This is a genomic window from Corynebacterium sp. HMSC076D02 (assembly GCF_001813815.1).
Lineage (GTDB): Bacteria > Actinomycetota > Actinomycetes > Mycobacteriales > Mycobacteriaceae > Corynebacterium > Corynebacterium simulans.
This window is the reverse complement of the sequence record NZ_KV814044.1, coordinates 4,339-118,891: the sequence shown is the minus strand read 5'-3', so window position 1 is coordinate 118,891 and position 114,553 is coordinate 4,339. Positions and strand designations below refer to the sequence as shown.

Sequence of the window (114,553 nt, the reverse complement as noted above, 5' to 3'; positions counted from 1 at the left end):
GGCGGCTGTGTGACTTGCGTCGGTCATAGCTACACACTAGCGCGTGAACCATGCCGACAAGTCAGGTTGGCCTAAAATCTCCCCGCGGATTCTTTGGCTCCGCTTCGTTTCTTTTGCACCTACTTGCGGGCGCGGCGCTGCGGGCGGGGTGGAGTCACGCCGTCGGCAAGGCGGCGCGTCCAGATGAGGAACGCAGTGTGCGCGTTCATGCGGTGCTCTGGACGGGTGGCAAGGCCTTCCACCTTCCATTCACGCACGAGGGACTCCCAGGCCTTCGGCTCGGTAAAGCACTTCAGCTCGCGGATCCCCTCCATGACCTTCATCAGCTGCGGCACGGTAGCCACGTAGGTCATGAAAACGCCGCCAGGGATCAGGATGTCGCGAACCTTCTCCAAATGCTCCCACGGCTCAAGCATGTCGAGGATGACGCGGTCGACCGGACCGCCGAGTTCTTCCACGGTGACGTCCGCCAAATCACCCAAGCGCGGGGTCCACCACTCAGGCTGCTCGCCGAAGTATTCCTTGACGTTGTCCACGGCGTACTCCAGGTGATCATCGCGCACCTCGTAAGAGAAGACGTGTCCCTGCGGGCCAACGGCGCGCAGCAGCGTCATGGACAACGCACCGGAGCCGGCGCCAGCCTCCAGGACGCGTGCGCCCATGAAAATATCGCCTTCGACCAGGATCTGCGCGGAGTCCTTCGGGTAGATGACCGCCGCGCCACGCGGCATGGAAAGCACGTGGTCCACCATCAAGTGGCGGAAGAGCAGGAAGTCGCTGCCCAGTGTGGAGCGCACCACGGAGCCCTCATCCAGACCGACGATTTCGTCGTGGCGGATGATGCCCTTGTGCGAGTGAAACTCGCCGCCTTCCTCAAGTATCACCGTGTAGTGGCGGCGCTTAGCATCGGTCAGTTGGACGCGATCGCCATAGTGAAAAGGTCCGGAATAAGGCATGGTGTGTGCTTCCTATGCTTTCTCGTGGATTTAAAGGAGGTTTAATTAACCTAACAAGTATGCCTCAATGGCCTTGGCCATCCATACTTGGTCACGTTCGCCGACCATCTCGCGTGCGGAGTGCATAGAAAGCATCGGCACGCCGACGTCGACGGTGTCGATGCCTAAGCGGGTCGCGGTGATGGGACCGATGGTGGAGCCACAGGGCACGTCGTTGTTGCCCACGAAGCGCTGGAAAGGAACCTTGGCTCGCTCGCATGCGCGCTCCCACAGGGAGACGGTCGTGGCGTCGGACGCGTAGCGCTGATTGCCGTTGATCTTGGTGACGGGGCCCTTACCGATAATCGGGTGATGCGTGGGATCGTGCTTGCCTGCGTAATTAGGGTGGACCGAATGCGCGGCGTCGGCCGACACGCAGCAAGAACGCGCATACATTTGATACCGCTCCTCCTCGTTGGCTCCCAGCGCGCGACCAGTGCGCCCCAGGACATCGGCGAGAATCGGGCCGGCAGCACCGAAACGAGAAGCCGAGCCCACCTCTTCGTGGTCGAAGGCAGCCATGACCAAAATGTCTTCGTGTCCATAGTCCTTCTGCTGGGCGGCATTGCGCATTGCGACGAGGCTGGCAAACACGGAAGAAAGATTATCCATGCGGCCGGCCGCGATGAAGCGCTCACCGGTGCCGAATACGGCGCCCCGCTGGGCATCGGCAGTAATGAGATTGAATGCAGAGATCTCATCCTGAGCCACGCCGATGGACTCCGCTACCACGCGCAATACCGAGGCATCGGGAGTGCCCACGGAAAGCACCGGCTGCATGTTGTGCTGGCGATCCGGCTTGAACTCGTCCTTGCGGTAGAGGTGGATAGCCAGCGAAGGAAGACGCAGAATCGGGCCGGTGTTAACCAAATGATGCACGCCATCCTTCGTTACCACCTGACCGGCAACGGTCAGCTCACGGTCAAACCAGGTATGCAGCAACGGGCCGCCGTAAATTTCTACCGCGACCTGCTGCCAGCCCGCAGCATCAAAATCGGGGGTCGGCTTGAGCACAAGGCCCGGCGAATCTGTATGAGAACCGATGATCCTAAACGCGGAGTGTTTGCCCGCGCCCTCCGGCACGAACCAAGCCATGATGGCGCCGCCGCGAATCATGTAGTGGCCGCCTGGGGCTGCTGACCATTCCGCGGCCTCATCCTGGCGGACAAAGCCCACCTCTTCTAGCTGGCGCGCCACCTCGTGGGCCGCGTGATAGGAAGAAGGAGAAGCGGCTATGAAATCAAGGAACTCATCCGAAATACTCATGCCTCCTACTTTGCCATGAATTGCGCCGCGCTAAGCTAAAAGGACCATGGCTGATGCACGAAAACCTCGCCCGTTGGCGCTTTCGCCTTCTCGGGCCTCAGACTATAAACAGTGCCCACTTCTCTACCGCTTTCGGGCAATTGACAAGCTCCCCGAGCCGAAGACCGTAGCGCAAGTAAAAGGAACGCTGGTCCACGCAGTTTTAGAAAACACCCACAAGCTGCCGCGCGAAGAGCGTGACTACCCCGCTGCAGTGAAAATGATTAAGCCGGAATGGGCCAAAATGGTCGCTGCCGACGCCGAGCTTAAAGAGCTCGTGCCCGAGGAAGAAACCCTCGATTTCTTCGTAGCGGCCCGCGAATTGCTCAAGGGCTATTTCCAGATGGAAAACCCGCAGGGCTTCGATGCTAAAGAATGCGAGATGTACGTCAATACTGTCTTGCCAAACGGCGTGCCGGTCCGCGGCTTCATCGACCGCGTGGACGTTGCCCCAACCGGTGAGGTCCGCGTCGTGGATTATAAGACCGGCAAGAAGCCAATCCCCCGCTTTAGCCAAGACGCCCAGTTCCAGATGCGTTTCTACGCGCTTGTCTATTGGCGAATGCTAGGCGTCATCCCCGCCCAGCTGCGCTTGATGTATCTCAAGGTCATTGACTCGATGTTCCTTACCCCAACCCGCGAAGAGCTGGAGTACTTCGAGCGCGACCTAGGCGAGCTCTGGGCAAAGATCGAGGGCGACGGTAAGGAAGGTCTCTTCCGCCCGAAGACCTCGAAGCTTTGCGGCTGGTGCTCTTTCCAAGAGCTTTGTCCTGAATTCGGCGGAACCCCGCCCGAGTATCCGGGTTGGCCGGGCTCCGCCGCAGATAACTAGAACAGGCCGGAAATGGTGCCGTCGGCGGCAACATCGATGTTGTTGGCCGCCGGCTTCTTCGGCAGACCCGGCATGGTCATGACGTCGCCAGTCAGCACCACAATGAAGCCCGCGCCAGTACGCGGCAGCAGCTCGCGCACGTGGAGGGTATGGCCCTCTGGAGCGCCCAAGGCAGCCGGGTTATCGGAGAAGGAGTACTGCGTCTTTGAGATGACCACTGGGAAGTTATCCCAGCCATTGTCCTTGATGTACTGCAGGTCTTTCTTGGCCTTCGGGCCGTACTCGATAGAGGTTGCGCGGTAGACCTCGGTGGCGATCTTTTCGATGGACTTTTCCACGCCCTCTGCTGGATCGTAGAGCTGATGTGCCTGACCCTCGGAGAGGTTTTCTACGAGGGTTTCTGCCAGCTCCTTGGCTCCTTCGCCGCCCTTTGCCCAGACATCTGCCTCAGCCAGGGAGACGCCAAAGTCCTTGGCCCAGGTACGCATGAATTCGCGCTCGGCCTCGGTATCGCTGTAGAAGGAGTTAAGCGCAACTACTGGTTGCAGACCAAACTTGCGGATATTTTCAACGTGGCGCTCGAGGTTGACGATGCCCTTGCGCAGTGCATCAAGATTTTCCGTGGTCAGGTCCTCACGAGCTTGGCCGCCGTTGTACTTCTGGGAGCGGATGGTGGCAACGACCACAGCGCCCGCGACGTCGAGCTCGCCAAAGCGAGCCTTGATATCCATGAACTTCTCGCCGCCCAAGTCGGCGCCAAAGCCAGCCTCGGTGAGCACAATGTCGCCGAACTTCATCGCAGTCTGTGTTGCAAGCAAGGTGTTGCAGCCATGCGCAATGTTGGCAAAAGGTCCACCGTGTACGAATGCCGGGGTGCCGCCCAGAGTCTGTACTAGGTTCGGGTTGAGGGCGTCGCGCATCAAAGCAGTCAGTGCGCCCTCGGCATCAAGCTCGCGTGCCGTGACTGGCTTTTGGTCGAAGGTATAGCCAACGGTAATATCACCCAAGCGTTTCTTAAGGTCTTCGAGGTCAGTAGCCAGGCCCAAGATAGCCATGATCTCTGAAGCTGCGGTGATGGTGAATCCGGTTTCCGCAGGCACTCCGTGTGCCGGGCCGCCGAGGCCAGTGACGACGCCGCGCAGCGCACGGTCATTGACATCGAGGCAGCGCTGCCAGGTCACGCGGCGCGGGTCGATGCCGAGCTGGTTTCCTTGGTGGATGTGGTTATCGATGATGGCAGCCAAGGTGTTGGTGGCCGCTGCGATGGCATGGAAATCACCGGTGAAATGAAGGTTGATATCCTCCATCGGGACAATCTGGGAATAACCGCCGCCGGCGGCACCACCCTTGATGCCCATGACTGGACCTTGGGAAGGCTCACGCAAAGCGACGATGGCCTTGTGCCCCAGTAGTGCTAAAGCATCGGTTAGACCAATCAGCGTGGTGGACTTGCCTTCACCAGCCGGTGTTGGAGAAACACCAGTGACGAGCACCAGCTTGCCTTTGGTGGGAAGGTCCTCGAGCTTCGTGATATCAACCTTGGCTTTGGTGTTGCCATAAGGAATGAGCGCTTCCTCCGGGATTCCCGCACGAGAAGCAATATCGGTAATTGGCTCCAGTTTGTGAGCCTGTGCGATTTCGACATCTGAGAGTTGGGTAGCCATGGCTTTATGCTACAGAGAAAAGCCGCCCGATCTGCCTGTTTCGGAGAAAAGGCCCGATCTGCCTGTTTCGGAGAAAAGGACAGTGGGCGGCTAAATTGTCAAATCGCGGGCTCTAGGCGATGACAGCACCGAGTGCGTAGCTCAGCAGAACAGCGACCACGATGGAGACCGTTCCTGGGATGAGGAATGGGTGGTTGAACACAGCCTTTCCGATGCGGGTGGAGCCGGTATCGTCCATCTCAACTGCGGCCAGCAAGGTTGGGTAGGTCGGGAGGATGAACAGAGCGGAAACGGCTGGGAATGCGGCCAGTGCGGTCAGCGGGCTTGCGCCCAGGGCCAGCGCGGCCGGCAGCAGCGCCTTGGTGGTAGCAGCCTGGGAGTACAGCAGTGCGGCGGCGAAGAAGAGAACGACGGCCAGCATCCACGGAGCGGACTTGACGACGTCGCCCGCCATGGTCTGGATGTTGTCCATGTAGTGGTTGATGAGCGTGGTGCCCAGCCAGGCGACGCCGAGAACACACATGGAAGCAGACATACCGGACTTGAATACCGGGGTGTTGAGGATGTCGGCGGCTGGAATCTTGGTGATCATGACGATGAGTGTTGCTGCGGTAAGCATGACCGTCATGATGGCCTCGTTGCGTGGCAGGGTCGGCTCGGAGATGAGGCCAACCTGCTCCGAGGTCAGCGTTGCCCAAATCATGACGATGACGATGGCAGCCAGGAAGATGTAGATGGAGGCCTTTGCGCCCTTTTGCGTGCTTTGGTCGGTGTGTCCCTTCGGCATTGCGACGAGGCCCTGTGCGAGGCGCTCCTGATAGACCGGATCGTCTTCTAGTTCCTTACCCGCGTGGTTTGCTAGCCAAGCAGCCGGGAAGATGCTGAGGAAGGTTGCTGGAATAAGAACGCCGAGCAGCTGGAGGTAGCCGATGCCGGTTGGCTCCAGAAGCGAGGCCAGCAGGACCACAGCGGCGGAAATCGGCGAGGCACAGATTGCCATCTGGGAGGCTACAACGGCGATGGAAAGCGGACGCGATGGGCGGACCTTGCCTTCCTTTGCTACCTCGACGATGACGGGCAGCGTAGAGAATGCGGTGTGGCCAGTACCTGCTAGAACGGTCATCAGCCAGGTGACGATCGGCGCATAGTAGGTGATGCGTCGCGGGTTCTTACGCAGGAAGCGCTCGGCCACCTGGACCAGGTAGTCCATACCGCCCGCGCGCTGCATGGCGGCGATGGCGGCAATAACGGTCATGATGATGCCGATGACGTCGAAAGGAATATCTTCACGGGTAACCGGCACGCCTGTTAGGCCCAGCAAGAGGACGCCGAGACCGCCAGCGACACCGATGCCGATTGAGCCAATGCGGGCACCTAAGTAAATCGCGGCGAGGACAATGAGGATATGGACTACAGCCATGGGAATCTCCACAAGGTCGAAAAATTAAATGGCTTCCTCAGCCGAAAATAAACGAGTCAGCCATGCTCTGTCCTCCCCATTGTCCCCCAAATCATGTGGTTTTGGTTAATTAAAACGCCCGTTTGTGCTTGTTCCCACAAAATTAACCTTTTGCATTACGGTTGGTTGATTGAAAACCAGAGAAATCCCTGCACAACAACAAAACGACGAAAGGCCATGTGGTAAAACCACATGGCCTAAAATCCGTACTTAATAGCTCGCAGGAGGCGCTGATACTCCCCCAGCGAAACCATTAAAGGTTTAGGTCGGATTTAGTCCTCGTCGATGTAGAGCTGGCCGCGGAACTCTGGGTGCATCAGGTTCTCAACGGACAGAACCTTGGACAGGGTTGCCTCGTCCATAAGGCCCTTCTCCAGAACGAGTTCCTTGACGCCCTTGCCGGTCTTCAGGGACTCCTTAGCGATTTCGTCACCGTTGTGGTGACCGATGAACGGGTTCAGGTAGGTGACGATACCGATGGAGTTTTCAACGTATGCGCGGCAGACATCAGCGTTGGCGGTGATGCCGGTGACGCACTTCTCGCGGAGGGTGTCAACAGCGTTGCCCATGATACGGATGGACTGGAACAGTGCCTCGCCGATGACCGGCTCCATGACGTTGAGCTGGAGCTGGCCAGCCTCAGCAGCCATGGTGACAACGTGGTCATTGCCGAAGATCTTGAAGCAGACTTGGTTGACAACCTCTGGGATAACCGGGTTGACCTTACCCGGCATGATGGAGGAACCAGCCTGGCGAGCAGGCAGGTTGATCTCGCCCAGGCCAGCGCGTGGGCCGGAAGCCAGCAGGCGCAGATCGTTACAGATCTTGGCCAACTTCATAGCGGTGCGCTTGATGACGGAGTGCAGCAGAACGTATGCGCCGCAGTCGGAGGTTGCTTCGATGAGGTCGCGAGCAGTCTTGATCTCCAGGCCAGTGACCTCGGATAGGGCTGCGGTGACCTGGTGGCGGTAGCCAGCTGGGGTGTTAACGCCGGTACCGATTGCGGTGGCACCAAGGTTGATCTCCAGCAGGCGCTTCTGAGCGTCGCGCAGTACCGCCTGCTCCTCAGCCAGGTTATGAGCGAATGCCTTGAACTCGTCACCCAGGGTCATAGGAACAGCGTCCTGCAGCTGGGTGCGGCCCATCTTCAGGATGTCCTGGAACTCGTTGCCCTTGTCGTGGAAAGCGTTCTGCAGGGAATCGATGCGCTCGATCAGGGTGTCCAGGGAGTAGTACAGACCCAAGCGGAAACCGGTTGGGTATGCGTCGTTGGTGGACTGGGACATGTTGACATCATCGTTCGGGTTGATGATGTCGTATGCGCCCTTTTCCTCGCCGAGGTACTCAAGAGCGAGGTTGGCAACAACCTCGTTGGTGTTCATGTTCAGCGAGGTGCCCGCGCCGCCCTGGAAGACGTCGAGCGGGAATTGGTCCATGCAGCGACCCTCGTCCAAGATCTGGTCACATGCCCAGATGATTGCTTCTGCCTTCTGCTTAGGCAGAACGTGCAGACGACGGTTGGCCATTGCGGTGGCCTTCTTGACCATCACCATGCCGCGGATGAAGTCTGGAATGGTGTTGATAGTGACGTAGGAGATCTGGAAGTTGTCGATGGCGCGCAGGGTGTGGACACCGTAGTACGCGTCATTCGGGATCTCCATGGAGCCGAGAAGGTCGGTCTCGGTGCGAGACTTCTTAGAAGAAGACTTCTTAGCCTTGGCAGCGTCCTTGGCCTCGTTAGCAGAAGGTTTTACGCCCTCCTGCTTAGCGTCGATTTCTGCATCCTTCTTAGTGGTCTTAGCCATTTGGCGGGACTCCTTAAGTGGTCAATACTCGCTGAAAAATCCGCGAGCATTTCGAACGATAGTTGTTTGAGTAAACTCAAGGCCCATCGTAGCTAGAGCAGGCATTCCGGCGTTCAATCTGCGCAAGATCTCTAAAATTTACCCCTAAAAGCGGGCGATGCGTAGCTCTGATGCCAGGATAGCTTCCGCTCCCAACGCCGAAAGGTGGTCCATAATTCGATTCGCATCCTGCCGTGGGACCATCGCGCGCACCGCTACCCAATTGTCCCTTGCGAGAGGGGCAACCGTGGGCCCGGTAAGCCCCGGTGTTACTGCCGAAGCCGCCTCCAAGTCTTCTTTGGGCACGTTGTAATCGAGCATCAAATAGTTACGCGCATTTAGGATGCCCTGGATGCGTTGGAGGACTACTTGCTCTTCATCGCTCAATCCCACGCCGGCGCGCTTGATGAGGACCGCCGTGGACTCGGTGATGGCTTCCCCAAACGGGGCAAGCCCCTGCTGACGCAGCGTCGCTCCGGTAGAGACCACGTCTGCGATCGCATCGGCAACGCCTAAGTGGATGGAAATTTCCACCGCACCATCGAGGCGGATAACTTCAGCTTCAATCCCCCGCTGCCGCAGATCCGCGCGCACGAGATTGGGATAAGAAGTAGCGATCTTTTTGCCCTGCAGCTTTTCAATGGTCCAGTCTTCACCCTGGCGGGCGGCGTAGCGGAAAGTGGATGCGCCAAAGCCTAAATCTAAAACCTCGTTGAATGATGCGCGGGAGTCACGCGCGAGATCGCGACCAGTAATGCCTAAGTCCAAGACGCCTTGGGCGACGTAGATGGCGATGTCTTTGGGGCGCAAAAAGAAAAACTCGACGCCGTTAGCCTCGTCAACGATGTTGAGTGCCTTGGAGTGCCCGCGGCCTTTGTAGCCGGCTTCTGCCAAGATGCTAAGGGCAGCCTCGGACAATGATCCCTTGTTGGGAACGGCAACTTTAATCATCTTAAGGCTCCTTCCCTTTAGAGATACTTGTAGATATCTTCTGGCCTAAGCCCCCGCTTTAGCATCATGACCTGTAGCCAGTAAATAAGTTGGGACATTTCCTCGGCGAGCTCTTCGTCGGATTGATACTCGGCAGCAATCCAGACCTCACCGGCTTCCTCGATGATCTTCTTGCCAAGATGATGAGCGCCCTTATCGAATGCAGCCACGGTTCCAGAGCCCGCTGCACGGGCCTGAACCTTCTCGGACAGTTCTGCAAAAAGGGACTCGAAATTCTTCACGGATTCTATTGTTGCATAGAAACTTGGCTCCGAGGGCTAAAATCGATAACTAAATAGATTTGGACGAATTAGAGCTCATCTCGCCAAACCACGCATAGACATCGGCCGCGTTAACGCCGTCTAAGTGACGCGCAGGCCGTAGCGTAGAAATTTCGGTTACTTCCGCTGGAACCTCTACCCTGTCATCCTCTGGTAGGCCAATGACGTGGCAGCCGGCGTCGACAGCCGCACGCATGCCCGCAGCGGAATCCTCAAAGACCAAGCAATCAGCGGGATGAAGATCGAGGCGACGTGCTGCCTCCAAGTACATATCGGGTGCAGGCTTTCCGGCTGGTACTTCGTCACCGCAGATTGTATCGACGAAGAATTCTTCGCCTATCTCCGGAATGGCCGAAGAAGCGACATAGCGCTCCGTATTCGTGGTGACCATCATCGGCATACCATCCGCATGCAGTTCGCGCAGAAGCTCCGGGATACCTGGGAAGATTTCTAGGTTGCCGTGGAAGAGATTTTTGACGTAGTCAAAAGTAACCTCCTGGTAACGCTGATAGTCACCGGGCATAAGCTCGACTCCAGCCAACTCAGCGCAGACTGAAAGAGTCTTTTCAAAAGTGCCGCCAACCGTAGCAAGCCGCTCCTTCGGGGTCATTGCATGGCCCATAAGGCTAGACAGATGCAATGTGGCTTGGGCCCACAAGGGCTCAGAGTTGGTCAGCGTGCCGTCCATGTCCCAAAAGATGGCTGCGGGCCGTTTGGGTATGGATTGACTGGATGCGGAACCTGCAGATTCGAAAGATGAGCTCATCAAAAGATAAGGGGTTACGTTTAGAAGTCGAGCTCAGGCAGTTGTGCCAAGGCTTCGTCATCGGCGCCGGTGGCTGCGGAGGCATTGTAGATAAGCTCAGAGAGCTCTTCCTTTTCCTCCGGCTCCAAAACTGCATCCGCGTTCTTGCGGTTGAACGCAGCCAGCTTCTCGACTGACTTGTTTACGCTCGCGGCAAGAGATTGCCCGTCTGGATCATCAGGGAGTGCATCAAGATCGTCGAGAAGCTTTTCCACAATGGAACGCAGCTCTGGAAGAACGCCGGCGTCGAAGGGCGCCTCCCAGAATTCTTTCTCTTCTTCTTTGAGGTAGCTGCCAGTGGCAAAGGATTCGAGATTGCTGATGAACTCATCGACGATGGGCTGAAAGTCTGCGCGAATGCTCATGAAGTGAATTCTGCCTGATATTTCTTAAACGCGCACGCCAAGTAGCGAATAAAAAGCGGTGCGCAGCAATTCGGCCGCCTGCTCGTCATCTGCGCCGCGCTCGCCCGCTGCCCACTCGTCGACGGCCTGCAAAGCTGCCGGCGTATCCAGGTCATTGGAAAGCGCGAGACGCACTGCGTCGACAAGCGCCTGTGCGGCATCTACGCTGCCCGGATTCTCCAGAGCCTTACGCCAGTTTGCCAGGCGTTCGTTGGCCGCGTGCAGAACCTCATCGGACCAATCGCGCTCGCTGCGATAGTGGCCTGCGAAGACGCCCAGGCGAATGGCGGAGGGATCAACGCCCGCTTCAACCAGCTTGTGTACGAAAACGAGGTTGCCCAGAGACTTCGACATCTTGACGCCGTCGAGGCCAATCATGCCGGTGTGCACGTAAACCTGCGCCATACGCTCCACACCCAAGGCTGCCTCCGCATGCGCTGCTGAGAACTCGTGGTGTGGGAACTTAAGATCGCTGCCGCCGCCCTGGATATCAAACGAGGCGCCCAGGCGATTGGTGGCGATAGCAGAACACTCAATGTGCCAACCAGGTCGGCCCGGGCCAAATGGAGAATCCCATGCCGGCTCGCCTTCACGGTGAGCGCGCCAAATCAAGGCATCCAGCGGGTTGCGCTTTCCTGGACGCTCAGGGTCCCCACCGCGTTCGGCGAAGAACTCCTCCATCTCCGCTGCGGAGTAGTTGGACTCGTAACCAAAGGCTTCCGTGGCTTCGATGGACGCATAGACGTCGGGGTATTCGGGGTCGTCAACGATGTAGGCGGCGCCGGCGTCGAGAAGCTTGCCCACCATCTCGGTGACCTCATCGATGGCTTCCATCGCGCCCACGTAATCCTGGGGTGGCAAAACAGAAAGCAGCTCCATATCGGAGCGGAAAAGATCAATCTGGGAGGTGCCGAGCTCACGCCAATCGACGCCGTCGCGCTCTGCACGCTCAAAGAGCGGGTCATCCACATCGGTGATGTTTTGGACGTAATGAACCTTGTAGCCGTTATCCAGGAGCTGGCGATAGGCCAGGTCAAAGGTCAAATATGTTGCCGCGTGGCCCAGGTGGGTCGAATCATAGGGAGTAATACCGCACACGTACATGGTGGCGGTGTCCCCCGTTACCTCTACCTTCTGGATCTGCTGATCCGCGGAGTCGTAGAGGTGGAGTGCGTGGGGTTTCCCTGGAACTAATTCAACATGGGGTTCAGGCCAAGAATGCATGCGGCCTATCGTAGCGCCCTTTTCATGCCTAATGCACTTTGTGCAGCATTAGGCATCAGGCAGGGCTAATGGCCAGTTATGAGAAAGCCGACCTAAGGCTGAAGGTAGCCGAAAGCGATGAGCGCCATGATGATAATGCCCACTGGGATGCGGTATGCGGCAAACCATTCGAAGGAATGGTTGCCCACGAACTTCAGCAGCCATGCAATGGAGGCATAGCCAATCGCAAAGGCGATGAGGGTGCCCACCAGCAGCTGCGCGCCGGTTGCGGACTGGCCGACAGTCGGGCCGAAGGCATCCCCCAAAGAAAATAGCCCGGAAGCCAGCACGGCTGGGATTGCGAGCAAGAAGCTAAATCGAGTTGCCACCTCGCGGTCGAGGCCCAAGAAGAGACCACCAGAGATCGTACCGCCGGAACGAGAAACGCCAGGCACCAGCGCCAAGCACTGGCATAGACCCATGACGATGGCGTCCTTCATGTTCAATTCTTCGAAGCCGCGCTCCTTTTTTCCGGTGCGCTCAGCCGCGATGAAGACAAAAGAGAAAAGGATGAGCATCGCAGCCGTAATCCACAGGTTGCGCAGATTGTCACGGATGAAATCCTTGCCCAGCACGCCCAGGATGCCAATCGGAATGGAACCGACAATGACCATCCATCCCATTCGATAGTCTTGACCCCGTTTTTCCTTGTTGAAAAGTCCAGCAAACCAGCCTTTAAGGATCTGCCAAATCATTCCGGCGAAGTAGACTAATACGGCTGCTTCCGTACCAAGCTGGATCACGGCAGTAAAGGATGCACCAGCGTCTTGACCCCAAAAAAGCTCGGAGACGATCCGCAGGTGGCCGGAAGAGCTAACCGGCAGAAACTCGGTGAGGCCTTGGACAATGGATAGGACGATGACCTGAAGCCAGGACATTGCGTCTGTTGCTGCTGCAGTATTCACTCGGGTGAGCATACATAGTCTGGCGCGCTTCGGGATCTACCCACGCTGGCTGCTAGGATAAACAACCGTGAAACCACTGGCCAGAACAAAGATAGTGATGCCACTGACGCTTCTTGCAAGCGCCCTAGCACTTAGTGCATGCCAGCCGGAGGTAGGCGTTGGCGGTGATCCAGATTCAGCCCTGAAGGTAAACGCCACGCCTGCCCCTGCCTCCAACGATGGGGCAAAGCCTGCAGGCAAGGTCGCGAAATTTGAGGAGAAGGTAACGGACCTCGCGGCCCACGGCAACACCATCGCCGTCCGCACAAAGGACGCACTTTACGTCGGCCAGCAGAGCGAGTTCCTCGGCGGCGACGCGAAGAAGATCGACATCGACGAAAAGTGCGGCGATTTGAACGCCTCCCAGCAGGGCTTCGTACTTGCCTGCGGCGATAAGGTCTATCTCTTTGACCCAACCAAGCCCGATGCCCCGACCGAGGTAGCCATGGAGGAAGAAGCTCCGGTCACCGTCGCCACGCAACTTTCCAGCGGCGAGATCTTCGCAGGCTCCAAGGACTCGCGCACGGTTGGCATCTATGAGGACGGCAAGCGCGATCGCGACATTGAGGTCGAGGAAGGCTCCGATCAGCTCCTAGCTGTGCCTAACGACGCCGGTGCCGACAACGTCGTGCGCATCCTGCGCGCTGATTCCACGATCCAGAACATCGATTGGCAAAACGATCGCGCCGGCGGCCGCCTTCGCGCAGGCCAAGGCATCGGCCAGATCTCTGTTGGTGGCGGCGCCCTCGTCCTTGCCTCCGATACCTCTGGCGAGCGTCTTGCGGTATATACCGCCGACGACGTAATCCGCCTGCACCAATACGGCAACGTCGACGGCTCGCCATGGGGCGTGGCATGGGACCCACAGCGCCAGCTGGCATGGGTTACGACCACCGACAACGGCAAGGCACATGCCTTTTCCATCGTCTCCGGCGTCCCAGAGAACAAAGGTAGTGTTGACACGGTCGCAGATGCTCAAAATATCGCCGTGCTTGACGACGCCACCGTGGTCACCGCCTCTGCGAGTGGCAACGGCATCCAGTTTATTTCCGAACCGAATCTGAAGTAAGGGCCCTTTAAAACCATGCAAGAAACTCGCGTCGACGCACTGCGCAAAGTCGCCTATCAATTAGCGCTCAAAGGCATGTTTAAGCTCGCGCCCGAGCGCATTCACCTCATTATGATGGGCGCTTTATCCGGCTTGCAGAAAGCGCCCCTGCTGCACCGCGGCCTACACAAGGTGGTGCCAGTCAATGATTCAGTACTGGAGCAAGAGGTATTCGGTGTAAAATTCCCGCGCCCGCTGGGACTTGCAGCTGGTTTTGATAAGAATGCCGCAGCCGCCGATACTTGGTCTGCTGTTGGCTTTGGCTATGCGGAACTGGGCACCGTCACCGCAAAGGCGCAACCGGGAAACCCTGCCCCACGCCTTTTCCGCTTGAAGGCGGATCGCGCAATCTTAAACCGCATGGGCTTTAACAACGAGGGCGCAGCCGCTGCAGCCCGCAACCTGCGGGCACGTCGGACTTCCGACGTCATCGGTATCAACATTGGCAAGACTAAAGTCACCCCTGCCGAAGAAGCGGTCCAGGACTACCGCCAGTCAGCTTCGGTTTTGGGCGACCTGGCTGACTACCTCGTAGTTAACGTCTCCTCGCCAAACACCCCGGGCTTGCGTGACCTCCAAGCCGTTGAGTCCCTGCGTCCGATCATGGCCGCTGTGCAGGAATCCACCAGCTCTCCAGTCCTGGTCAAGATCGCTCCAGATCTCTCTGACGAGGACGTTGACGCCGTTGCCGATATGGCGGTCGAGCTGGGCCTTGCGGGCATCGTGGCCACCAACACCACTATTTCACGTGAGCGACTCAAGACCCCCGCCGACGAGGTTGCTGCAATGGGCGCCGGTGGAATTTCGGGCGCACCGGTTGCGGCGCGCTCCTTGGAGGTCCTCCACCGCCTCCACGCGCGGGTGGGTGACAAGCTCGTGCTCATCTCCGTTGGTGGCATCGAAACCCCGGAGCAGGCGTGGGAGCGCATTGCTGCAGGAGCCAGCCTCCTGCAGGGCTACACGGGCCTGATTTACGGCGGCCCGGACTGGATTCGCGATATTCACCGCGGCATCGCCGAGCAAATTCGTGCTCACGGCCTTCGCAACATCTCTGAGGCTGTAGGATCCGGCCTTCCTTGGAAGTAGAAAGCTGCCAAGACAAAACCACGAAACGCCCGTCCCACCACCTCAACCTACAAGGTGGTGGGACGGGCGTTTTAACACGTCTTTAACGAGCCTTAGGTGGTCTCGTACCAACCCCAAGTGATCGCACGCCCCAGGGCGTGGAAATGAAGATTAAAGCCTAGGACAGTCGGCGTGGATTCTGGGGCGATGTCGAGCTTTTCCACATCTACCGCATGCACTACGTAGAGGTAACGGTGCGGGGCATGCTCTGCGGGCGGATTCGGGCCGTAGTAGGTCTTCTTGCCGGAATCCCCGCGCAAGCTAACCACGCCTTCGATGCCTAGGTCCTCAGCCGAACCTGCACCGGTTGGAAGTTCTGTAACGGTGGCTGGGATGTTAAAGGCCGCCCAGTGCCAGAAACCCGATGCCGTAGGCGCGTCTGGGTCGAAGCAGGTAACCGCATAGGATTTCGTGCCTTCAGGCGCGCCGCTCCACTTCAGCTGTGGAGAGACATCAGAGGGGGCGCGGAAACGCTCAGCGATCTCCTCGCCCTCTACAATGTCTGCGGAGGTCAGCTCGAAGCTCGGCAGATCCTTTAACGGCGCATACGGATCGTGGCCGGGGAAACGGGAATCTTGTGCATATGAAGTCATATTTCAGTTGTACCTGAGGCCACACTATGCTGTCGATGAGTCTGGCATCTCAATTGGCAGCCCCCACGACATACCGCAGGCGCAACTGCCAACTTACAACGATGTACTTTTACGCGCTTTAAAGGCCTCAAAACTAAGCCATTTTCTACTACTACCTGCTGATTTGTTTAATCTACGCGTTTCGCGCTACAGTATTCGAGTGCCCAGCCGAGAGGCTGAAAACACCCAGCCCGGGTGGCGGAATGGCAGACGCGCTAGCTTGAGGTGCTAGTGTCCTATTAACGGACGTGGGGGTTCAAGTCCCCCCTCGGGCACAAATGTGAAGTCTCGCGACATCGTTCCTATCGATGTCGCGAGACTTTTTCCGTAGCATCTATTGCCCTCCCTGCCTCGAGCTAAGATGAGGGCAATTATCCAAATGTTAAAACAAGGCGCACAACTCTCGCTTGCCTCGGAAGCGCGGCCGCTGCCAAGGCAGCCGCCTAGACGACAGCCTCCGGCTCAGCCTCGGACCCCTTAAGCTTTTTCGCTTTACGGCGTTCGATGAAGTACTTGATGATGATAGGCAGTACCGAAAGGAAGATGATGAGCAACATGATCTTCTCAATCGAGTCCGCGATTCCCGGAATATTGCCCAGGAAGACGCCCACCAGATTCATCGACACCACCCACGCGATGGCGCCAGAGACGTTCCACCTCACGAAGTTCTTATAAGGCATCTTCGCTGTACCAGCGGCAACCGGGATGTAGGTACGAACAATCGGTACGAAGCGGCCGAGCACAAGCGCAACCGGGCCATGCTTGGCAAAGAATTCTTCTGCCGCGACGAGGTGCTCAGTCTTCAAGATGCGTGCATCATCTTTGAATAGGCGGCGGCCGAAGCGATAGCCCAGGTAGTAACCAACTTGATCGCCCAGCACTGCAGCCACGATCCCCACGCCGAGAAGCGTCCAGATATTCACGTGCAGCTGGTCGCGCAAGATCGCCGCTGTAACCAGCAGCGAGTCACCCGGCAGGAACGGGAACAAAACGCCCGACTCAATGAATACAACGACGGCAATGCCGGCGATTACCCATGGCCCAAATGATTCCAATAGGGTCGCAGCGTCCATGTAGGACAAAAGGTTAGAAATTGCGTCCACTCGATACTCCAAAACATTCTTAAAGCGCCTCAACCAAAAAGGAGGCGCAGGTGATTGCATTCAAGTATCTCCCCTGTCTTGCCACTAAGTACAGCTCGACATGGCCTTTCACGGCAAATTGTCGCGATCGACACAGCATACATTCAGCCACCGCGATTCCACATCCAAAGTTTGGCCCACTACTGTCTTATCCATGACTCGACTTCTTGGATGGCTGCGTAGCTTGGGCGGCTTCGTAAAAGACGTCTGTGCCTCTGCAGTCGCCGCCGTGCAAGGTTGGTCAGCCACGCGATGGTTGGTCGTCCTCACTGCTGCCATTTGCCTAGGCGTTGTCGCAGTGCTTGTCGATGTCCCTGACATCACCGCCCTGCGCTCCTGGGCCGAGAATATGGGCACCTGGTTCATTATCGCCTTCTTCCTAGGTTATGTCATATTTACGCAATTTCCGCTGCCCCGTACCTTTTGGACCGTGGCTGCAGGTATCCTATTCGGCCCTTGGCTCGGTCTTAGCATCTCTCTTGCGGCATTGACCGTATCTGCAGTGCTTTCGCTTTTCATCGTTCGCCTTCTCCTCGGCGACTGGATTCGCCCGCACCTAACCCACCCTGCGGTCTTCAAAATCAACACGAGGTTAGAAAGGCGCGGGTGGCTTGCCATCGCAAGCTTGCGAATGGTGGCAGGCGTGCCTTTTTCCCTCCTCAATTATGTCGCCGCGCTCACCCCTATCCCAGTCGGCCAATTCACCGCGGCCACACTTGTGGGCTCCATTCCTACCACCGCAATCGGCGTATTCTTCGGTGATACCCTGACCGGCCAATCGGAGCCTTGGATCTTCGTCGCCATTGCCTTTCTCGCCGCCATAGGCGTCGCAGGCTTGGTTCTCGACGCCAAGTTGCCGATGCGCCCCTAGGTAAACCCTCAAATGCTATGAAAGCCAAAGGGCAGCGAGTCAAGTTTCACCTATAGACTTTATGGGCGCTATGCTGATTAGCACTTCGCTTTGAATATTCTTCGACCCTAGGAGGAACAATGCTCGCTGTACACGCACGTTATCGCGGCCGCTCGGTACGCCGCGCGGAACTGGTGCAGCGATCCGCCACCGCCCTTTCCACGCTCGACGGAGTCGGTGAGTTCCACGTCCTGGGTGTCGAGGACATTTGCGCGGTGGCGCACTCTGCGTCCTCCGTGTGTGACGTTGTCATGGCGCTGCTTGCCGACGGCGACTGGGCCATCGGCATCGGCGTATCCCCCGGAGCAAGCGGCGACGAAGACGCTGCCCGCCAGGTGGCCACTGCCGCGCTGAAAGGCTCGGCGCGCGCGGGCCAGGTATACGCCAAGATCAGCAAGCGAGGGCGCGCTTCGGAAGCAAACGATATTGCCGCCACCTTTGCCTTGCTTGGATTCGTGCTCCACAAGCGCACGATTGAGGGCCGCGAGGCAACCTCGCTAGTGCGCGCTGGCCTAAATCAGAATGAGGCAGCCGAGGAACTCGGTATCTCCAAGCAGGCAATGTCGCAGCGTCTACAGGCCGCTGGTTGGGCCGCCGAGATGGCGGGTTGGCAGCTGGCGGTCAACATCATTGAACGCGCCGATACCCTTTAATATCCGAGGTCAGCTTTCGAAAGCTCGGGCGTAGTCACGAAATCGACCAGCCTTTCCACTGCCCCAATCAGCGTCGGATCTAGATCCCGGAACGTATTGACGGCGGTATAAACTCGGCTCCAGCCTTCCTTCGGGTCAGACCAACCCACCCGCTTAGCGATGCCCGTCTTCCAATCCTCACCGTATGGCACCTCCGGCCATTCGCGAAGACCCAGACGCTCGGGCTTTACTGCCGCCCAAATATCGATAAAAGGATGGCCCGTTACCAGCACGTGCTCGCCCACACTCTGGGTAAGGCGGGTTTCCTTAGAACCTTCGACTAGATGGTCTGCCAGAACGCCGACGCGCCTGCCGGGGCCAGGCTGGAACTCAGCGAGACGTTCTTCCAAGTTGTCTAGACCCTCCAGGTATTCCACGACCACGCCCTCAACGCGCAGATCATGGCCCCAGACCTTCTCCACAATCGCGGCGTCGTGAATGCCCTCAACCCAGATGCGCGAGGGTGCCGCAACCTTTGCCTCAACATTGGCCACCCGCCGCGAACCGGAGTTGGACTTTTGCGGGGCCTGCTTTTCGACGTAGCGCGTCAGGGTAACCGGCTGCCCCTCCAACAGGAAGCCGCCTTCCACCAAGTTGAAAACACGCTCGTTTCCGTACCGATCCTCGAGGCGGACTACTTGACCAAACACGGTCTTGTCCACGCCCATCACTGCGCCGACAAAGTCGTCGCCACGTACCTCAACAACCATTCCAGGTTCTGCTGGAACTTTTGGGTACTCCTTCTTCTGTGCGCGCTTATGGCCTGCAAAGATGTCGCCGCCGTATGGATCGATACTCATGGGCCAAAAGTCTATCTACTAAACTTTGCCGTCATGGATATGCGCGCCGAGGTTTGGTCTCCTTTACAAAACACCGCAGTCTGGCTGGGCGCCTGGCTGTGGGGACACGAGTCCACGGACGATCTCTTGGATGCGATGCAGGAGCTCGGCGGCTTGCAGGTGATGGAGGATGAAGCACCCTTTGTGGATTTGCTAGCTTACCTGCGGGCAGAAACTTCCGAGATTGTGCAAAACGGCGAGCGCGAGCCCGTGCTGCGTCTTGTCCTTTCCGGGCCGGGCGAGTCCCCGTTATTGCCGGCAGGCTCGAAGTCATGGAAGGCGGCGGCCGCAAGCGATGCGGGCGCAATCGTTGTGCGCACCAATGATCACAACCGCCACTTAGTGCTCGTGCCCCACTATGGAAACTCCAGCACCACTTGGCACGTGTTCGAGGAGGAACTGCCCTTGCCTGCGCCTGCGTGGCTGAGCCCCGGCGAGGCTGACGAGCTGCTCAGCAAGGCAACCAACCAAGCCGCACTACTCATCGAAGCTGCGGGCTACAAATCGGATGCTTTGCATAATCCACGGCTAACCGTGGGCAGTCTCAGCGATTTTTATGACACTCCGGGACTTCCACGATCAGTATCACCGCGGGCCGCGAAGCTTTTCGCCCGTGCAGACCGCGTGGGCGCGATTATCGAAACCGTGACGGAAAGAATGAACGATCACAGCTTCGATCATCACCTTTTAGGTCTGTGGCGGCATATCCGTCAAGCGCGTATGGCGGGCGTTGCACACGCGCTTTCGGATTTCAGCCGCTAAGCGCCATTATTTACGCAGAGACCAAATATCGCAGCAGCCCTCAGCACAGGGAGCGCCGTTAGTAGTACAACCCTGAACGGTGACGTTGCCAAGGCTCTCCCACTGCTTATCCTGCTCAAGCTCCTCAATAAGATCCACGATCATCGATGCAAAAGAATCGGTCGGGCCAGCGGTACGGGTACGTTCAACGAGCACGCCCATCTCATCGGCCACTTTCTTAAGCTCCGTATCGAGGTCCCATACAACCTCCATATGGTCGGAAATGAAGCCGATCGGACAAACGACGACCGCCTCAACGCCATCCTTGTCATGGAGTTCGGTGGTATGATCGACGATGTCGGGCTCGAGCCATGGGGTCTTTGGGTTGCCGGAGCGCGACTGCCAGACCAAGTCATAGTCAGCTACACCTGCGGCTTCTGCCACGAGACGGGAGGCTTCGGCGACCTGGCGGGAGTAGATATTTTTATCGCCTTCGCCGCCACCGACGTTATCGTGCGCGGTAGGTACGGAGTGCGCAGTAAAGAGCATGCGTGCCTGCTTGCCCTCGGGGATCTTGGCGTAGGCGTCCTTTACCGCCTGTGTCATCTCTGCGATGTACTTCGGGTGATCGTAGAACTGACGGATCTTGGTGAACTCAATCTCTGGCAGGCCTTTTTCCGCGAGGTGCTCGCGCAGCTGGCGAATATCCTCGTCGTACTGGCGGCAGGCAGAATAACCGCCCCACGCAGAGGTTGCGAGAACTGCAACGTTACGGACGCCGTCAGCAGCCATCTGCTCCACTGTTTCGGTGCCGAATGGGTGCCAATTACGGTTACCGAAGTAGACAGGTAGATTATGTCCGCGTTTTTTCAGCTCCTGCTCGACGTGATCGATGATTTCGCGGTTGAGCTTGTTGAGCGGGCTTACGCCGCCGAAATGAAAATAGTGCTCGCCCACTACCTCAAGGCGCTCACGTGGAATGCCGCGCCCGCGGGTAACGTTCTCTAGAAACGGAACGACCTCCTCGTTTCCTTCCGGGCCACCGAAAGAAAGAACGAGGAGGGCGTCGTAGTTGCAGGCAAGCTGTTGTGCGTCAGTCATACCGCAACTTTACCAACCAAAGGTTGGGGCTTAGAGGAGGCGCACGACATTAGGCGTCATTCCGGACCAACGCACAGGAGAAATCTGAACGTTAGATCCAGACTGAGGGGCCTCAATCATGGTGCCGTCGCCAAGATAGATAGCTACGTGCTGGCTTGCGCCGGGCCCGTAGAAGATAAGATCGCCGCGCTGCATCTCGCTAGCTGGGACCTGAGTACCCTTCTGGTACTGGTAGCCGGTGTAGTGCGGCAAGGAGATGCCGACACCGGCAAAGGCGTACATCGTAAGGCCAGAGCAGTCGAAGCCGACCTTGTTGTAGTCGCCGTAGGAGTCAGCCACGCCGCCGTCGCGGATACCCTTGGTGGGGCCGTTCGCGTTGCCACCGCCCCAGGCATAGGGCATGCCGATCTGGGACTTTGCGCGGGCGATGACCGCTTCAATCTTCGCGTTGCGGTCGGCATCGCCAAGCGCACTCGTTGCTTTTTCCGTGACATCATCCGTGGTGTCCAACTCGCCCAGGACGTCAGAGACCTCACCGGTCAATTCATCGTCGTCGGTGTTGCTGGTGGTGCCGCCCTGGAGAGCTGCTAGCTGCGAAGAACCTTGCGCCAGCGAGTCCAGCTCCTCCTGGGTCAAGCCCGTATGATTTGGCTGGGCCGCGCCAACAATCGCGGCAGCCGCACCGATTGCCGTGCCCGCGAGCGCCAGCGTCGAGGAGTCGACGGAAGAACCGTGCATGCTGAAACCTTCGGAGGAAAGCTTTTGCACGTTCGGATCCGAAGACAGCTCCTGGGCCGCCTCCGCTGCCTTCTGGACGTCGCTCGCGCTAAGCTGCGAGCCAGACCTATCCGCACGGAAGTCCCGGGTTACGGAATCCGGCTCGCCGCCCTGCATCATCGAATCAGACTCGGTAGCTGATGTAGATGACTCCGCCGCGGAAGCGTCAGGAGCAAGCGCCGCTTCGCCACCGTTGGCATTAGCATTCGCAGAAGCGCTTTCCGACGTCGACTGCGTTGCGCCCGCAGCATTGCTTGCCGCCGCGGACTCCTGGGAGCCTGCTGCCGGCGCCTGCGAAGTAGCCGCGCTATCGGTCTGAGCCTTCCTCTTGGTCAAGTTATTTGACTGGACGTTTGAGCCAGACTCTCCAGTCTTAGACTCGTTGGAATCTAGCTCTTTGGCTTGATTTAGCGCATTTTGCACCTGGGAGCGCTGCTTTAGCAAGCTCTCGCGCTCGGAGGAAAACTCGGCCACGTTCGACTGGCTTTCTTCCAGGGTTTGACGCGCTTGGGCCTCAGCCTCGGTAGCTTTTTCCTCGCGCAGCTGTGCCAACTCCTGGGTCTTGCGAAGCTGCGATTCCTTGTTCGCCTTCTCAGTGCGCTCTCGCTCCAACCGATCCAAGACCGCCTGCTGATCCTTGGTTTGCGTATGCAGATAGGTCTGGCGCTCCAGCATCTCGCCGCGCGCGTCATTTCCCGCAGCCGTGGAGACGGCGTTAGAAGTATTGGCACGGCGGTAAGCGGTACGCGAAAGCTCATTGAGCCTCTTCTGAGCCTTTTCGACTTCCGACTGTGCAGAATCGAGTTCATCACGCGCCGCGGTGGTACCACGGCGGGCCTGAGCGGCTTCCGTACGCGCGTCCTGGAGGTCGACCAAGGCACGGTTTACTGCCTCACGTCGCATTCCAATTTCGCCTTCGAGCTTCGCAATCTGCTCTTCAATGGTGGCAATGGCGCCAGCAAGGTCAGCGACAGATGCATCTTTCGAGGAAAGCAAGGACTGGATTTTGACCGGTTCTTCCGCGTGGGCGGCAACCGGAGCAAGGGTGGAAACGGTAGATAGCGTCGCGGTGGTTGCGACGGTGGCTAGCAGCGTCTTCAGACGCCGAGAGCCGTACTTAAAAATGGTGGCCACGAGAAGTATCTCCTAGACACCCACGCTTCGCCGAATTGTTTCACGTCATGCAAAAGCTCATCCCTACACAATCAGCCACAATCAGCCCAGCCAAACCCGATAGAAGCTATGAGAGCCCTCGCCTGCGACCGGCGAGGTAGCCTTCGAGCATCCACCTCGGCACAAGATACAGATGCGCCTGTCAGCGAGCTGGCTGGCAGAAAGCTAGCGGGTTTACACTGTTGATTTAGATATAGGAATGCCCGGGACTTAACTTAAGCCAGCTTAAAAGCGCATGTCTTAACTAGCGCACCCCTTTGAACTCTTTTACCTAATCGCACAATGGCATAAGTTAGGGGCACGTTACCCGGCACCAGGCAGCCTTGGAGTAGGTGCAGATATACGCATTCGATGCGTACACCGCCCTGGCAGTACAACCTTTAGGCAGGTTGTGCCTACGGTGAAAATGCGTGACGTTTATGCGCCGTTCACAGGCGCGGGAGAAGCAATGCTGTGTTGAACTCGCGTCTTAACCCCGTATGAACCGCTCTAAAATCCGTGGCCTGCCGTCGCCGCAATTCCGTTGCGCTTGCGCGCGGTCGGGAGGGCGGAAAGCAAAATCCACGAACCTTGAACGGGCCGCACGAAGCTAGCCCTACGAGTAACTCGCTATGCCGATCACATTGCCATCCCCTTACCGAGAACCCGCAGAAACTTCTCGCCCCAGAAGGCTGAAGCTGCACCGGCACCCGGTGAGGCGACGACAAGACCAACCGGCTTGCTTGTCCCCAATCGGAATGTGGGTGTGTCAATTCTTAAAAAATTCGAACACTGGAATCGGCTTCGACGAATCGTTCTTGGGGTGCCAGGTGTGTTCGAAATAAGCCAGCGCTGCTTTACGACGCCGCTGCCTCCGACACGCAATAAAGTTAAAGGCTCGCGCCTTAAAGCGTTATGCGTCAGGGCTTCAAACAACTAGGCCTCATCCCATCTGCTCATCGTGAGCCAGGCGGCGAACCTCAATCCCGCGATTTCCACTCGTGGCGTGCTTCCCCACATACCCGTGTGTCATCTCGATTGAGAGTCAAGGCTTGGCCCATGAACGTATGGAACAAGAATCAACCCGTGAGTCGATATTTGAACCATACGTCACCGACACACCGTCGCGCACACTTTCCTCAAAATTCACTCCAGTCAAGTCGCGCCACATGACGTTACAAAGGCAGCCAACCTGCAATAATTTTGTTACCTTCCCGTGATTGTGTGTTTCATCACACTACTAGTGAAATCTCCACGCAAACCCCCTTTAGCAGCCCCTCCCCCACCGCTTGTCAAGTCAGGGTGGTTGACTAGATCCCCTACCCCACTCTTGGAATTTGACACTCGCCAGACCAATTTCGACATCCGCCGGCGCCCAGATGTCCACAATCCCATAGCCACCAGATGGGCATGGATTGGTTTCCGCTTTAACTAAAGGGCGCAAAACGATCGCCTCGCCCAGCGTTAAATGGGAGGCAAATTCCCAACGGATTGAGGTCCAGATCCGCGCGAGATCGATGACTCAGGTGTAGCCAGATCGGTAAATTTGATGGCCAACTTTCGGGTTGATTGCAACCGCACGGTTCCCCTCATTCGGCACCCGGTGACCCCGACGGTTCACTCAGGTTCTGGGGATAGTTTTTCGAACAAATCTAAGTCTCATAGTTTCCGAAACGCTGAAAACGAGAGAAATCTTCGAGCTTCGGTTGAACCGAGGTTCGGCGGACAATCGTCCCACCGTTGGGCCTAGCCCATTTTCTCGGAACGCGTTTCACGCCTTGATGCAGACCTGAAAGCTATCCAAGCAACGGCGAGCGCGAGCACCATCATAAAGGCGGTGAGAATCACCGAATGGACGTCAAACCGATCTATGCCGTCGTAAAAGCGTTCAAGGAGCTCAACCTGATCGATGCCCCTAGGAATCTTGCGTTGCACTGCTTCGAGTTCCGCACGCGACAGCGAGCCACTCACGGCAGAGACATGCGAAGGCACTTGAACGATGACGGTGTCTAATCCCGTGGCATTTTGAAGATCGACGGCAAGGTTGCGGCTTTCTGCCGCAGTGGCGGTGTAGTCATCCACAACAGCAACGCCATGGCCGGCATGCAACGCCGCAGAAATGGAGTCCTGGACGGATTGATCGTTGGCCAGGTCCGTATTAGTAAAGGCGGAGCCATCCGCGCGTAGCTGCGCGGCGAGGTCAGCGATATCGATCGCCGGAGACTCAGCGCTTTCCGCACTCATTGCTCCCCTCCTCTACTTCGGTTGCTAATGCTGCCTTGCCGTAACCCACCCTATAAATAGCAGCCCATGGGCGCCTGTGAGCAAGCAGCTTCGATTCATAAAGTAACGCTGCCATCATCAGGATCGCCTATGTGACGCGCGGAACCTTCCCAAAAGGTGAAACAGAACGCTCGTACTGTTATAGTTGACACGGTCGTCGGTCGAAACCATTAGACTGGTTTCCGAACCTTCGCGTTCTTCTCGTTTCCAGCGCCTTGGCCTTAAACGCAAGCGCCTTATTCCTCATATATATGTGAACCATATATGTGAACATGGAAAGTGGCGGCTTACCTTTAAGGCGGTAGAGCTGGAAACCATGAACTTTTGTTCTGACAAACAAGGAATGGAGCTCCCTGTGACTGAAAGCCTAAACTCCTTCGGTGCCAAGAAGACTCTTGACGTCAACGGCAAGTCCTATGACTACTTTGACATCAACGCAGTCGCTGGCCTGGAGAAGCTGCCTTACTCCCTGAAGGTGCTTGCTGAGAACCAGCTGCGCTACGAGGACGGCAAGAATGTAACCAAGGATCACATCAACGCACTTGCTAACTGGGATCCGTCCGCTGAGCCGGACACCGAGATCCAGTTCACTCCGGCACGTGTTCTGATGCAGGACTTCACCGGTGTTCCGTGTGTAGTCGACCTCGCCACCATGCGTGAGGCAATCTCCGCTCTGCGCGGCAAGCCAGAGCAGGTTAACCCGCTGAACCCGGCAGAGATGGTCATCGACCACTCCGTTATCGTTGAGGCCTTCGGTTCCGCAGAAGCGCTCGAGAAGAACGTTGAAATTGAGTACGAGCGCAACCAGGAGCGCTACCAGTTCCTGCGTTGGGGTGCTGAGAACTTCTCCAACTTCCGCGTTGTCCCACCGGGAACCGGCATTGTCCACCAGGTCAACATCGAGTACCTGTCCCGCGTCGTCTTCGACAACGACGGTGTCGCATACCCAGATACCTGTATCGGTACCGACTCCCACACCACCATGGAAAACGGCCTGGGCATCCTGGGCTGGGGTGTTGGCGGCATCGAGGCTGAGGCTGCAATGCTCGGCCAGCCGGTCTCCATGCTTATCCCGCGCGTTGTCGGCTTCAAGCTGACCGGCGAGATCCCAGTCGGCGTTACTGCAACCGACGTCGTTCTAACCATCACCGAGATGCTCCGCGAACACGGTGTTGTCCAGAAATTCGTTGAGTTCTACGGCAATGGCGTTAAGTCCATTCCGCTGGCTAACCGCGCCACCATCGGCAACATGTCCCCAGAGTTCGGCTCCACCGCCGCAATCTTCCCGATTGACGAGGAAACCATCAAGTACCTCGAGCTCACCGGTCGCCCAATGGAGCAGATCGAGCGCGTCGAGGCTTACGCAAAGGCACAGGGCATGTGGCTCGAGCAGGACGCTCCAGAAGCAGAGTACTCCGAGTACCTCGAGCTGGACCTGTCCACCGTTGTTCCTTCCATCGCTGGTCCGAAGCGCCCACAGGATCGCATCCTGCTGTCCGAGGCTAAGGAGCAGTTCCGTAAGGATCTGCCTACCTACGCAACTGGCGACGTCGTCGTTGACGAGTCCTCCCTTGAGGCAAAGCGCATGACCTCCGAGGGCGACGCTGACGAGTCCTTCGTTGACGTCACCGGCGGTCTGAACAACTCCCGTGAGGGTCACGGCGAGTCCGCAGCTAAGGGTGGCTCCGGCCGTCAGTCCAACCCAGTTACCGTCACCTCCCCTAACGGCGGCGAGTACACCCTGGACCACGGCATGGTTGCAATCGCTTCTATCACCTCTTGCACCAACACCTCTAACCCATCCGTCATGGTTGGCGCTGGCCTCATCGCCCGCAAGGCTGCTGAAAAGGGCCTGACCTCCAAGCCATGGGTTAAGACCATCTGTGCACCGGGTTCCCAGGTTGTTGACGGTTACTTCCAGCGTGCAGACCTCTGGAAGGACCTTGAAGCTCTGGGCTTCTACCTCTCCGGCTTCGGCTGCACCTCCTGTATCGGCAACTCCGGTCCGCTGCCGGAGGAGATCTCCGCTGCCATCAACGAGCATGACTTGGCTGCAACCGCAGTCCTGTCCGGTAACCGTAACTTCGAGGGACGTATCTCCCCGGACGTCAAGATGAACTACTTGGCTTCCCCAATCATGGTTATCGCTTATGCTATTGCTGGCACCATGGACTTCGATTTCGACACCCAGGCTCTGGGTCAGGATCAGGACGGCAACGATGTCTTCCTGAAGGACATCTGGCCTTCCTCCGAGGAGATCGAGGACACCATCCAGAAGGCAATCTCCCGCGAGCTCTACGAGGCTGACTACGCTGACGTCTTCAAGGGCGACGATGCATGGCGCTCCCTCGATGTGCCAGAGGGCGAGACCTTCGACTGGAACGACGATTCCACCTACATCCGCAAGGCACCGTACTTCGACGGCATGCCGGCAGAGCCGACCCCAGTCGAGGACATCAAGGGCGCTCGCGTTCTTGCCAAGCTGGGCGATTCCGTCACCACCGACCACATCTCCCCTGCTTCTTCAATTAAGCCGGGCACCCCTGCTGCTCAGTACCTGGATGAAAACGGCGTTGAGCGTCAGGACTACAACTCCCTCGGTTCCCGTCGTGGTAACCACGAGGTCATGATGCGTGGTACCTTCGCCAACATCCGTCTGCAGAACCAGCTGGTCGACGTTGCTGGTGGCTACACCCGCGACTTCACCCAGGAAGGCGCACCGCAGTCCTTCATCTTCGACGCTTGCGAGAACTACAAAGCAGCTGGCATTCCGCTGGTTGTTATCGCTGGCAAGGAGTACGGCACCGGTTCTTCCCGTGACTGGGCTGCTAAGGGCACCAACCTGCTTGGCGTCAAGGCTGTCATTACCGAGTCCTTCGAGCGTATCCACCGCTCCAACCTCATTGGTATGGGCGTTATCCCGCTGCAGTTCCCGGAGGGCGAGTCCCACGAGTCCCTCGGCCTGGATGGCACCGAGACCTTCGACATCGAAGGCATCTCCGCTCTCAACGAGGGTGGCATCCCGAAGTCGGTTCACGTGACCGCTACCAAGGAGTCTGGCGAGTCCGTCGAGTTCGACGCTAAGGTCCGCATCGATACCCCGGGTGAGGCCGACTACTACCGCCACGGCGGCATCCTGCAGTACGTGCTGCGCCAGATGGTTAAGGCTTAAGGTCTTCACACCATCTAATTCCTAGGTAAAACCCTAGGTAGAGCGGGGATCGCAAGTTATCTTGCGGTCCCCCTTTTAGACTTGACCGGGGAATCCAAGCTCCGGTTAGAACTAAATATTTCTAACTTGCTATCTAGAAGAAACGGATTTTCTATGCCCATCGTGAGTGATGCTGAGCTCAACCGACGTCGACATGACATCCTCGTTGGTGCACGCAAGTGTTTCGCCGAGCATGGCTACGAGGGAGCTACGGTCCGCCTTCTAGAAGAGGCCACGGGCAAGTCCCGCGGCGCCATCTTCCACCACTTTGGCGACAAAGAGTCATTGTTCTTGGCGCTGGCGCGTGAAGACGCTGCCCGCCAGGCGGAGGTCGTTGCGAATAACGGCTTGGTCGAAGTAATGAGTGAAATGCTCCGCCACCCAGAGCGCCACGATTGGCTGGCTACTCGGTTGGAGATCTCATCGCTGCTGCGGACCGATCCTTCGTTCCGCGCGCGGTGGGTGGACCAACAATCGGTGCTTTCCGACGCAGTCCGTGCCCGCCTACAGTCCAACGCTGAGGAAGGTCGCATGCGCGACGACGTCAGCGTGGACACGTTGGTGCTCTACCTCGAGACCTTCATGGATGGCTTCATCTCCCGCTTGGCTCTCGGTGACCACGCTGGTCTTAGCGCTGTGCTAGACCTCGTGGAGCAAACCATCCGTAAAGATAAAGCGGGTGCCTAGCCGGCTTAAATGCTGCTGACTGGATTCTCGCCATCGATGAAGGCCAACGGGCTAGCCGGAAGGCTCTCGCGGCCAACAACTTCAGTAATCACCTCGGCAACCAGCTCACGGCTAGTCTGGCCGTGAGGATTCGTATCCTCGATTACCTCGATGCCGGCCGCTGGCTCTTCCGTAAGCGCAGATGGGCCGAGGATGACATAGTTCAGTTCAGAAGAATTCAGGCGGTTGTCTACTGCCTTCTTTGACTCAACGTAGGCGTACCAAGACTCATCATTGGGATCGGTCTCGTTGTGCGTTGCGCCAACGTAGGAGATCATCACGTAATCAGGTACCTGTTTGCCCTCTGCTTTGAGCAGCTCTAGGGCGTCGATAGTTGCCATTGCGCCATCGCGATCTACAGCCCAGGTAAGGTCTGCGCCGCCACGGCCGCCGTTACCGGCACCCCACACCACGGTGTCGAAGTCTGCGAAAAGCTCAGCCCATTCTTGGGCGCTGGTCTTTGTGATGTCCTTTAGCACTGCGGTAGCGCCTAGGTTTTCAATCTCCTCCACTTGGGACTCGGAGCGGATCAGCGAATGAACGTTGTGGCCCACTTTTAGCATCTTCGGGGTGGCAAGCAGACCGACCTTTCCGTGTCCGCCAATGTAAAGTACCTTCTTTTTCGTTAAAGTCATGGCCCCCACCGTACGTGAAGAGCGATAGAATTTAATCCATGATTGCCATTATGACTGTTACCGGTGCGGATAGCACCGGAATTATCGCTTCTGTTACAACCAGTCTCGCTGAACTTGGAGTCAACATCGTTGACGTCTCCCAGACCTTGATGTCTGGCTTCTTCACCATGATTCTGCGCGTGGAATTTGATGAATCTGAGGTTTCGATCCAACAGATTCAAGAGCGCATGAATAAGGTGGGCGAAGACATCAACCAGTCCATCCGTGTTCAATCCGAGGCGCTGTTTACAGCGATGAACGAGATCTAGATATGCTCAATCGCTTTAATACCGTAAGTATCCTCGACACGATCGAGATGATCGATAAGTACCGTCTCGATATCCGTACCGTCACCATGGGTATCTCGCTGCTTAGCTGCACGCGCTCTTCTATGGACGCTACAGCACAGGCTGTCTATGACTTGGTCACCGAGCGAGCCAAGCACTTGGTGGAAGTCTGCGAAGGCATCGAGCAAGAGCTCGGCATCCCGATCGTGAACAAGCGAATCTCGGTGACCCCGGTCAGCCTGATCGTGGATGGTGTCGACGGCAACCCGGTCGTGGTAGCCAAGGCCCTGGACCGTGCCGCAGCTGAGACCGGCGTCAACTTCGTCGGCGGCTACTCTGCTCTCGTGGAAAAGGGCGCCACCACCGCGGAAAAGAAGCTCATCAATTCGATCCCTGAGGCACTGTCCACCACGGAGCTCGTGTGCTCCTCCGTAAATATCGCGTCCTCCCGCGCGGGCATCAACATGAATGCCGCCAAGCGCATGGGCGAGGTCATCAAGGAGGCCGCCGAACTGACCAAGTATCAGTCGGCGATCGCCTGCGCCAAGCTGGTGGTCTTTGCAAACTCCGTGGGCGACAACCCGTTCATGGCGGGTGCCTTCCACGGCATCGAGGAACCGGATTGCGTGGTTTCCGTGGGCGTTTCCGGCCCCGGCGTGGTTGACCGTGCGTTGGGCAACCTCGAGGGTGCCACCCTGGATCAGGTTGCCGAGGAGGTCAAGAAGGCCGCGTTTAAGATCACGCGTGCTGGCCAGCTCGTGGGCAACATGGCCTCCGAGCGCCTTGGCGTTCCTTTCGGCATCATTGACCTTTCCCTGGCACCGACGGCCGAGCTCGGCGACTCAGTGGCACACATCCTCGAGCACATGGGCCTTGACCAGGTCGGCACGCACGGCACTACCGCCGCGCTGGCGCTGCTTAACGACGCAGTGAAGAAGGGCGGCATGATGGCGTGTTCCCGCGTCGGCGGCCTTTCGGGTTCCTTCATCCCGGTCTCCGAGGACAAGGGCATGATCGACGCAGTGCGTTCCGGTGCCATCTCCATGGACAAGCTGGAAGCCATGACCGCAATCTGCTCGGTCGGCTTCGACATGATTGCGCTTCCTGGCGATACCTCTGCGGCAACTATTGCCGGCATGATTGCTGATGAAGCCGCCATCGGTGTGATGAACCATAAGACCACCGCGGTCCGCGTTATTCCAGTACCGGGTGCCAAGATTGGCGACGAAGTCAACTTCGGTGGTCTGCTCGGATACGCTCCGGTCATCCCGGTCAACACCGTGGGCAACTCTACGTTTGTCAATCGCGGCGGCTTTATCCCGGCACCGGTCCACGGCTTCCGAAATTAATCAGCAGTGTAGAGCTAGAGAGGTGACCTGCGCATAAGCCGCAATTTCTTCTACGAAACGAGGTTCATGGCAGGTCACCACGAGGGCTGCTCCCCTTGCTAAAGCGTGGTGCATGAGCCGGTGCACCCACGTTGTGCCCCGGGCGTCGAGAAGCGTGTCTGGCTCATCCAACATTACGACCTCGCGCCCCTGCGCCACCACGTGGGCAATCTGTGCTACGCGTAGCTGGGACATAGAGACGTCCAGCGGATGATCATCGAAGGCAATCTCGGCGGAAAGCTGCCTCAAGAGTTCTTCGGGTAGAGTCCCTTCCCCGATCCACTGGGCGATGGTGGGTTCAATAATCTGATCTAGCGGCGACTGTAAAGCCAGCGATGTGCTCGCATGCACAGGAGCATTTCCGTCGAGGCCGGCCATCGCGCGCAACAGCGTGGTTTTGCCGGAGCCGTTGTCGCCGCGCAGCCACAGCACGGCGCCGTGCTGCAACCGCAAATCCACCGGCCCTACCGTGAAAAGCTTGGAGTCCACAGGTTTCAGGTTCCACCACCGCCTGCGCCTGCCACCGCGCTTGGCTTGAATACCGTCTAGAACGATTGCCTCACCAGACGGAACAATCGCTTCCAGTTCTTGGCCGTCCTGCGCGAGCATCTGCATCTCGTGCTCGACCAACACCACGGCTGTTTGATCCAACTTTCCTAAGTAGGCCGCGATGCGTTCGCGGGAATGCGCGTCTAGGCCGGCCCATGGCTCAACAATAATCAGGATTTCCGGTCGCGCTATGGCGACTTGTGCCAATGCGAGCCGACGCGTTTGACCGCCCGACAGCGTGGCGGGATTGCGGGTGCCATCAAGGTCGACATCGCCAAGCGTGGCGTCAACACGCTGGGCCATCTCCTCGCACTGCCTGCCTTGGTTCTCCAAGGCCAAAGCCAGTTCCTCACGCACGGTATCGCGCAGAAAAGTAACGTGCGCAGCCGCAAAGGAACCAATGACAGTATTTACGCCTAACTCCCGCGCGAGTTCCTGTGCCACTTCATCGGCGTTTTCCTCAAAAGCGACCCTCAAGGTGTGGATTTCACCAGGTTTTAGCTCCATATCACCGCTCCCAAGATGCTAAATACTGGCAAGGTCCAGCGCAATACTTGCTGGAACTTACTATCTGGTACGGGGACCAGCACTGTACGTTTGCCCGGGGTATCGAAGCCAATGGCTCCCAACGCATGCCCGCGGCTTGCGCCTTGGGTAAGCAAGCGTGCGATGACCGGAATGATGACACGGGGTGCAACATTGCCCAAGTGAATCTTCGCCCCGGCGAGGCGGTTAGCATCGCGTACTGCGGCCACCGTTGCAGCACCCTGCGGCAATGATTGGAGCGACGCCCCCACAACATATGCGGCCTTGTGTCCAAACCGCGAGGTTTGCAGCCATTTGGCTACGTCACTTACCTTTAGTGCTGCCGCTGCAGCGAGGATGCATCCCATGAGCGTGGCGAATCGCAGCGAAAGCTCAGCTGCAAGCCACAGCCCGTCACTGGTTAAAAAGGGCGCGAGGCGATTATCACCATAGGGCGCATGGATAAGCACCATCGAGGCGGCAGCGGGAAGCGCCAATACCGCGGTGGTCGCTACCACGGAGATGGAGCGTGACCAGATGGTGCCGCATATAAGCCATACGCTAAGCAGCACAAAGCTAAGCCAGGGCTGGTTGATCGCCACGACGAGAAACCACGTTGATGCGGCCGCACTGAAGATAGTTGCGGGATGAATCATAGCTGAGGGCGCAGCGATTCCAGGGTGCGCTTGGGCAATGCCTTGACGGTGGCCCACACGATCAAAAACACGATGATCTTATCGAGCGGATCGGAGATAAAGGACTGCAACGTCACCGATGCGAGTAGAGAGTTTCCCAACTCGCGGAAAAGCGAGACCACAGCGCCCGTACCCAGGCCGGCTGTTCCTCCATAAACGAAAGCCGCAACCGGTGCCGCAAGCATGCCGGAGATGATGCCGATAACAGCACCAGAAGCAACAACGCGCCACCACTTCTTAAACGCGCCGTGGGAAATAGCCCACCCGGAAAGGTACCCAGTAGCTGCAGAAACGGCCGCAAACGGAAGTGCTGCGGGATTGATGAGTCCCCACACCACCGAAGACAACGTGCCCGTGGCAAGGCCTGCGATTGGCCCGGCAAGAGCGGCTACGAGGATCGTGCCGACCGCGTCCAAATACAAAGGCACTCCGATAGAACCGATGATCTCGCCTACCACGATGTTTAAGACCAGAGCTACTGGAATGATCGCGATAGTACGGGCTGGAAGAACAGGCAATGTGCCTGCCAACAAAAGCACGGCACCGCCCACATAGCCGCCCAAGGTAATGAGTGCCTCGGTCGAACCGGCTACTGATTCCCAAGAGGTCGCACGCACGAGGACCAGATAAATCCACGTCGCTGCAACCAAAAGGCCGCCGGCCAGGACCATAGCCTTGCGCGCAGGCGTTAGAGATAACTGTGACATAAAAAGAATTCTCCAGATAAAAGAAATGAAAGAAGGAAAAGCAAACGGATCTGCTTTGGATTTAATGCCCTATGTCACCTCGGGCAACGCACCAATAATAGGCAGACTAGGCGTGCTTGCTCAAAATCCGCGCGGCGCGGAGAAACTCAGCATGCGCGCCGGGGATATCCACGGCCTGCACGAGCCGCGCATTATGCGGCAGATCCCAATGCCCACGCAAGTCCGCGACGCTGGTTCCTCGCATCAACTGTGAATCCGCTTCGACCGCCACGGTGGTCTCTTGCTTTAGGTAGTCCACGCGCTCGAGCGCAATCATGCACGTTAAAAGGTCATGGATTTGTGCTTGGTATCCCTCGCCCTGCGCGCGGTGAAACTCGAAGTAAAAACGGAGGATCTCCGGAAGGTGCGCCTTCACGGGGTGCTCCCCCAACTCCTTCATCAGCGCCTCCAGGCGTGGTGGATCGATGAGGAATTGCTCGGTGACCTCCAAAGAGCACAAGGTAGCGTTGACTGTTTCGCGCTGGAGAGCATCAAAGAATTGCTGTGCCGCATGCGGGTCCACCCAGAAATTCCACTCGGCCGTGGGTGTGGTATTGCCTCGATAGTTAATCGCGCCGCCCATAACGCTTACCTTGGAAAATCCTGAAGTGCCGGCCAAGGCGGCGTTTGTTAGCGGGCCGGTGACGACGAGCTCGGCCCGGGCGTCGGCTGCGGCCTGCCAAAGCTCGCGCCAATCGTGGTGCGGCTCAAACTTCGGCGCGCTGACATAACCCAAACCGGCAGCGCCATGAGTTTCAGGTGTGGTCACCAGCTCCGCCTCGAGCGGGACGGGATGGCCCGGCGCAACGGGAACGCCGCCCAGCCCGCAGACCTGCAAGATGAAAGCAGCATTGCGTGCGGTGGTCGAAACATCGACGTTGCCGGCCGTGGTAGTCACTCCCACCAGCTCAATCTCGCCGGCGTGATGCAGCCCCGCGAGATAGAGCAGGGCCAAGGCATCATCAATGCCTGGATCACAATCGATAAAGACCTTGCGTGCTGCCATCTGCTTTCCTCTCTATAGGTCCTTTTAACCTTGGTGTGGAATAGGCCAACGAACTAGGCTAGCTCGACGATCTCCATGTACTCGTCGCTCCACATGTCTTCGTCGCCATCAGGCATGATGATCACGCGCTCCGGCTTTAGGGCCTTAACCGCACCAGGGTCGTGCGTGACCAGGACGACCGCACCGGTGTAAGTGGATAGCGCATCCAGGACCTGTTCGCGCGACTGCGGGTCCAAGTTGTTAGTAGGCTCATCCAGCAGCAAGACGTTTGCGCGCGAGGAAACCAGAGTTGCAAGCGAAAGACGCGTCTTCTCACCACCGGATAAGGTACCGGCGGGTTGCTCCAGCTTGTCGCCGGAGAACATAAAGGCACCGAGGAGGCCACGGAGATCCTGTTGGCCTGCGTCCGGGCAGGCTTCAATGGTGTTCTCCCACACGGTCTTGTTCGGGTCGATGTTGTCGTGCTCCTGCGCGAAGTAGCCGATACGCAGACCATGGCCGGAAACAATGCCGCCCTCACCGTCGGTGCGTTCTACTCCCGCAAGCAGCTTCAGCAACGTGGTCTTACCGGCACCGTTGTAACCAAGAACAACCACGCGGGAACCCTTGTCGATGGCAAGGTCGACGCCAGCAAAGACTTCCAAGGAACCGTACATCTTGGTAAGACCCTTAGCGTTCATCGGGGTCTTGCCGCACGGCGCGGGCTCAGGGAACTTAATGTGCGCGACCTTGTCGGCCACGCGCACCTCATCGAGCTCGTTCATCATGCGATCGGCGCGCGCAAGCATTTGCTTAGCCGCAGCAGCCTTGGTGGCTTTGGCACCCAGCTTCGCCGCCTGTTTCTGCAGGGCGGAAGCCTTCTTCTCCGCATTGGCACGCTCACGGCGGCGACGTGCCTCATCGGTAGCGCGCGCATCCAGGTACTTCTTAAAGCCCATGTTGTAGACGTCTGCTTCAGCGCGCACCGCGTCAAGGAACCATACCTTGTTGCAGACTGCCTCAAGCAGATCCACATCGTGCGAAATCATGATGAGGCCGCCCTCGTGCTTGGACAAGAATCCGCGCAGCCACGTAATGGAGTCAGCATCCAAGTGGTTGGTTGGCTCATCCAGCAGCAAGGTGGTTTGGGACTTACCAGAGCCTGCCGAAGCCGCGAACAATATCTGCGCCAGCTCCACACGCCTGCGCTGACCGCCAGACAGGGTCTTCAACTTCTGGTCGAGGATGCGCTGCGGCAGGCCCAAGTTATCGCAAATCTGCGCGCACTCGGAGTCTGCTTCGTAGCCACCCAACGAGTGGTACTCCTCCTCCAAGCGGGAGTATTTGCGGATGGCTTTGTCACGGAACTTCTCATCCGTGGCAGTCTCCATCAGCTCCTGCTGCTTTGCCATACGGCGCTTGATCTCGTCCAAACCGCGGGCGGAGAGAACGCGCTCACGGGCGGTGATCTCGATATTGCCTTCGCGGGAGTCCTGTGGCAGGTAACCAATGGGGCCGGAACGCGTGACAGACCCGCCATAGGGCTCGGTCTCCCCTGCCAGGATGCGCATGGTGGTCGTCTTGCCCGCACCGTTGCGTCCGACCAGCCCGATGCGGTCGCCCGGCTGCACACGCAGGTGCTGGCCAGGGGCGTCGAGAAGCGTACGTGCGCCCACGCGCACCTCGAAATCATTGGTCACAATCACGAGGAAACAGTCTATCAACCGGCGCTAACAGGTCATAGCTGAGCCAAAACCAGAAAACAAGATAAGTCCCGCGGCCATTCGGCAGCGGGACTTATCAAGATGTGGAAGTTTAAGTTGCTCGCCTAGACTGCGAAGCCTAGGGCCTGCAGCATTTCGCGGCCTTCCTCGGTGATCATGTTCGGGCCCCATGGCGGCATCCAGACCCAGTTGATCTGGACGGCGTCGGCAAGCTTATTGCCCACAACAGCCGCCTCGACCTGCTCGCCGATGACATCGGTCAGCGGGCACGCCGGCGAGGTCAGCGTCATGTTGATCTTGGCGGTCTCCTTGCCGTCGACGTCCTCGAGCCAGACATCATAGACCAAGCCCAAGTCCACGACGTTGATGCCCAGCTCTGGGTCAATCACGTCGCGCATGTACTCGGTGATATCAAAGGCCTTGGCAATCTGCTCCTCGGTCTGCGGTGGACGCTCACCGCAGCCGGAAAAGTTGGCGTTGGAATCCTGATATGGATCTACTGGTTCAGACATTTATTTCTCCAGTTCATTGAGTGCTTCCATGGATGCGGCCTGAAAGGCCTTCCATCCGAGCAAAGCGCATTTGACGCGGGCGGGGAACTTGGCGACGCCGCCGAAAGCAACGCCGTCTCCAATGATCTCATCGTCGCCCTCGATTTCTCCGCGGGAGGTGACCATCTTTTCGAACTCGTCGAGCTTCGCGCGCGCTTCATCCAAGGACTTGCCCACGATCTCCTCCGCCATGACGGAGGTGGAGGCCTGCGAGATGGAGCAGCCTTCGGCATCGTAGGAAACATCCTTTACGGTCTTGCCGTCCTCCGAAAGCTTCACGCGCAAGGTGATCTCGTCACCGCAGGATGGGTTGACGTGGTGAACCTCGGCCTGGCCTTCACGCAAGCCCGCGAATTTCGGGTTCTTATAGTGGTCCAGGATGACGTCCTGATACATCGAATCTAGATTCATTACTCCACTCCAAAGAATTCGCGTGCTGCCTTGACGGCCTCGATGAGCTTATCTACTTCTTCCTCCGTGTTGTAGAGGTAGAAGCTGGCGCGCGCAGTTGAATTGACGTTGCCCGCACGGTGCAGCGGCCACGCGCAGTGATGGCCGGTGCGGATCGCGACGCCGTGGGCATCTAGGACCTGGCCCAGATCGTGCGGATGCACGCCATCGACGACGAACGAGACCGCACCACCGCGGCTTTCGGTATCCTTCGGACCCACGATGTGCAGGCCAGGGATTTGCTGCAGGCCGTCCAGAGCGCGGGCGGTGAGTTTTTGCTCATGCGCATGGATATTGTCCATGCCGATTTCAGACAAGAACTTCACTGCTGCACCCAAGCCAACTACCTGGCTGGTCATTTGAGTGCCCGCCTCAAAGCGAGTCGGCGGCGCGGCGAAGGTGGTCTCATCCATCTTCACGATTTCGATCATCGAGCCACCCGTTAGGAAAGGCGGGAGCTTTTCCAGTAGCTCAGCCTTTCCGTACAGGGCACCGATGCCGGTCGGACCACACATCTTGTGGCCTGAAAACGCAGCGAAGTCGACGTCGAGCGCGTGAAAATCCACTGCCATGTGTGGCACGGACTGGCAGGCGTCGAGGACGACCAACGCGCCGACCTCACGGGCGCGGCGCACCAGCTCGTCGACGTCGGCCACCGCGCCGGTGACGTTGGACTGATGGGTAAAAGCCACTACCTTGACGGAATCATCGAGCTCGAGGGAGTCGAGATCGATGCGGCCGTCTTCGGTCATCGAATACCACTTCAGCTGCGCACCGGTGCGCTGGCACAGTTCCTGCCATGGCACGAGATTGGCATGGTGCTCCAGCTCGGTAATGACCACGGTGTCGCCCTCGCCCACGTACAGATCGCCTGCGCGTTCGTCGGAAAGCACGTAGGCAACCTCGTTGAGAGCCTCAGTTGCGTTCTTGGTGAACGCAATCTCATCACGATCTGCGCTCACGAAAGCCGCGATGGCTTGGCGAGCGGACTCGTAAGCGTCATCAGCCTCCTCCGCCAGCTGATAGGAACCGCGGTGGACCGGAGCGTTCGTGCCCAGTACGAACTCCTCCTCCGCCTTCCACACTGGCAGCGGACGCTGGGACGTAGCTCCCGAATCGAGGTACACCAGCGGCTTATCGTCGCGTACGGTGCGGCTCAGGATCGGGAATTGCTCCCTGATGGCAGAAACGTCGAAGTTAGACATTGTCCTTCTTACTTAACGAATTGGTCGTAACCGGACTCTTCAAGCTGGTCAGCCAGCTCAGCGCCGCCGGTCTTGATGACCTGGCCGTTGGCGAAAACGTGGACGAAGTCCGGCTTCACGTAATTGAGGATGCGCTTGTAGTGGGTAATCATCAAGATGCCGCCGTTGGTCTCCTCTTGGAAGCGGTTGATGCCCTCGGAAACAACGCGCAGAGCATCGACGTCCAGGCCGGAGTCGGTCTCATCCATGATTGCGAACTTTGGCTTGAGCAGATCGAGCTGCATAACCTCGTGGCGCTTCTTCTCGCCACCAGAGAAGCCCTCGTTGACGGCACGGTGTGCGAAGGACTTATCGATGGAAAGCTTCTCACGTGCCTCGCTAAGCTCCTTGTTCCATTCGCGCAGCTTCGGAGCCTCGCCGCGCACAGCGGTGACGGCAGAGCGCATGAACTGCGCCATCTTCACGCCCGGAACCTCGGTTGGGTACTGCATAGCCAGGAAGAGGCCAGCGCGTGCGCGCTCATCGACTTCCATCTCGAGGACGTTTTCGCCATCGAGCAGGATCTCGCCCTCGGTTACTTCGTACTTCGGGTGGCCAGCGATGACGTAGGACAAGGTGGACTTACCGGAGCCGTTCGGGCCCATGACTGCGTGGGTCTCTCCGGACTTGATGGTCAGGTTGACGCCCTTGAGGATTTCCTTGGCCTCGCCGTCCTCCTCGTTCGGGAGGACCTGCGCGTGGAGATTCTTGATTTCCAGGGTAGACATTGAGTTAGACCTGCTTTCGGGGATTGTTTCTAGGCGTTGATTTTTTCGAGCTCGTCAATGACGCGGGTTTCTAGATCCTCGCGCAAGGACTCAACTGGAATGCGGGAGATGACCTCGGAGAAGAAGCCGCGGATGATAAGGCGGCGTGCCTCTGCAGCCGGGATACCGCGGGACATCAGGTAGAACAGCTCGAGGTCGTCGAAGCGGCCAACGGTTGCGGCGTGGCCAGCACCCACGATTTCGCCGGTCTGGATCTCCAGGTTCGGGATCGCATCGGCGCGAGCACCCTCAGTCAGGATGAGGTTGTTGTTGGTCTCGTAGGTATCGGTGTTGGTGGCATCCTTGCGGATCAGTACGTCGCCAACCCAGCAGGTGCGAGCCTCAGCACGGCCAGACTCGGCGGAACCGTCAGCATGGGTTTCACCCTGCAGAGCACCCTTGTAGAACACGCGGGAGCGGCAGTTCGGTACTGAGTGGTCAACGAGCAGGCGGTTCTCGAAGTACTGGCCTGCATCGGCGAAGTAGACGCCGAGCATCTCTGCGTCGCCGCCTGGAGCGGTAAAGGCAACGCGTGGAACGATTCGCACGATTTCGCCACCGAAGATGGCGGTGTTGTGGCGCAGAACAGAATCTCGACCCACGGAGGCGACCTGGTGGCCCAGGTGTACCGCGTTGTCTTCCCAGTCAGCGTCGACAACAACGGTGACGTTGGCGCCGTCGCCGACGATGAACTCAACGTTGTCAGCGTGGGTGCCGGAACCGACATACTTAAGCACGACGGTGGCCTCTGCGTGGTGGCCCACCTGGATGGAGGTTGCACCGAAGGAGGTCACACCCTCACCCGCGCCAGTGATGGTGATTTCCACTGGCTTATCCAGCTGAGCCTCAGCATCGATGGTGACCAACTGCGCCTCTGGCATGGAAGACCATGCCTGGGCTGCAACGCGGTCTGCAGGAGCACCCGCCTTGCCTAGGCGGGAATCGTCGGCAGCGATGGTCTCGGAGCTAACGCCTTCCGGTGCGCTGACAGCAATCTTCTGCGCTACCGCCGGAGCGAACTCGCCGTTGTGCAAGCCACGCAGGTTACGCAGCGCAATAAAACGCCAAACCTCGTCGCGACCGTGCGGTACTGGGAAGTCCTCCACATTGAAAGACGTGAACTGATCGCCCTTGGTGACGTCAGCCGGATTGAATTCGTTAGATGCGACCACTTAGCCCACCGATCCTTCCATCTGCAGTTCAATAAGGCGGTTGAGCTCGAGGGCGTACTCCATCGGAAGCTCCTTCGCGATTGGCTCCACGAAGCCGCGCACGATCATCGCCATTGCCTCCTCTTCCGCGATGCCGCGGGACATGAGGTAGAACAGCTGCTCTTCGGAAACCTGGGACACCGTTGCCTCGTGGCCCAAGGTCACGTGGTCATTACGGATGTCGTTATACGGATATGTATCGGAACGCGAATTGTTGTCCACGAGCAATGCGTCGCACTCGACGTTCGCGGTGGAGTTGGATGCGTTCGCGTTGACCTGCACCAGGCCGCGGTAAGCCGCGCGGCCACCGTTGCGGGCGACGGATTTAGACACGATGTTGGAGGAGGTACGCGGAGCCATGTGCAGCATCTTGGAACCGGTGTCCTGGACCTGATCCTCGCCAGCGAAAGCCAGAGAGAGAACTTCGCCCTTGGCATGCTCGCCGGTCAGCCAACAAGACGGGTACTTCATGGTGACCTTGGAACCGATGTTGCCATCGACCCATTCCATGGTGCCGCCCTCTTCCACCTTTGCGCGCTGGGTAACCAGGTTGTAGACGTTGGTGGACCAGTTCTGGATCGTGGTGTAGCGGCAACGGCCGCCTTTCTTCACAACGATCTCGATAACGCCGGTGTGCAAAGAATCGGAGTTGTAGATAGGAGCGGTACAACCCTCGATGTAGTGAACATAAGCGTCCTCCTCAACGACGATGAGGGTGCGCTCGAACTGGCCCATGTTCTCGGTGTTGATGCGGAAGTATGCCTGCAGCGGAATATCCACGTGCACGCCCTTTGGAACATAGACAAAGGAGCCGCCGGACCAGCAGGCATTGTTCAGCGCGGAGAACTTATTATCGCCAGCCGGAATGACGGTGCCGAAGTACTCCTGGAGAATTTCCGGGTACTCGCGCACTGCGGTATCGGTATCGACGAAGATAACGCCCTGGGCCTCCAGGTCCTCGCGAATCTTGTGGTAGACAACCTCAGACTCATACTGCGCAGCAACGCCGGAGACCAGGCGCTTCTTTTCTGCATCCGGGATACCCAGCTTGTCGTAGGTCTCCTTGATATCAGAAGGAAGATCGTCCCAGGTCTGCGCCTGCTTCTCAGTGGAGCGCACGAAGTACTTGATGTTGTCGAAGTCAATAGCGGAGAGATCCGGGCCCCACGTTGGAACCGGCTTCTTGTTAAAGATGCGCAGCGCCTTCAGACGGGATTCCAGCATCCACTCCGGCTCGTTCTTCTTCTCAGAAATATCGCGGACGACGTCCTCGCTGAGTCCTCGGTGAGCTGCCTGGCCCGCTTCGTCGGAATCGTGCCAGCCGTACTCGTAACCACCGATGGAAGAGATGATCTCGTCATCACTCATCTTGGTCTCGAGGCCTGGCGCCGGTTGTGCCTGAGTCATAACCCGCTCCTTTCGTCTAATGCTTTGTTTTCCGGTCTTGATTAACCGGTGTCAAGGGGATGTTTGTGGTGCAGATTCCATGGCCATCTGCAATAGAAGCCAAGGGCTGCACGTGTTTACCTAACAGGGCAGAAAAGACTTCCTGTTCAGCCTCACATAGTTCCGGATGCTCTGCAGCCACATGGGCGACTGGGCAATGGTGCTGGCAAATCTGCACACCAAACCGGCACTGTTGACGGTCGCGGCATAGCCATGTTCGTCCAAGACAGCAGCCAACTTTTGGGCAACTTTCTCTACGGACTCATCTTCCCCGATAAGCGGGTGCACGTCCTCAAGGAGCTTTTCAAAGCGGGCCTTTGCAAAATTGCGCACGGCCTCGGCTCCACCTGCCGCCCTTAGGGCGTTCAGGGCATCGGAAGCCAGCGCGTCGTAGGCATGCCCGAATTGTGCACGCCCGCGGTCTGTGAGGCGGAAATGCTTGGCGGGGCGGCCGCGGCCAGCCGCGAGCGACTTACGCTGGACCACCTCCGTGAGCTCTTCTTCCACCAGAATGTCTAAGTGCCGGCGGATACCGGCGGCCGAAAGACCTAGGCGCTCGCCAAGATAAGAGGCCGTGACCGGCCCATCCTTAAGGAGGAGAAGCATGACCTGGCGGCGGGTATCGCCTTCAGTGGTTCTGGTCTCCTTTTCTGGGACCATCTGCTACACCTCCCGCCTTGAATGCGAACGACTATTTTTAGACAACACTAGTGTTCCCTAATTCATTCCCAATTTCCACCAACGCAGGTACCCGGCGTGGCGAGCCCTCACCCCCAACCCAATTGGCGGCCCGCTAGAGTAAACATCTATGAAACAACGCCTCACTGCTTTCCTCACGGGTATCCGCCAGGATCTCCCGCGTCTTGGCAGTGCGGGATCGCGTTCCGCGCAGCTGCATGCCGATGGAATTAGCGAAGATGCGGCAGGCTCCCTGCCCGGCGCACTCTATGATCTTCTGCCAGATGAAGACGCCGCTCGCCCGCGTACCACCATCGCCCAGCTGCGTGCCTTCTTTGTGCTGCGATGGATAGGCACGCTGGGTGCCATCCTCATCGCCGTCGGCGGCCTTGGGGCCGGCGCACTGCCCGTAGTAGGCAACCCCTATGACAACGTGCCCTTCGGCTCATTGATGTCGCGCATGTTGCAATCGGCTTCTGCCCTCGTCTTCTGCGGCGTAGGCCTGATGGTCACCGCATGGGTGCTCATGGCCCCGTTTGTTGGAACGCCTCTCCGCAACACCGAAAGCAATGGCGAGCATTCGCGGCCGCGCCGGTTGGTTACTGAAAGCCAGCTCTGGCGTACCTGGGCTGGTTGGGTTATCCCACTTGTTTTCACTGCGCCCCTTTTTACCCAGGACATCTATTCCTATCTGGCCAACGGCTCCATCGTCACCCAGGGCCTCGACCCATACTCTGGGGGCCCGGTGGAGCTCCTCGGTTCAGCCGATCCTTTGGCTCGCTCGGTCCCCTTCATCTGGGCTAACTCGCCCTCACCTTATGGCCCCGTCGCACTCGGGTTGGCCGGGATAGTCAGCCTGCTCACCGGCAATTCGATCATCTTGGGGGTTATCGCACACCGGCTGCTTTCGCTAGCCGGCATAATCGCCGCCGGCTGGGCCATCTCGCAGTTGGCTATCCGTTGTCGAGTCTCGCCCGAGTCCGCACTGTGGTTGGGCATCCTCAACCCGCTGACCACGTTGCACCTGGTAGGCGGCATCCACAATGAATCGGTCATGTTGGGATTGGCCTTGGTCGGCGTCGAGCTCGGCCTGCGCGGCGTCGACCGCCTAGGCGGCGCTCCGGCGTGGCTGTACTTTTTATGCTCGGGATTGCTCATTTCATGCGCCGGAATGGTCAAGGTTACGGGCTTCATCGGGCTGGGATTCGTTGGAATGGCGCTCGCCCGCGTGCTATTCATCCGCCGCGGATACTCCACCCCACGCGCCATCGGTAGCGCCGTCGCCCTGCAGTTTTTCATCCTGTTGGCCGCAATTGCCCTTGTCACGCTGACTTCCGGAATCGGGCTTGGCTGGATAACCGGGCAAGGCGGCGCAGCATCCATCCGCTCGTGGTTGTCCTCTAGTACTGCAGTCGGCGTCAGTGCTGGCTTCCTCGGAATGCTCTTAGGTTTGGGCGATCACACCGACGCCATCCTCACTTTCACCCGTACCATCGGTGTCATCATCGCAGCCGGTTTCATGCTGCGTATGTTGCTAGCCACATATCGTGGCAGCATCCACCCGGTAGGCGGCCTCGGCATCGCCACCTTGGTGCTGGTCATCTTCTTCCCAGTGGTCCACCCGTGGTACATCCTGTGGGCCGTGCTGCCCTTGGCGGCGTGGGCCAACCGTCTCATCTTCCGGATCACGGTGGTTATATATTCTGCGGCGATGAGTTTCTTCGTGCTCCCTCGCGGCCTTGGCCTACCGCCCGGCACAATCGTGGTCATTTATACCGCAGCTATCGTGACTTATCTCGTGGTCATGGGACTGTGGATGGTGCTATTACGCCGTTCGCGAATCAGTGTCCTAAACTAGGCACTCGTGAATGCAACTTTCGATGGGGCACCAGCGCTAGAGCTCAGCAACGTGGTCAAGTCCTACGGCGATAAACGGGCCGTCGACGGGCTCAGCTTCCGCGTAGAACGCGGCGAGATGCTGTGCCTGCTTGGACCTAACGGCGCCGGCAAAACCACCACCATCGAGATGTGTGAGGGCTTTAAGAAGCCGACGTCGGGAAGCATCCGCGTCTTGGGCCTTAATCCCAGCACCGATCCCGACGCCGTGCGCGAGCGCATCGGCATCATGCTCCAGGGCGGCGGTTCCTACTCTGGCATCCGCGTACGCGAGATGCTACAGCTCAGCGCCAAGTACAGTGCAAACCCGCTCGATCCCGACTGGCTGATTGAACAGCTGGGGCTTAAAGGAGTGGAGAAAAACACTTATCGGCGCCTCTCCGGTGGCCAGCAACAGCGCCTGTCCCTAGCGCTGGCAATCATCGGCCGCCCGGAGTTGGTCTTCCTCGATGAACCAACTGCAGGACTCGACGCCCAATCCCGCTTGGCCGTGTGGGATCTCATCCGCGCGCTCCGCAATGACGGAGTAACCACCGTTCTGACCACCCACCTGATGGACGAGGCCGAGGCTTTGGCTGACCACGTTGTCATCGTGGACCACGGGCACATGGTGGCGCAGGGTACAACGGCAGAGCTCATGGAATCCACGGGCTCACCGCTCATCACTTTCGAGACAGCCACCGAGGTGGACCTTAACGCGCTCAACGCGGCAGGGCTGCCCACTGAGGCCACCCGCCCACTGCATTACCGCGTGGAAACCCCGGCTACCCCAGACGTCATCGCCCGCCTGGCCCAGGAGCTTGCCCAGCAAGGCGTTACCTTACGCAACCTGGACACCACCCACCGCAACCTTGAGGACGTCTTCCTCGACATTACCGGCCGCGAGCTGCGCAGCTAAGGAGTAATCATGACGCGTTTCGAACCGGGAACCTTTCAGCCTCACCCGCAGCGTGCCAGCGTCTGGACCATGGCACGAGCTCAGGGCCTAATCGAGTCCAAACTCATGCTGCGCCACGGTGAGCAGCAACTGCTCAGCATCGTCATTCCCCTAGCCATTTTGATTGGCGCGGCACGGATGGAGCACATTACCGGCCACGGCCTGAAGGAAGTATTCCCCATGGTCTTGGCGGTGGCGGCCACAAGCTCCGGCTTTACCGGCCAAGCCATTGCGCTGGCCTTTGACCGCCGCTACGGCGCACTGAAGCGAACTGGCGCCTCCGGCGTCCCGGCCTGGACCATCATCGTGGGCAAGATTGCCGCCGTCTTCGCAATGGTCGCGTTCCAAGTCCTCGTCCTCGGCGGCGTTGCCTTCCTGCTTGGCCTGCGGGTTAGCCTTGGCGGCATCTTGCTGGGGCTTATCACCCTCATCCTGGGCGTGTGCGCCTTCACCGCGCTCGGCCTGCTGCTCGGCGGCACTTTAAGTTCGGAGGTGGTCCTCGCGGTTGCGAACCTCATCTGGTTCATTCTGATGGGAGTCGTGGGCTGGGCCATGTACACCCAGGGCTTGAGCAATGACGGCATCCTTACTGTGGTGCCCACGGTCGCGATGGCAAGCGCGCTTGCCGACGCCCTCAACCACACCCTCCCCTGGCAGGAACTACTCGTACTCCTCGCCTGGGCCGGCGCTGCCTCCTTCGCAGCGGTGCGCTGGTTCCGCTTCGAGGGCTAATCGCGCACCTGACTGCACCACGCGGGCTTGAACCGTTTGGTGAGGGCCCACATCTGCAAATGGTGAGGTCCCACAATCGCAAATGGTGAGGTCACCCCGTAACAGCTGTGACCCGAGTATTGCGCTGAGACTGGTGTAGCCTCACCTCACCAAGTCGACCTCACCATTTGGAAACTGCGAAATGCAGCCGCGAAAAAGTTCCATTTCCGGCAGCAAATGTGACTTTTATCTTTTTCGCTCCCGCAGGCATTCAGGGTTTCGTTCCGACCCTGTCCGAGCGGTAGTCTTTTTAACGTGAATTCCGGTAACAAAGTATCTACGTTTTTCCGCGAGGCGACGCCCGCCATCAAGACGCAGCGTCTCATCGCGATGATTCTGCTCGTCTGCCAAGGCGGCATTACCGTATCCGGCGCCATTGTGCGTGTTACGGGTTCCGGCCTTGGCTGCATCACTTGGCCCGAGTGCCACCCGGGCTCGCTGGTTCCTCTCTCCGGTGCGGCACCGTGGATCCACCAACTCATCGAGTTCGGTAACCGCCTGCTTACCTTCGTCGTCACGGCTGCCGCGATGGCTGCCATCATGGCGATGCATATGGCGCGCCGCCGCACTGAGTTGAAGGTTTATGCGTGGTTGAACTTGGCCGGCATCGTGGTCCAAGCAATCATCGGCGCCATCTCCGTTTTCTTGAAGCTCAACTGGTGGGCCGTGGCGCTGCACTTCCTACCATCGATGATTCTCGTCTGGTTGGCTGCAATGCTTTACTCCCGCATCCTTGAGCCTGACGACGGCGTGCGCACCCAGATCTTCCCACAGGCCATCCGCGTGTTGGCTGCGATGGCGTCCATTGCCCTCGCTGTGGTCCTCACCACCGGCACCATGGTCACCGGCTCTGGTGTCCACTCTGGAGACGATGGCGTCGGCATGGAAGGCCGCCTCAACGTCGATACCGAGATGATGGCCGTGGTTCATGCGATGTGCATGTACGCCTATCTGATCCTCACCGTCATTGTGATGTTCATGCTTTACCGTGTTCATGCACCGGCATTCGTCAAGAAGGCCGCCTGGGTGCTCATCGCCTGCATTCTCATCCAATGGGGCATCGGCGTCGCCCAGTTCTACATGCACGTCCCGCGCTGGACGGTGCCAATCCACATCGGCATGTCTTCCGTAGTCACCGCTTTCACCGCTCTCCTATGGGCGCATGGTGTTCGCCGCGTCAACGGCACAGAGGGCCTGAAGACTGGCTCCCCAGCAGCCGAAGAAAAGTTCGCTGCACGGCAGGCAACACTGACGAAATAAAACTTAAACCAGGTTGTAGACTCCCGAGACTTAATAGTCTTCGGCGAAACCGCTCCACCTACTCAAACCGGCCCTGAGGCCGTTCGGTGGAGCGGTTTTCCTGCATGTATGCGAGTAGCTGCGATAGCCTTGAAACATGTACGCAATTCAGGTCAACCACAAAGGTGGCCCAGAGGTCCTCGAGTATGTAGAGACTTCGGCACCCACCCCTACCGAGGATCAGCTGCTTGTCGACGTAATCGTGGCCGGTGTCAACTACATCGACACCTATTACCGCGAAGGCATCTACAGCGCCACGCCTCCTTTCATCCTCGGCCTCGAAGGCACTGGTCGCGTTGTCCACGACCCAAAGGGCGAAATCGCCGAGGGCACCATGGTGGCTTGGGACCACGCTTTCGGCTCCTATGCGGAGCAAGTATGCGTGCCGCGCGACCGCATCGTTGCGGTCCCCGATGACTTCCCGCCTGAGGTAGCTGGTTCGATGCTCCTGCAGGGAATGACCGCTCATTACCTAGCAAATGGCGTGTACCAGCTCGGCGAGGGCGCCTCCTGCCTTATCACCGCGGGCGCAGGAGGCGTGGGCCTTATCCTCACCCAAATGGCTAAGGCAGCCGGTGCCACGGTTTACACGGTGGTCTCTACCGATGAAAAAGAAGCCTTGTCATACGAGGCTGGCGCTGACCAAGTGTTCCGTTACGGCGAAGGACTTGCTGAGCAGGTTCGCCGCTTCAACGGTGGTTTCGGTGTGGACGTTGTCTACGACGGCGTCGGCAAGGATACCTTCATGGAGTCGCTCGAAGTGGTGCGTCCACGCGGCACCGTGGCACTGTTTGGCGCAGCCTCCGGCCCGGTTCCACCGATGGATCCGCAGCTACTCAACAAGCACGGCTCAATCTTTTTGACCCGGCCTTCTCTGGGCGCGTGGACCTCCCAGGAAGGCGAGTTCCAAATGCGTGCCCAGGCAGTCGTTCAGGCGGTAACCGACGGCGACGTGGTCTTCAACGTCACGGCCTCCTACCCGCTCGCAGAAGCCGCGCAAGCCCATCGCGATCTCCAAGAGCGCAAGACCACCGGTTCTATCGTCTTAAGAGTGCGCGAGGACAACTAGGCTAGGTTTTATTGCCGCTTGTTCTATTTCACCTTCAGACCCACCAAGTTGGCTGATCGTGTTAGAACCAAGCCGTCGACCAGCCAAACATGCTGCCGATGGATTCCCAGCCCAGCACAGCGTCGATAGATAGGCCGATGAACAAGACCGACAGGTAGTTATTGGAGTAGATGAACAAGCGCATGGGCTTGACCTTTTCGCCCTGCTTGACGCCTCGGTGAAGTGCAACGGCAATCCACAAGAAGACGGCGCCGGAACCAACTGCAGCCACCAAATAGATCCACGAGGCGGCAGGGATGATCAGGAAGGTCACGATGAGCGTACCGACCGTGTACCAGACAATCTGGCGGGTTACCTCGACCTCAGGGGCGACTACCGGCAGCATCGGAACGCCTGCCTTGCGGTAGTCCTCCTTGTACTTCATTGCCAGTGCCCACGTATGCGGCGGTGTCCAAAAGAAGATAATAAGGAACAGCACGATAGCCTGCCACCACTTATCGGGCTCACCAGCAGGGGCATTGTCACGAATTACTGCCCATCCCACCATCGCCGGCATACAGCCAGCGAGGCCGCCCCAGACGATGTTTTGGGAATTGCGCATCTTCAAAAACTTCGTATAGACGAAGACATAGAAGAAGTTAGTCAGGATGACGAAGAACGCTGCCAGCCAGGAGTGCGCCAGAACGCCCAGCCAGAAGACCGAAAGCGCCAACATCACCCACGCAAAGATGGCAGCATTGCGGCGCGAGATACTCGCACGCACGAGCGGCCTAGCGCGAGTGCGCTGCATTTTCTGGTCGATCTCATAGTCCACCACATTGTTGAAGGTGTGGGCAGCCGCAGCGCCCATCCAGCCGCCGAAGATGGTGGAAAGGATTAGCCAGAAGTTATCCGTGACGGATTCAACACCACGCTGCGCTTGGAGCATCGCCGGAATTGCGGCGACTAGCAAAAGCTCAATGATCCTCGGCTTCGTCAGCGCAAAATAGGCCTTTAACGTCTCCAAGGAATATTCCTCCAGTATCTGGCACGGGGTAAATTTTTGTGGCCGCCTGGTTATGGCCGCAATCTAGTTGTCGGCTTCGGGGGTTAGAAAGTTCCCCCGCCTTTAACCAAGGCTTCTTAACCATGCCAGCCTACAGTTTCTTGGACCGTTTTAGATAATCCACCACAATCCGTGACAATCCACCACCCGTTAATCAAAACATCTAGACTTGAGGGGTCAATACTCAACCGATCCACAAAGTAAGGGGCGTCCCCAGTGTCGCAAGAAAAGCTGACCCCAGAATTGCAAGCCATGGTCGAGCGCCGTTATCCGGCTGACTGGACTGATGTGGATACTCGCGCGGTCGACACCGTCCGCGTTCTCGCAGCAGATGCTGTCCAAAAGTGCGGCTCCGGCCACCCCGGCACCGCGATGTCCCTGGCACCGCTGGCTTATACCCTGTACCAGCGCGTCATCAATCATGACCCGAACGATGTTAAGTGGGCCGGCCGCGACCGTTTCGTTCTTTCTGTTGGTCACTCCTCGCTGACGCAGTACATCCAGCTTTACTTGGGCGGCTTCGGCCTGGAGCTGGAGGACCTCAAATCCCTACGTACCTGGGGCTCGCTGACGCCAGGCCACCCCGAGGTCAACCACACCGACGGCGTGGAGATTACCACCGGCCCGCTCGGCCAGGGTTTGGCTTCCGCAGTCGGCATGGCCATGGCGGCCCGCAAGGAACGCGGGCTTTTCGACGCCGCAGCCCCGGCCGGCGAGTCCCCGTTCGATCACTTCGTTTACGTCATCTCCTCTGATGGCGACCTGCAAGAAGGCGTTACCGCCGAGGCTTCCTCGCTGGCAGGGACCCAGAAGCTGGGCAACCTCATCGTCTTTTGGGATGACAACCGCATCTCCATCGAGGACGATACGAACATCGCCTTCAACGAGGACGTCGTAGCGCGCTACGAGGCCTACGGCTGGCACGTCCAGACCGTCGAGTCCGGTGAAGACGTCGAGGCGCTCGAGGCCGCTGCACAGGCCGCCCGCGAGGAAACCGAGCGCCCATCTTTCATCCGCGTCAAGACCGTCATCGGTTACCCGGCACCAAACAAAATGAACACCGGCGGCGTGCACGGCGCTGCGCTAGGTGATGAAGAGGTTGCCGCCACCAAGGAAGTTCTGGGCTTCGATCCAGAAAAGACTTTCGAGGTCTCCGACGAGGTAATAACCCACACCCGCAAGCTGCGTGAGCGCGGCGCAGAGGCGCACGCTAAGTGGCAGGAAAAGTTCGACGCTTGGGCTGCCGCAAGCCCAGAGGGCAAGGCACTCTTCGACCGTATGCAGGCACGTAAGCTGCCGGAGAACTTCGCAGCAGAATTACCGGAATGGGATGAGGGCGATTCCATCGCTACCCGAAAGGCCTCTGAGGCCACCATCCAGGCACTGGCTGCTGCAGTTCCGGAGATGTGGGGCGGTTCCGCCGACCTGGCTGGCTCCAACAACACCGTCATCAAGGGCGCCCATTCCTTCGGCCCTGAGTCCATCACCACCGGCGCTTGGGATGCTAAGCCTTACGGCCGCAACCTCCACTTCGGTATTCGCGAGCACGCGATGTCCGCAATCATGAACGGCATCGCGCTGCACGGCAACACCCGGGTTTACGGCGGCACCTTCCTGATTTTCTCCGAGTATCAGTACCCAGCCGTCCGTCTCGGTGCCTTGATGTCCACCGATACCTACTACGTCTGGACCCACGACTCCATCGGCTTGGGCGAGGATGGCCCAACCCACCAGCCGGTCGAGACCTTGGCCGCCCTGCGTGCAATCCCGAATCTCTCGGTCATCCGCCCAGCCGACGCCAACGAGACTGCGCAGGCTTGGGCCGCCGCCTTCGAGTACAAGGCAGCTCCAAAGGGCCTTGCGCTTTCCCGCCAGAACCTGCCGGTGCTTGCCGGCACCAAGGAAAAGGCAGCCGAGGGCGTACGTCGTGGCGCCTACGTCTTGGTAGAAGCATCCAAGGAAACCCCAGACGTCATCCTGCTGGCCACCGGCTCCGAGGTGCAGCTGGCTGTCGAGGCCGCAAAGCAGCTCGAAGCAGAAGGCACCGCCACCCGCGTTGTCTCTGCGCCATGCCTGGAATGGTTCGACGAGCAGGACGATGCCTACCGCGAGTCCGTGCTGCCTTCCGCAGTCCGCGCCCGCGTCTCCGTCGAGGCTGCTCTCGCAATGCCTTGGTACAAGTACACCGGCACCTTCGGCCGCAATGTCTCCCTCGAGCACTTCGGCGCTTCTGCCCCAGCCGGCGAGCTCTTCGAGAAGTTTGGCATCACCACCGAAGCCGTAGTCAACGCCGCCCACGAATCCATCACCGCTAGCAAGTAAGGAAAACATGTCGCATATTGATGAACTCGCTCAACTCGGTACCTCTACCTGGTTGGACGATCTTTCCCGCGAGCGCCTAGACTCCGGCAACCTCGAGGAGATCATCTCCTCCAAGTCCATCGTGGGTGTCACCACAAACCCGGCCATCTTCGCCGCTGCGATGTCCAAGGGCACCGCTTACGATGCCGCGATTGCGCAGCTTAAAGAAGAGGGCGCAAAGGCTGACGACGCCGTCTATGCCCTTGCCATCGAGGATGTTGCCCGCGCATGCGATATGTTCGCAGGAATCTACGAGGCATCTTTAGGCCGCGACGGGCGCGTTTCCATCGAGGTCGATCCCCGCATCTCCGCCGATGCCGAGGCCACCATCCAGCAGGCACGCGAGCTGTGGGCGCGCGTTAACCGTCCGAACCTGATGATCAAGGTTCCAGCCACCGAGGGTTCCCTTCCGGCCATCGCTGACGCGCTTGCCGATGGCATCTCCGTCAACGTCACCTTGATCTTCTCCGTCGAGCGCTACGGTGAAGTCATCGACACCTTCAAGAAGGGCCTGCGCCGCGCCGAGGAGGCCGGCCACGACGTTTCCAAGATTCACTCCGTGGCTTCCTTCTTCGTCTCCCGTTTGGACAGCGAAGTCGACAAGCGCCTCGAGGCAATCGGAAGCGATGCTGCCTTGGCAGCGCGCGGCAAGGCGGGCGTCGCCAATGCCCAGCGCGCCTACGCCCTGTTCAAGAAGGAGCTGCTGGAGGCAGGCGATCTTCCCGCAGGAGCGAATGTGCAGCGCCCGCTGTGGGCGTCGACGGGCGTTAAGAACCCCGACTACCCCGCTACCTTGTACGTTTCCGAGTTGGCTGGCCCGCACACGGTCAACACCATGCCGGAAAAAACTATCGACGCAGTGCTAGCAGAAGGCAACTTGCACGGTGATACCCTAAGCGATTCCGCCGAGCAGGCAGAAGTCGTCTTCACCGAGCTGGCAGAACTCGGTATCGACTTCGACGATGTCTTCGCGGTCCTAGAAAAAGAGGGCGTCGATAAGTTCGTCGCCGCTTGGGAAGAACTTCTGGAATCGATGGCCGCTCGCCTGTAGCTGCGGCCGCCTATTTGGCCGCGCGCCCCGCTGACTAACCTCGGCGGGGCGCTTGTCGCTAGAATGTGTCGCTGGAGAATTAAATTGGGAAAGGAACCCCCTGTGACGGAATCGAGCGCCTGGGTAAATCCACTGCGCAACGCGAAGGACAAGCGCCTACCGCGCATCGCCGGTCCCTCGGGCATGGTGATTTTCGGTGTAACCGGTGACCTCGCTTATAAGAAACTGCTACCCGCCATCTACGACCTTGCACACCGCGGCCTCCTGCCCGCTGGTTTCACCTTGGTTGGCTATGGCCGCCGTGACTGGAACAAACAAGAGTTCTGCGACTACGTGATGGGTGCAGTCAAGGCAGGCGCCCGTACCAAGTTCAACGAGCATGTCTGGCAGCACCTGGCGCAGGGCATCGAGTTCGTGCACGGAGCTTTTGATGACGCCGGCTTCGACGCCCTGTCCGCACGCTTGGCGGAGCTAGATTCCTCCCGCGGTACCGGCGGCAACTGGGCTTATTATCTTTCTGTTCCACCGGAGTTCTTCTCCAGCATCTGCCACCAGCTTGAGCGCGTTGGCATGGCCAACAGCGCTGACGATTCTTGGCGCCGTGTCATCATTGAAAAACCTTTCGGCCACGACCAAGCATCTGCTCGTGAGCTCAATGAGATTGTCAACGCGGTCTTTCCGGAGTCTTCCGTATTCCGCATTGACCACTACCTTGGCAAGGAAACCGTCCAGAACATTATGGCGCTGCGCTTTGCCAACCAGATCTTCGAGCCGATGTGGAATGCGCACTACATCGACCATGTGCAGATCACTATGGCAGAGGACATCGGCTTGGGAGGCCGCGCCGGCTACTATGACGGCATCGGCGCCGCCCGCGACGTTATCCAGAACCACCTGTTGCAGCTGCTCGCCCTCGTAGCTATGGAAGAGCCTTCTTCCTTTGAACCGGAGGCACTGCAGGCGGAAAAGATCAAGGTCTTGCGCGCGACTCAGGCGGTTCACCCGTTGAACAAGACCACCGCCCGCGGCCAGTATTCTGCAGGTTGGCAGGGCTCCGAGTACGTGCGGGGCCTGCGTGAGGAGGACGGATTCGATCCTGCTTCTACCACTGAGACCTATGCGGCCTGCACCCTTGAGGTCAACTCCCGTCGCTGGGCCGGTGTGCCTTTCTACCTGCGCACCGGCAAGCGCCTCGGCCGCCGCGTCACCGAGATCGCACTGGTATTCAAGACCGCCCCGCACCAGCCGTTCGACAACGGTCAGGCAGAGGCCCTCGGCCAGAACGCCGTGGTCATTCGCGTCCAACCAGACGAGGGCGTAACAATGCGCTTCGGTTCAAAGGTGCCGGGTTCCACCATGGAAGTCCGCGATGTCAACATGGACTTCGCCTACGCAGAGGCCTTCACCGAGGAATCTCCTGAGGCTTATGAGCGCCTCATCCTCGATGCTTTGCTCGACGAGTCCTCACTTTTCCCGACCAACGAGGAAGTCGAGCTCTCCTGGTCCATCCTCGACCCAATTCTTGACTATTGGGCCAAGGCCGGGCAGCCGGAAGAGTACCCAGCGGGCACTTGGGGCCCTGAATCCGCCAACACGATGCTGCGCCGCCGAGGCCATACCTGGCGTCGCCCTTAAGGAGGCCACAGCGATGATTATCCCATTGCCTGATACCACGACCCGCAAGATCTCCAAGAAGCTCGTTGAAGCGCAGGAGCACTACACGCTAACCACTGGCCGCGTGCTCACGCTCATTGTTGCCGCTAACGAGGGAGACGATATCGAGGGCATCCTAGCCTCCGTTCGCGACGCTTCGCACGAGCACCCCTCCCGCGTGCTCGTCGTCATCGCCGGCTCCGGCGACAAGGAAACCCACCTCGATGCCGAGCTGCGCGTCGGCGGTGAGGCTGGCGCCTCGGAGATCGTCGTCATGCACCTGCACGGCGACCTAGCTGAGCAGTCCGAGTCCGTGGTTATCCCGCTGCTGCTTCCGGATACGCCACTGGTTGCATGGTGGCCCACCAAGTGCCCAGCAAATCCAGCGCAGAGCCCAATCGGCAAGCTGGCGCAGCGCCGGATCCCCAACGTGGCCTACGGGGAAGGGGCGAGCCATGAGGAACTCATGCAGCTCTCCCGCGGCTATACCCCGGGTGACTCGGATATGTCTTGGGCAGCCATTACCCTGTGGCGCGGCATCGTGGCATCGGCGCTTGACCGCCACCCACATGAGCCGGTCGAGTCCGTGGAAGTCTGCGGAGCCGCAGAAAGCCCGGCCGCTGACTTTGCTGCGGGCTGGCTTGTCGACGCCCTGGGTGTTCCGGTAACCCGGAAGACCACGACCGCCCCGGAGCCGGGGGCGTTTCCTATCCACTCCCTGCGCTTTAAACGCGTATCCTCACACGTAACAGTCGACGTCGTCGACGCTAGCACCGTCCGCGTACGGGTTCCGGGTTCCCCGGATTCCCTGGTCTCGTTGAGCGTGCGTTCGCAGGCAGAAATCCTCTCTGAGGACCTGCGCCACCTCGACTCTGACAAGACATATGCGCACTCGCTTCGCGCACTGTCACGCGTGGGCTACAGTTAGTCGTACACCTTTATTTTTTATAACCCTTTTAAGGATCAAACACACATGGTCACTCTTCACCGCGTGAGCGATGTAGACGAACTCATATCCTCTGCCGCCCGCAAATTCATCGACGTAGTCACGTCGGTCCAGGCCCCGGGCGGCGGCCTTCACAACGACGGCGTGGCGCGCGTCGTTCTCACCGGCGGTGGTGCCGGCATTGGAACCCTGCGCGAGCTGGCTCGCCTCGATGCCGCTGCGAAGCAGCAGAGTGAGGATTACCCAGCCTTGGCCATCGATTGGACCCGCGTGCACGTTTTCTTTGGCGATGAGCGCAATGTTCCAGTCTCCGATCCTGATTCCAACGAGGGCCAGGCCCGTGCGGCACTCCTGCACGCAGCGGGCGTTCCGGAAGAACACATTCACGGTCTCGACTTGGGCGCAATCGCCATGGAACATGCGGCGAAGGCCTATGCGGGCGAGATTTCGGAGTTCGCACCTAACGGCTTCGACCTACATCTGCTCGGCATGGGCGGCGAGGGCCACATCAACTCCATGTTCCCGCATTCTGCGGCAGTAATGGAACAAGAAGACCTCGTTGTAGCAGTCCCCGACTCTCCCAAGCCACCAGCAGAGCGAGTCACGCTGACGCTGCCTGCGGTTAACCGCTCCGAGCGTGTGTGGTTCTTGGTCTCCGGTGAGGAAAAGGCTGAGGCGGCCTCCCACATCGTGGCTGGCTCCCCCGCCATCGAATGGCCTGCAGCCGGTGCGCATGGCACTAGCGAAACCATTCTTTTCCTAAGCGACGACGCCGCGACGGTAATCGAAGAATAAGCAACGAAGAATAAGCAGAAAAGTAAAAGGCCGCGCTTCCTTAAAAGTAAAGGAAGCGCGGCCTTTCTTTAAGCCTGCTTAGGCTTTAAACGGCGTATGCCTGGATCAGATTGAGTGCTACGATGCAGGCCAACCAGATGATAACCATCACGATGGTGTAGCGGTCCAAGTTCTTCTCCACGACGGTGGAGCCAGAAAGGTTGGACTGGACGCCGCCGCCGAAGAGGCTGGAAAGTCCGCCGCCCTTGCCCTTGTGCAGCAACACGAAGATGGACATGAGGATCGCGGCAATCACCAAGATGATTTCCAGTGCCAAGATCATAGGATCGTTCCTCTCAGAATTTATTAATTAACTCCGGACTACTCTACACCACGAAGTGGGCCGAAGAATACTTCGACCCACGTGCGTAGCGCTGGTTATCCAGTACCTATTCCTTGACCCGGTGCTTAGGCAACGGTGGATGCGTTTGCAGCGAGCTTGGCAAATTCGTCGCCTACCAAGGAAGCTCCGCCGACTAGCCCGCCATCGACGTCGGGCTTGCCCACGATCTCGGCGACGGAGTCAACCTTGACGGAACCGCCGTAGAGAATACGAATGCCTTCTGCCACCTCTTCGCCCGCAAGTTCGCGCACGAGAGCACGGATTGCAGCGCAAACCTCCTGGGCGTCGTCAGCGGAGGCAACCTTGCCGGTGCCGATGGCCCAGACAGGCTCATAGGCAACGACGATCTTGGACAAGTCCTCAGCGGACAGGCCTGCGAGGGAATTGCGGGTCTGGTTGACCACGTAGTCAACGTGGGTGCCGGACTCGCGAACGTCGAGCGGCTCGCCGACGCACACGATCGGGCTCAGGCCGTGCTTGAGTGCTGCAGCAGCCTTTTCCGATACGAGCTCGTCGGTCTCGCCGTGGTACTCGCGGCGCTCAGAGTGGCCAACTACGGCCCACTTGCAGCCCAAGGATGCGAGCATCTTGCCTGAGACCTCACCGGTGTAGGCGCCAGAATCGTGCTTGGAGATGTCCTGTGCGCCGTAGGTCAGAAGCAGCTTGTCGCCCTCGGAGAGAGTCTGCATGGTGCGCAGGTCAGTAAACGGCACCATGAAGGCGACGTCGACCTTGTCGTAGTAGTCCTTCGGCAGAGAGAAGTCGAACTTCTGGATGGAGGCGATTGCTTCCTTGTGGTCCAGGTTCATCTTCCAGTTACCGGCAATCAGTGGTTTACGTGCCATGGAAAATTTTCCTTTCGGGTTTTATTGTGCGTAGGCCTGTGTAACCGCGGCGCTTATGCTTGCAGAACGGATACGCCCGGCAGTTGCTTACCCTCGAGGAACTCGAGGGATGCGCCGCCGCCAGTGGAGATGTGGGAAAAGCCCTCTTCATTCAGGCCAAGCAGGCGAACCGAAGCGGCGGAGTCGCCACCGCCGACGACGGTGAAGGAGCCGTTGTTTTCGGTGGCAGAGATGATGGACTTAGCAACGCCTTCGGTGCCCTTGGAGAATGCCTCCATCTCGAATACGCCCATCGGACCATTCCAGAATACGGTCTTAGAGGATGCAATAACCTCGTCGAATGCCTTGACGGACTCAGGTCCAATGTCCAGGGACATCCAGCCCTCTAGGATGCCGTCGAGGGCGACAACCTTGTTTTCCGCATCAGCGTTGAACTCGGTAGCGGCGATGAGATCTACCGGCAGAACGAGCTTGTCACCGAAGCGCTTGAGCAGGTCCTTGCAGTTGTCGATCTGGTCTTCCTGCAGCAGAGAGTTCTGAACGTTGTAGCCCTTTGCCGCGAGCAGGGTGTAGCACATGCCTCCACCAATGATGACCTTGTCAGCCTTATCTGCCAGCGCTTCGATGACGCCGAGCTTGTCAGAGACCTTCGCGCCGCCGAGGACAACCACGTATGGGTGTTCTGGCTTTTCAGCGACAGCTGCGAGAGTCTCGACTTCCTTCTGCACGAGTTTGCCTGCAAACGCCGGCAGGCGCTTAGCGACGTCGTATACGGAAGCCTGCGCGCGGTGGACAACGCCAAAACCGTCGGAGACGAAGGCGCCGTTATCCGCAGCCAAGGCAGCGAGCTCATCAGCGAAAGCGCCGCGCTCAGCCTCATCCTTGGAGGTCTCGCGAGCATCGAAACGCACGTTCTCGATCAGCATGACGTCACCGTCGTTAAGACCGTTTGCGCGCTCGTGTGCGTCCTCACCGGTTACGTCGCCAGCAAGCGCTACGTATTGACCCAGTGCCTCAGAAAGAGCCTGTGCTACCGGTGCCAGGGAGTACTTCTCGTTTACCTCGCCCTTTGGACGGCCCAGGTGTGCGGAAAGGATGACCTTGGCGCCGCCTTCAACGAGTGCCTTGATGGTTGGCAGGGATGCGGTGATACGTCCGGAGTCAGTAATGTTGCCTTCCTCGTCGAGCGGCACATTGAAGTCGGATCGTACGAGGACGTGGCGGGACTCCACACCCTCTGCGATGAGGTCATCAAGGGTCTTGAAAGCCATTGGATTCTCCTTCATTGAAATCTTTAAAAAGCGTTCTATACAAGACTACCGGCCCACGCATGACCCTTGGGCGGGAAATTGCGAGAGCCGGTAGACCATCTAAGCCAAGCCTCTAGTTAAGACTTGCAAGCGCCGAGCTTAAAGCTTGGAAGCGACCAAGGAGGTGGTGCGCACGAGCTGGTTGGTGTAGCCCCACTCGTTGTCGTACCATCCAAGGACCTTGACAAGGTTGCCGTTGGAGACCTTGGTCATCCCGGCGTCGAAGATGCAACCGTGTGGGTCGGTGATGATGTCGGTGGAAACGATTGGGTCTTCGGTGTATGCGAGGGTCTCGCCGAACTCGCCAACAGAGGCTTCCTTGATTGCAGCGTTGATTTCCTCAACGGTGACGTCGCGGGAAGCGGTGAAAGTCAGGTCGGTTGCGGAACCGGTGATGGTCGGAACGCGCATTGCGTAGCCGTCCAGCTTGCCTTCAAGCTCCGGAAGAACCAGTGCAACTGCCTTTGCAGCGCCGGTGGAGGTCGGAACCATGTTGACCGCTGCAGCGCGTGCACGGCGTGGGTCCTTGTGTGGTGCATCCTGGATGCGCTGGTCACCGGTGTAGGAGTGAACGGTAGTCATCAGGCCCTTTTCAATGCCGAACTTGTCATTGAGGACCTTTGCCATCGGTGCCAGGCAGTTGGTTGTGCAGGAAGCTGCGGAAATAACGTTGTGCTTCGCAGCGTCGTATTCGTCGGAGTTGACGCCGTAGACGAAGGTGCCGTCAACGTTCTTGCCCGGTGCAGAAATGATGACCTTCTTGGCGCCAGCCTCGATGTGAGCCTTTGCTGCCTCACCATCGGTAAAGAAGCCGGTGGACTCGATAACGATGTCAACGTTGTGTTCGGACCAGTTCAAGTTCTTTGGATCGCGCTCAGCAGAAACTGCGATGCGGTGGCCGTTGACGGTGATGGACTCGTCATCATGGGTAATCTCGCCGTCGAAGCGGCCGAGAACGGAATCGTACTTGAGAAGATTTGCCAGGCTGCCGTTGTCGGTGAGGTCGTTGACTGCAACTACCTCGAGGTCGGAGTCGCCCTGGGCAACTGCACGGAAGAAGTTGCGGCCGATGCGGCCAAAGCCATTGATGCCTACGCGGATGGTCACTGTTTTTCTCCTCTATAAATCGAGTAAAAGTTATGTGGGTTCCGAGGCATCTCCTCTAGTTCGTCTTTGGTGCGAAGAACCTCGGTGAGTTTTCCCAACACGGCCGATACTACCGAGCAAACACCAAGCATGCAGCGGTCAAAGGGCCACCCGAGGCTTTCTAGAACCAGGTAATGACGAAAGGCAAAAACAGGCGTACAATTTTTGGCTCACATGACTAATCCGCACCGAAAACCCCCTGCACTACCCCCGAGTTTGTCCGTATGTGTTGGTTTATGTTGCCTGGGGTGGGATATATCACTCCCCCAGCTCAGCACTGATTAGCAAACATATCCAGCAGGTACCAGACGCAGCAATGCTGGGCGTGAAGTATCCGCCTACTCCCGAATGTGCCTGTTTTGCACGAACAAAACCGCCCCGTCCGATCGGACAAGGCGGCTGGCGGCTAAGGCTTTGATCGAAACCTTGAAAGTCAGAAACTTTTTAACCTAGTAAAGTCTACGACTCGTCAAAAAGATCATCAGTGATCGATTCGTTGGTGTCCGGAATATCAAGCTCCTCGGCGCGCTTATCTGCCATGGAAAGCAAGCGCCGGATGCGTCCGGCAACAGCATCCTTAGTCATTGGAGGATCAGCCAGGCGTCCCAGTTCCTCCAAGGAGGCCTCGCGGTGCTGGACGCGCAGGCGGCCCGCATCTGCGAGGTGCTCGGGCACGTCGTCGCCCAATATTTCCATCGCGCGCTCTACACGGGCGGCGGCAGTTACCGCAGCACGCGCGGAACGGCGCAAATTAGCATCATCGAAGTTATCCAGGCGCTTCGAGGTATCGTGCGCCTCGCGCTTGACGCGCTTCTTCTCCCACGTCAAGCGGGTTTCCTGAGCGCCCATGCGGGTCAACAAGGCGCCAATAGCATCGCCATCGCGCACAACGACGCGATCGGCGCCACGGGTTTCCTTGGTTTTTGCAGAGATTCCCAGGCGGCGTGCACAGCCCACCAAAGCCAGCGCGGCCTCTTGGCAAGGGCATAGCACCTCGAGGGTAGAAGAACGGCCCGGCTCGGTCAGCGTCCCTTGGGCAAGGAATGCGCCCCTCCATGCGGCCTCGTTGTCGGCGATAGAGCCCGAGATTACCTGCGGCGGCAGTCCCACCACCGGATGGCCCGAACGAGTGACCAACCCTAGGCGACGCGTTAGCTCCTTTGCGCCGGAGGCAACGCGCAGCTGAACGCGAGACTTCTTCTGCGAACCGGCCGGCCCCACAACATGCGAGGTTGCCTTCACGCTGTAGAGGTCATCGAGGGCTTCGATGAGCCGCTCGGCAATGCGCAGATTGTCCACTTCGATTTCGTAGGCCATCTGGTCCCCGCTTACGGTCAGCTCGCCGGCAAAGCGCAACATGGCGGAAATTTCCGCGGCACGAGCGGACTGGCGTGGAACGGAGACTGCTGTGAGTTCATCCTTGACCTGTTCGGTCAATGAAGCAGACAAAGTCCTTGCCCCTTTCTCAATGATTCTTGCTGTACAGACCGAGCATCATCCAACCAGGTCTGCGCAGACGCGGTATGCCCTATCAGGCACGGAATGCCTTATACAGACATAGAGAAACACTAGTCTAGCCTGCACGATAAATCCTTGGCCGCACTAGGCTAGCTTTGCTCGAGCAATCCTTTCAACGCAGCAGAAAGCTTGTGTGGATCATGCTTGTTTAGACGCACGCCGTTTTCATCACGCAGGCTAACGTCAGCGAATACCGCTTGGGCGCCCAGTACGTTGGCTGCGCGCTGCAGATAGCTGCGCTCACTCTCACTAGGGATAGCGTTGGAATCCACCAAGACGCGGTCGATGCGCAGTTCCGGCGCATGCTGCGCCAACACGTGGAGATGCCGCTCCGCAGAAAAGCCCTGAGTCTCGCCCGGCTCTGCCGAAAGGTTCAGCACAACCACGCGCATCGCGGAAGAGTTCTTCACAGTGTTCACGATTTCCGGCACCAGCACGTGCGGTAGCACCGAGCTAAACCAAGAGCCGGGGCCGATGGTGATGAGGTCGGCGTCGGAAAGCGCGGCCAAAGCGTTCGGATTGGCCTGTGGATGCGCCGGAAGGATGCGTACGCGACGTACCTGACCCGGAGTGGAAGCCACCGCCACTTGGCCGCGTACGGCCCGCATGATGCGGGGATCCTCGTCAAGTCCGGCGACCTCCGCCTCGATGTCCAGCGGCTGATTGACCACCGGCAGCACGCGGCCGCGGGAATTGGTCAGCTGGGCTACCTTATCCAGGGCCGCCTGATAATCGCCGAGAACCTCAGTCAGGCCAGCAATAAGCAAATTACCCACGGCGTGCCCTGCCATCGCACCGTTGCCCCGGAAACGATGTTGCAACGTCTCTGCCCACATTTGGCCAGTTTCCGTGTCATCGGAAAGCGCGGCCAGCGCCATGCGCAGATCACCGGGTGGAATGATGTCCAGCTCACGGCGCAGACGCCCTGAAGAGCCACCGTCATCGGCGACGGTAACTATGGCTGAGATCCGCTCCACGCCCGTCATCTGGGCAGCAAGAAGGGTTTGATAAAGACCATGGCCGCCACCGAGGCAAGCCATGTGGGTTTGTCGAGTCATTGGTGGATTTATAAGCTTTCCGGGTCAATTGTGCAAGGAAATAGGAAAAACTAGCCGCGTTGAATATCGCGGTGCAGAGCGTTTACCTCGAGGTCTCCGCGCTGACGCAGGCGCCGGGTCAATTCCTCGGCAACGGCAACGGAACGGTGGTGGCCGCCCGTACAGCCAACGCCGACGGTGATGAAGTTCTTGCCCTCGTGACGATAGCCCTCGAGCATGGTGCCGAACAAGTCTAGGAAGTGCTCAATGAACTTCTCGGCGGCAGGATGGGCCAAGACATAGTCCGAAACCGGCTCATCGGTGCCGCGGTAGCCGCGCAGCTCCGGAACCCAATAAGGATTGGGCAAGAATCGCACGTCAAGCACAAGGTCTGCATCGCGAGGCGAGCCATTTTTGAAGCCAAAGGACTCGACGGTGACGTGCTGGACGTCTTTGCGCATATCACCGAAAGCGGCCTCCATCGCACGCCGCAGATCATGGATGGAGAGGTTGGTGGTATCGATGATGATGTCAGCACGCTCGCGGGCATGCGCGATGGCTTTTCGCTCCCTCTGAATGCCTGCCTTCAACGTGTCGCCGCCCTGTAGGGGGTGGGTACGGCGCACGGAATCGAAACGACGAATCAAAACGTCGTCGCGTGCATCGAGAAACAGTACCGTTGGCTTCATGCCGAGTTCGCTAACCTCATCGATGGTCTCCAGCAGCGAACCTGGAAACATGCGGGAACGCACGTCAGTTACCGCTGCGACCTTCTTAACCTTGGTCTCCTCCATCGCGCACAGCTTGAGAAGATCAACGATGGCCTTCGGCGGGATGTTGTGGGCGACGTAGTAGCCTTTGTCCTCCAAGACTTTGGCTGCGGAAGTCAAGCCACCACCCGACATACCGGTGATGAAGATGGGCGGGGATTCTAAGTGCGTCATGGAGCCTATCTTAACCCGCGAAGACTTATAGAACGCTGATTTTCTTTAACCATGCAGGTGTTCATAGACCACACCGGCAAGTTTCGGGCCAAAGCCCTTTACCGCTGCGATCTCCTCCGCCGAAGCTTCCTTGAGCTTTTTCACCGAGCCAAAGTGCTTGACCAAATCGGTGCGGCGCTGCGGCCCCAAGCCCGGCACCGAATCCAGTACCGAAGAACGCATACGCTTGGAACGCTGCTGGCGGTGATAACTAATAGCAAAGCGGTGTGCCTCGTCGCGGATCTGCTGGAGCAAGTACAGGGCCTGCGAATTACGCGGGAGAATAACCGGTTCATCATCACCCGGGACCCAGATTTCCTCCAAGCGCTTTGCAAGGCCGACGAGGGTCACGTCCACGATGCCGAGTTCATCAAATACCTCTTGCGCTGCTGCAACCTGCGGGGCGCCACCGTCCACGATGAATAGCTGCGGCGGGTAGGCAAAACGACGTCCCGCTTCTGCGGATTCTTCCTGCACATTCTCGTCGTCGAAGGTGGACTCCTCGACTTCCTCGTCTGGGTTGGCGAGCTTGTCCTCCTTATGGCGCTTGAAACGGCGGCGGGTTACCTCGGCAATGGAGCCGACGTCATCCGAGCGACCGTCACCAGCCGCCTCCTTGATGCGGTAACGCCTGTAATCAGCCTTGCGTGGCAGACCGTCCTCAAAGACCACGAGGGAAGCAACCACATCGGTGCCTTGAATATGGGAGATATCGGTGCACTCGATGCGCAGCGGCGCCTGGTCCATCCCCAAGGCTTCCTGGATGTCCTGCAGGGCCGCCGAACGCGCGGTGAGATCACCGACGCGCTTGAGTTTGTGCTGGCGCAGCTGCTCCTTAGCGTTGCGCTCGACGGTCTCCATCAGGGAGTGCTTATCGCCGCGCTGCGGTACCCGCATATCCACCTGTGCCCCACGCAGATCCTCGAGCAGGGAGATGACTTCAGCCGACTCGTCCGGCATGGCCTGCACCAAGATCTCCCGCGGAATCACGTTGCCGCGGCGGGTCTCGGTATGCGATTCCTGGTCCACACCGCGCCTGCTAAGGGCAGCGTCTTCCTCCATCTCTTGCTGCTCGCGGTCTGCGGCATCCGAATAGAACTGGATCAGGAAGTTTTGCATCAACGCCGGCAAAGCCGGATCGCTTTCGCCTTCTTCCCACGGCCCCGTCGGAGCTTGGTCGCCTGAGCGTTCTACGACCCAGCCGCGCTGGCCACGGATGCGGCCGTCACGCACATGGAAGATCTGCACAGCGGCCTCCAGCTCATCAGAGCTAAAGGCAATAAGATCCGCATCAGTTCCGTCATTGAACACGACGGCCTGCTGCTCCATGATCTTGTTGATTGCGCCTAAGTCATCGCGCAAGCGCGCAGCAAGCTCAAACTCGAGGTTTTCCGCGGCTTGCTCCATGCGCTGGGTGAGTTCACGGGTCACGGCCGAAGTATTGCCGTTCATAAAGGAAACCAGCGAATTTACGGTCTCCCTGTGATCTGCCTTCGATACCGCACCCGTGCAGGGCGCCGAACATTTGCCGATATATCCCAAAAGACACGGACGACCCAAGCGCTCGTGCCGGTTGTAGACACCCTTAGAACAGGTGCGCATGGGGAACACGCGCGTGAGCAGATCCAAGGTTTCGCGCACCGCCCAAGCATGGGAATACGGACCAAAATAACGCACGCCCTTCCGCCGCGGGCCACGGTAGAAGAAAGCGCGTGGGACGGTCTCTCCTACCGATACCGCGAGCATCGGATAGGTCTTATCGTCGCGGTACATGACATTAAACCGCGGGTCGAAGCGCTTAATCCAGGTATATTCCAGCTGCAGCGCTTCCACCTCGCTGGCAACCACGGTCCATTCCACAGAGGCAGCGGTAAGCACCATCTGGCGCGTGCGCGGATGCAACTGCGTGATGTCCTGAAAATAGTTGGACAAACGTGCGCGCAGGTTCTTGGCCTTGCCTACGTAAATTACCCGGCGGTTTTCATCGCGAAACTTATAAACGCCAGGCTCTGTGGGAATAGTGCCTGGCGCTGGTCGATAGGTAGCGGGATCTGCCACTTGTTAATCCTGCGGCATGTACTTAGCTTCAAGGTCGCGGAAAGCGCGAACCTTCGGAATAACGGCGGCCTTATCACCAGCCTGCAGTGCCCAGACCGGCACATACTCGAAGTCGGGCAACTCGATGCGCGCCATCCGCTCGCCCTCTGGGAAGGATAGTCCGTAGACGACCTGCCAAGGATAAAAACGGGTACCTACGATGTTACGCACCTCGACGCCGTCTTCATTCGCACGCAGGCGCGGGCGCGTCAGCGCCAGCCAAGACAGAACAGAGATAAGCAGGCCCACGCCGGGGAAAGCGAACTTATCGATAGTGGTGACGGCAGCACCGGTGAAGGAGATATCCAAGGTAAGGCCCATGAAAATATGGATAGACATGACGAGGATGACCCAGCCGATGGCCACCTTGCGCAAAAATTGAGACTTAGCCTCATAAATCCACGGCTTCGTCGAAGTCTGCGCGAAGGGATCCGCACTGGTGTAGGCCAGAACCTCGGCGTCGGTAAGCTGCGTGCGTTTCGACGTCTCGCGTGCCCCAGATTCTTGTGCGTCAGTCATTAGTTCCTTCTTCGTGGTTTACAGGCTGGCCTAGCCTGCCAGCCCATCTAGTGTACGCAATTTCAATACCGTGTCTAAAGCCGCTACCATCGACTCCGCGCCCTTGTCTTCATCTGAGGTGGCAAAGCCTGCGCGATCGACTGCCTGTGAATACTCGTTCACGGTGAGCACGCCGTTGCCCACCGGGGTGGACTCGTCTAGAGCGATGCGGGTTAGGCCCTGCGTTACGGAGTCACACACGTAATCGAAGTGCGGGGTGCCGCCCTTTACCACGCAGCCCAGCGCAACCACGGCATCGTGGGTCCGAGCCGCCGCCTGCACCACGACGGGAAGTTCGAGCGCCCCGACCACGCGGGTCTCGGTCACCTTCGCGCCACACGCACGAGCAGTCTCTACAGCACGCTTGTGCAGCTGGTCGCAGATTTCGGCGTTCCACGTCGCGGTGATGACAGCCACGCGGATCCCCTCAGCGGGGACCAATTCAATTTCAGGCAAGCCTTCTTTAGCCATCGGAAACCTTTCTTAGCGCTTAGTTGCGGTGGTCTTCGTCATTCGCGTTGCGGGCACCATCTGCTGGATGCTGCATATCCCAGTGTTCCACCTGCGGCAGGTCATGGCCCATGCGGTCACGCTTGGTGCGCAGGTAGGTGATGTTGTCCTCGTTTGCTTCCACAGCAAGCGTAGTGTGCTGAGAAGCATCGACACCAAAGCCGGCCAAACCCTCACCCTTGTGCGGATTATTAGTCATGAGGACAACGGAAGCAATGCCAAGGTCCCGCAGAATCTGCCCCGCCACGGAATACTCGCGCGCGTCTTCGGGCAGGCCCTGCTCGAGATTGGCATCGACGGTGTCAAGGCCTTTGTCTTGCAAACGATAGGCCTTCAGCTTGTTCACCAAGCCAATGCCGCGGCCTTCTTGGCCACGCAGATAAATCACTACGCCACGTCCGGCTTCTTGAACCGCTTTGAGCGAAGCGTTAAGCTGCGGGCCACAATCACAGCGACGGGATCCAAACACGTCACCCGTGAGGCACTCAGAGTGCACGCGCACCAGCACGTCTTCCGCGCCGCGAAGCTCCTCGACGTCGCCTGCAACCAGCGCGATGTGCTCGTTGCCGTCGATGTCATGGGTGTATCCCAGCACATTGAACAGGCCGTGATCCGTGGGCAGGCGCGTTGCCACCGAACGGTGAATCTGGGTTTCCTTGTGGCGGCGCCAATCAATGAGCTGCTCGATGGAGATCATGGTCAGCCCATGGGTATCAGCAAAGCGTCGCAGTTCCGGCGAGCGCGCCATATCAGTGGGGTCTTCCTCGGAGACGATCTCGCACAATACACCGGCCGGCCGCAGCCCCGCCAAGCGTGCGAGATCAACAGCAGCTTCCGTGTGGCCGTCACGCTCCAGAACGCCACCTGGGCGTGCGCTCAAAGGCACCACGTGACCCGGACGGGTGAAATCAGAGACCGTGGTGGTCGGATCAGCCAAGCGCCGGATAGTCTCCGATCGGGAGCCCGCGGAGATTCCCGTGGTGCCCGTCGCTGCATCCACTGTCACCGTGTAAGCGGTAGAGCGCACGTCCTCGTTAAGCGCCATCATCGGCGGCAGGTTCAGGCGCGCGCAATCTTGTGGCAACAGCGGCGCACAAATATAGCCGGAGGTGTAGCGGACCATGAAGGCCACGAGTTCTGGGGTTGCCAGCTCCGCGGCGAAGATGAGGTCGCCTTCGTTTTCTCGGTCTTCGTTGTCAACCACAACCACCGCTTTGCCGGCCGCAATATCAGCAATGGCCTGTTCAACAGTGTCGAGTTTGACGGAAGATTCTGCTGCGGTCATAAGGATTTACTTTAGCCCCTGTGGTTTGCGTCCTGCGCGTTAGGCCCGTACATCTTCTCAACGTACTTGGCCAACACATCTACTTCTAGGTTTACGGCAGCGCCGACCTCCATCGTGCCAAAGATTGTGTCGCGCAGAGTGGTTGGAATCAGCGACACCTCAAACCAGTCCGCTCCGATTGCGCTTACGGTCAACGAGGTGCCGCTAACTGCGATTGAGCCCTTCTCGACGACGTATCGTGCAAGGTCTTGGGGAAGGCTAAAGCGCAGCACTTCCCAGTTCTGCGAAGGGGTACGCGATAAAAGCTCTGCGGTGCCATCCACGTGGCCTTGCATGATGTGTCCGCCCAAACGCGTGGTGGGCAAAAGCGCCCGTTCCACGTTGACGACGGAGCCCTCGCGCAACTGCCCCAGCGCCGAGCGTCGCAACGACTCGGCCATGACGTCGGCGACGAAAGCATCGCCATCCAGCGCTGCCACCGTAAGACAGACTCCGTTGACCGCAATCGAGTCACCGAGCGCGGCGTCGCTAAGTACGTGAGGCGCCCTAATCCCCAGCCGAATCGCATCGCCCTGCTCCTCAATGGAGCAGACAGTGGCTAGTTCCTCTACGAGTCCTGTAAACAAGCAAATTCCTTCTATTTATGATTTGTTGACTCTGTGTGTCTAACTCTGTGCGTCTAACTCGGCGAATTGAGCACGTACTCAATTAAGACATCATCGCCCAAGACCTTGGTGGCACTGCGGCGGAAACGCTTAGCGTCGCTCAAGGTCTGGGCCACCGGATGCGCCAATACGCCGCGGCCTTCGCCCAAAAGAACCGGGGCAATATAAGCCTGCACGGCATCGACGTAGCCTGCGTTGAGAAAAGAGCTAGCAAGACCTGCCCCGCCTTCCACCAAAATATCGCGTGCGCCATCCGCATAGAGCTCGCACAAGGCTTGGTCGATGTCCTCAAACTGCAGGTAGCCGAGCTCGCGCAAGTTGCCGGCCGCCGCACCCGCGTCCTCCAAGTTGCGGCGACCAATCACCACGCGGCGCGGCTGCTGCTCAAAAAGGCTGCCGTCTGGGCGGCGGGCGGTAAGCGACGGGTTATCGGCCAAGGCCGTGCCCGTGCCGATCAAGATGGCGTCGCGTTGTGAGCGGTCAACGTGCACCCAGGCGCGGGCATGCTCGCCAGTAATCCACTGGCTGGTGCCGTCTACTGCGGCGGTGAACCCGTCGAGGGTCTGCGCAAATTTGAGGGTGACGTGTGGCCTGCCCATTTCGATGGCACGCAACCACGGCAAGAGCGCGTCGGGAACATCCTTGTCAACGGGTGCCGCAACCTGTGCAACTTCAATCCCAGCTGCTTGCAGGGTGCTCGCTCCCCCGGCTGCTTCCTGGTTTGGATCGCCATGCAGGAAAAAGACCCGCGAAACCCCAGCATCAATAAGAGCCTGCGCGCACGGACCGGTGCGCCCGGTGTGGTTGCACGGTTCAAGGGTGACCACCGCAGTGCCATTGCGCGCAGCCTCCCCGGCTTCATTGAGAGCCACTACTTCCGCGTGCGCACCTCCTGCCGGCTGGGTGGCACCAGTGCCAACCAATTCGCCCTGAGCATCTAAAATGACGGCACCCACAGGCGGATTGGGGCTAGTGGTACCACGGACAGACTGGCCAGCCTCCATTGCACGCAGCAGGGCCGCTTCTAAATCAAGCTTCATGAAAATTCTTTCAGGCTTTTGCGAGCTTCCGATTCAAAGCTCTATTCACGGTCTTCTACAGGGTGGCCAGCTCGCGCAATTCCGCGACTGCGCCAGCTTTATCCTCCTGCTTATAAATTGCAGAACCGGCAACGAAAGCATGGCAGCCAGCCATTGCTGATTCACGGATGGTCTCCGCCGAAATGCCACCGTCGATCTCGATGAGAGTTGCAAGCCCTTCATCATCAATGACTGCACGCAAAGCACGCACCTTATCCAGCATCTCCGGCATAAACTTCTGGCCGCCAAAGCCCGGCTCCACGGACATCACGAGCACCAAATCAAAGCTGGCGAGCTTGTCCAACCACGGCTCAATTGCGGTATCCGGCTTGACCGAGATACCTGCGCGCACGCCCAGCCCCCGAATCTTTTCCGCCAAGGCAAGGCTGGCCGCCACATCCGCGACAGCTTCCGCATGGAAAATGATGCAGTCGGCGCCGGCTGCAGCGTAGGTCTCCACCCACTTTTCTGGCTCCTCAATCATCAGATGCACATCAAGCACCTGGTCCGTGACTGCATCAACGGTCTTGGTGATGTCTGGGCCAAAAGAAAGGTTGGGGACGAAGTGTCCATCCATGATGTCGACGTGGATCCAATCAGCGTTGGATACGGCGCGCACTTCTTCGCCCAAGCGGGAGAAGTCAGCGGCGAGGATGGATGGGGAAATAATCGGAGCAGACATGCCCCATAGTCTAGACCTACCCTGCGACGCCTCGCCGCGAAACCGGCTCAGCGCCTAGTTCGTGCGCCGCAAAGCTGCGAAGAACATCGCATCCGTGCCATGACGGTGCGGCCACATCTGGACCGACTTATGGCGGCCCACATCCCCCATGTCTGGAATTAGTGTGTGCGCGTCGAGTTCCTCTGCGCCCAGCTTGGCGACGGCGCGGTCCACAATGTCGCGCGTTTCCCTAAGATCTGGAGAACAGGTGGAATAACCCACCACGCCGCCAGGACGGACGAGCCGCAGCGCGGATTCGAGCAGCTCAAATTGCAGCTCATTGAGGTCAGCAATGTCGCTTTCAGCCTTCCGCCAACGAGCCTCCGGACGGCGGCGCAAAGCACCCAGGCCGGAGCACGGGGCGTCGACCAGCACGCGATCGAAGCCCGGCTCCAGGCCAGGTTCGCGGCCATCCCCCACGTGCACGCGCACCGGGAGATCCGCCACGGTCTTTTTGATGAGCTCCGCACGGTGCGGTGAGACCTCGACTGCATCAACGGTGGCCTGCTCAATACGCGCCAGCGCACCCATCAGCGCCGCCTTACCGCCAGGGCCGGCGCACAGATCCAGCCAGCGTCCGGAATCCTCCCCTTCCAGCGGCGCCTCCGCAACGGCGCGGGCGATAAGCTGCGAACCCTCGTCCTGCACTGCGGCAAGTCCTTGCTTGACCGGCTCCAGATCGCCTGGATCACCGGCAGACATGTACACCGCATAAGGCGAGTACTTGCCCTCCTCGTTGCCGGTCATAAGGGCCAGCTCCTCCGCACTGATCTCACCAGGACGTGCCACCAAGTGCACGATCGGGCGCTGCGAATCCCCCTCCAAGGCGGCCTCCAGCTCGCCCAAGCCGACGACGCGGGCGAAGGATTCCGCAATCCAGGTCGGGTGCGCATGCTTGAAGGCAAGCGCTGCTACCTCACCACTCGGCGCGAGCTTGTCCAGCCACTTCTCGGAAGGCGTGCGCGTTACCGTACGCATAATGCCATTGGCAAAGCCCTTCGCCTTCTCGAAGCCGGCGGCCTCCACCAAGCGCACGGTGGTATCAACCGCAGCGTGAGCCTCAACGCGGGTGAAAAGCACCTGATAGGTACCCAGACGCAATGCGTCGAGCACCTCTGGTGCGATGGCATCGAGCCCACGGGAAGAGCACTTTTCGATGACGGCATCGAGCACGCCCTCACTGCGTAACGCCCCGTAGGTCAGCTCGGTGCAGAAAGCTGCGTCCCGGGCCTCCAACTTGTGTACGCGCAGCGCCTTCGGCAGGGTGAGATTCGCAAAAGCATCATCACTGTGCACGCGGCGCAGTACCTCGTAGGCAACCGCGCGCGGGACATCGATGCCCGCGCGGCGCGCTGCTTTCACGAAGGAAGGGTTCTCCTTCCTGCCGCGCGCATTGTTGCGCACCGGCCGCCTATTACCTTTATTAGGTTTGCCAGACTGACCGCGCCCCTTATTCTGGGACGTTTCCTTAGGCTTGTCTCCAGACTTGGAACGAGAACGGAATCCGCCGCTCATGAAAACCTCACTTCTTTAGCGCCGCCAAGACCGCGTGCCCAGTCTGCAGCGTTCATCATCTTCTTTCCTGGGGGTTGCAGGCGATCAAGCTTGACAATCCCCTCGCCCGTTCCAACGTATACGGCCTTCTTCGTGATGTGCGCCTGACCTGGTTCGAGCGCGACGTCGGCAAGCGCCGCGCCAGACTCAGCTTCCTCGACAAGGCTTAGCGGAGAAAGCTTCACGCGCTGAGAATCCAGCAGCGTCCAAGCGCCTGGCCCCGGAGTATGCGCGCGGATGTGGCGATCCACCACGGTAGCCGGTGCCGTCCAGTCCACTTGCGCGTCCTCCACCGCAATCTTGGAGGCGTACGTGGCCTCGCCCTCCTGCGGGCGCGGTGTGATGCTGCCGGCTGCCAAACCGTCCATTGTCTCAACCAGCAGATCTGCCCCCTTAAAAGCCAGGCGGGTCAGCAAGTCATCGGCAGTGTCGGTCTCCGAGATATCTGACTCCACGACTCCGAGAATCTCACCGGTATCGAGGCCTTCATCGATGCGGAAGGTGGTAGCGCCCGTGCGCTCATCGCCTGCCGCAATCGCTGCCTGGACCGGCGCCGCCCCTCGCCATGCCGGGAGCAAAGAAAAGTGCAGGTTTACCCAACCGTGCTCGGGTACATCCAGCAGGTCCGGTGTAATCAGATTGCCATACGCCACCACCGGAATCGCAGCCGGTTCGAGCTCATGCAGGCGCTCACGCAGCGCCTTTCCATCCTCGGTATCCGGCTTCAGCGAGGTAGGAGTTAACACCTCTATGCCGTGCTTTTGCGCCAGCTCTTTCACCGGGCTCGGATGCAGACTGCGCCCACGCCCCTTGCGAGCATCCGGCCGGGTAAGTACGGCGACGACTTCGTGTTCAGAGGCAATCAGCTTTTCCAGTGCCACGACCGCGGGTTCCGGCGTTCCAGCGAAGATGATTCTCATGCTGTGGCGTCTCCTTTATAAGTATGCTTTGAAAAATACTAGGTAGTTTTTTAAGAATTAAACCAGTCAGAATTGCGGATTACCTGCATGGCCTGCTTGCGCTTTTCCTTAGTCAACCGGTCCAGGAACAACACGCCATCGAGATGATCGGTCTCGTGTTGGATACAGCGCGCCATGAGCCCGGAGGCGACCATAGAAATGGCGTTACCACGGATATCGCGGCCGCTTAAAACCACGGTTTCGTAACGCTCCGTATTTTCAGAAATCCCAGGGATGGAAAGACAGCCCTCAGGGCCATCCTGCTTCGCCTGTCCGATGGGCTCCCACACGGGATTGATGATTGCGCCACGCAAACCCGTTTGCACGTGCGAGCAATCGTAGACAAAGATGCGCTTGGTCAAGCCAATCTGATTCGCCGCAAGTCCTACTCCGCCTGCCTCGTCCATAGTCTCCAGCATGTCAGCCGCTAGCGCTGCAAGTGAAGCATCGAATTTCTCAATCTCCACCGCACGGGAGGTGAGAACTGGGTCGCCGTACATGCGGATTGCTCTTAGTGCCATTTAATAGGAGCCTTCCTCGCCTCATCCACGTTGATTCTTCTTTTATTTGCTGCCCTCGACAATAGTGGAACAATCCCCCGGCACCGCCTAACGGGGTATGGAAGGACTAGCCGATGTGGATGGGATCGACTTGGATGCGCAAAGGAAGCTCGTCCTTGCGCGCGCTGCGGGCGGCATTGGCCTTACGCAAGGCGTTGCCCAATTGGGCACGCGGGCCCAACGGGGTCCTAATCAGTACGCGTTGCGGCGGCCCAAATCGCTGCTCGTCATATTCGCCGGGCAGGCTCAGCCCCGGTGGCAACGGTACGGGTCCCAAAACCTCCACGTTTTCCGGTAGCTCCGCAATAGACATGAAGTGATCCAGGCTGGCATCGGCACCATCGACCGCAGCCATGTGCACTGCTGGCGGGAAACGCACTTCCCGACGCCCCGCCAGCTCACGGCGTGCGGCACCAACCATGTCCCAATTCAGCAAGGACTGAATGACCGGCAGTTCACCGTCAGCGGCGATGACCACTTCACCGCCCTTGTTGTGCGAACAGACCAAGGTAGCTGCAGACGCCCACTTAGAGAGAGCTTCCTCCGTGGCGCGCAGATCCTGGCGGTTGAGCAGCGTGCCTGCATCCAACAGCAAAGCTGCGCCGTAGTGCCCGCCGTGGGCGACGGCCGGTTCTGCGCCCGGCGTTGCGATGACCAGTGCCGCCTCATCTGCGACCTCGTCTACGACCTTGTTGCCGCCCGAGACAACGATGCGGGTACTCGGAAACGCCCGTCCCAACTCTTCCGCCGTGCGCTCAGAGCCCAGTACGATAGCCCGCAGCCGCGGCGAGCCGCATTCGACACAGCGGAATTTCGACTCGATGCGGCCACACCACCGACACGTGGGCAAGGAGGCATGGTGCGTATCTCCCCCGCGTCTATCGGCGGCAAGGCCCAAGGGGCCGTTACAGTGGCGGCAGCGCGCGGGGGCTCGGCAATTGCCGCAAGCCAGAATTGGTGCGTAGCCCTTCCGCGGGACCTGCACGAGCACCGGCTGCGCACGGTCCAGCGCACGCTTCGCAGCTTGGAAGGCAGGCCCTGTAACCGAGGTGGTTCCGCCCTGCAGATCACGCGCAACCTGCAGGCCAAACGCCCCTACCGCAGTCATTGCAGGACGCCGTGTTTCCAACGTGGATTCACTAGCGAGCAGGTCATGCGCCCACCCAGATTCGACCAGCAGCTGTGTCTCTGCGCTGCGGGCATGCCCCGCCAGAATCAGACTGCAGCCTTCCTTAGCTGAGCGCGTGGTCAGCACCTCGCGGGTGTGGACATAGGGTTTTAGGTTATCTACGAGGTTGTCGTTGCCATCATCAAAAATGAACGCCAGGCGTAGGTTCTGTACCGGCGCAAAGGCCGCCGAGCGGGTACCCAACACAATGCGCGCCTGCCCCACCAAAGCGGAAAGATATCGGCGGTAGCGTGCCTGCGGACCCGTGGCATTGCCCAAGACGGTGATCTGCTTGGCTGCGACCACTTTTCGCAAAGCCTTTTCCAGCTTGTCGACGCCGCGTTGGTCCGGCACCACGAGCAAGACTCCGCCGCCGTCGAGTGCCACTTTTGCGGCCAATGCCGCGACGGCACTCGCCCAGTCATCGCCCGGCGCAATCTGCCATGCGGCGCGGGCCAGCCCACCGGCCAATACCGAGTCCACAAAGGACTCACCATGCTGATATGCCGACCACCCCGAAAGATCTGGTTCTTGTGCCTCGCCCATCTCCTCCCACGGGGTGGCGAGATCGGATTCTTCTGCCTTGGCATGCCGCGGCGGAATCGCGGAGCGAATAATGTCTGAGCGCACCGCCCCATAGCGGGCCGCGAGCGACTCGATGAGTTCGGCAAGCTCAGCTGAGTAGACCGCATAGGGCGAAATCACGCGGTCCAGGTAACGCAGCTGGCCGTCGAACTCGCTGTCATTGCGGCGCTCCAAAACGATGGCGTCTGTCAGCCGCCCATTGAAGCGGATGCGCACGCGCACGCCGGGCTTAGCAGCAGCCGACTGCGATTCGTCGACGCGATAATCGAAGCCGCGGTCTAGGTGGGCGACGCCCAATAAAGGCAACACCCGCGCGACCGGTTTATGGGCGGCGGGTGTTCTAGCTGGCATAGGCTCTGATACTACAGGCCGGCAGCCTCACGCAGTGCGACGGCACGGTCGGTGGACTCCCATGGCAGCTCAATGTCGGTGCGGCCGAAGTGGCCGTAGGCTGCGGTCTGGCGGTAGATGGGACGCAGCAAGTCGAGATCGCGGATGATAGCGGCCGGGCGCAAATCGAAGACCTTGTTGACGGCGGCCTGAATCGTGGCGTCGTCAAGCCCGTGTTTCGCAGTGCCAAAGGTCTCGACGTACAGGCCCACCGGCTTCGCACGGCCGATGGCGTAGGCGACCTGGACCTCAGCCTTGTCAGCCAAATCCGCAGCGACGATGTTCTTAGCTACCCAGCGCATGGCGTAGGCCGCAGAGCGGTCCACCTTGCTCGGGTCCTTGCCGGAGAACGCGCCACCGCCGTGGCGAGCCATGCCGCCGTAGGTATCGACGATGATCTTGCGGCCGGTAAGGCCAGCATCGCCCATCGGGCCACCCAAGATGAAGGAGCCGGAAGGGTTGACCAGCAGCGTGGTGTCCTCGCCGTAGAAGTGCTCGAGCTTGGCGTCCTTGATAACCCATTCCACGACGTGCTCGCGCAGTTGCTCCATGAGCCACTCCTGGGAAACCTCGGGATCGTGCTGGGTGGAGATAACCACGGTGTCCAGGTGGGAAGGTTGGTTATCGTCGGTGTAGGCGAAGGTCACCTGGGTCTTGCCGTCTGGGCGCAGGTGATCGACGATGCCCTGCTTGCGAACCTCGGTCAAGCGGCGCGAAAGGCGATGTGCCAGTGCGATAGGCAACGGCATGAACTCATCGGTCTCGTTGGTGGCGTAGCCGAACATCAGGCCTTGGTCACCGGCACCGGCGGTATCATTTTCCTCGTCGTAGTCATCGGAACGGTCACGAGCCTCCGTAGAGGTATCGACGCCAGCGCCAATTTCCTGGGACTGCTCGCCGATGGCGACGTTAACGCCACAGGTGTGGCCGTCGAATCCGACGTCGGAGGAAGTAAAACCGATGTCCGTCAAGGTCTTGCGGACCAACTGCGGGATTTCTACGTAGCCGGTGGTGCGAACCTCACCGACAACGTGAACCTGGCCGGTGGTCACGAGGGTTTCCACTGCCACGCGCGCCTTCGGATCCTTTTCCAACAGCGCATCCAAAATGGTGTCGGAGATAGCGTCGCAGATCTTGTCCGGGTGGCCCTCAGTCACGGATTCGCTGGTGAACAAACGGGTAGCCGGTGCAGGGTTTAAAGTCACAGATATTCCTTAGTGCAGACAGAAAAGCTTAACTAGCGAAAGCTCTTTTAGCGTTCGATGCATGGTTCTGGCCCCAAGCTTTAACAACTAGCCAGCATAGACCAAGCGGTCTATTAAATCAATCAGGCCTTGGCCTAGTTGCTCATTATCTCTTGTACTGCGTCGAGGATTTGGGACGCGACCACATGCTTTGAGCCGTGAGCAACCACTTGTGGCGCCGCACCGCGGCTTAAAATCCAGCCCTCGCTATCGGACTGCCCAAAAACCTTACCCTCGCCAACCTCGTTGGCCATCAAGAGGTCACAGCCCTTCTTTAAAAACTTTTCCTTGGCAAAATCGAGCGCGGAATGGGTGGCATCGCCGGTCTCCGCGGCAAAGCCCACGACGACGGCATTGGGGTTAAGCTCGCCTGCATCACGCTTGGCGACGATCCCTTTGAGCACATCAGGGTTCTCCACTAGCTGAATGCTAGAAAGCTCGGCATCTGCCTGGCCTTTCTTCATCTTTGACTCTGCAATGTGTGCCGGGCGGTAATCGGCCACGGCAGCGGCCATGATGACCACGTCCGCATCGCGCGCTTCCTCCTCCATCGCCGCCTGTAGCTCCGCCGTCGAAACAACGTTGCGAACCTTTGCCCCAGACGGAACAGGCAGCTTCTCCGTGTTACCGGCGACGAGGGTGACGTTCGCGCCCCGTTGCGCGGCAATCTCGGCAAGTGCGAAGCCTTGCCGGCCGGAGGAACGGTTACCCAAGTAACGCACCGGGTCAAGGTTCTCCTGCGTACCGCCTGCAGAAATGACGATCTTTTTGCCTGCAAGCCCCTGGCCCATGCGGTAGCCTGCCAACTCGGTGCGCACGAGCTCGGCAATCTGCTCTGGTTCGGGCAAACGCCCCGGGCCCGAATCGCGGCCGGTGAGGCGGCCATGTGCTGGCTCCATCACGGTGATTCCTCGGCGCCGCAAGGTGGCAACGTTATCCACCGTGGCCGGGTTCTGCCACATCTCGGTGTGCATTGCAGGGACAACGATGACAGGGCAGGTCGCCACCAGCACCGTGGCCGTCAGCAAGTCATCGGCACGGCCAGCGGCGATGCGGGCGATGACATCGGCCGTGGCGGGAGCTACAACAACGGCATCTGCGTGCTGACCAATATTGACGTGCTGGACTGAATCCACATCATCGAAAACCGTGGTGCTCACGGGGTTGCCTGAAAGCGCCTCAAAGGTAGCCGCGCCCACGAACTGCAGTGCCGCTTGAGTTGGCACAACGCGGACGCTATCTCCGTGCTCTTTGAAGTCGCGGACTAAATGGCAAGCCTTGTATGCGGCGATACCACCGGCTACACCCACCACGATATTGCGCGGCCGAGCGGATGTTTCTGATGCAGTAGAAGGCGCGGAAGAAGATGCAGAAGAATGAAGGTTCGCTTGATTCACCCGGCCAATTCTACAGCCCGGAAACTTTTCGGCCGCAAGACGCCAAAAGGCCCAGGCTCCCCCCGCCAAGATGGCGGCAGGACACCTGGGCCCGACAAAGCTTATTTGAAAGCTTTTACTTTCCTTCCTCGTGATCGAGGAGACCAGCTTCAATCTCACGCAGAGCGATGGAAAGCGGCTTCTCGCCCGCCTCAGGGGTTACCAGAGGACCGACAAACTCGAAGACACCCTCATCCTGCTCTTGGTAGTAGCTGTTGATCTGACGCGCGCGCTTAGCGGCGAAGATCACCAGAGCGTACTTGGACGAGACCTTATCGAGGAGCTCGTCGATCGGCGGAGCAGTAATGCCCACTGGCGGATCGAACACTGGCTCTGGCTTCGGGGCCTCAGCATTAGCAGGGGTGGTCACGTTAGTCACATGCACCTTTACTTCACTTGGAAATGGTCAAAATCTAGTTCTATCCCTGCAGGATAGCACTAATAGCTGCCACGGCGTCATCAAGATTCTCATTGACAACGACGTGCTCGAACTCGTCTTGTGCGGCAAGTTCAGCGTGTGCGGTCTTAAGCCTACGGTCGATGACGTCCTGCGGCTCGGTGCCACGGCCGGTCAGGCGCTCAACGAGCACCTCCCATGACGGCGGTGCCAAGAACACGGTTTTAGCTTCCGGCAGGGCGGCCTTGACGTTGCGAGCGCCTTCCAGGTCCACCTCTACGAGGACGGGGCGGCCTGCCTCCATTGCTTCCTTTACGGGCTGTGCAGGAGTGCCGGAGCGCTGGAGCCCGCCATGAATATCTGCCCATTCGAGCATTTCACCGGCGTCAATGCGCTGCTGGAAAGCTTCAGGAGTAACGAAGAAATAGTCAACCCCGTCCTGCTCACCAGGTCGGGGTTGACGCGTCGTCATTGAGACGCTGAAGTACAGCTGATCGACGTCATCGCGCAGACGCGAAACCACAGTGGACTTACCCACAGCGGAAGGCCCAGCCAGAACGACCAGGTTACCGCGTGCAGTTGCGTCAGACATCGCGAATCTTATTCGCCGTAGCCGAAGCGCTCGAGCAGGGCACGGCGCTGACGATCGCCGAGGCCGCGCAGACGACGGGTCTGAGCAATCTCGAGATCTTCCATGATTTCCTTAGCCTTGACCTTGCCAACCTTCGGCAGAGCCTCGAGGAGAGCGGAGACCTTGGTCTTACCGATGATCTCGTCAGTCTCAGCCTTGTCCAGAACGTCCTTCAGGTTGGTTTCGCCGCGCTTCAGCGCAGCCTTGAGCTCGGCGCGAGCCTTGCGGGCCTCAGCGGCCTTTGCGAGAGCTTCCTTGCGCTGCTCATCAGTCAACTTTGGAAGGGCCACGGGTTTCCTCCGATTTCATTAGATTGATAATTTCCGTCCAGTAAGTCTTACCAGAATCCGGTCGCGATAACGGGAATCAAAATCCCGCAGTGCCGAGCAAAACGACTAAAATCACTAGTCACAGGCTCGGCGCGAACCGACTTCAGGCAATCCTAGCACTGGTGATTACGCGATGACATTATTTGGGTCCGTATTGTGCGGAATTCCTGCACGTCATCGCGGTGCGTTTCTCAAAATACCAGGTAAATGGCGGGCCTTATAATCGGCCGCGCCATAACCTTAAAAAGCGGTCTCTTCGGTAGCCTCTGCCAGGGCAGATTTCACTGCTTCACGCAGGTCAACAACCTGCGGGCCTGCGGAAAGAACCGAACGGGAAACGTTGGCGAAACCCAACTGCGGGGCCGCCGCAGTGATTACTTTCACGTCCTGCGCAGTAGCTCCTTGGGCGCCGACGCCCGGCAGCAAAACCGGGCCGTTCAGCTCGTCTAGGACAGGCGGCTGCGCAAGCGTGGCACCCACTACGACGCCGACGTTGCCCGGACGTCCTGCGGCCTTGTACGCGGCATTGAGCGCGGCGCACTGGTTGACCACGCCCTGCGCCAGCGTCACGCCTTCTTCGTCCGTGATGGACTGGAACGCCACGGCCTCCGGGTTGGAAGTTGCAGCCAGAACGAAGACTCCCCTGCCCTTTTCTTCCGCTAGGTCAAGCACCGGCTGGAGCGAACCGACTCCTAGATATGGAGAGACGGTCACTGCATCCGCGGACAACGGCGAATCATCGCTAAGCCATGCCGCGGCATAGCCGGCCATCGTGGAGCCGATGTCGCCGCGCTTGGCGTCGGCAAGCGTCAAGCAACCTGCTTCACGCAAATCCCGCAAGGTCTCTTCCAGCACCGCAAAGCCCGCAGACCCAAAGCGTTCGAAGAAGGCCACCTGCGGCTTAACCACTGCGACGGTCTCGGCGAATGCCTCCACGCAGGTATGCGCGAATCTCCGCAGCCCATCGACGTCGTCATTCAAGCCCCAAGCACGCAGCAGATGCGCATGCGGGTCGATGCCCACGCACAGCCTGCCGCGCTCGGCACCGGCAGCGACGAGCCGCTCACCGAAGGTGCTAGTGCTTTGCGTCATGCTCAAGCTCCTGCAATGCACGTACCTCAAGGTTACCGATGCGCAGCGCCTCGATACCCTGGACCGCAGCGGTAACGCCCTGGACGGTGGTAACAAGCGGAACGCCCACGGAAACAGCCGCCGCGCGGATGTCGTAGCCGTCGTGGCGTGCGTTGTCTGAACCAGCCGGGGTATTGAGGATGAGGTCGACCTTGCCGGCAAGAATTTGGTCAACGATGGATTCCTGGCCGTCCTGCGCCTCGGAAACCTTGACCGCTACCTCGCACTCCACGCCGTTGCGGCGCAGCATCTGCGCGGTGCCTGCGGTAGCCACGATGTTGTAGCCCATGTAGGCCAGACGCTGGATTGGGAAGATGAGGGTGCGCTTGTCGCGGTTAGCCACGGAGACGAAGACCGTGCCCTCAGTCGGCAAGTGGCCGAAGGCAGCGATTTCGCCCTTGGCAAAAGCCGCGCCGAAGTTACTTGCTAGGCCCATGACCTCGCCCGTGGACTTCATCTCTGGGGAGAGCAAAGTATCAAGCAACGTACCATCTGGGCGGCGGAAGCGGTTGAAAGGCAGCACAGCTTCCTTGACCGCAATCGGGTGCTCCAGCGGCAAGGAACCACCATCGGCCTCGGTAGGCAGCATGCCTTCTGCACGCAGATTAGCGATGGACTCGCCCATCATGACGCGAGCTGCGGCCTTAGCCAGCGGCACGCCGGTGGCCTTGGAGACAAACGGCACGGTGCGCGATGCGCGCGGGTTCGCCTCGATGACATACAGCGTGTCATCCTTCAGCGCGTACTGCACGTTCATCAGGCCCTGTACACCGATGCCCTTAGCTAGCGCGCGGGTGGAGCGGCGAACATTGTCGATGTCCTCAGGTCCCAAGGTCATCGGTGGCAGCGCGCAGGAAGAGTCACCGGAGTGAATGCCGGCCTCCTCGATATGCTCCATGACGCCAGCCAAGTAGACCTCTTCGCCATCGCAGAGAGCATCCACGTCAATCTCGATTGCGTTGTCGAGGAAGCGGTCCACCAATACCGGGTGGTCGGAGGTGATTTCCGTTGCGCGGTCGATGTAGTCACGCAGGGAGGCCTCATCGTAGACAATCTCCATGCCACGGCCGCCGAGCACGTAGGAAGGACGAACCAGGACCGGGTAGCCGATGTCGCGGGCTACAGAACGTGCCTCCTCGAAGGAGGTTGCGGTGCCGAAATCTGGCGCTGGAAGCTTTGCTTCTGCCAGTACCTTGCCGAACTCGCCGCGGTCCTCAGCCAAGTCGATTGCCGCAGCGGAGGTACCGACGACTGGAACACCAGCCTCGGTCAGGCGCTCTGCTAGACCCAGCGGAGTCTGGCCGCCGAGCTGAACGATGACGCCGGCAACTGGGCCGGACTGGGCCTCAGCGTGGTAGACCTCCATAACGTCCTCGAAGGTCAACGGCTCGAAGTACAGGCGGTCAGCGGTGTCGTAGTCAGTAGAGACCGTCTCTGGGTTGCAGTTGACCATGACGGTCTCGTAGCCGCGCTCGGACAGCTCCAACGCTGCGTGGACGCAGGAGTAGTCGAACTCAATGCCCTGGCCAATGCGGTTCGGGCCAGAGCCCAAAATGATGACCTTGCCCAACTTATCGGCAGGCATCGGCTTAACCTCGGACTCTGCGTCTGGGTCCAGCTCGTAGGAGCTGTAATGGTACGGGGTCTGCGCCTCGAACTCGCCAGCACAAGTATCGACCGTCTTGTAGGCCGGGCGAATACCCAGCGACCAGCGCAGGGAACGCACGCCGTCTTCGCCAGCGAACTCGGTGCGCAGGGCGGCAATCTGGGCGTCGGAAAGCCCGTAGAACTTCGCCTCACGCAACAGCTGCGCGTCCAGGACCGGTGCGTTCAGCAGCTCCTCGCGGAAGTCAACCAAGGCCTTGAGCTCAGCAAGGAACCATGGGTCGATCTGGGAGTGCTCGTAGAGCTGCTCGACGCTAGCGCCAAGACGGAAAGCCAGTTCTACGTCGTACATGCGGCCCTCGGTCGGACGCTCTAGGTCCTTGAGCACCGCATCCAAGTCCGTCGCGCGCTCGCCGGCGAAGTACTCATCCGGGCGGGTCCAGAAACCATGCTGCTTGGACTCCAAGGAGCGCATGACCTTATTGAGACCTGCGATGTAGTTGCGGCCAATGCCCATGGCCTCGCCGACGGACTTCATCGTGGTGGTCAGGGTGTCATCGGCGCCCGGGAACTTCTCAAAAGCAAAGCGTGGTGCCTTGACGATGACGTAGTCCAAAGTCGGCTCGAATGCCGCAGGGGTAACGCCGGTGATGTCGTTTTGTACCTCGTCAAGGGTGTAGCCGATTGCCAGCTTGGCGGCCAACTTCGCGATTGGGAAGCCGGTGGCCTTGGAAGCCAGCGCAGAGGAACGAGACACGCGCGGGTTCATCTCGATGACGATGATGCGGCCATCAACCGGGTTGACGGCGAACTGGATGTTGCAGCCGCCGGTATCAACGCCGACCTCGCGAATAATCGCGATGCCGAGGTCACGCATCTTCTGGTATTCGCGGTCGGTCAAAGTCAGAGCCGGAGCAACGGTAACGGAATCACCAGTGTGCACGCCCAGGGCATCGACGTTTTCGATGGAGGCAATCACCACGACGTTATCGTCGCTGTCACGCATGAGCTCCAGCTCGAATTCCTTCCAGCCGAGGATGGATTCCTCGATGAGAACGTTGGCCTCGGGCGAAGCAGCCAGACCGCCGCCTGCGATGCGGTCGAGATCTTCCTGGTTATAAGCCAGGCCAGAGCCCAAGCCACCCATGGTGAAGGAAGGACGCACGACTACCGGCAGGCCGAGCTCTGCGACGGTCTCGTGCACCTCGTCCATGTTGTGGCACACGCGGGAACGCGCAGACTCGCCGCCGATGGACTCGACGATGTCCTTGAACTTCTGGCGGTCCTCACCACGCTCAATCGCCTCAATGTCGGCGCCGATGAGCTCGATGCCGTACTTGTCCAAGATGCCTGCGCGGTCCAACTGCACCGCAGCATTCAGTGCGGTCTGTCCGCCCAAGGTTGCAAGCACCGCATCAATCTTGTGGCCTTCTTGCTGTTCCTTAACAATGATCTTTTCGATGAACTCAGGGTCAATCGGCTCCACGTAGGTGTGGTCCGCGAATTCTGGGTCCGTCATGATGGTTGCCGGGTTGGAGTTGACTAGCGTGACACGCAGGCCTTCTTCCTTCAGCACGCGGCAAGCCTGGGTGCCGGAGTAGTCAAACTCGCAGGCCTGGCCGATAACAATTGGGCCAGAACCGATAACCAGGACGTGGTTTACATCGTTGCGCTTTGGCATAAGTTTCTAATCCTCTTCCTGGTGCCTACTTGTTAGGGGTCTTTTCGGTCATCAGCTCAACGAACTGATCAAACAGCGGGTTTGCGTCATGCGGGCCCGCAGCGGACTCTGGGTGATACTGAACGGAGAAAGCCATGCCGTCCTTGAGCGCTACGCCCTCAATCGTGTTGTCGTTGAGACAGGTATGGGTGACGACGCCGCGGCCGAAGTCGGTATCGAATTCCTCGCCAGCCGGGTTCTCCTGGCTGGACGGGCTAGCGATGGCAAAGCCATGGTTTTGCGCGGTGATGTCGATCTTGCCGGTCAAGACGTTGCGTACCGGTACGTTGATGCCACGGTGACCGAACTTCATCTTGAAGGTGTCTAGGCCCAGCGCGCGGCCTAGAATCTGGTTGCCAAAGCAGATTCCAAAGAAGGGAATGCGGGCATCCAGGATGTCGCGGACGATGGCCACCATTTTGTCGGCGGTAGCTGGGTCACCAGGGCCATTCGAGACAAAGACGCCATCCGGGTTGTACTGCTTAATCTCAGCATAAGGAGTATTGGCCGGAACCACGATGGTCTCAATGCCGCGCTTGGCAAAGTTGCCCGGCGTAGCGGTCTTAACACCCATGTCGTAGGCCACGACGGTGAACTTCTTTTCGCCTTCTGCCGCCACGGTATATGGCTTTTCGGTAGCGACCTGCTCAGATAGATCCAGGCCCTCCATCGATGGCTGGCCCTTGACCTCCTCAAGCAGCTCCTCTACTGGGCGCTGCGCGTCCTCACCGGAGAACACACCGGCGGCGATGGAGCCATAGTTGCGCAAGTGACGAACCAAGGTGCGGGTATCGATTCCGCGGATGCCGATGATGCCCTGGGCTTCCATCTCATCCGAAAGGGAACGCTCCGCGCGCCAGTTAGATACGCGCTGTGCGAGGTCACGAATAACCAGGCCGGCAACCCAAATCTGGTTGCCATGGGACTCGTTGTCTTCGTCGTTCCAACCTGTGTTACCAATGTGCGGCGCCGCTGAAACGACGATCTGGCGGTGGTAGGAAGGGTCGGTCAAAGTTTCCTGGTAACCAGTCATTGCAGTGCTGAACACTGCCTCACCGAGGGTGGTGCCGGTGGCGCCAAAGCCGTATCCGCGGAAAGTGCGGCCATCAGCCAGCACGAGAATTGCCGGGATTCTTGCTGGTTTGGTCTCAGTCACAATGTGGCCTTTCTGTGGCTTAGTAGGGTTTATAGGTTGCAAGGTTACTTGCCTTCAGCTTCGTCTGCGGCCAGTTCGTAGGTCACGGTGCCGCGCAGAATGGTGTGAGTGACGCGTGCGCCGAACTCCTCGCCCTCATAAGGGTTATTCGCAGACTTCGAAGCCAGCTTGGCGGAATCAGAGACCCACTTGTGCTCGGGGTTCACGATGGTGAGGTTGGCGGGCTCGCCCACTGCGATCGGGCGGCCGTGGTCCGGCAGCTTGGTGATTTCTGCCGGGCGCTCCGACATCACGCGGGCGATGAAGCGCCAGTCTGCGAGACCGGAGGCCACAAAGATCTTCGCGATAATCGCCAGAGAGGACTCGAGGCCCAGCATGCCCGGCTTCGCGTTTTCGAACTCAACGCACTTGTCTTCGGAGCCATGCGGTGCGTGGTCGGTTGCAACGACGTCGATGATGCCGTCGAGCAGCGCTTGGCGCAGAGCCAAGGTGTCGCGCTCCTCGCGCAGCGGCGGATTCACACGAAAGACGCCGTCGTAGCTCACCAGCTTTTCATCAGTAAGCAGCAGGTGGTGCGGGGTAACCTCCGCAGTCAGTGGAATATCCTGGCCCTTTGCCCACTTCAGCAGCTCGACGGTGCCCTCGGTGGAAGCGTGGCAGATGTGCATGCGGTTGCCGTAGTCACGCGCCAGCAGTGCATCGCGGGCGACGATGGACTCTTCCGCCACGCGCGGCCAACCGCGCAGGCCCAGCTTCGCTGCGGTCTCGCCCTCGTGGGCGGATGCGCCTTCGGTCATGCGGTGGTCTTCTGCGTGCTGGGCAAGCAGGACGTCTAGGCCTTTGGCGTATTCCAGCGCGCGGCGCATCAACTGCGGGTCCTGCACGCACTTGCCATCGTCGGAGAACATGCGCACCTTCGCATCCGAACGCGCCATCATGCCGAACTCGGTGAGGGTCTTACCCTCCAGACCCTTGGTAATAGAACCCACCGGGTGAACGTCGCACAGGCCGAGCGCCTGTGCCTTAGCCCAGACGGACTCCGCGATAATCGGCTGGTCCGTCACCGGGTTGGTGTTGGCCATGGTAAATACTGCGGTAAAGCCGCCCTTGGCAGCAGCGCGGGAACCGGTTTCGATGGTCTCAGTGTCCTCGCGGCCTGGCTCGCGCAGGTGCACGTGCATATCGACCAAGCCCGGCAGCAGCACGTTGCCTTCGGCGTCGATTGCCTCATCGAACTGCGCGCTTGACTCAAGGTCAGCGCCCATATCCGCAATGACACCGTCAGCGATGAGCACCTGTACCGGCTCACCCTCGCCATATGGGCGCACATTCTTAATCAGCAAACGCTTTTCCGCAGCGGCAGAAAGACGGCCGGTTTCTGGATAGTTAGTCATTTCCTCTTACTCTCTTCCCTTTTCTTAATTCCGGCTGAATTAGATTCCGGCGTGTTCGCCATTGGTCAACAGTGTGAACAGCACCGCCATGCGGGCGTATACGCCGTTGTTTACCTGCTGCAGAACCGCAGCCTTGTCGTAGTCGGCGACGGCATAGTTGATTTCCATACCGCGCAGCATTGGGCCCGGGTGCATCACGATTGCATCCTTCTTCATGGCTGCGGCGCGCGCCTTGGACAGGCCATAAAGGTTCGCGTACTCGCGGTGCGATGGGAAGAAGCCGCCGTTCATGCGTTCTGCCTGAACGCGCAGCATCATGACGATGTCTGCATCGGCCAGCTCGGAATCAAAGTCATAGGAGACCTTAACCGGCCAGGTATCGACGCCGAATGGGAGAAGAGTAGGCGGAGCCACCAGGGTGACTTCCGCACCGAGGGCGTTAAGAAGGTCAACGTTCGAGCGAACCACGCGGGAGTGCAGGCAGTCACCCACAATCTTGACCTTGAGCCCAGAGAAGTTGCCGCCCTTGATGCCAAGGCGCTGGCGCATAGTCACGGCGTCGAGAAGCGCCTGCGTTGGGTGCTGATGTGCACCATCGCCGGCGTTAATAACGGAAGGGCCATCGCCGTTAGGCGCTACCCAACCCGCCAGCTGCTGCGGTGCACCAGACGATGCATGGCGAATGATGATGGCATCCGCACCGACAGCGCTAAGCGTGAGGCCGGTGTCCTTCAAGGACTCGCCCTTTTTCACTGACGACGTCGAGGTCGACAGGTTGATGACGTCTGCGGACATCCACTTACCCGCCGTCTCAAAAGAAGAGCGGGTACGAGTGGAGTTTTCATAGAACAAGGTAAAGACGGTGCGTCCGCGAAGGGTCGGAAGCTTCTTTACTTCCCGGCCTTCAAGCGCTTCGTGGAAACGGTCTGCCTCATCGAGCAGGCCAACGATTTCGTCTTTGTTGAGATCAGCGATGGAAAGTAGGTGCTTCATTTTAGGCCTCCGCGGTCTTGCGGGTCAGGACTACCGCGTCCCGGCCATCAATTTCGGCGTTGTAGACGATGACATCTTCGTCGCGTGCCGTTGGAATGTTTTTGCCGACGTAGTCTGCGCGAATCGGCAGCTGGCGATGGCCGCGGTCCACGAGGACTGCGAGCTGAATGATTTCCGGACGGCCAACGTCGGCCAGCGCATCAAGTGCAGCGCGAATGGAGCGACCGGAATATAGGACGTCATCGACCAGGATGACGGTCGCGCCGTTGATACCACCGTTCGGAATTTTGGTGGGCTGTAATGCGCGGTGCGGCTTGTTGTGGAGATCGTCGCGATAGAGCGTGATGTCTAGGGATCCCCATGGGATTTCTACGCCGGAAAATTCCGCAATTTTTTGTGCAAGACGCTGAGCCAATGGCACGCCACCAGAGGGAATGCCAAGGAGTACGACCCGAGTTGCGTTCTCAGAGTCGAGCGCCGTCTTTTCAATGATCTGGTGCGCGATGCGTGCGACAGTGCGCGCGACGTCATCAGAGCTCAACAGCTCGTTAGACTCCGCGTTGGTGTCAATTCCACTCATCGTGACCTCCTTCCCCGCCTCACAGTGCGGTCTTTAAAGGATGCCGGTAAATGGGAATGAAGTAACTTTGCGCCCACCGTGGGCGGAAAATTGCCTCAAGCGTCCGAGCAACATGGTTGCTCACATGGACAACGATGATTTTAGCACCAGCCTATAGTTCCTCGAAGCCGTTTCATTCAGCCACTACCCCCACACGTAACAACGATCTCACTTTCGCCAACCTTTTCGCTCGCATATAACGGCGATCAGTGCAGCCTACTCAACCCCGCTCACAGGCGTGAGCCTGCACACTAGTTCCAGTCGAACTACGGCGCTCCCCTCCCAATTGCTATTATTTAGGGAATAAAAAGTATTTGGGCTCCCTTTGAGTCCGCCGTACCGGCACCTAAATCCGCTGAAATCTTGTCCCGTACAGTCGGCATCAATATCCTGCGTGATCGGCACAGATATAAGGAGAGGAAGACCTAAACCACGTGAGCTTTTCGGTCAAACACGAAGTTCCAGCCCCACGCGAGCAGGTATGGCAATGGCATACCCGTCGCGGCGCACTAGCGCGCCTTACTCCTCCTTTTACTTTCATGACCCCGTTAAAGCAGGCAGAGTCCTTGGCTGATGGCACGTCGATCCTGGGCCTGCCAGGTGGTCTTAAGTGGGTTGCCCGACACGACCTTTCGCGCTTTCAAATCAACGTCAGCTTCAGCGACGTTTGCCTCAACGCGCCCATGCGCTCCTGGGCCACGTGGCGTCACCATCACCTTTTCGCTGATACCGATGCTGATGACATCGGCGCCGCCACTCAGATCACCGACACCGTCGACACCCGCATTCCGGCATGGGCTGTTAACTCCGTCTTCGCCTATCGCCAACACCAGCTCATCGAGGACTTCCAGTTTTTGAACCGTATGCGCGAACTTGGCATCCACGCCACGGCACCGGCCGTCGATTCTTCGAGCAATGTCCGCCCGTTGGTTTTCGCCATCACGGGCTCCCGTGGCGGTGTAGGACGAAAGCTCACTGCTCAACTAACCACGGCAGGACACCAGGTTATCCAGCTTGTGCGCAATAGCCCCAAACCGGGCCAGCGCCAATGGCGTCCGAACCTGCCGGCGCCGAATCTCTTGGAGGGCGTCGACGTCCTTATCCATCTAGCCGGCGAACCAATCTTCGGCCGCTTCAATGCCGCCCACAAGGCAGAAATCCGAGATTCGCGAGTGCGTCCGACACAACTGCTGGCAGAGGTCGCCGGCGCAACACCAGAGTTAAAAGCGATGGTCTGTGCATCGGCAATCGGCATCTACGGCGCCGACCGGGGCGATACCGAGCTGACTGAAGTGTCCAGCCGCGGTGACGGCTTCTTGGCTGACGTGGTCAGTGATTGGGAGGGCGCCTGCGAACCTGCCCGGGAGGCCGGAAAGCGCGTGGTCAATGTGCGAACGGGAATCGCTCTCTCCGGCAGTTCCGGCTTGCTACCGCTTTTACGGGCGCTGTTTTCGACAGGCCTCGGCGGCGCGTTTGGCAGGGGCGAATTCTGGTACAGCTGGGTCGCCATGGATGACCTGACTGATATCTACTTCCGCGCGGCGGTTGATTCGCAGCTTGTAGGCCCGGTCAACGCCACCTCGCCTACCCCGGTTTTAAACAAAGAACTTCTCCATGCACTCGGTGAGGAACTCAAGCGCCCAGCGATGGTCCCCATCCCAACCTTCGGCCCGGTACTGCTCTTAGGCAAGGAGGGCGCAAGCGAGCTCGCCCTGGCTAACCAGAAGGTCATCCCGGCCCGCCTGAAGGAGCTCGGCCACACCTTCCGTTACTCCACAGTCGCAGCTGCGCTTGCACACGAGCTAGGAGGCGAGGAGTTGTGGACTCCCGCCACGCGGGCGGCCAACTAGCAGGCACGCATCCCGGCTCCGGTAGCCTTGATCAAGATTCCGATTTATTCACCATGTAAGCAACGTGAGGATTATTTTCAGTGACTGATCAAGCCGATGGTCAACCAACCATCTTGCCCGATACCCCTATCGAGCCAGTGACGCTCGAGCGCATTGCGGAAATCTTCGACTCTGAGAAGTTGGAGTACCGCATCGAAGAACAGCCAGTTTCTGAAGAAAAGACCGTCAAGATGCTGCGCACTGGTTTCTCGAACGCAGCCATCGCATTCCAGCTGCGCGAGAACGCCATCACCGCCGATTCCGTGTGGCGCGGCACCATTCCGGCATCTGAGGGCCCGAACCTTCTGATGCACATTAACCAGTGGAACCAGAACCACTTTGCGCCAACCTTCCGCTTCTTCGAAGGCCCGGAAAATACCTTGGCGGTCTCCGGCGTGCGCGAGCTGGACACCACCCACGGTGCTTCCCGCAACCAGCTGGGCGCTTTCGTTATGTCCACCTTGGACGCCATCCTGCAGTCTTTCGCTTGGATTGAGCAGCAGTACCCGCAACTCGTCACCTGGGAGGAACACGAAAATGACTAATCAAGCTTATGCTCAGCCGCAGGTCACGCTCGACCGCATCATTAGCGCAATGCAGACCTTCGACATCGAGTTGACCAAGGTCGAAGGCCGCGACGATGCCGCTACCGCTAACTTGAACGGCCTGCCTTGCCTGTTCGCGGTTCTGGATTCCGTCGCCATCGTGCGCTGCGATGTGCCAACCGACGCCGTCTACACCCAGGCCGATGCTGGCCTGTTCCTAGCCGCAAACCAGATCAACTCCGTCGCTTTCGGCGCACGTGCCGTTATCTCCGAGCACGAGAACCTCCTCGTCGTACGCACCGAGCGCGATATCCCCTGCGCCGCTGGCCTGTCCGATGAGCAGCTGACCGCTGCTTTGAAGGTTGCCGTCGACGGCGTCATCGGCGCTCAGGATGCCATGGTTGCCTCCGCCGAGGAGATGGCCAAGCTCGGTTCCGAAACCGCAGCCCAGGCTGGCGAGGCTAGCTCAGCCGGCGAATAGCGCTCCTTTAACCCCGCGAAACACCTCTAGAAAGCGTGCGTTGTGACCAACCAGTCCATCTCTGAAGTCAACATTCACCGGCTCGCAGAGCTCTTCGAGCAGCTCGAGGCCGATTACGTCCTACTCGACAAAATCGAAGACCCCGCCCGGGAGGACGCTGCCGCTGACGGCGATGGCGCAGAAGCTGGCGTCGGCGAAGGCTTGGTGCTGCAGACTGGTTTGCCACACATCACCATCCACTTCGACATCGAGGATGACACCTTAAGTGCCTTCGCGGTGTGGGAAGGTCGCCTCCCGGCAAGCGCGGAAGACAAGGTTGGCGCATTCATTGCGGAATTCAATTGGAACATGTCCGCGCCGACCTTAAGTTATGACTTCCGTCCGAAAGGCACTGGCGCGGGCGCCAAGCAGGAGGAAGAAGAAATTGCCATCTGCGCCAACCGCGCGATGGGCGTAGGCATCGGCCTTAGCTCTAACCAGCTAGGCAGCTTCGTCTTGAGCGCCTTCGATAGCTTCGGCATGGCTTTCGACGCCGTTGCCGAAGCCTTCCCGCAGGCAGCTAAGTGGAACGATAAGGCAGCAAACAAGAAAGGTCGCAGCTAAGAATGTCTACCCCGAACGCATTTCCTTTTGACCTGTTTAGCAAGCCTGATTTTCCTGCAGTAACGCTAAAGCGCGTGCGCGAGCAACTCAGCGCCCCGGAGATGAACATGTTTCCGGAGGATAACCCGGACTTTCCGGATTCCTTGAGTGCTCACCTTAATAACTTGAAGTGGGTCATCAGCGCGGCGGAAGATTTGGTGAAGCTGGAGTGCCTCCTGCCCACCACCCTTTCCTACGAGGATGTCTCCCCCGTCTTCCACGTCACCGCCAACGAGCACAACGCTTCTGCTTTCGACGGCCGCGCTCTCGTGGGCCGGAGCGAAGAAGACACCGTGGAACTGCGTGGCGACGCCACCTTCGTCACCACCGCGGGCATGAACGACGAGCAGCTTTTCCACGCGTTGAACCTCGCGGTCATCGCCGCCCAAGACGCGCTTCTTAGCACCCTGGACCGCTTCAACGAGTTCGCTCACGCGGTCCAGGAATCAGAAAGCTAAGGGAGGCTGAGGGGCCTCCGTCCCCGTTTAGAGACTAATCAGGCCACGAATCAAAGCGCTGACTGCGCCCAGGGAAGCCACGGTCAAAGAAAGAATGCGTGCCTTCTCGCGCGGCACGTGGCGCGCAATACGAGTGCCCGTGGCGATGCCGAGGAACATGCCAATGACGCCGGCGGGCCAAATTAGCCACGTCACATCACCGAATCCGCCCGCACCCACGGCCAACTTGGTGCTCACTGAGAATAGACCGCCCACGATGAAACAAGGCTGCAACGTAGCGGCATAGACCGCCTGGGGCCAGCGCGCTGCCTGCGCATAAACGGTAATAACAGGGCCGGCTACACCAGCTAGCGTGTTTGTGAAACCGCCGAGCACACCCGCTGACAGGGAGGGGCCAAGGCCGTGCATTTCCGGCACGAAGCGCTTGCCAAAGGTCACCACGCCCAGGGCGATGAGCAGGGCCGCGCCCACCAAGACCAGCAAGGCGGCCGAGTCGATATTAGCCACCAGCAAGGCCGCCGGGATTGCGCCCAGCACCATCACCGGCGCGATACGCAAGAACTTGCCCCAGTCCACGTTGGCACGCATCGAATACGTAGTCAGCATCGCGTTGACCACCGCCAGCACGTTGATAACCATGATGCCCTGGACTGGGCCCAGAAGCAGCGTCAAAATAGGTCCGCCGACGAGTCCAAGCCCCATGCCGGAGACTCGTTGCAGGCAAGAACCCAACGTCACGGTCAGCAGGATCGCGAGTGGGATTGCAATCATTGGGCGTACTTCTCCACCACTGCGCGGCCCACGTGCGCTGGGAACATGCCCGTGACGTCCCCACCAAACTTGGCCACCTGCTTGCACAGCGAGGAGCTGATGTAGCCGTACTTTTCATCGGTGAGCAAGAAGACCGTATCGATGCCGGAAAGACGACGGTTCATCTGCGCCATCGGCAGCTCATATTCGTAGTCCAAGGAGGAGCGCAGCCCCTTGACCAGTGTGTCCACACCGTGTTCCGTGGTGTAGTCCACGAGCAGGCCGGACCAATAATCGACCTTGATATGTTCATCGAAAGTCTCACGGATAAACTGCACGCGCTCTTCCACGCTAAACAGGCCGGAAGGCTTATCCGGGTTGCCGGTGACCAACACGGTTACTTCGTCGAACATCGCCGCCGCACGGTTGATGATGTCCACGTGGCCCAAGGTAATGGGGTCGAAAGAACCCGGGCATACTGCTTTAGTCGGCATAGGTTTTCCTTTACTCCCCGCTTGCATCCGGACGGTGGTAGATGGCCATATCAAAGCGCGCGATACCAAAGGTGCGCTTCTTGAGCTTCTGGCCGGTGGGCTCAAAGCCTTCGGGCCACTGCGGTTCTGGGCTATCTACGTGACGCTCGATGACGACAATCGCTGCATCATCAAGCACGGGCTCAATGGCGTCCAGCAGGCCCTGTACATCGTTGAAAGCATAAGGTGGGTCTGCCAACACCATGTCAAAGTAACCGCGCGGTGCGGTGGCCAGGTAGGTGGAGGCCTTCATCTCGCGTACGTCCACGCGCGGGTGCTTGACGACGCCCACGTTGTGCTTGATCACCTTCACCGCCGCCGGGTTGGATTCCACCAGAACGACTTCCTCCGCGCCGCGGCTAGCTGCTTCCAGGCCCAAGGCACCAGAGCCGGCAAACAAATCCAGCACGCGGCTATCAGCAAAACCCCAGCGCACATTCAACGAAGAAAAGAGGCCCTCGCGTGCGCGGTCCGCGGTAGGGCGCGTGCCGGACTCTGGCACCTTGATGCTGCGCCCGCGGGCTTCTCCGGCGATAATTCTGGTCATCGTGCCTCCCCAATAATCGCTAGTACGTCACCGCCATAGACTGCGGCAAAGTCTTCAGTACACAACTTATCCACCACTCCACGTCCCGGGACTACGACGGGAGCTTCTAGTTTGGTGGCCTCCACGGTAGCGATGGCATCTCCCGCAGAGACCTCTTGGCCCACGCTCACGTGAAAACGCACAGTGCCGGCAAAAGGTGCGCAAATGTTCATGGGCTCTAGATTAGTTCTTTTCTAGGTATTCCTGCTCGCTCTCGGTCATGTTCCGGGTTAATTCCACCGCCAATTCTGGGTTGCGCTGCACTAAACGGTACGCATCATCGTGCGTGCGCTCAATGATGTCGCGATCATGGGCCAAGTCCAGCAGGCGCAGCGAGCGCTGGGTTCCCGATTGCAGGGTGCCCAGGATGTCTCCCTCGTGGCGCTGCTGCAGGTCAATCTCCGCCAACTCGAAGCCTGAGGTGGTGTCCGCAATCTGCATGATGCGTTTAAAGGAGCCCGTGTTTTCCGCCGCGGTGGTGTGAAACAGGCAGATGGAAGCATTGCCGCCGCGGCCGACGCGGCCCCGCAGCTGATGCAGCTGCGAGACACCAAAGTTCTCGGACTCGCGAATGAGCATCACCGTGGCATTGGGCACGTCAACGCCGACCTCGATGACGGTCGTAGAGACCAACACATCTGTTTCACCCCGCGCAAAGCGCGACATGACCTCATCTTTATCGTTCATGCGACCATGCAGAACGTCGAGTTTAAGGTCACGTAGCGGTCCGGCCTGGAGTTGGGACGCCACCTCGAGTACGCCGCCTTCTCCCTCGATGCGCGGGCAGACGATATAGGCCTGGTGGCCAACCTGCACCTCCTCGCGGATGCGCGCTAAAGCACGCTGCACCCAGGCTGGTGCCCATTCCGGAACCACGCTGGATTGGATGGGCTTGCGCCCGCCAGGCAGCTCGCGCAGGGTAGATACCGCCAAGTCACCGAAGACAGTCATGGCGATGGGGCGCGGAATCGGCGTTGCCGTCATGACCAGCATGTGTGGGCTCGTGCCCTCTCGAGTTTTCGAGCGCAGGCTATCGCGCTGCTCCACGCCGAAGCGATGCTGCTCGTCTACTACCACGAGACCTAGGTCGAAGAACTCTACAGAGTCCTGAATAATAGCGTGCGTGCCGATGACGATGTCGGCCTCGCCGGAGACAATGTCCAGCAGTGCCTGGCGCTTTTCCGCAGTGCGCTGGGAACCGGTCAGGACGGCGACCTTGACGCCATCGGGCACGCTCGCGCTAATCGACGCCCCGTGCTGCGCCGCCAGCACCTCAGTCGGTGCGAGCAGCGCCGCCTGCTTGCCTGCATCGACCGCCTGCAACATCGCACACGTAGCCACCATGGTCTTGCCGGAACCAACCTCGCCCTGCAGCAGGCGCATCATGGGCAGTGTGCCACAGAGGTCTTCGTCAATTTCCGCAATGACCTTACGCTGCCCTGCCGTTAGTTCGAAGGGCAGGTTGCTCAGCAGCCCATCACGGTAGCCGTCCAAGATGGAAGGCATCGCCACGGCGGTACGCGCCTTGAAGTCGCGTTGGCGCAGGGCCATGACGAGGCCAATGGACAAAGCCTCGTTGTACTTCAAACGCTGAATAGCTCTTTCCGGGCCAGCCGCTGTGGGCTCGTGGACTTCACGGATAGCTTGGTCAAGTTCCACCATCATCCGGTAGTCCAGCGGCTCGGGGATCGTCGGAGTATTCTCCAGCACCATATGGATAGCGCCCATGATGTACCACGAGGTCACCTTGCCGCTGGCGGGATAAATGGGAATCCACTCGCGCTCAAGCAAAGATTCCAGTTGCCCGAACTGCGAGAGGTTACGCAGCGAGCCTGTAGCCGTAACCTTGCCGCCGCTGCTTCCGGAAGGCGCTGCGTCGTAAAGCGCGTTGCTCGCGCTACCTGCACCGCCTGCATCGATAACCACGAAGTCAGGATGTTGAAGCTGCGGCTGCCCGCGGTAGAACTTCAGCTTGCCGCTTAGCATCAAGCGCATACCTTGGCGCAGCACGCGGGTGAGATAGTGCGCGTTGAAGAAGGTGGCGGTAATCCCATTGTCCATCGCCAAAGTGAGCAAGAACCTCTTGGCTGTGTTCCGCTGCTGCAGACGCACCACCTGGCCGGTGACGGTGACATAATCGCCTTCGTTGGCACCGCCCAGGCCTACCTCTTTGTTGTGGCGGATGTAGTCACGCGGATAGTGGCTGAGCAGCTCGCCGCAGGTGGTGTACCCAAATGCCTTTTTGATTTTGGTGGCGTCTTTGGCCGGCAAGATCTCTTTCAACTCCCGCTCGTCCCGCCATCCCAGCATGCTTACTCCACTCCGATCTCAGTCTTGATGCCCTCAACATGGATGGCAACGACCTCCACCTCGAGTGCCTCAGACAGGTAATCATCATCCAGCTTAAGGCTGGTGAGAACGGTGACTTGCTCTCCCCCGGCAGCCAACATCTCACGGCTTTTGGCCAAGATAGAGTCAGCGTCATCATGCGCAGGTTTATCCACGCGCATGGAACGCGCGGCATCCCGCATAACAGAAACCATGGAATCGGTGTCAGGATTATCCGGCTCATAGACGGAGATTGCCGCCAGGCCTGCAACCAAAGACTCAGTGGGCACCACGCGGGCCTCCCCGGCATCGCCCTCAAACCCGTTGGGCAGGTAAATATCCTGCGGCTGCGAAACCGTGACTTGCTCGCCTGGGCGAACAATCTTGGCGCCTACGGTTTCAAAAAGTGCTGCGACCGGGCCTGCCGGCGCTACCGCAAAGATGCGCCGTGATGACTCATCCACTACGGGTTCGTCTGCTGCCTCCGGCAGTACTTCCAAGCGCAGGTTGCTTACCACGCCGGAGCCGAAGGCCATCTCGATTACAGGGCCGGCCTCACGGGTATGAATGTGTACCGAGCCTGAGTTCTCAGTGGCGCGGGCAATGACGAGGCTATTGCCATGCTCACCTATCTTTTCACCAAGTGCGTCCAGATCCCCTTCGAAGAAGAAGACCACCTCGAGCTCGGCCTCAACCTCGTCTTCGTGTTCGGCCTCGCGCACCGCGCCGCCCTCGATCTCAGCCAGCAAGGCCTCAACCAGGATGACGAACCCGGTACCGCCAGCATCGACCACACCGGCCTCTCGCAGTACAGCAAGCTGCGAAGGGGTCTTGGACAATGCAGTGCGGGCGGCAGTGATGGTTTCGACCACGATGTCGTGGAATTGCTTGCCAGGCTGCTCAGCAGACGCGGAAGCCGCAGCTGCCGCCGCACGCAAGACCGAAATGACCGTGCCCTCCACCGGACGCGCAATGGCGCGTTCCACCAGCTGCACTGCGAGGCTCAAAGCAGACGCAAAAGTCTGGCCATCCACGCGGGAATCAACCGTGGTATCCGCGATGCCGCGCAGCACCTGGGATAACACCATGCCGGAGTTGCCACGGGCGCCGCGCACGGAACCGATAGCAAGTGCCTCGGCTACGTCGCCTCCCTTTTCCACCTGCTCGAGTGCAGCCTCCATGGTGTGGGCCATGTTGGAGCCGGTATCGGAATCTGGAACCGGGAATACGTTAAGCGCATTGATTTCAGCGCGTCGGTGGGAAAGTTCACCAACAGTTCGGATCGCCCAATTATGAAGACCACGGGCATCTAACGAACTCGGATATGACATGCCGAATAGTTTACAAGTGCCAGTCGACATCCGGCGCGCCCTGGTCGCGCAAAAGCTCATTAGCGCGCGAAAACGGGCGGGAGCCAAAGAATCCTCGGCGTGCGGAAAGAGGCGAAGGATGTGCCGAATTGATAATCGGCACGTCCGGCAAGAACTTCGCGCAGGCCTTGGCATCATTGCCCCATAAGATGGCCACCATCGGCTGCCGGTTGAGCGCCCGGATTGCAGCCTCCGTGATGGCTTGCCAGCCGAGCTTACGATGCGAGCCTGCCTCACCCGGTGCCACCGTGAGCACGCGATTTAAAAGCATGACTCCCTGGGACTCCCAAGCGCTCAAGTCACCGTCTTCGCGCGGGGCGACGCCTACGTCCTCGCTTAACTCTTTGTAGATGTTGTGCAAGGAACGCGGTGGTTTAACCCCAGGTGCCGTGGCAAAAGACCTACCTACCGCGTGTCCTGGCGTGGGATAAGGGTCCTGCCCCACGATGAGCACGCGTACTTGGGGCAAAGGCACGCGAAAGGCAGCAAAGACATTTTCGGCCGCTGGCAGGAATCCATCTTCCGGCAGCTGCTGCAATTGCTGCTCGATGGCCGGCAGGTGCTCTTCTAGTACCGGCACCAAGACCGGCAACCACGAGCTATCGATTACCGACGTATCAAAAAGTTGCGAGTACGGCGCAGTCATCATTTCCTCCCCTGAAAATTCCTCGCTGCTTTAAAAGCTCTGCCAGCCAGCGTCATACCTCGGCTTCTTACCATCCACGGTCAGCCCAGTGCCGCGGTTGACGGTGCCGATGACGCGGAACCCCGATGGCGCTTCCTTGTTGGTGGTAGCCACCAAGGTATGGTCCTCGCCGCCAGTGAGCACCCATTCCCATGGGTCAACGCCCAAAACCACGCCGGCTTCAGTGAGCAAAGCGTCAGGAGCGATGGCGGTGGAATGCAAGTCGATGTGCACGTTGGAGCGCTTTGCCACGCCCGCGATATCTGGCACGAGGCCATCCGAGTTATCCGTCATGGCGGTAGCCCCCGTGGCGCGGGCGATTACGCCGCGGCCTGGTTTGAGCGAGGGATTGCAGTGGGCGTCGATAAGCGGCCATAGCTCCGAAAGCTCGGGCGGTAGGTCGCGCCCATATTCCTGCAGCAATGCAAGCCCCGCCGCGGAGTAACCAATCTTTCCGTGGCTGACCAGCTTCTGTCCCGCTCGTGCCCCACCCAGGGTCAATGGGGGTTGGCTTCCGCCCAACGTGCCAATTGCGGTAACGGTGATAACCAGCTGTGAACCGCGCGTGAGGTCACCACCGACCAGCTCTGCGTTATAAAGGGCGCAACGCTGGGCGATGCCTTCTGCAATACCGCGCACGAAGGACACGTGGGTCTCCGCAGGCGCCGCAATCGCGAGCAACGCTGCAGTGGGACGCGCGCCCATCGCCTCGATATCGGCAAAGTTGCGCAGAATCGCTTTCTGGCCCACCTCCATCGGAGTGGACCAGTCACGGCGGAAATGCCTGCCCTCCACCATCATGTCGGTGCAAGCCACCGTGCGTGAGTTCGGCGGATCCGGGAACATGACGGCGGCATCATCACCGTTTAGCGCGCTGGGCGCCGCGGCTACGATTTCACCGATGACATGTTGCTCGCCTGCTTGCCCAAGGGTATGCGACAAATGCACGATGGCCTTTCTCAACGGGAGGTTAATACTGACACTACTTAACGCGTTAGGATGAACGCTTATGACCAACCAATTTAACCGCACCGCCGTATTTATCTCACTTGGACTATCCATTGCGATGGTATTCGCGGTTATTTTTGGCGCGAAGTTCTACTTCGAAAACACGGCCAAAGCCCCAGTTGCGCTGTCCCCCATTCAATCAGACGACGCTAACTCCGCGGAGTGTAAGGCCGTCGTCGCCGCAGCGCCCGAGGAGTTCATGGGCCAGCCCCGGGCCGAAATCGCCGAGCCGGTTCCGGCGGGCGCCGCTGCGTGGGCAAAACTTTCCTCCGAGACGGTCAGCTTGCGCTGCGGCGCCAACCTGCCGTATCAGTACACCGCCTACTCCCAGACCGAGGACATCGACGGCGATGCCTGGCTCAAGGTCAAAGACATGACCCCAGGCTCCAACCTCACCACGTGGTACAACACCGATCGCAGCCCTGTGGTAGCAGTGACCACCTTCAACGACGAGCGTCCCACCGGTTTGGAAAAGACGCTCGAGCCGCTGCGCAAGGAGCACCACGAGCCCCGCCCGGCACCGCTTTTAAAGCTTGCCGACGGCCCGGATAAAATGTGTACCCCTTTGGAAAAGGCACTGCCGGAGCACATCGCGGATGGCTACACCCGCCGCAGCGACATCGAGGACAAAAACACCTACGTCTGGAGCGCGGAAGGCCGCGAAGACATCGTGGTGCGTTGCGGCGTCGGCGCACCCGAAAACTACAAACCGGGCGTACAGCTCCAGCAAGTAAACGATGTGCCTTGGTTCGAAGACACCACCTTGGCCGAGGGAACTACCGGCGGAACCTGGTTCGCCTTGGGCCGCGCGAACGACTTAGCCTTGTTCGCGCCCCAAGACGTTGCCAACTCTGCGCTGGTGCGCATGAGCGACACTTTGGCCAAGCACACCCCTGGCCAGTAGCGAAGGTTATTTCGCGCGAGCGAGAGCGTTGTCTACCAGGGCGTCGAGAAGCGCTGCGTAATCGACGCCGGTGGCGGCAAATACCTGTGGATACATGGAGATCGGGGTAAAGCCCGGGAAGGTGTTGATCTCGTTGATGTAGAAAGCATCTTCGGTGATGAAAAAGTCCACGCGGCTAATGCCCTCACAGCCCAGTGCGCGGAAAGCCGCGATGGCGGTCTCTCGCAAAGTCTTGGTTAGGTCTTCCGCCAGCGGGGCCGGAATCTGTGCACTGACGCCTTCATCGATGTACTTGGCATCGAAGCCATAGAAGCCTTCGTCAGCCTCCTCAATGCCATTGAGCTGTGCCGGAACCGAAGCAATGATGGAACCATCCGCGTACTCCAGCACGCCGATTTCTACCTCAGCGCCCACGATCTCAGGCTCGACGAGCACCTTGCCATCGCTTTCGAAGGCCACCTCGGCTGCGTGCGGGAAATCCGCCCAATCCCTGACCTTGGAAACGCCGATGGAAGAACCACCACGTGCAGGTTTTACAAAGACCGGCAAACCCAGTTCCTGCTTTTCTTCCTCGGTCAACGCGGTGCGCTCCTTGAGCACCACCTCGGGCGCTACCGGCAGGCCCTCTGCCTTGAGCAGCTTTTTGGTAAACTCCTTGTCCATTCCGGCCGAAGAAGCCAGAACGCCGGTGCCCACATAAGGAATATCGGAAAGCTCAAACAGCCCCTGGACAGTGCCGTCTTCGCCATATGGTCCGTGCAGAACCGGGATGATGACATCGACTTGCGCATAGTGGTTGTGCTGAGTGACGTTGTGGAAACGGCCCTTGGTGGCTGGGTTTAGGGACAACGCCAATTCATCACCCAAGGTCACCTCCGGCATAACGCCATCGATGATTTCTAGGCCTTCGGTGGTTCCCGGCGTCCACTGGCCTTGCTTAGTAATTCCGATAGGCACCACCTCGTACTTCGCAGGGTCAAGGTGATTCATGATCGCGCCTGCGGAAATACAAGAGACAGAATGCTCGGAACTACGACCGCCATATACAACGGCTACACGGATCTTTTCGCTCATAACGGCAAACTTTACCCTCGCACTATTCCGACTTCTTTGAACGCCCCATCAACGCGACGATCATGTCTTCGACGTCGACGCCGCGGTGGCAAACTCCGTAGACCGCTTGGGTAATAGGCATCTCGACGCCCACCTGCTGAGCCAACCGGAAAATAGAATCCGAGGAGATAACGCCTTCTGCCACTTGGCCATTCGTTGCAGCCTTGGCTTCTTCCAGCGTGCCGCCCTGGCCCAAGCGGTAGCCAAAGGTGCGGTTACGAGAGAGGGTCGAGCTACAGGTGGCCACGAGGTCACCCATGCCAGCAAGTCCAGAGAAAGTAAACGGGTCAGCACCCAAAGCCACGCCAAGGCGAGTGATCTCCGCAAGACCGCGAGTGATGATGGTGGCCAGAGTGTTATTGCCCAAGCCACGACCAGAGGCCATGCCGCAGGCGAGGGCGATGACGTTCTTGCAGGCACCACCGATCTCGGCACCAATGACATCGGTGTTGGTATATGGGCGCAGATACGGTGCGGCCGCTGCATGCTGGACAGCCTTCGCGCGCTCCTCGTCGGTGCACGCGATGACGGTGGCCGCCGGCTGCTCCTCCGCTACCTCTTTAGCCAGGTTCGGGCCGGAAAGTACTGCGATGCGCGATTCATCGACACCAGTTGCATCAGCGATGACCTCGCTCATGCGCTTTAGAGTTGCTGCCTCCACGCCTTTCGAGATGGACACCAAGGTGGAATCAGCAGGCAGCAAGGGCGCCCACTTTTCCAAGTTGCTGCGCAAGGTCTGCGAGGGCACACCGAAAATCACGATGGCGGAACCGTCGAGCGCCGCTGCGGCATCCGACGTCGCAATAAGGCCCGAGGGCAGCTCGAGGCCCGGCAAGTAATCAGGGTTGATATGCGTCGTATTAATAGCCTCAGCCAGCTCGGGGCGGCGCGCCCACAAGTGGACCTCGCTTCCCGCATCAGCGAAGACTTTCGCCAAGGTGGTTCCCCAAGAACCCGCGCCCATTACTGCAACCTTTTGCATTAGCTCTCCCCTTTGCGTATCTCGTGCAACATACCTAGATTAGCCCAACCGGCCCGCACAAAAGACAAGCTTTTCAGCCTGCGGGCCAACTGGGGGTAAGTGAAGTAATATTCAGCCAACCGAGCGCGAAGAACCGGCGCGTGCGGATGCAAAGCGCGCTCAAAAAGCGCAAGATAGTTAAGAATAAGCTGCGCAGCCATCTGTTAAGGAGCGAAATGCCCAAGGCAAAAAACATGCATGAGACGGACAAAGACGCAAAGTCTGAGGTCTTCATCTCGGGCCGTCATCAGGAAATTCCTACCAATCCCGCCAAGGAATTCAAGCGCACCACCTTGGCAGCCGGCGCCGTGTTGTGGCGTGGCAATCCCCAGGATCCCGAGGTAGCGGTAATCCACCGCCCCCACTACGACGATTGGTCTTTGCCTAAGGGCAAGGTCGATCCAGGTGAGTCCCTGCCCACCACTGCGGCGCGCGAGATCCTTGAAGAGACCGGCTATGATGTCAAGCTTGGCAAGCTCATCGGCAAGGTCACCTATCCAGTCCAAGGCCGCACGAAGGTGGTCTACTACTGGTTGGCCCAGTACCTTAAAGGCAGCTTCGAAGACAATAGCGAGACCGATGAGCTGCGCTGGCTGCCCATCGATGAGGCCTGCGAGCTGCTTACCTACGACGTCGATACTGACGTTTTAGCTAAGGCCAAGAAGCGTCTGCGCTTGGCTCCCACCACCCGCGTTCTCTATGTGCGCCATGCACGCGCCCATCAGCGTCGCAACTGGGAGGGTGACGATAATCTGCGCCCGTTGGATAAAAAGGGGCGTCGCCAAGCAGAAATGCTCGTTCCGATGCTTTCGCCCTACCACCCCACCGCCATCTACTCGGCGAGCCCACAGCGCTGCCAGCAAACCGCAGCGCCGCTTGCCGACGAACTCGGGCTCGACATTGCTGTCAACAAGGACTTCGGGGACGAGGGCTGGCAAAAGTCTCCCGCAGCTGCCGAGCAAGCCTTCCAACGGGTGGTGGCGAAGGGCGGCGTGCCGGTCATCGTCAGCCAAGGTGAAACCATCCCCGGCATTCTCGAAAGCCTAAAGCCACAGTTCCTCAAGACCGACTTCGAAGACCTTCGCTTCAAGAAGGGCTCGGTGTGGGTGCTCTCCTTCAACAACGGCGTGCTCACCGGCGCTGACTACCTCGCTAGCGCGCTGCCAGTTCGCTAGCAAAACGTATTGAACTCGGATCCTATTTTAGGAATCCGAGTTCTTTAGGTTTTCGCCGTTTTATACCCAACGGTGAACCGGGCGGCCAGTGGCTTGCCTGTAGAAAATCATCATCATGAATGCCTGGATGCCGAGGGCGAACGAGAGCCCGACGATTGGAATGCAGGCCAAGAGGCTAACGAGCAATCCGCCCACAATGAGGCACAGGAGAGACTGGCCAACGTTATTCTTGGTCAGATTGAAGGAGGTGCGGAAAGTTTCGCCGAGACTCATCTCTGGGTTATCCGCCTTGATATATGGAACGAAGGAGAGGAAGAAGCTGGCAAGCAAACCCGGAATGATAAGCAGGATAAGGCCCACATACACGATGATTTGGACCACGATGTAGTGACCCATTAAGCCAAAGGTATTTCCGCTTTTAAAGAAGTCTCCAAAGCTCGCGCGTTGGCCGTCCGTCTCTTTCGCGGCGGCTCTGTAGACGTTTGCTGTCATCCAAAAGCAATAGAACAACATGAAGACTACGCAGAAAACGCCCCCAATCGGTGCCAAAATATTTCCAGCTTCGGAAGGATCGGAAGTGCTCGGTGCTAGCCCCGCGACGATTGCTACTATTACCCCCGCGAGCAGAAACATGATGACAAAGTGCGCAAGCGGTGCCAAAATCCACGGTCCAGGATTGCGGAAGAAGCCCTTAAACCCCTGTCCGATGGCGTCGCCGGCATCTAACCTTGGCGGCGGCCCCTGCAACTGACCAGTCATCTGGTTGCCATTAGGGGCGTTGCCAGCACCGGCATAACCCGCGCCGCCCTGTGCGCCGTACTCGCCGTACTCGCCATATGGAGGCAGGCCCGGATTAGGCTGTCCGCCCTGAACAGGCTGGCCAGACTGCCCGAAGGGATTGTTCGGGTCGTACTGGTTAGCGTTCGGGTTATTACCGTTAGCGTTAAGACCGTTATTGTTTCCAAATTCTTGAGTCACGAATCACAGACTATTCTGACGCGTGCAAGGTTTCTAGAGAAAATCAATCATGTTACCGATTGTTAACGCAACAGGGGTGAGTGACTGGCAATTAACGAAAAGAAACAACAGAAGGTTTAAAAGTTGGACGCCGGTCTTCGTAGTCTGTGATCGCGTCTTCGTTGCGCAGCGTCAGCCCTACGTCATCGAGTCCCTCCATGAGGCGCCAGCGCGTGTAATCATCGATGTCGAAGGAATACTGGCTGCCGCCGACGCTTAAGCGTCGCGCCGCCAGGTCCACCGTCACGGAAGTCTCGTTTTGTTCCAGCTGCTTCCATATCAGCTCAATGTCTTCCTGCGCCATGATGCCAGTGAGCAGCCCCGCCTTGCCGGAGTTGCCGCGGAAGATATCCGCAAAGCGCGAGGAAAATACTGCCTTGAAACCGAATTCCCGCAGCGCCCACACCGCATGCTCACGCGATGAACCGGTACCGAAGTCGGGACCTGCGAAAAGCACCGAGCCGTTGCAGAAAGGCTCACGGTTGAGCACGAAGTTTTCATCCGCACGCCAATTTGAAAAAAGTCCCTCGACAAAGCCCGTGCGCTTGACGGACTTTAGGTAGCGGGCCGGAATAATTTGATCAGTATCGACATTGGAAGCGCGCAGCGGCACGCCGATGCCGGTATGGGTAGAAAATTTTTCCATGGTGGTTGCCTTCTTTGCTTAATAGGGTTTGATGTTGGTACCGAACCTAGAAACGGGTGGATTGGCCTAGCTAAGGTCTGCTGGGCTGGCCAGGTGCCCTAAGACCGCAGTCGCCGCAGCCACGGCGGGAGAAACCAGGTGAGTGCGCCCGCCTGGGCCCTGCCGGCCTTCGAAGTTGCGGTTTGAGGTCGAAGCAGAACGCTGCCCCGGCTTTAGCTGATCCGGATTCATGCCCAGGCACATGGAGCAGCCCGCCGTACGCCACTGTGCGCCAAAGTCCTTAAAAATCGTATCGAGGCCTTCTTTTTCAGCTTGGGCCTTGACCAAGGCAGAAGAAGGCACCACAAGCATGTTTGTCTCGGGATGGATGCGTTTTCCTTTAACCACCGCGGCGGCCGCGCGCAAATCCTCGATTCGCGCATTCGTGCACGAGCCCAAGAAGACGGTGTCGATCTTGATGTCTCGCAGCGGCGTGCCGGGCTCAAGATCCATATAGGCCAGAGCCTTTTGCGCTGCGGCCTTAAGGTTCTCATCACCAATATCCTCTGGGTCTGGCACATTTGCACTCAATGGCAAGCCTTGGCCCGGGTTGGTGCCCCAGGTGACAAATGGGGACAGCTCGGAAGCATCGATTTCCACGACCGCATCAAAATGCGCACCCTCATCGGTAGGAAGGGTCTTCCAATAGGCCACGGCAGCTTCCCAGTCCTTGCCCTTCGGGGCAAACTCGCGGCCACGCACATACTCAAAAGTGGTCTCGTCCGGAGCGACCATTCCCGCACGCGCGCCCGCCTCGATAGACATATTGCAGATGGTCATCCGCGCTTCCATCGACATGTTGCGAATCGCCTCGCCGCGATACTCAATAATGTAGCCTTGGCCGCCGCCGGTACCAATCTTGGCAATGATGGCCAAAATCAGGTCCTTCGCGCTCACGCCTTCCGGCAGGTCGCCGTTTACCTCTACAGCCATGGTTTTGAATGGCTTTAAAGAAAGCGTCTGCGTTGCCATAACGTGCTCAACCTCGGAGGTACCGATGCCCATGGCGATGGATCCAAAAGCACCGTGCGTCGAGGTATGCGAGTCGCCACAGACGATTGTCATACCCGGCTGCGTAATTCCAAGTTGCGGGCCCACGGTGTGGACGATTCCCTGCTGCTCCTCGCCCATCGAATGCAGCCGCACCCCAAACTCTTCGCAGTTTTCTCGGAGGGTCTTGACCTGCGTACGTGAGACCTCGTCCTTAATCTCCAGCAGATTTCCCGTGGCAATCCCGCGGGTTGGAACGTTATGGTCCTCCGTTGCCAGGTGCAGCTCTGGGTGGCGAAAAGGACGGCCAGACAAACGCAGCCCATCGAAGGCCTGCGGGCTGGTAACTTCGTGGAGGAGCTGAAAGTCGATATAGATGAGATCTGGTGCGCCACCATCTCCCTTTTGGACTGCGTGGTCATGCCAGACTTTCTCAGCCAAAGTCAGTTTTTCCGACATATTCATCACTCCGCTTGAAATCTCATGAATTGGAACGTAAATTTCATTATATGGGAGAGTATAGCGAAATATCCGGAATCAAGGTTTTAGATCGCGCCGTCGCCATCATGATGGCAGCCGCCAACCGTCCGTCCAACCTCAACGAGCTCTGTGAAACCACCGGCCTGCCTAGGGCAACCACGCACCGCCTCGCCACCGCACTAGAGGCTCACCGCATCTTGACCCGCACCCCGGATGGCAAATGGGGCGCCGGGCCCGCGCTCCCCGGCAACCGGGATCACCTCATCGAAGCAGCCGGCCCCATCATGGACAAGCTGCTCGCAGACACTGGCGAATCCGTGCAGCTCTATCAGCTCTCGGGCAATTCTCGAACCTGCATTGCCACCCGCGAGCCCGAGTCCGGCCTGCACAACGTGGTTCCCGTGGGCCGCCAGCTCCCTCTTACTTCCGGCTCGGCCGCCCGCATCTTCGCCGCCTTCGAAGATATCGATATTGAAAACTCGACCTTCAGTGTCGAGGACGTCGAAAGGGCCCGCAGCAATGGCTACTCCGAATCCATCGAAGAGCGCGAAGCAGGTCTTGCCTCCATCTCTGCACCAGTCTTCGATCCGTCCGGCACACTCGTCGCGGTAATTTCCGTGTCCGGTTCCGCCGAGCGCTTCCGCCCTTCCCCCTCCGAGAAGTACGCCCCGCTGCTTGCCGACGCCGCGCAGAAACTCACTACCCGCCTATAAGACATGAATCTATAAAACTTCGAATAAGCCGCCACCTCAGAAAAGGTGACGGCTTATTTCTTTTAAAGGGCAGGCTTTCTACCTCAGCCGCCTACAACTCCCGGCTGCCTAGATAATGATTCCGTAGTTATTTGCAATGCCGCGGATCGCATCGATACCAAAGCCCTCACTACTGGTGGTTGCCAGCCCTTCAGCTTGGTCACCCACCTTGCGGAGCTCAACGCCCGGCACCTCTACGATGTTGCGCGGCGGTGCGATGTTGGGGCGGCGCGGCACGAAGCCCTGATGCGGCAGGCCAGCCAATTCATTGACATAAGGCATGCGCGCATAGTTTGCAAAGGAGGCCTGCTTGCCGTTGCGGCTGACCACGGTACCGCCCTGGTAGATGCCAACGACGCCCGGACGCCCCGGCATGAACACCCCGGAGCCGCTGTCGCCGTTTGCCTTGGGCAGGTTCGTGGCGTAGTGCATGCCGTCGAAATCCTTCGGGCCGTCGATTGCCTGCGCGCAATCATTACCGCTGAGACGACCGGTTACACAGACCTGCTCGCCAGCACGCGGAACCGGATTGATGCCGTCGCCACTGAGCGGGTTACCTTCGCTGTGGGTGCCGGCCGCAAACTGCACATAGGCCAGGTCATGTTCTGCTGCACCGGAAGGTTTAAACCACCGCAGGGTACCCAGGTGCTGGCCATACTCGTTGTAGACCTGCTGCCCCGAAAGACCACAGTGCGCGGAGGTCCAAGCACGCGAACCTTCCACGTATCCAACAGTGCAAGCAGTGCCTTCGGCAGTAAGAATTACTTGCCCTTGCTTCACACCAACCCCCGGATTGGCATGGGCCACGGCCTGGCCGCCCAGCAGGGCAAGCGTTGCGCCGGCAACGGCAGCAAAACCCTTTATTAGTCGCATAGATCCCTTCCTCCCTTGCGTCACTTCCTTAACATAGCGTGCCGAGAGCGTTTTTCATACCTCACCCACACCCCGCGCGTCACTAAAGAAAAAGTTTTGAAAAACTTTGGCCGCCTTATTGAAATCGAAATGAAAACATTGTTTAATGGAAACAGATTGAAAACGCGGAGCAACCGCACGACCCACAAGGAGTAGAAACCATGGCACACACCATCCACGAAGACCACGCACACACCCACGGCGAGGGCTGCGGCCACGTCGCATTCCCACACGGCGACCACACCGACTACCTCCACGATGGCCACATCCACCGTGAGCACGAAGGCCACTGGGACGAGTGCGAGAGCACTGAACATCACGAGCATGCGGACCACGACCACCAGCACGGTGAGGGCTGCGGCCACGTTGCGGTTCCCCACGGCGACCATGTTGACTACCTGCACGATGGCCACCGCCACGCCGCCCACGAAGGCCACTGGGATGACCACTAATCGGTAGCGAACTATAACCGTTACCTCAACCGTCACCTCTTTCTTAGAGGTGACGGTTTTAATCTTTTCGAACATACGCCACACGATCCGCGTTAGGCTTAGGGCATGTTTGCTTCACGACGCCTTCCGCTAACGCTCGCCACCATCGCACTCGCCGGCGGGTTTACTGCGGCTTGCAGCCCCGCCCCGAGCGATCACCCCACCCCGGCTGAGCCAAGCTTCAACAACAGCTTTGAAGAGTTAAAGGCCCTTCAGCAAACCAACGGCGCTTCCGTCCCCGATGCCCCGCAGCCCACGCTGGACCCCAACGCACCACAAACAGTGGCGCAGCAGGCAACCCCGCAAGGTGGTGGCCAGGAAGACGCCAACAACCACGTCACCGACCAAGACGCACGCCAGAATCTCATCGACTCCCTCGGCGTACAGGCAGGAGACGCTCCAGGAACGAAGGTGACGGTTAACGGCACTCCATCCGAGCTGTGCATGATGGGCGACGGTTATCGCATCAACTTCCTCATGGCAGGCCCCAACACCAGCTGCGACTTTGCCAAGGAAACCACCAGCGCACTTATCAATGCCACCCCAAGCCCCGAAGACGACCTGCGCGGGTATATCCCCGGCTCCTTAAACGTTGCTAGCCCAGTAACCGGCAAGACTTACGAGATGAGCTGTACCGTGGCCGAAAACGCGCTGATCACTTGCAAGGGCGGCAACAACGCCACGGTTTTCATCGTCTAGGGCGTTAAGCCAAAGGCGCCAGCGATCGGTACGCGCGAGTTTTAAACCATAAGCAAAAATCTCGAAACACTAACCACCTGGAAAGTGTTTCGAGATTTTCTATTTGGCACTTTCACGAAACTCCCCCAACAGCCTGAGCCCCTGACCTGCGAATACCTCTGCACCACAGAATTTCGGGGCTTGCACCACGGCAAGAGAACTACCTCGGCGTCCTCCCCGGCGAGGATCGTAACTAATCCACGAGTCACTTCGCTCACAATCTAGAGTTCCAACTCCATCTGTCCATTAGGTTCACCGTCATCTGTATATACAGTTAACAGCTCATAGCTCGTCTTCTCTTCATCATCCGGTCCGACCTGAGTCTCTACGCGGATCCGCATGTCGTACGTCCTCGCAAGGTTCGCTGCGCCCGAGCTAACGAGAGCTGCAAACTCTTCGTCAAGCAGACGAATGGATATCGTTCCAAACTCTGCAGTCTCAATTCGCCATTTGCGCTTAAGAGGCTCAATGAGATTCGCCGTGGCAAAGCGAGCTGAGACGGTCACAACTTGAGCTGTTGGCTCTGGAAGCGTCTCCGCATAGTTGACCATTCTCCGTGCCTCTTCTTCGTTGATGTGCACTTCAATGCTGCGAGAGCCGGCGAGTTCTACTGTTTCAATCCCTGGCTCAAGAGTCGGCTTTACGATCGCTGCAACATTCTTGCGCCCCCGAGACTTTGCTAGGAGCGCATCAGTTAGCCTTTCAAGTTGCAGGTTCTCACGAAGATCTGGATAGGGAACTTCTGTCTGCTCCTGCAACGCGGCTTTGTTTGACAGTGCTTTCATGACCCAGCCGATGATCTCTTTGACAGTCACAACACCACCCGCAAGGGTGATTGCAGTGTTGGCTTTCGGCTCCGAGGCCCAGTTCAGAACCCCATCAAGAGCCTGACTTCCAATATCAAAGTAGACCGAATACGAGCCTTGCTCGACCCCAACGATCTCCAGCTCAGGTACTTCAGCGGACAGTGGATCGACGTTGCGGTAGATAGCCTTAACAAGTTCGTCCAACGCCAAGAAGACAGGACCGATCTCTGCGACCGACATCGGCTCGGACTGCAGACGTGCGCCATCGTACTTCAGCAGGAAAGACTCTTCAGACATGGAAATATATTAACGGGTACACGCTTGGAACGAGCTATACGCACAACTATTCATGATCAACCACTCCCTCACCGCCGCGAACCCCGTCACTTGCCACGCCGGCAATCTATCCTCCGCCCGCTCCGCCGCCACAGCATTCTGAATCAGCCAGTGTAGATAGTTCCGCCGAAGCTCCGAGTGCCACAACTCCAGTTCGCCGACAGCAAGCCCAGCTGGGTCATATGGGAACGTTAACAAGGTCTCGGGGTTTTGCACCCCATGCTCTTTGAGCACCTTGCGGCCTTCCATCGCTGAACGCTCATCGTTCATGGCCCACAGGAACAGATCCTCGATGATGCCGCCGCAAAAAGAAGCCAGCTCTCGATCCTCGACCTCAGCTGTCACCCGCGCTACGATTCGCTGGGCTTGCCCAGATTCATACAGTCCCGTCCAGCCGCCGCGCATGTCCCACTCGTTATGCAAAGCGCGATTCAGGTCAGTGATAAGTACCTTGGCTCCTGAGTGGTGAGCCTCCATTAAGTCAAGGTCCACGTGAGGAAGGTAAGGCCAGTATCGTCGAGCTGTGACAAGGTCGATCATCTCCACGATGTTGGGCGGGAACTCTGATTGTGGGATTGCAGCTTTGGTCTCGGCTCCAATGATCCAGTAGCCATCTGATGTGAATAGGGAGTCAGTCATTGCTCTCCTGCGTCGTAGGGACAGGAACGAGTATGCCGGATGGGCGCAGGATCAGCGAAGAAGTGCGGAATAAGGGTCGTGGCCCAAGCCCACGAAGGATTCACACACTGCATTTCAAGTACGCACATGACCGTAATTTAGCGTAAGCTGAAGTGAAGAATACTTTCAATCAGCGCCCTGGAAGGAGGATAAATTTTGAATGAAGAGACTCCCTACGCTTGGGATTCCGAAGTCCGCTACGACTTAGATCCCCATCTAATTAGCGACTATTTTCTTGCCCTTGACGATGAGCGCAAAGATCCTGACGTCACTCAAATGAAGCTACACAAGTTGATGTATTTCGCTCAGGCAAACTACCTGGCAGGTACAGGAAGACGACTTTTTGACTCGGATGTTCACGCTTTCGAACATGGGCCAATCATCGACAAAATCCGCGATGAATTCAAGAAATTCGGACGACAGATTATCGTGGCTGCTGATGACGCCGTTGCGTTCAATGCCAAGCTTGACTCCTCTAGCCTGCCAGACTCAGTAAGAGCGTTCTTAGACGCTATCTGGAATATGTTCGGAGATCTATCAGCTGCGCAGCTGCGCAACTTGTCGCATCAAGATGCTCCTTGGGCTGACAACTATGTCAAGGGCGGATATAAGAACGAGATCAGTGACCAAGAAATGCAGTACTGGTACAGGCAGCCGGGATCACAAGATCGACAGATATATCCCCCGAACGTCTATCTGTTCACGGAAGCTGATACCAAAACCTTTGACATAGAGTTTACAGACCAAGATATCGACGCAATTCTCGCAGATCTATGACAGTTCCTTGGACGCGTGTAGAGCCGATAAACAGCACGACTCAAATAGGTAACTTTAGTTCCGGCGAGCCGATAATCGATAATTGGTTTCATCAAAAGTCGGCGCAGGAACACGTAAACAATAGGGTCATCACCCACGTTTGTGTCGATAATGCAGGTCAAGTGGTCGGCTTTTTCTCCCACACCTCTGTGGTCTGCAGGTTCGATGAAGAGTCAAAATCTCTCCGCAAGACTTATTGCTCAACGGATGAGTTCGACGCGCCGGCAATTCTCTTGGCCAAAATGGGTCTAGCAACAGGACTTCAAGGTCAGAAACACGGGAAACGATTGTGTCTTCAAGCTCTGGACAAAATCAGTCAGGTAGCCGCTACAGCAGGAGTCCGATTGCTGGTTGTCGATGCTCTCAACAATGCGCTTGTGCCCTTTTATGAGTCTGTGAGATTTCGTTCTTTGGATGCTCAGCCCACTCGTTTGGTGATGAAAACATCTAACGCGGCCAAACTTTCGTCTAAAGCCAAAAATGATAGCGAAATTATATGAATCACTTTCGCGCCTGCCCCTATTTCTCCCGATTGCATATAGATTCGTCGTGCGAAGTCACAGACACGCTCCCTAAACCACCCGCAGCCCCTCGCCACGTCCGTCTCCATGAAACAGCCCCCGCACCGCCATCAGGTCCTCATCCCCTAAATCAGGGCGGTACTGCTCGTAGCGCTTCAACGACTTAATCCCCGCCGCGTGACAGATAAACGCATCGGGCACATATCGGTTCATCAAGTCCACGATCCATGTCGCTTTGAGTCGGCGAATATCAGGCCGCATTCCTGACTCAGCCTTGTTGCGTGCCGTCCTGCCTGTCACATCATCAGGCTCTCGGCTCGTCACATTGGGGCGCAGAACGTACTCATCTCGCCCCGCCTTGTCCAAGTCGAGAAGGTAGACCCAGCGAGCTGTGACGGGGATTGTGCGGTCGGACAGATGGATGAGCACTCCCCGCTCGTCAACCTCGACACTTGACCACTTCAGCCCACTCATCTGCCGGCTCGTCAACCCTGCGCCTAACCCCAGCCCCACGATCTTGCGTCGCTCGCAGCTAATGAACTCGTCCGTGTCCACACACCAGTCGAGAACGTCGGTGATCTCAGCTGGGGTGTACGGTGGCTGTGAGGTCGTACGGGCGTGCTTCTTGTAGATCGTCTGCCCCATCCAACTCGGGTTGAGCGCTTCTCCGAGCCTGCGCAGCGTAGTCTTGTATACGCCTCTTGAATGAACGGAGAGATCGTCTAGTTCATCGCGGATCATCATCTCGATCATCTCAGCGTCAAGCACGACCTCGATGTCTTGCTCATAGCCGTCCCTGTTGCACACCACATCGATCAGGCGCGTTAGGACAGGCATGTAGCGGTTGTAGGCAATCTCGGGGTGGAGG

109 protein-coding genes, 1 tRNA gene and 1 pseudogene (1 of these 111 cut by a window edge) are annotated in these 114,553 nt (G+C 58.7%); 33 read left to right on the top strand and 78 right to left on the bottom strand.

From position 1 onward, the window contains the following. From arc to HMPREF2935_RS05145, 3 genes are all read right to left on the bottom strand, one after another. On the bottom strand, window positions 1–27 hold the start of the coding sequence (arc, locus tag HMPREF2935_RS05155; protein ID WP_061922476.1) for a proteasome ATPase. It extends 1,533 nt beyond the left edge of the window; only the first 27 of its 1,560 coding nucleotides appear in the window; its start codon is at window positions 25–27; its stop codon lies off the left edge, out of view. 92 nt (window positions 28–119) lie between these two features. Then, entirely contained in the window at window positions 120–956 is an 837-nt protein-coding gene (locus HMPREF2935_RS05150) for a tRNA (adenine-N1)-methyltransferase (protein WP_061922473.1), read from the bottom strand. A gap of 45 nt (window positions 957–1,001) precedes the next feature. After that, complete coding sequence (locus tag HMPREF2935_RS05145; protein WP_061922470.1) at window positions 1,002–2,261, bottom strand: M18 family aminopeptidase; 1,260 nt, start codon at window positions 2,259–2,261, stop codon at window positions 1,002–1,004. Between the two features lie 46 nt (window positions 2,262–2,307). Between HMPREF2935_RS05145 and HMPREF2935_RS05140 the strand changes: the two genes are divergently transcribed. Continuing rightward, complete coding sequence (locus tag HMPREF2935_RS05140) at window positions 2,308–3,132, top strand: RecB family exonuclease (protein ID WP_061922467.1); 825 nt, start codon at window positions 2,308–2,310, stop codon at window positions 3,130–3,132. Here HMPREF2935_RS05140 and HMPREF2935_RS05135 read toward each other — a convergent pair. The 9 genes from HMPREF2935_RS05135 to HMPREF2935_RS05095 form a co-directional block, all read right to left on the bottom strand. Further along, complete coding sequence (locus HMPREF2935_RS05135) at window positions 3,129–4,796, bottom strand: formate--tetrahydrofolate ligase (RefSeq protein ID WP_062040806.1); 1,668 nt, start codon at window positions 4,794–4,796, stop codon at window positions 3,129–3,131. The genes HMPREF2935_RS05140 and HMPREF2935_RS05135 overlap by 4 nt on opposite strands. Before the next feature lie 112 nt (window positions 4,797–4,908). Continuing rightward, on the bottom strand, window positions 4,909–6,216 hold the full coding sequence (locus HMPREF2935_RS05130) for an anaerobic C4-dicarboxylate transporter (protein WP_070732246.1): 1,308 nt from the start codon (window positions 6,214–6,216) through the stop codon (window positions 4,909–4,911). Window positions 6,217–6,527: 311 nt separating this feature from the next. Then, entirely contained in the window at window positions 6,528–8,060 is a 1,533-nt protein-coding gene (gene aspA / locus HMPREF2935_RS05125; RefSeq protein WP_061922458.1) for an aspartate ammonia-lyase, read from the bottom strand. A 144-nt stretch (window positions 8,061–8,204) separates the two neighbouring features. Further along, window positions 8,205–9,050 carry an ATP phosphoribosyltransferase gene (gene hisG / locus HMPREF2935_RS05120; protein WP_061922455.1) on the bottom strand — a complete coding sequence of 282 codons (846 nt, stop codon included), beginning with the start codon at window positions 9,048–9,050 and terminating at the stop codon, window positions 8,205–8,207. A gap of 17 nt (window positions 9,051–9,067) precedes the next feature. Next, window positions 9,068–9,331: a phosphoribosyl-ATP diphosphatase gene (locus HMPREF2935_RS05115; RefSeq protein WP_061922452.1), complete on the bottom strand. Its 264-nt coding sequence runs from the start codon at window positions 9,329–9,331 to the stop codon at window positions 9,068–9,070. A gap of 49 nt (window positions 9,332–9,380) precedes the next feature. Beyond that, on the bottom strand, window positions 9,381–10,136 hold the full coding sequence (locus HMPREF2935_RS05110; RefSeq protein ID WP_062040812.1) for an HAD family hydrolase: 756 nt from the start codon (window positions 10,134–10,136) through the stop codon (window positions 9,381–9,383). Between the two features lie 20 nt (window positions 10,137–10,156). Then, complete coding sequence (locus HMPREF2935_RS05105) at window positions 10,157–10,540, bottom strand: hypothetical protein (protein WP_061922445.1); 384 nt, start codon at window positions 10,538–10,540, stop codon at window positions 10,157–10,159. Window positions 10,541–10,564: 24 nt separating this feature from the next. Continuing rightward, complete coding sequence (gene mshC / locus HMPREF2935_RS05100) at window positions 10,565–11,803, bottom strand: cysteine--1-D-myo-inosityl 2-amino-2-deoxy-alpha-D-glucopyranoside ligase (RefSeq protein WP_070732244.1); 1,239 nt, start codon at window positions 11,801–11,803, stop codon at window positions 10,565–10,567. 92 nt (window positions 11,804–11,895) lie between these two features. Next, on the bottom strand, window positions 11,896–12,720 hold the full coding sequence (locus HMPREF2935_RS05095) for an undecaprenyl-diphosphate phosphatase (protein ID WP_210386648.1): 825 nt from the start codon (window positions 12,718–12,720) through the stop codon (window positions 11,896–11,898). 124 nt (window positions 12,721–12,844) lie between these two features. On the opposite strand from HMPREF2935_RS05095, the gene HMPREF2935_RS05090 reads away from it, so the two are divergent. After that, a complete protein-coding gene (locus tag HMPREF2935_RS05090) occupies window positions 12,845–13,855 on the top strand; it encodes a hypothetical protein (protein WP_141756016.1) in 1,011 nt (336 codons plus the stop codon). Window positions 13,856–13,870: 15 nt separating this feature from the next. Then, window positions 13,871–14,980 (top strand): quinone-dependent dihydroorotate dehydrogenase, encoded by a 1,110-nt coding sequence (locus HMPREF2935_RS05085; RefSeq protein ID WP_070732240.1) that lies wholly within the window; start codon window positions 13,871–13,873, stop codon window positions 14,978–14,980. 92 nt (window positions 14,981–15,072) lie between these two features. Here the strand turns inward: HMPREF2935_RS05085 and HMPREF2935_RS05080 are convergent, their stop codons facing one another. Next, complete coding sequence (locus tag HMPREF2935_RS05080) at window positions 15,073–15,612, bottom strand: YbhB/YbcL family Raf kinase inhibitor-like protein (protein WP_062035048.1); 540 nt, start codon at window positions 15,610–15,612, stop codon at window positions 15,073–15,075. Between the two features lie 228 nt (window positions 15,613–15,840). On the opposite strand from HMPREF2935_RS05080, the gene HMPREF2935_RS05075 reads away from it, so the two are divergent. Next, window positions 15,841–15,926, top strand: a tRNA-Leu gene (locus HMPREF2935_RS05075). 168 nt (window positions 15,927–16,094) lie between these two features. Here HMPREF2935_RS05075 and HMPREF2935_RS05070 read toward each other — a convergent pair. After that, on the bottom strand, window positions 16,095–16,724 hold the full coding sequence (locus HMPREF2935_RS05070) for a DedA family protein (RefSeq protein WP_070455652.1): 630 nt from the start codon (window positions 16,722–16,724) through the stop codon (window positions 16,095–16,097). Between the two features lie 223 nt (window positions 16,725–16,947). Here HMPREF2935_RS05070 and HMPREF2935_RS05065 point away from each other — a divergent pair, with 223 nt between their 5' ends. Next, window positions 16,948–17,664 (top strand): TVP38/TMEM64 family protein, encoded by a 717-nt coding sequence (locus HMPREF2935_RS05065; RefSeq protein WP_070732238.1) that lies wholly within the window; start codon window positions 16,948–16,950, stop codon window positions 17,662–17,664. Window positions 17,665–17,783: 119 nt separating this feature from the next. Continuing rightward, window positions 17,784–18,356, top strand: coding sequence for a hypothetical protein (locus HMPREF2935_RS05060; RefSeq protein ID WP_062035052.1), 573 nt, complete (start codon window positions 17,784–17,786; stop codon window positions 18,354–18,356). Here the strand turns inward: HMPREF2935_RS05060 and HMPREF2935_RS05055 are convergent. Then, the gene (locus tag HMPREF2935_RS05055) at window positions 18,353–19,195 is read right to left on the bottom strand and encodes a DUF3097 domain-containing protein (protein WP_062040833.1); all 843 of its coding nucleotides are present in this window, start codon (window positions 19,193–19,195) and stop codon (window positions 18,353–18,355) included. The genes HMPREF2935_RS05060 and HMPREF2935_RS05055 overlap by 4 nt on opposite strands. 33 nt (window positions 19,196–19,228) lie before the next feature. Between HMPREF2935_RS05055 and HMPREF2935_RS05050 the strand changes: the two genes are divergently transcribed. Then, window positions 19,229–19,996: a hypothetical protein gene (locus HMPREF2935_RS05050; protein ID WP_062040837.1), complete on the top strand. Its 768-nt coding sequence runs from the start codon at window positions 19,229–19,231 to the stop codon at window positions 19,994–19,996. 6 nt (window positions 19,997–20,002) lie between these two features. Here HMPREF2935_RS05050 and HMPREF2935_RS05045 read toward each other — a convergent pair whose 3' ends face one another. The 3 genes from HMPREF2935_RS05045 to HMPREF2935_RS05035 all read right to left on the bottom strand — a co-directional run bounded on the left by HMPREF2935_RS05045 (window position 20,003) and on the right by HMPREF2935_RS05035 (window position 25,249). Next, window positions 20,003–21,076, bottom strand: a complete 1,074-nt coding sequence (locus HMPREF2935_RS05045; RefSeq protein WP_070732236.1) for a ferrochelatase — start codon at window positions 21,074–21,076, stop codon at window positions 20,003–20,005. Window positions 21,077–21,106: 30 nt separating this feature from the next. Beyond that, window positions 21,107–22,987: a DIP1281 family NlpC/P60 protein gene (locus HMPREF2935_RS05040; RefSeq protein WP_070732234.1), complete on the bottom strand. Its 1,881-nt coding sequence runs from the start codon at window positions 22,985–22,987 to the stop codon at window positions 21,107–21,109. A gap of 1,764 nt (window positions 22,988–24,751) precedes the next feature. Further along, window positions 24,752–25,249, bottom strand: coding sequence for an Rv1476 family membrane protein (locus HMPREF2935_RS05035; protein WP_070732232.1), 498 nt, complete (start codon window positions 25,247–25,249; stop codon window positions 24,752–24,754). A 394-nt stretch (window positions 25,250–25,643) separates the two neighbouring features. Here HMPREF2935_RS05035 and can point away from each other — a divergent pair, with 394 nt between their 5' ends. Both can and HMPREF2935_RS05025 read left to right on the top strand, forming a co-directional pair. Then, window positions 25,644–28,460: an aconitate hydratase gene (gene can / locus HMPREF2935_RS05030; RefSeq protein WP_210400723.1), complete on the top strand. Its 2,817-nt coding sequence runs from the start codon at window positions 25,644–25,646 to the stop codon at window positions 28,458–28,460. A 153-nt stretch (window positions 28,461–28,613) separates the two neighbouring features. Further along, a complete protein-coding gene (locus HMPREF2935_RS05025) occupies window positions 28,614–29,186 on the top strand; it encodes a TetR/AcrR family transcriptional regulator (RefSeq protein ID WP_062035063.1) in 573 nt (190 codons plus the stop codon). Window positions 29,187–29,191: 5 nt separating this feature from the next. On the opposite strand, the gene HMPREF2935_RS05020 is transcribed toward HMPREF2935_RS05025, so the two are convergent. After that, entirely contained in the window at window positions 29,192–29,860 is a 669-nt protein-coding gene (locus HMPREF2935_RS05020; RefSeq protein ID WP_062040853.1) for an SDR family oxidoreductase, read from the bottom strand. 38 nt (window positions 29,861–29,898) lie between these two features. Between HMPREF2935_RS05020 and HMPREF2935_RS05015 the strand changes: the two genes are divergently transcribed. Then, entirely contained in the window at window positions 29,899–30,168 is a 270-nt protein-coding gene (locus tag HMPREF2935_RS05015; protein WP_049062390.1) for an ACT domain-containing protein, read from the top strand. A 2-nt stretch (window positions 30,169–30,170) separates the two neighbouring features. Next, window positions 30,171–31,535, top strand: coding sequence for a PFL family protein (locus tag HMPREF2935_RS05010; protein WP_070732227.1), 1,365 nt, complete (start codon window positions 30,171–30,173; stop codon window positions 31,533–31,535). Here HMPREF2935_RS05010 and HMPREF2935_RS05005 read toward each other — a convergent pair whose 3' ends face one another. The 12 genes and pseudogenes from HMPREF2935_RS05005 to HMPREF2935_RS04950 form a co-directional block, all read right to left on the bottom strand. Next, the gene (locus tag HMPREF2935_RS05005; RefSeq protein WP_070732225.1) at window positions 31,536–32,630 is read right to left on the bottom strand and encodes an ATP-binding cassette domain-containing protein; all 1,095 of its coding nucleotides are present in this window, start codon (window positions 32,628–32,630) and stop codon (window positions 31,536–31,538) included. Continuing rightward, window positions 32,621–33,304, bottom strand: a complete 684-nt coding sequence (locus HMPREF2935_RS05000; RefSeq protein WP_070732223.1) for an energy-coupling factor transporter transmembrane component T family protein — start codon at window positions 33,302–33,304, stop codon at window positions 32,621–32,623. The genes HMPREF2935_RS05005 and HMPREF2935_RS05000 overlap by 10 nt, the downstream gene beginning before the upstream one ends. Further along, window positions 33,301–34,050 carry a glycosyl transferase family 9 gene (locus HMPREF2935_RS04995; RefSeq protein ID WP_070732221.1) on the bottom strand — a complete coding sequence of 250 codons (750 nt, stop codon included), beginning with the start codon at window positions 34,048–34,050 and terminating at the stop codon, window positions 33,301–33,303. Before HMPREF2935_RS04995 ends, HMPREF2935_RS05000 begins: the two co-directional genes overlap by 4 nt. A gap of 106 nt (window positions 34,051–34,156) precedes the next feature. Next, complete coding sequence (locus HMPREF2935_RS04990; protein WP_061922389.1) at window positions 34,157–35,095, bottom strand: nucleoside hydrolase; 939 nt, start codon at window positions 35,093–35,095, stop codon at window positions 34,157–34,159. 53 nt (window positions 35,096–35,148) lie between these two features. After that, the gene (locus tag HMPREF2935_RS04985) at window positions 35,149–36,780 is read right to left on the bottom strand and encodes an ABC-F family ATP-binding cassette domain-containing protein (protein ID WP_062040868.1); all 1,632 of its coding nucleotides are present in this window, start codon (window positions 36,778–36,780) and stop codon (window positions 35,149–35,151) included. A gap of 122 nt (window positions 36,781–36,902) precedes the next feature. Next, window positions 36,903–37,310 (bottom strand): metal-sulfur cluster assembly factor, encoded by a 408-nt coding sequence (locus HMPREF2935_RS04980; protein WP_070732220.1) that lies wholly within the window; start codon window positions 37,308–37,310, stop codon window positions 36,903–36,905. After that, window positions 37,311–37,760 carry a Fe-S cluster assembly sulfur transfer protein SufU gene (gene sufU, locus HMPREF2935_RS04975; RefSeq protein WP_061922380.1) on the bottom strand — a complete coding sequence of 150 codons (450 nt, stop codon included), beginning with the start codon at window positions 37,758–37,760 and terminating at the stop codon, window positions 37,311–37,313. It abuts the gene before it with no gap. After that, window positions 37,760–39,004, bottom strand: a complete 1,245-nt coding sequence (locus tag HMPREF2935_RS04970) for a cysteine desulfurase (RefSeq protein WP_070732219.1) — start codon at window positions 39,002–39,004, stop codon at window positions 37,760–37,762. Before HMPREF2935_RS04970 ends, sufU begins: the two co-directional genes overlap by 1 nt. 8 nt (window positions 39,005–39,012) lie before the next feature. Further along, window positions 39,013–39,771, bottom strand: coding sequence for a Fe-S cluster assembly ATPase SufC (sufC, locus tag HMPREF2935_RS04965; RefSeq protein ID WP_061922373.1), 759 nt, complete (start codon window positions 39,769–39,771; stop codon window positions 39,013–39,015). Between the two features lie 29 nt (window positions 39,772–39,800). Continuing rightward, window positions 39,801–40,982 carry a Fe-S cluster assembly protein SufD gene (gene sufD / locus HMPREF2935_RS04960; protein WP_062040877.1) on the bottom strand — a complete coding sequence of 394 codons (1,182 nt, stop codon included), beginning with the start codon at window positions 40,980–40,982 and terminating at the stop codon, window positions 39,801–39,803. Next, entirely contained in the window at window positions 40,983–42,428 is a 1,446-nt protein-coding gene (sufB, locus tag HMPREF2935_RS04955; RefSeq protein WP_061922366.1) for a Fe-S cluster assembly protein SufB, read from the bottom strand. It abuts the gene before it with no gap. 16 nt (window positions 42,429–42,444) lie between these two features. After that, window positions 42,445–43,127 (bottom strand): annotated as a pseudogene (locus HMPREF2935_RS04950) (helix-turn-helix transcriptional regulator). Between the two features lie 148 nt (window positions 43,128–43,275). On the opposite strand from HMPREF2935_RS04950, the gene mptB reads away from it, so the two are divergent. From mptB to HMPREF2935_RS04925, 5 genes are all read left to right on the top strand, one after another. Then, window positions 43,276–45,003: a polyprenol phosphomannose-dependent alpha 1,6 mannosyltransferase MptB gene (gene mptB / locus HMPREF2935_RS04945; RefSeq protein WP_062040887.1), complete on the top strand. Its 1,728-nt coding sequence runs from the start codon at window positions 43,276–43,278 to the stop codon at window positions 45,001–45,003. Between the two features lie 6 nt (window positions 45,004–45,009). Next, entirely contained in the window at window positions 45,010–45,939 is a 930-nt protein-coding gene (locus tag HMPREF2935_RS04940; RefSeq protein ID WP_061922357.1) for an ABC transporter ATP-binding protein, read from the top strand. Window positions 45,940–45,948: 9 nt separating this feature from the next. After that, the gene (locus HMPREF2935_RS04935) at window positions 45,949–46,710 is read left to right on the top strand and encodes an ABC transporter permease (protein ID WP_070732217.1); all 762 of its coding nucleotides are present in this window, start codon (window positions 45,949–45,951) and stop codon (window positions 46,708–46,710) included. Between the two features lie 294 nt (window positions 46,711–47,004). After that, on the top strand, window positions 47,005–48,009 hold the full coding sequence (locus HMPREF2935_RS04930) for a COX15/CtaA family protein (protein WP_070732215.1): 1,005 nt from the start codon (window positions 47,005–47,007) through the stop codon (window positions 48,007–48,009). Between the two features lie 136 nt (window positions 48,010–48,145). Beyond that, complete coding sequence (locus tag HMPREF2935_RS04925; RefSeq protein ID WP_062035100.1) at window positions 48,146–49,117, top strand: quinone oxidoreductase family protein; 972 nt, start codon at window positions 48,146–48,148, stop codon at window positions 49,115–49,117. Between the two features lie 61 nt (window positions 49,118–49,178). Here the strand turns inward: HMPREF2935_RS04925 and HMPREF2935_RS04920 are convergent, their stop codons facing one another. After that, the gene (locus HMPREF2935_RS04920; RefSeq protein ID WP_070732213.1) at window positions 49,179–50,123 is read right to left on the bottom strand and encodes a heme o synthase; all 945 of its coding nucleotides are present in this window, start codon (window positions 50,121–50,123) and stop codon (window positions 49,179–49,181) included. Window positions 50,124–50,414: 291 nt separating this feature from the next. Between HMPREF2935_RS04920 and tkt the strand changes: the two genes are divergently transcribed. From tkt to pgl, 5 genes are all read left to right on the top strand, one after another. Next, window positions 50,415–52,484 carry a transketolase gene (gene tkt, locus HMPREF2935_RS04915; RefSeq protein WP_210400725.1) on the top strand — a complete coding sequence of 690 codons (2,070 nt, stop codon included), beginning with the start codon at window positions 50,415–50,417 and terminating at the stop codon, window positions 52,482–52,484. 7 nt (window positions 52,485–52,491) lie between these two features. Further along, complete coding sequence (gene tal, locus HMPREF2935_RS04910) at window positions 52,492–53,574, top strand: transaldolase (protein ID WP_070732207.1); 1,083 nt, start codon at window positions 52,492–52,494, stop codon at window positions 53,572–53,574. 102 nt (window positions 53,575–53,676) lie between these two features. After that, on the top strand, window positions 53,677–55,209 hold the full coding sequence (zwf, locus tag HMPREF2935_RS04905) for a glucose-6-phosphate dehydrogenase (RefSeq protein ID WP_141756015.1): 1,533 nt from the start codon (window positions 53,677–53,679) through the stop codon (window positions 55,207–55,209). 13 nt (window positions 55,210–55,222) lie between these two features. Beyond that, the gene (locus HMPREF2935_RS04900; RefSeq protein WP_070732205.1) at window positions 55,223–56,155 is read left to right on the top strand and encodes a glucose-6-phosphate dehydrogenase assembly protein OpcA; all 933 of its coding nucleotides are present in this window, start codon (window positions 55,223–55,225) and stop codon (window positions 56,153–56,155) included. Window positions 56,156–56,200: 45 nt separating this feature from the next. Beyond that, complete coding sequence (gene pgl / locus HMPREF2935_RS04895; RefSeq protein ID WP_062035109.1) at window positions 56,201–56,968, top strand: 6-phosphogluconolactonase; 768 nt, start codon at window positions 56,201–56,203, stop codon at window positions 56,966–56,968. A gap of 85 nt (window positions 56,969–57,053) precedes the next feature. On the opposite strand, the gene secG is transcribed toward pgl, so the two are convergent. The 29 genes from secG to pyrR form a co-directional block, all read right to left on the bottom strand. After that, a complete protein-coding gene (gene secG, locus HMPREF2935_RS04890) occupies window positions 57,054–57,290 on the bottom strand; it encodes a preprotein translocase subunit SecG (RefSeq protein ID WP_061922327.1) in 237 nt (78 codons plus the stop codon). A gap of 125 nt (window positions 57,291–57,415) precedes the next feature. Then, entirely contained in the window at window positions 57,416–58,195 is a 780-nt protein-coding gene (tpiA, locus tag HMPREF2935_RS04885) for a triose-phosphate isomerase (protein ID WP_062040908.1), read from the bottom strand. A gap of 53 nt (window positions 58,196–58,248) precedes the next feature. Continuing rightward, window positions 58,249–59,466 (bottom strand): phosphoglycerate kinase, encoded by a 1,218-nt coding sequence (gene pgk / locus HMPREF2935_RS04880; RefSeq protein WP_070732203.1) that lies wholly within the window; start codon window positions 59,464–59,466, stop codon window positions 58,249–58,251. A 138-nt stretch (window positions 59,467–59,604) separates the two neighbouring features. Next, window positions 59,605–60,612: a type I glyceraldehyde-3-phosphate dehydrogenase gene (gap, locus tag HMPREF2935_RS04875; protein WP_061922319.1), complete on the bottom strand. Its 1,008-nt coding sequence runs from the start codon at window positions 60,610–60,612 to the stop codon at window positions 59,605–59,607. Window positions 60,613–61,110: 498 nt separating this feature from the next. Then, window positions 61,111–62,100: a DNA-binding protein WhiA gene (whiA, locus tag HMPREF2935_RS04870; RefSeq protein WP_062040914.1), complete on the bottom strand. Its 990-nt coding sequence runs from the start codon at window positions 62,098–62,100 to the stop codon at window positions 61,111–61,113. Window positions 62,101–62,258: 158 nt separating this feature from the next. Continuing rightward, window positions 62,259–63,227, bottom strand: a complete 969-nt coding sequence (yvcK, locus tag HMPREF2935_RS04865; RefSeq protein ID WP_061922313.1) for a gluconeogenesis factor YvcK family protein — start codon at window positions 63,225–63,227, stop codon at window positions 62,259–62,261. Between the two features lie 50 nt (window positions 63,228–63,277). Beyond that, complete coding sequence (rapZ, locus tag HMPREF2935_RS04860; RefSeq protein ID WP_070732200.1) at window positions 63,278–64,150, bottom strand: RNase adapter RapZ; 873 nt, start codon at window positions 64,148–64,150, stop codon at window positions 63,278–63,280. Window positions 64,151–64,195: 45 nt separating this feature from the next. Then, a complete protein-coding gene (gene uvrC / locus HMPREF2935_RS04855; RefSeq protein ID WP_070732198.1) occupies window positions 64,196–66,247 on the bottom strand; it encodes an excinuclease ABC subunit UvrC in 2,052 nt (683 codons plus the stop codon). A gap of 3 nt (window positions 66,248–66,250) precedes the next feature. Further along, complete coding sequence (locus HMPREF2935_RS04850) at window positions 66,251–66,805, bottom strand: PH domain-containing protein (RefSeq protein WP_070732196.1); 555 nt, start codon at window positions 66,803–66,805, stop codon at window positions 66,251–66,253. A 30-nt stretch (window positions 66,806–66,835) separates the two neighbouring features. Next, on the bottom strand, window positions 66,836–67,315 hold the full coding sequence (ribH, locus tag HMPREF2935_RS04845; RefSeq protein WP_070732194.1) for a 6,7-dimethyl-8-ribityllumazine synthase: 480 nt from the start codon (window positions 67,313–67,315) through the stop codon (window positions 66,836–66,838). Window positions 67,316–67,334: 19 nt separating this feature from the next. Further along, window positions 67,335–68,639, bottom strand: a complete 1,305-nt coding sequence (locus HMPREF2935_RS04840; protein ID WP_070732192.1) for a bifunctional 3,4-dihydroxy-2-butanone-4-phosphate synthase/GTP cyclohydrolase II — start codon at window positions 68,637–68,639, stop codon at window positions 67,335–67,337. 11 nt (window positions 68,640–68,650) lie between these two features. Further along, entirely contained in the window at window positions 68,651–69,265 is a 615-nt protein-coding gene (locus tag HMPREF2935_RS04835) for a riboflavin synthase (RefSeq protein ID WP_062040923.1), read from the bottom strand. Window positions 69,266–69,318: 53 nt separating this feature from the next. After that, window positions 69,319–70,344 (bottom strand): bifunctional diaminohydroxyphosphoribosylaminopyrimidine deaminase/5-amino-6-(5-phosphoribosylamino)uracil reductase RibD, encoded by a 1,026-nt coding sequence (gene ribD / locus HMPREF2935_RS04830; RefSeq protein ID WP_070732190.1) that lies wholly within the window; start codon window positions 70,342–70,344, stop codon window positions 69,319–69,321. Between the two features lie 55 nt (window positions 70,345–70,399). Next, window positions 70,400–71,065, bottom strand: coding sequence for a ribulose-phosphate 3-epimerase (gene rpe, locus HMPREF2935_RS04825; protein WP_070455615.1), 666 nt, complete (start codon window positions 71,063–71,065; stop codon window positions 70,400–70,402). Between the two features lie 54 nt (window positions 71,066–71,119). Then, window positions 71,120–72,619, bottom strand: a complete 1,500-nt coding sequence (locus HMPREF2935_RS04820) for an RsmB/NOP family class I SAM-dependent RNA methyltransferase (RefSeq protein WP_070732189.1) — start codon at window positions 72,617–72,619, stop codon at window positions 71,120–71,122. Then, window positions 72,616–73,578: a methionyl-tRNA formyltransferase gene (gene fmt / locus HMPREF2935_RS04815; RefSeq protein WP_061922287.1), complete on the bottom strand. Its 963-nt coding sequence runs from the start codon at window positions 73,576–73,578 to the stop codon at window positions 72,616–72,618. Before fmt ends, HMPREF2935_RS04820 begins: the two co-directional genes overlap by 4 nt. A 50-nt stretch (window positions 73,579–73,628) precedes the next feature. Beyond that, window positions 73,629–74,138, bottom strand: coding sequence for a peptide deformylase (def, locus tag HMPREF2935_RS04810; protein ID WP_061922284.1), 510 nt, complete (start codon window positions 74,136–74,138; stop codon window positions 73,629–73,631). 106 nt (window positions 74,139–74,244) lie between these two features. Beyond that, window positions 74,245–76,281, bottom strand: coding sequence for a primosomal protein N' (locus HMPREF2935_RS04805; RefSeq protein WP_061922281.1), 2,037 nt, complete (start codon window positions 76,279–76,281; stop codon window positions 74,245–74,247). Between the two features lie 11 nt (window positions 76,282–76,292). Then, window positions 76,293–77,525, bottom strand: coding sequence for a methionine adenosyltransferase (gene metK / locus HMPREF2935_RS04800; RefSeq protein ID WP_061922279.1), 1,233 nt, complete (start codon window positions 77,523–77,525; stop codon window positions 76,293–76,295). Between the two features lie 134 nt (window positions 77,526–77,659). Beyond that, window positions 77,660–78,877: a bifunctional phosphopantothenoylcysteine decarboxylase/phosphopantothenate--cysteine ligase CoaBC gene (gene coaBC, locus HMPREF2935_RS04795; protein ID WP_061922592.1), complete on the bottom strand. Its 1,218-nt coding sequence runs from the start codon at window positions 78,875–78,877 to the stop codon at window positions 77,660–77,662. Window positions 78,878–79,076: 199 nt separating this feature from the next. After that, a complete protein-coding gene (gene rpoZ, locus HMPREF2935_RS04790) occupies window positions 79,077–79,379 on the bottom strand; it encodes a DNA-directed RNA polymerase subunit omega (RefSeq protein ID WP_061922276.1) in 303 nt (100 codons plus the stop codon). 40 nt (window positions 79,380–79,419) lie between these two features. Beyond that, a complete protein-coding gene (gene gmk, locus HMPREF2935_RS04785; RefSeq protein ID WP_061922273.1) occupies window positions 79,420–79,989 on the bottom strand; it encodes a guanylate kinase in 570 nt (189 codons plus the stop codon). Between the two features lie 8 nt (window positions 79,990–79,997). Further along, a complete protein-coding gene (mihF, locus tag HMPREF2935_RS04780) occupies window positions 79,998–80,318 on the bottom strand; it encodes an integration host factor, actinobacterial type (protein WP_005531652.1) in 321 nt (106 codons plus the stop codon). A gap of 279 nt (window positions 80,319–80,597) precedes the next feature. After that, complete coding sequence (pyrF, locus tag HMPREF2935_RS04775; protein WP_061922270.1) at window positions 80,598–81,449, bottom strand: orotidine-5'-phosphate decarboxylase; 852 nt, start codon at window positions 81,447–81,449, stop codon at window positions 80,598–80,600. Then, entirely contained in the window at window positions 81,433–84,774 is a 3,342-nt protein-coding gene (carB, locus tag HMPREF2935_RS04770) for a carbamoyl-phosphate synthase large subunit (protein ID WP_061922267.1), read from the bottom strand. The genes pyrF and carB overlap by 17 nt, the downstream gene beginning before the upstream one ends. A 25-nt stretch (window positions 84,775–84,799) precedes the next feature. Then, window positions 84,800–86,002 (bottom strand): glutamine-hydrolyzing carbamoyl-phosphate synthase small subunit, encoded by a 1,203-nt coding sequence (carA, locus tag HMPREF2935_RS04765; protein ID WP_061922589.1) that lies wholly within the window; start codon window positions 86,000–86,002, stop codon window positions 84,800–84,802. Window positions 86,003–86,013: 11 nt separating this feature from the next. Continuing rightward, window positions 86,014–87,363, bottom strand: a complete 1,350-nt coding sequence (locus tag HMPREF2935_RS04760) for a dihydroorotase (RefSeq protein ID WP_062040952.1) — start codon at window positions 87,361–87,363, stop codon at window positions 86,014–86,016. Window positions 87,364–87,402: 39 nt separating this feature from the next. Continuing rightward, window positions 87,403–88,356 (bottom strand): aspartate carbamoyltransferase catalytic subunit, encoded by a 954-nt coding sequence (locus tag HMPREF2935_RS04755; protein WP_061922260.1) that lies wholly within the window; start codon window positions 88,354–88,356, stop codon window positions 87,403–87,405. Between the two features lies 1 nt (window position 88,357). Next, window positions 88,358–88,936 carry a bifunctional pyr operon transcriptional regulator/uracil phosphoribosyltransferase PyrR gene (pyrR, locus tag HMPREF2935_RS04750; RefSeq protein WP_070498406.1) on the bottom strand — a complete coding sequence of 193 codons (579 nt, stop codon included), beginning with the start codon at window positions 88,934–88,936 and terminating at the stop codon, window positions 88,358–88,360. 473 nt (window positions 88,937–89,409) lie between these two features. Between pyrR and HMPREF2935_RS04745 the strand changes: the two genes are divergently transcribed. The 5 genes from HMPREF2935_RS04745 (at window position 89,410) to HMPREF2935_RS04725 (ending at window position 92,990) form a co-directional block, all read left to right on the top strand. Continuing rightward, window positions 89,410–90,825, top strand: coding sequence for a TIGR01777 family oxidoreductase (locus HMPREF2935_RS04745; protein ID WP_070732187.1), 1,416 nt, complete (start codon window positions 89,410–89,412; stop codon window positions 90,823–90,825). 80 nt (window positions 90,826–90,905) lie between these two features. Beyond that, the gene (locus HMPREF2935_RS04740; RefSeq protein WP_061922251.1) at window positions 90,906–91,409 is read left to right on the top strand and encodes a YbjN domain-containing protein; all 504 of its coding nucleotides are present in this window, start codon (window positions 90,906–90,908) and stop codon (window positions 91,407–91,409) included. Next, entirely contained in the window at window positions 91,402–91,890 is a 489-nt protein-coding gene (locus HMPREF2935_RS04735; protein WP_062040960.1) for a YbjN domain-containing protein, read from the top strand. Before HMPREF2935_RS04740 ends, HMPREF2935_RS04735 begins: the two co-directional genes overlap by 8 nt. A 42-nt stretch (window positions 91,891–91,932) precedes the next feature. After that, window positions 91,933–92,493 (top strand): hypothetical protein, encoded by a 561-nt coding sequence (locus tag HMPREF2935_RS04730; protein WP_070588062.1) that lies wholly within the window; start codon window positions 91,933–91,935, stop codon window positions 92,491–92,493. 2 nt (window positions 92,494–92,495) lie between these two features. Beyond that, window positions 92,496–92,990: a hypothetical protein gene (locus tag HMPREF2935_RS04725; protein WP_070732185.1), complete on the top strand. Its 495-nt coding sequence runs from the start codon at window positions 92,496–92,498 to the stop codon at window positions 92,988–92,990. Between the two features lie 27 nt (window positions 92,991–93,017). On the opposite strand, the gene HMPREF2935_RS04720 is transcribed toward HMPREF2935_RS04725, so the two are convergent. From HMPREF2935_RS04720 to HMPREF2935_RS04685, 8 genes are read right to left on the bottom strand one after another with little or no spacing between them, the layout of a single operon-like run. Beyond that, window positions 93,018–93,761: a sulfite exporter TauE/SafE family protein gene (locus tag HMPREF2935_RS04720; RefSeq protein WP_062035154.1), complete on the bottom strand. Its 744-nt coding sequence runs from the start codon at window positions 93,759–93,761 to the stop codon at window positions 93,018–93,020. Beyond that, window positions 93,758–94,234 (bottom strand): pantetheine-phosphate adenylyltransferase, encoded by a 477-nt coding sequence (coaD, locus tag HMPREF2935_RS04715; protein ID WP_062040971.1) that lies wholly within the window; start codon window positions 94,232–94,234, stop codon window positions 93,758–93,760. The genes HMPREF2935_RS04720 and coaD overlap by 4 nt, the downstream gene beginning before the upstream one ends. Before the next feature lie 10 nt (window positions 94,235–94,244). After that, entirely contained in the window at window positions 94,245–94,820 is a 576-nt protein-coding gene (rsmD, locus tag HMPREF2935_RS04710) for a 16S rRNA (guanine(966)-N(2))-methyltransferase RsmD (protein ID WP_062035156.1), read from the bottom strand. After that, window positions 94,817–95,032: a biotin/lipoyl-containing protein gene (locus HMPREF2935_RS04705; RefSeq protein ID WP_061922230.1), complete on the bottom strand. Its 216-nt coding sequence runs from the start codon at window positions 95,030–95,032 to the stop codon at window positions 94,817–94,819. The genes rsmD and HMPREF2935_RS04705 overlap by 4 nt, the downstream gene beginning before the upstream one ends. A gap of 10 nt (window positions 95,033–95,042) precedes the next feature. Next, complete coding sequence (locus HMPREF2935_RS04700) at window positions 95,043–97,169, bottom strand: ATP-dependent DNA helicase RecG (protein ID WP_070732183.1); 2,127 nt, start codon at window positions 97,167–97,169, stop codon at window positions 95,043–95,045. Window positions 97,170–97,171: 2 nt separating this feature from the next. Then, the gene (locus HMPREF2935_RS04695) at window positions 97,172–98,518 is read right to left on the bottom strand and encodes a DAK2 domain-containing protein (RefSeq protein ID WP_070732181.1); all 1,347 of its coding nucleotides are present in this window, start codon (window positions 98,516–98,518) and stop codon (window positions 97,172–97,174) included. 10 nt (window positions 98,519–98,528) lie between these two features. Beyond that, window positions 98,529–99,203 carry a uracil-DNA glycosylase gene (locus tag HMPREF2935_RS04690; protein ID WP_062038991.1) on the bottom strand — a complete coding sequence of 225 codons (675 nt, stop codon included), beginning with the start codon at window positions 99,201–99,203 and terminating at the stop codon, window positions 98,529–98,531. A gap of 30 nt (window positions 99,204–99,233) precedes the next feature. Then, complete coding sequence (locus HMPREF2935_RS04685) at window positions 99,234–100,304, bottom strand: thiamine-phosphate kinase (RefSeq protein ID WP_070498488.1); 1,071 nt, start codon at window positions 100,302–100,304, stop codon at window positions 99,234–99,236. Between HMPREF2935_RS04685 and HMPREF2935_RS04680 the strand changes: the two genes are divergently transcribed. Further along, the gene (locus HMPREF2935_RS04680; protein WP_070732179.1) at window positions 100,252–101,154 is read left to right on the top strand and encodes a DUF3515 domain-containing protein; all 903 of its coding nucleotides are present in this window, start codon (window positions 100,252–100,254) and stop codon (window positions 101,152–101,154) included. The genes HMPREF2935_RS04685 and HMPREF2935_RS04680 overlap by 53 nt on opposite strands. Window positions 101,155–101,160: 6 nt before the next feature. Here HMPREF2935_RS04680 and HMPREF2935_RS04675 read toward each other — a convergent pair whose 3' ends face one another. Beyond that, the gene (locus HMPREF2935_RS04675; protein ID WP_062035166.1) at window positions 101,161–102,228 is read right to left on the bottom strand and encodes a D-alanine--D-alanine ligase family protein; all 1,068 of its coding nucleotides are present in this window, start codon (window positions 102,226–102,228) and stop codon (window positions 101,161–101,163) included. 22 nt (window positions 102,229–102,250) lie between these two features. Then, a complete protein-coding gene (locus tag HMPREF2935_RS04670; protein WP_062035168.1) occupies window positions 102,251–103,249 on the bottom strand; it encodes an NAD(P)H-dependent glycerol-3-phosphate dehydrogenase in 999 nt (332 codons plus the stop codon). A 215-nt stretch (window positions 103,250–103,464) separates the two neighbouring features. Between HMPREF2935_RS04670 and HMPREF2935_RS04665 the strand changes: the two genes are divergently transcribed. Then, a complete protein-coding gene (locus HMPREF2935_RS04665; protein WP_062035170.1) occupies window positions 103,465–104,463 on the top strand; it encodes a bifunctional NUDIX hydrolase/histidine phosphatase family protein in 999 nt (332 codons plus the stop codon). Window positions 104,464–104,523: 60 nt separating this feature from the next. Here the strand turns inward: HMPREF2935_RS04665 and HMPREF2935_RS04660 are convergent, their stop codons facing one another. From HMPREF2935_RS04660 to leuC, 3 genes are all read right to left on the bottom strand, one after another. Then, the gene (locus HMPREF2935_RS04660) at window positions 104,524–105,441 is read right to left on the bottom strand and encodes a hypothetical protein (protein ID WP_070732177.1); all 918 of its coding nucleotides are present in this window, start codon (window positions 105,439–105,441) and stop codon (window positions 104,524–104,526) included. 91 nt (window positions 105,442–105,532) lie between these two features. After that, window positions 105,533–106,126 carry a 3-isopropylmalate dehydratase small subunit gene (gene leuD / locus HMPREF2935_RS04655; protein WP_070732176.1) on the bottom strand — a complete coding sequence of 198 codons (594 nt, stop codon included), beginning with the start codon at window positions 106,124–106,126 and terminating at the stop codon, window positions 105,533–105,535. A 66-nt stretch (window positions 106,127–106,192) separates the two neighbouring features. After that, entirely contained in the window at window positions 106,193–107,614 is a 1,422-nt protein-coding gene (gene leuC, locus HMPREF2935_RS04650) for a 3-isopropylmalate dehydratase large subunit (protein ID WP_070732297.1), read from the bottom strand. Between the two features lie 50 nt (window positions 107,615–107,664). Between leuC and HMPREF2935_RS04645 the strand changes: the two genes are divergently transcribed. Then, window positions 107,665–108,348: an IclR family transcriptional regulator gene (locus HMPREF2935_RS04645; protein WP_070732173.1), complete on the top strand. Its 684-nt coding sequence runs from the start codon at window positions 107,665–107,667 to the stop codon at window positions 108,346–108,348. A gap of 108 nt (window positions 108,349–108,456) precedes the next feature. Here HMPREF2935_RS04645 and HMPREF2935_RS04640 read toward each other — a convergent pair whose 3' ends face one another. Then, on the bottom strand, window positions 108,457–109,260 hold the full coding sequence (locus HMPREF2935_RS04640; protein ID WP_070732171.1) for a hypothetical protein: 804 nt from the start codon (window positions 109,258–109,260) through the stop codon (window positions 108,457–108,459). 200 nt (window positions 109,261–109,460) lie between these two features. Here HMPREF2935_RS04640 and HMPREF2935_RS12655 point away from each other — a divergent pair, with 200 nt between their 5' ends. Together HMPREF2935_RS12655 and HMPREF2935_RS04630 are read left to right on the top strand one after the other, a co-directional pair. Then, window positions 109,461–109,751, top strand: a complete 291-nt coding sequence (locus HMPREF2935_RS12655) for a hypothetical protein (protein ID WP_082787599.1) — start codon at window positions 109,461–109,463, stop codon at window positions 109,749–109,751. A 105-nt stretch (window positions 109,752–109,856) separates the two neighbouring features. After that, on the top strand, window positions 109,857–110,489 hold the full coding sequence (locus HMPREF2935_RS04630; protein WP_070732170.1) for a hypothetical protein: 633 nt from the start codon (window positions 109,857–109,859) through the stop codon (window positions 110,487–110,489). A gap of 260 nt (window positions 110,490–110,749) precedes the next feature. Here HMPREF2935_RS04630 and HMPREF2935_RS04625 read toward each other — a convergent pair whose 3' ends face one another. Both HMPREF2935_RS04625 and HMPREF2935_RS04620 read right to left on the bottom strand, forming a co-directional pair. Continuing rightward, the gene (locus HMPREF2935_RS04625; RefSeq protein ID WP_070455603.1) at window positions 110,750–111,631 is read right to left on the bottom strand and encodes an LAPAL motif-containing putative phage structural protein; all 882 of its coding nucleotides are present in this window, start codon (window positions 111,629–111,631) and stop codon (window positions 110,750–110,752) included. A gap of 9 nt (window positions 111,632–111,640) precedes the next feature. After that, a complete protein-coding gene (locus HMPREF2935_RS04620) occupies window positions 111,641–112,309 on the bottom strand; it encodes a hypothetical protein (RefSeq protein ID WP_070455602.1) in 669 nt (222 codons plus the stop codon). Between the two features lie 195 nt (window positions 112,310–112,504). On the opposite strand from HMPREF2935_RS04620, the gene HMPREF2935_RS04615 reads away from it, so the two are divergent. Further along, window positions 112,505–113,125 carry a Panacea domain-containing protein gene (locus HMPREF2935_RS04615; RefSeq protein WP_083286043.1) on the top strand — a complete coding sequence of 207 codons (621 nt, stop codon included), beginning with the start codon at window positions 112,505–112,507 and terminating at the stop codon, window positions 113,123–113,125. After that, complete coding sequence (locus HMPREF2935_RS04610; protein WP_070455600.1) at window positions 113,122–113,664, top strand: hypothetical protein; 543 nt, start codon at window positions 113,122–113,124, stop codon at window positions 113,662–113,664. The genes HMPREF2935_RS04615 and HMPREF2935_RS04610 overlap by 4 nt, the downstream gene beginning before the upstream one ends. A 72-nt stretch (window positions 113,665–113,736) precedes the next feature. Here HMPREF2935_RS04610 and HMPREF2935_RS04605 read toward each other — a convergent pair. Next, window positions 113,737–114,553: hypothetical protein (locus HMPREF2935_RS04605; RefSeq protein ID WP_168166290.1), on the bottom strand; the 817-nt coding region annotated here is incomplete at its 5' end.

Excerpts from the sequence above, each read along its gene's own strand:
- HMPREF2935_RS05150 (WP_061922473.1), bottom strand. The coding sequence starts at position 956 with ATGCCTTATTCCGGACCTTTTCACTATGGCGATCGCGTCCAACTGACC.
- HMPREF2935_RS05145 (WP_061922470.1), bottom strand. The coding sequence starts at position 2,261 with ATGAGTATTTCGGATGAGTTCCTTGATTTCATAGCCGCTTCTCCTTCT.
- HMPREF2935_RS05140 (WP_061922467.1), top strand. The coding sequence starts at position 2,308 with ATGGCTGATGCACGAAAACCTCGCCCGTTGGCGCTTTCGCCTTCTCGG.
- HMPREF2935_RS05135 (WP_062040806.1), bottom strand. The coding sequence starts at position 4,796 with ATGGCTACCCAACTCTCAGATGTCGAAATCGCACAGGCTCACAAACTG.
- HMPREF2935_RS05130 (WP_070732246.1), bottom strand. The coding sequence starts at position 6,216 with ATGGCTGTAGTCCATATCCTCATTGTCCTCGCCGCGATTTACTTAGGT.
- aspA (WP_061922458.1), bottom strand. The coding sequence starts at position 8,060 with ATGGCTAAGACCACTAAGAAGGATGCAGAAATCGACGCTAAGCAGGAG.
- hisG (WP_061922455.1), bottom strand. The coding sequence starts at position 9,050 with ATGATTAAAGTTGCCGTTCCCAACAAGGGATCATTGTCCGAGGCTGCC.
- HMPREF2935_RS05110 (WP_062040812.1), bottom strand. The coding sequence starts at position 10,136 with ATGAGCTCATCTTTCGAATCTGCAGGTTCCGCATCCAGTCAATCCATA.
- HMPREF2935_RS05105 (WP_061922445.1), bottom strand. The coding sequence starts at position 10,540 with ATGAGCATTCGCGCAGACTTTCAGCCCATCGTCGATGAGTTCATCAGC.
- mshC (WP_070732244.1), bottom strand. The coding sequence starts at position 11,803 with ATGCATTCTTGGCCTGAACCCCATGTTGAATTAGTTCCAGGGAAACCC.
- HMPREF2935_RS05095 (WP_210386648.1), bottom strand. The coding sequence starts at position 12,720 with ATGTCCTGGCTTCAGGTCATCGTCCTATCCATTGTCCAAGGCCTCACC.
- HMPREF2935_RS05090 (WP_141756016.1), top strand. The coding sequence starts at position 12,845 with ATGCCACTGACGCTTCTTGCAAGCGCCCTAGCACTTAGTGCATGCCAG.
- HMPREF2935_RS05085 (WP_070732240.1), top strand. The coding sequence starts at position 13,871 with ATGCAAGAAACTCGCGTCGACGCACTGCGCAAAGTCGCCTATCAATTA.
- HMPREF2935_RS05080 (WP_062035048.1), bottom strand. The coding sequence starts at position 15,612 with ATGACTTCATATGCACAAGATTCCCGTTTCCCCGGCCACGATCCGTAT.
- HMPREF2935_RS05070 (WP_070455652.1), bottom strand. The coding sequence starts at position 16,724 with ATGGACGCTGCGACCCTATTGGAATCATTTGGGCCATGGGTAATCGCC.
- HMPREF2935_RS05065 (WP_070732238.1), top strand. The coding sequence starts at position 16,948 with ATGACTCGACTTCTTGGATGGCTGCGTAGCTTGGGCGGCTTCGTAAAA.
- HMPREF2935_RS05060 (WP_062035052.1), top strand. The coding sequence starts at position 17,784 with ATGCTCGCTGTACACGCACGTTATCGCGGCCGCTCGGTACGCCGCGCG.
- HMPREF2935_RS05055 (WP_062040833.1), bottom strand. The coding sequence starts at position 19,195 with ATGAGTATCGATCCATACGGCGGCGACATCTTTGCAGGCCATAAGCGC.
- HMPREF2935_RS05050 (WP_062040837.1), top strand. The coding sequence starts at position 19,229 with ATGGATATGCGCGCCGAGGTTTGGTCTCCTTTACAAAACACCGCAGTC.
- HMPREF2935_RS05045 (WP_070732236.1), bottom strand. The coding sequence starts at position 21,076 with ATGACTGACGCACAACAGCTTGCCTGCAACTACGACGCCCTCCTCGTT.
- HMPREF2935_RS05035 (WP_070732232.1), bottom strand. The coding sequence starts at position 25,249 with ATGAGTGCGGAAAGCGCTGAGTCTCCGGCGATCGATATCGCTGACCTC.
- HMPREF2935_RS05025 (WP_062035063.1), top strand. The coding sequence starts at position 28,614 with ATGCCCATCGTGAGTGATGCTGAGCTCAACCGACGTCGACATGACATC.
- HMPREF2935_RS05020 (WP_062040853.1), bottom strand. The coding sequence starts at position 29,860 with ATGACTTTAACGAAAAAGAAGGTACTTTACATTGGCGGACACGGAAAG.
- HMPREF2935_RS05015 (WP_049062390.1), top strand. The coding sequence starts at position 29,899 with ATGATTGCCATTATGACTGTTACCGGTGCGGATAGCACCGGAATTATC.
- HMPREF2935_RS05010 (WP_070732227.1), top strand. The coding sequence starts at position 30,171 with ATGCTCAATCGCTTTAATACCGTAAGTATCCTCGACACGATCGAGATG.
- HMPREF2935_RS05005 (WP_070732225.1), bottom strand. The coding sequence starts at position 32,630 with ATGGAGCTAAAACCTGGTGAAATCCACACCTTGAGGGTCGCTTTTGAG.
- HMPREF2935_RS05000 (WP_070732223.1), bottom strand. The coding sequence starts at position 33,304 with ATGATTCATCCCGCAACTATCTTCAGTGCGGCCGCATCAACGTGGTTT.
- HMPREF2935_RS04995 (WP_070732221.1), bottom strand. The coding sequence starts at position 34,050 with ATGTCACAGTTATCTCTAACGCCTGCGCGCAAGGCTATGGTCCTGGCC.
- HMPREF2935_RS04990 (WP_061922389.1), bottom strand. The coding sequence starts at position 35,095 with ATGGCAGCACGCAAGGTCTTTATCGATTGTGATCCAGGCATTGATGAT.
- HMPREF2935_RS04980 (WP_070732220.1), bottom strand. The coding sequence starts at position 37,310 with ATGTCTGAACCAGTAGATCCATATCAGGATTCCAACGCCAACTTTTCC.
- sufU (WP_061922380.1), bottom strand. The coding sequence starts at position 37,760 with ATGAATCTAGATTCGATGTATCAGGACGTCATCCTGGACCACTATAAG.
- HMPREF2935_RS04970 (WP_070732219.1), bottom strand. The coding sequence starts at position 39,004 with ATGTCTAACTTCGACGTTTCTGCCATCAGGGAGCAATTCCCGATCCTG.
- sufC (WP_061922373.1), bottom strand. The coding sequence starts at position 39,771 with ATGTCTACCCTGGAAATCAAGAATCTCCACGCGCAGGTCCTCCCGAAC.
- sufB (WP_061922366.1), bottom strand. The coding sequence starts at position 42,428 with ATGACTCAGGCACAACCGGCGCCAGGCCTCGAGACCAAGATGAGTGAT.
- mptB (WP_062040887.1), top strand. The coding sequence starts at position 43,276 with ATGAAACAACGCCTCACTGCTTTCCTCACGGGTATCCGCCAGGATCTC.
- HMPREF2935_RS04935 (WP_070732217.1), top strand. The coding sequence starts at position 45,949 with ATGACGCGTTTCGAACCGGGAACCTTTCAGCCTCACCCGCAGCGTGCC.
- HMPREF2935_RS04925 (WP_062035100.1), top strand. The coding sequence starts at position 48,146 with ATGTACGCAATTCAGGTCAACCACAAAGGTGGCCCAGAGGTCCTCGAG.
- tkt (WP_210400725.1), top strand. The coding sequence starts at position 50,415 with ATGGTCGAGCGCCGTTATCCGGCTGACTGGACTGATGTGGATACTCGC.
- tal (WP_070732207.1), top strand. The coding sequence starts at position 52,492 with ATGTCGCATATTGATGAACTCGCTCAACTCGGTACCTCTACCTGGTTG.
- HMPREF2935_RS04900 (WP_070732205.1), top strand. The coding sequence starts at position 55,223 with ATGATTATCCCATTGCCTGATACCACGACCCGCAAGATCTCCAAGAAG.
- pgl (WP_062035109.1), top strand. The coding sequence starts at position 56,201 with ATGGTCACTCTTCACCGCGTGAGCGATGTAGACGAACTCATATCCTCT.
- secG (WP_061922327.1), bottom strand. The coding sequence starts at position 57,290 with ATGATCTTGGCACTGGAAATCATCTTGGTGATTGCCGCGATCCTCATG.
- tpiA (WP_062040908.1), bottom strand. The coding sequence starts at position 58,195 with ATGGCACGTAAACCACTGATTGCCGGTAACTGGAAGATGAACCTGGAC.
- pgk (WP_070732203.1), bottom strand. The coding sequence starts at position 59,466 with ATGGCTTTCAAGACCCTTGATGACCTCATCGCAGAGGGTGTGGAGTCC.
- yvcK (WP_061922313.1), bottom strand. The coding sequence starts at position 63,227 with ATGACTCGACAAACCCACATGGCTTGCCTCGGTGGCGGCCATGGTCTT.
- rapZ (WP_070732200.1), bottom strand. The coding sequence starts at position 64,150 with ATGACGCACTTAGAATCCCCGCCCATCTTCATCACCGGTATGTCGGGT.
- HMPREF2935_RS04850 (WP_070732196.1), bottom strand. The coding sequence starts at position 66,805 with ATGACTGACGCACAAGAATCTGGGGCACGCGAGACGTCGAAACGCACG.
- ribH (WP_070732194.1), bottom strand. The coding sequence starts at position 67,315 with ATGGCTAAAGAAGGCTTGCCTGAAATTGAATTGGTCCCCGCTGAGGGG.
- HMPREF2935_RS04840 (WP_070732192.1), bottom strand. The coding sequence starts at position 68,639 with ATGACCGCAGCAGAATCTTCCGTCAAACTCGACACTGTTGAACAGGCC.
- ribD (WP_070732190.1), bottom strand. The coding sequence starts at position 70,344 with ATGAAGCTTGATTTAGAAGCGGCCCTGCTGCGTGCAATGGAGGCTGGC.
- rpe (WP_070455615.1), bottom strand. The coding sequence starts at position 71,065 with ATGTCTGCTCCGATTATTTCCCCATCCATCCTCGCCGCTGACTTCTCC.
- HMPREF2935_RS04820 (WP_070732189.1), bottom strand. The coding sequence starts at position 72,619 with ATGAGCGGCGGATTCCGTTCTCGTTCCAAGTCTGGAGACAAGCCTAAG.
- fmt (WP_061922287.1), bottom strand. The coding sequence starts at position 73,578 with ATGAGAATCATCTTCGCTGGAACGCCGGAACCCGCGGTCGTGGCACTG.
- def (WP_061922284.1), bottom strand. The coding sequence starts at position 74,138 with ATGGCACTAAGAGCAATCCGCATGTACGGCGACCCAGTTCTCACCTCC.
- HMPREF2935_RS04805 (WP_061922281.1), bottom strand. The coding sequence starts at position 76,281 with ATGCCAGCTAGAACACCCGCCGCCCATAAACCGGTCGCGCGGGTGTTG.
- gmk (WP_061922273.1), bottom strand. The coding sequence starts at position 79,989 with ATGTCTGACGCAACTGCACGCGGTAACCTGGTCGTTCTGGCTGGGCCT.
- pyrF (WP_061922270.1), bottom strand. The coding sequence starts at position 81,449 with ATGACGCAAAGCACTAGCACCTTCGGTGAGCGGCTCGTCGCTGCCGGT.
- carB (WP_061922267.1), bottom strand. The coding sequence starts at position 84,774 with ATGCCAAAGCGCAACGATGTAAACCACGTCCTGGTTATCGGTTCTGGC.
- HMPREF2935_RS04760 (WP_062040952.1), bottom strand. The coding sequence starts at position 87,363 with ATGACTAACTATCCAGAAACCGGCCGTCTTTCTGCCGCTGCGGAAAAG.
- HMPREF2935_RS04755 (WP_061922260.1), bottom strand. The coding sequence starts at position 88,356 with ATGAAGCACCTACTTTCCATCGCTGATCTCAACAAAGACGAAATCGTT.
- pyrR (WP_070498406.1), bottom strand. The coding sequence starts at position 88,936 with ATGAGTGGAATTGACACCAACGCGGAGTCTAACGAGCTGTTGAGCTCT.
- HMPREF2935_RS04735 (WP_062040960.1), top strand. The coding sequence starts at position 91,402 with ATGACTAATCAAGCTTATGCTCAGCCGCAGGTCACGCTCGACCGCATC.
- HMPREF2935_RS04725 (WP_070732185.1), top strand. The coding sequence starts at position 92,496 with ATGTCTACCCCGAACGCATTTCCTTTTGACCTGTTTAGCAAGCCTGAT.
- HMPREF2935_RS04720 (WP_062035154.1), bottom strand. The coding sequence starts at position 93,761 with ATGATTGCAATCCCACTCGCGATCCTGCTGACCGTGACGTTGGGTTCT.
- coaD (WP_062040971.1), bottom strand. The coding sequence starts at position 94,234 with ATGCCGACTAAAGCAGTATGCCCGGGTTCTTTCGACCCCATTACCTTG.
- rsmD (WP_062035156.1), bottom strand. The coding sequence starts at position 94,820 with ATGACCAGAATTATCGCCGGAGAAGCCCGCGGGCGCAGCATCAAGGTG.
- HMPREF2935_RS04705 (WP_061922230.1), bottom strand. The coding sequence starts at position 95,032 with ATGAACATTTGCGCACCTTTTGCCGGCACTGTGCGTTTTCACGTGAGC.
- HMPREF2935_RS04700 (WP_070732183.1), bottom strand. The coding sequence starts at position 97,169 with ATGCTGGGATGGCGGGACGAGCGGGAGTTGAAAGAGATCTTGCCGGCC.
- HMPREF2935_RS04695 (WP_070732181.1), bottom strand. The coding sequence starts at position 98,518 with ATGTCATATCCGAGTTCGTTAGATGCCCGTGGTCTTCATAATTGGGCG.
- HMPREF2935_RS04690 (WP_062038991.1), bottom strand. The coding sequence starts at position 99,203 with ATGACTGCGCCGTACTCGCAACTTTTTGATACGTCGGTAATCGATAGC.
- HMPREF2935_RS04680 (WP_070732179.1), top strand. The coding sequence starts at position 100,252 with ATGACCAACCAATTTAACCGCACCGCCGTATTTATCTCACTTGGACTA.
- HMPREF2935_RS04685 (WP_070498488.1), bottom strand. The coding sequence starts at position 100,304 with ATGGATAGTCCAAGTGAGATAAATACGGCGGTGCGGTTAAATTGGTTG.
- HMPREF2935_RS04675 (WP_062035166.1), bottom strand. The coding sequence starts at position 102,228 with ATGAGCGAAAAGATCCGTGTAGCCGTTGTATATGGCGGTCGTAGTTCC.
- HMPREF2935_RS04670 (WP_062035168.1), bottom strand. The coding sequence starts at position 103,249 with ATGCAAAAGGTTGCAGTAATGGGCGCGGGTTCTTGGGGAACCACCTTG.
- HMPREF2935_RS04665 (WP_062035170.1), top strand. The coding sequence starts at position 103,465 with ATGCCCAAGGCAAAAAACATGCATGAGACGGACAAAGACGCAAAGTCT.
- leuD (WP_070732176.1), bottom strand. The coding sequence starts at position 106,126 with ATGGAAAAATTTTCTACCCATACCGGCATCGGCGTGCCGCTGCGCGCT.
- leuC (WP_070732297.1), bottom strand. The coding sequence starts at position 107,614 with ATGTCGGAAAAACTGACTTTGGCTGAGAAAGTCTGGCATGACCACGCA.
- HMPREF2935_RS04645 (WP_070732173.1), top strand. The coding sequence starts at position 107,665 with ATGGGAGAGTATAGCGAAATATCCGGAATCAAGGTTTTAGATCGCGCC.
- HMPREF2935_RS04640 (WP_070732171.1), bottom strand. The coding sequence starts at position 109,260 with ATGCGACTAATAAAGGGTTTTGCTGCCGTTGCCGGCGCAACGCTTGCC.
- HMPREF2935_RS12655 (WP_082787599.1), top strand. The coding sequence starts at position 109,461 with ATGGCACACACCATCCACGAAGACCACGCACACACCCACGGCGAGGGC.
- HMPREF2935_RS04630 (WP_070732170.1), top strand. The coding sequence starts at position 109,857 with ATGTTTGCTTCACGACGCCTTCCGCTAACGCTCGCCACCATCGCACTC.
- HMPREF2935_RS04625 (WP_070455603.1), bottom strand. The coding sequence starts at position 111,631 with ATGTCTGAAGAGTCTTTCCTGCTGAAGTACGATGGCGCACGTCTGCAG.
- HMPREF2935_RS04620 (WP_070455602.1), bottom strand. The coding sequence starts at position 112,309 with ATGACTGACTCCCTATTCACATCAGATGGCTACTGGATCATTGGAGCC.
- HMPREF2935_RS04610 (WP_070455600.1), top strand. The coding sequence starts at position 113,122 with ATGACAGTTCCTTGGACGCGTGTAGAGCCGATAAACAGCACGACTCAA.